96 protein-coding genes, 1 tRNA gene, 1 pseudogene and 1 riboswitch (1 of these 99 cut by a window edge) are annotated in these 107597 nt (G+C 33.3%); of the genes and pseudogenes, 48 read left to right on the top strand and 50 right to left on the bottom strand.

Translation table 11 applies throughout. The features are described 5' to 3' along the window. Window positions 1–86 precede the first annotated feature (86 nt). The 8 genes from thiS to rplM all read right to left on the bottom strand — a co-directional run bounded on the left by thiS (window position 87) and on the right by rplM (window position 5815). Entirely contained in the window at window positions 87–293 is a 207-nt protein-coding gene (thiS, locus tag LXH21_RS03715) for a sulfur carrier protein ThiS (protein ID WP_239862865.1), read from the bottom strand. Window positions 294–380: 87 nt separating this feature from the next. Continuing rightward, window positions 381–477, bottom strand: a riboswitch (TPP riboswitch). A gap of 191 nt (window positions 478–668) precedes the next feature. Then, window positions 669–1502 carry a hypothetical protein gene (locus LXH21_RS03710; RefSeq protein ID WP_239862864.1) on the bottom strand — a complete coding sequence of 278 codons (834 nt, stop codon included), beginning with the start codon at window positions 1500–1502 and terminating at the stop codon, window positions 669–671. A gap of 66 nt (window positions 1503–1568) precedes the next feature. Then, complete coding sequence (locus LXH21_RS03705) at window positions 1569–2144, bottom strand: DNA-3-methyladenine glycosylase I (RefSeq protein ID WP_239862863.1); 576 nt, start codon at window positions 2142–2144, stop codon at window positions 1569–1571. A 315-nt stretch (window positions 2145–2459) separates the two neighbouring features. Next, entirely contained in the window at window positions 2460–2621 is a 162-nt protein-coding gene (locus tag LXH21_RS03700; protein ID WP_239862862.1) for a hypothetical protein, read from the bottom strand. A 251-nt stretch (window positions 2622–2872) separates the two neighbouring features. After that, window positions 2873–3835 (bottom strand): translation elongation factor Ts, encoded by a 963-nt coding sequence (gene tsf, locus LXH21_RS03695; protein WP_239862861.1) that lies wholly within the window; start codon window positions 3833–3835, stop codon window positions 2873–2875. A gap of 147 nt (window positions 3836–3982) precedes the next feature. Next, a complete protein-coding gene (rpsB, locus tag LXH21_RS03690; RefSeq protein WP_239862860.1) occupies window positions 3983–4804 on the bottom strand; it encodes a 30S ribosomal protein S2 in 822 nt (273 codons plus the stop codon). 169 nt (window positions 4805–4973) lie between these two features. Further along, window positions 4974–5360, bottom strand: coding sequence for a 30S ribosomal protein S9 (rpsI, locus tag LXH21_RS03685; protein ID WP_239862859.1), 387 nt, complete (start codon window positions 5358–5360; stop codon window positions 4974–4976). Continuing rightward, window positions 5360–5815, bottom strand: a complete 456-nt coding sequence (gene rplM / locus LXH21_RS03680) for a 50S ribosomal protein L13 (RefSeq protein ID WP_239862858.1) — start codon at window positions 5813–5815, stop codon at window positions 5360–5362. Before rplM ends, rpsI begins: the two co-directional genes overlap by 1 nt. Before the next feature lie 496 nt (window positions 5816–6311). Between rplM and LXH21_RS03675 the strand changes: the two genes are divergently transcribed. After that, complete coding sequence (locus LXH21_RS03675; RefSeq protein ID WP_239862857.1) at window positions 6312–7361, top strand: LacI family DNA-binding transcriptional regulator; 1050 nt, start codon at window positions 6312–6314, stop codon at window positions 7359–7361. Window positions 7362–7396: 35 nt separating this feature from the next. Here the strand turns inward: LXH21_RS03675 and LXH21_RS03670 are convergent, their stop codons facing one another. The 12 genes from LXH21_RS03670 to LXH21_RS03610 all read right to left on the bottom strand — a co-directional run bounded on the left by LXH21_RS03670 (window position 7397) and on the right by LXH21_RS03610 (window position 18240). After that, the gene (locus LXH21_RS03670) at window positions 7397–8242 is read right to left on the bottom strand and encodes a DUF2490 domain-containing protein (protein ID WP_239862856.1); all 846 of its coding nucleotides are present in this window, start codon (window positions 8240–8242) and stop codon (window positions 7397–7399) included. A 189-nt stretch (window positions 8243–8431) separates the two neighbouring features. Next, window positions 8432–8809: a hypothetical protein gene (locus tag LXH21_RS03665; RefSeq protein ID WP_239862855.1), complete on the bottom strand. Its 378-nt coding sequence runs from the start codon at window positions 8807–8809 to the stop codon at window positions 8432–8434. A 68-nt stretch (window positions 8810–8877) separates the two neighbouring features. After that, window positions 8878–11724, bottom strand: coding sequence for a DNA polymerase I (gene polA, locus LXH21_RS03660; RefSeq protein ID WP_239862854.1), 2847 nt, complete (start codon window positions 11722–11724; stop codon window positions 8878–8880). Between the two features lie 267 nt (window positions 11725–11991). Beyond that, on the bottom strand, window positions 11992–12648 hold the full coding sequence (locus LXH21_RS03655) for a hypothetical protein (protein WP_239862853.1): 657 nt from the start codon (window positions 12646–12648) through the stop codon (window positions 11992–11994). A 91-nt stretch (window positions 12649–12739) separates the two neighbouring features. Next, window positions 12740–13033: a DUF3781 domain-containing protein gene (locus tag LXH21_RS03650; protein WP_239862852.1), complete on the bottom strand. Its 294-nt coding sequence runs from the start codon at window positions 13031–13033 to the stop codon at window positions 12740–12742. A 44-nt stretch (window positions 13034–13077) separates the two neighbouring features. Continuing rightward, window positions 13078–13878, bottom strand: coding sequence for a M48 family metallopeptidase (locus LXH21_RS03645; RefSeq protein WP_239862851.1), 801 nt, complete (start codon window positions 13876–13878; stop codon window positions 13078–13080). 2 nt (window positions 13879–13880) lie between these two features. Continuing rightward, window positions 13881–14312, bottom strand: coding sequence for a DUF4870 domain-containing protein (locus LXH21_RS03640; RefSeq protein WP_239862850.1), 432 nt, complete (start codon window positions 14310–14312; stop codon window positions 13881–13883). Beyond that, entirely contained in the window at window positions 14309–14647 is a 339-nt protein-coding gene (locus tag LXH21_RS17240; RefSeq protein WP_262916166.1) for a DUF2752 domain-containing protein, read from the bottom strand. Before LXH21_RS17240 ends, LXH21_RS03640 begins: the two co-directional genes overlap by 4 nt. A gap of 77 nt (window positions 14648–14724) precedes the next feature. Next, entirely contained in the window at window positions 14725–15063 is a 339-nt protein-coding gene (locus tag LXH21_RS03625; RefSeq protein WP_239862849.1) for a TM2 domain-containing protein, read from the bottom strand. Window positions 15064–15381: 318 nt separating this feature from the next. Continuing rightward, the gene (locus LXH21_RS03620) at window positions 15382–16002 is read right to left on the bottom strand and encodes a hypothetical protein (RefSeq protein WP_239862848.1); all 621 of its coding nucleotides are present in this window, start codon (window positions 16000–16002) and stop codon (window positions 15382–15384) included. Window positions 16003–16194: 192 nt separating this feature from the next. Then, window positions 16195–16803 (bottom strand): YhgN family NAAT transporter, encoded by a 609-nt coding sequence (locus LXH21_RS03615; RefSeq protein WP_239862847.1) that lies wholly within the window; start codon window positions 16801–16803, stop codon window positions 16195–16197. A 1038-nt stretch (window positions 16804–17841) separates the two neighbouring features. Then, window positions 17842–18240 carry a hypothetical protein gene (locus tag LXH21_RS03610; RefSeq protein WP_239862846.1) on the bottom strand — a complete coding sequence of 133 codons (399 nt, stop codon included), beginning with the start codon at window positions 18238–18240 and terminating at the stop codon, window positions 17842–17844. A gap of 491 nt (window positions 18241–18731) precedes the next feature. On the opposite strand from LXH21_RS03610, the gene LXH21_RS03605 reads away from it, so the two are divergent. Then, entirely contained in the window at window positions 18732–19964 is a 1233-nt protein-coding gene (locus LXH21_RS03605; RefSeq protein ID WP_239862845.1) for a metallophosphoesterase, read from the top strand. 73 nt (window positions 19965–20037) lie between these two features. Next, complete coding sequence (locus LXH21_RS03600; RefSeq protein ID WP_239862844.1) at window positions 20038–20334, top strand: thioredoxin family protein; 297 nt, start codon at window positions 20038–20040, stop codon at window positions 20332–20334. A gap of 7 nt (window positions 20335–20341) precedes the next feature. Here LXH21_RS03600 and LXH21_RS03595 read toward each other — a convergent pair whose 3' ends face one another. Then, a complete protein-coding gene (locus tag LXH21_RS03595) occupies window positions 20342–20992 on the bottom strand; it encodes a polysaccharide deacetylase family protein (protein ID WP_239862843.1) in 651 nt (216 codons plus the stop codon). 94 nt (window positions 20993–21086) lie between these two features. After that, window positions 21087–24374, bottom strand: a complete 3288-nt coding sequence (locus tag LXH21_RS03590; protein WP_239862842.1) for a DUF2723 domain-containing protein — start codon at window positions 24372–24374, stop codon at window positions 21087–21089. A gap of 239 nt (window positions 24375–24613) precedes the next feature. Between LXH21_RS03590 and LXH21_RS03585 the strand changes: the two genes are divergently transcribed. From LXH21_RS03585 to infB, 4 genes are all read left to right on the top strand, one after another. Further along, a tRNA-Gln gene (locus tag LXH21_RS03585) sits at window positions 24614–24684 on the top strand. 308 nt (window positions 24685–24992) lie between these two features. Continuing rightward, a complete protein-coding gene (rimP, locus tag LXH21_RS03580) occupies window positions 24993–25457 on the top strand; it encodes a ribosome assembly cofactor RimP (RefSeq protein WP_239863680.1) in 465 nt (154 codons plus the stop codon). A gap of 13 nt (window positions 25458–25470) precedes the next feature. Next, window positions 25471–26724 carry a transcription termination factor NusA gene (gene nusA / locus LXH21_RS03575; RefSeq protein ID WP_108739346.1) on the top strand — a complete coding sequence of 418 codons (1254 nt, stop codon included), beginning with the start codon at window positions 25471–25473 and terminating at the stop codon, window positions 26722–26724. A 52-nt stretch (window positions 26725–26776) separates the two neighbouring features. Beyond that, on the top strand, window positions 26777–29632 hold the full coding sequence (infB, locus tag LXH21_RS03570) for a translation initiation factor IF-2 (RefSeq protein WP_239862841.1): 2856 nt from the start codon (window positions 26777–26779) through the stop codon (window positions 29630–29632). 448 nt (window positions 29633–30080) lie between these two features. Here the strand turns inward: infB and LXH21_RS03565 are convergent, their stop codons facing one another. The 5 genes from LXH21_RS03565 to rplU all read right to left on the bottom strand — a co-directional run bounded on the left by LXH21_RS03565 (window position 30081) and on the right by rplU (window position 35141). Next, window positions 30081–31058, bottom strand: a complete 978-nt coding sequence (locus tag LXH21_RS03565; protein ID WP_239862840.1) for a M28 family metallopeptidase — start codon at window positions 31056–31058, stop codon at window positions 30081–30083. A gap of 104 nt (window positions 31059–31162) precedes the next feature. Beyond that, a complete protein-coding gene (locus LXH21_RS03560) occupies window positions 31163–33469 on the bottom strand; it encodes a glycoside hydrolase family 65 protein (RefSeq protein ID WP_239862838.1) in 2307 nt (768 codons plus the stop codon). A 38-nt stretch (window positions 33470–33507) separates the two neighbouring features. Then, a complete protein-coding gene (gene pgmB, locus LXH21_RS03555; protein WP_239862837.1) occupies window positions 33508–34173 on the bottom strand; it encodes a beta-phosphoglucomutase in 666 nt (221 codons plus the stop codon). Window positions 34174–34439: 266 nt separating this feature from the next. After that, on the bottom strand, window positions 34440–34706 hold the full coding sequence (gene rpmA, locus LXH21_RS03550) for a 50S ribosomal protein L27 (protein ID WP_007137428.1): 267 nt from the start codon (window positions 34704–34706) through the stop codon (window positions 34440–34442). 24 nt (window positions 34707–34730) lie between these two features. Then, window positions 34731–35141, bottom strand: coding sequence for a 50S ribosomal protein L21 (gene rplU / locus LXH21_RS03545; RefSeq protein WP_239862834.1), 411 nt, complete (start codon window positions 35139–35141; stop codon window positions 34731–34733). Between the two features lie 236 nt (window positions 35142–35377). Here rplU and LXH21_RS03540 point away from each other — a divergent pair, with 236 nt between their 5' ends. Together LXH21_RS03540 and LXH21_RS03535 are read left to right on the top strand one after the other, a co-directional pair. Further along, a complete protein-coding gene (locus LXH21_RS03540) occupies window positions 35378–36700 on the top strand; it encodes a M16 family metallopeptidase (RefSeq protein ID WP_239862832.1) in 1323 nt (440 codons plus the stop codon). Window positions 36701–36791: 91 nt separating this feature from the next. Then, window positions 36792–38207 carry a M16 family metallopeptidase gene (locus LXH21_RS03535; RefSeq protein ID WP_239862830.1) on the top strand — a complete coding sequence of 472 codons (1416 nt, stop codon included), beginning with the start codon at window positions 36792–36794 and terminating at the stop codon, window positions 38205–38207. Between the two features lie 96 nt (window positions 38208–38303). Here LXH21_RS03535 and LXH21_RS03530 read toward each other — a convergent pair whose 3' ends face one another. Continuing rightward, window positions 38304–39176, bottom strand: a complete 873-nt coding sequence (locus LXH21_RS03530) for a DMT family transporter (RefSeq protein ID WP_239862829.1) — start codon at window positions 39174–39176, stop codon at window positions 38304–38306. A gap of 95 nt (window positions 39177–39271) precedes the next feature. On the opposite strand from LXH21_RS03530, the gene LXH21_RS03525 reads away from it, so the two are divergent. Beyond that, on the top strand, window positions 39272–39652 hold the full coding sequence (locus LXH21_RS03525) for a heavy-metal-associated domain-containing protein (protein WP_239862826.1): 381 nt from the start codon (window positions 39272–39274) through the stop codon (window positions 39650–39652). Between the two features lie 86 nt (window positions 39653–39738). Here LXH21_RS03525 and gldD read toward each other — a convergent pair whose 3' ends face one another. The 4 genes from gldD to mutY form a co-directional block, all read right to left on the bottom strand. Further along, entirely contained in the window at window positions 39739–40302 is a 564-nt protein-coding gene (gene gldD, locus LXH21_RS03520; RefSeq protein WP_239862824.1) for a gliding motility lipoprotein GldD, read from the bottom strand. Between the two features lie 116 nt (window positions 40303–40418). Beyond that, window positions 40419–41714: a gliding motility-associated protein GldE gene (locus LXH21_RS03515; RefSeq protein WP_239862822.1), complete on the bottom strand. Its 1296-nt coding sequence runs from the start codon at window positions 41712–41714 to the stop codon at window positions 40419–40421. Window positions 41715–41737: 23 nt separating this feature from the next. Beyond that, window positions 41738–42181, bottom strand: a complete 444-nt coding sequence (locus LXH21_RS03510) for a single-stranded DNA-binding protein (protein WP_239862820.1) — start codon at window positions 42179–42181, stop codon at window positions 41738–41740. A gap of 37 nt (window positions 42182–42218) precedes the next feature. Next, complete coding sequence (gene mutY, locus LXH21_RS03505; protein ID WP_239862818.1) at window positions 42219–43253, bottom strand: A/G-specific adenine glycosylase; 1035 nt, start codon at window positions 43251–43253, stop codon at window positions 42219–42221. Between the two features lie 134 nt (window positions 43254–43387). Between mutY and LXH21_RS03500 the strand changes: the two genes are divergently transcribed. The 3 genes from LXH21_RS03500 to LXH21_RS03490 all read left to right on the top strand — a co-directional run bounded on the left by LXH21_RS03500 (window position 43388) and on the right by LXH21_RS03490 (window position 46290). Beyond that, window positions 43388–43678 (top strand): HU family DNA-binding protein, encoded by a 291-nt coding sequence (locus LXH21_RS03500; RefSeq protein WP_108739332.1) that lies wholly within the window; start codon window positions 43388–43390, stop codon window positions 43676–43678. Window positions 43679–44065: 387 nt separating this feature from the next. After that, entirely contained in the window at window positions 44066–45610 is a 1545-nt protein-coding gene (locus LXH21_RS03495) for an Rne/Rng family ribonuclease (protein WP_239862816.1), read from the top strand. A 308-nt stretch (window positions 45611–45918) separates the two neighbouring features. Further along, the gene (locus LXH21_RS03490) at window positions 45919–46290 is read left to right on the top strand and encodes a 6-phosphogluconate dehydrogenase (RefSeq protein WP_239862814.1); all 372 of its coding nucleotides are present in this window, start codon (window positions 45919–45921) and stop codon (window positions 46288–46290) included. A gap of 17 nt (window positions 46291–46307) precedes the next feature. Here the strand turns inward: LXH21_RS03490 and LXH21_RS03485 are convergent. Then, window positions 46308–47476: pseudogene (locus LXH21_RS03485) on the bottom strand (MFS transporter). A gap of 759 nt (window positions 47477–48235) precedes the next feature. Next, window positions 48236–48625 carry an SPOR domain-containing protein gene (locus tag LXH21_RS03480; RefSeq protein ID WP_239862812.1) on the bottom strand — a complete coding sequence of 130 codons (390 nt, stop codon included), beginning with the start codon at window positions 48623–48625 and terminating at the stop codon, window positions 48236–48238. A 218-nt stretch (window positions 48626–48843) separates the two neighbouring features. Here LXH21_RS03480 and LXH21_RS03475 point away from each other — a divergent pair, with 218 nt between their 5' ends. From LXH21_RS03475 to LXH21_RS03355, 25 genes are all read left to right on the top strand, one after another. Continuing rightward, on the top strand, window positions 48844–50163 hold the full coding sequence (locus tag LXH21_RS03475; protein ID WP_239862810.1) for a c-type cytochrome: 1320 nt from the start codon (window positions 48844–48846) through the stop codon (window positions 50161–50163). 84 nt (window positions 50164–50247) lie between these two features. Continuing rightward, window positions 50248–53304: a TAT-variant-translocated molybdopterin oxidoreductase gene (locus LXH21_RS03470; RefSeq protein ID WP_239862808.1), complete on the top strand. Its 3057-nt coding sequence runs from the start codon at window positions 50248–50250 to the stop codon at window positions 53302–53304. Between the two features lie 37 nt (window positions 53305–53341). Further along, window positions 53342–54745: an NrfD/PsrC family molybdoenzyme membrane anchor subunit gene (gene nrfD / locus LXH21_RS03465; protein ID WP_239862806.1), complete on the top strand. Its 1404-nt coding sequence runs from the start codon at window positions 53342–53344 to the stop codon at window positions 54743–54745. Continuing rightward, the gene (locus LXH21_RS03460) at window positions 54738–55262 is read left to right on the top strand and encodes a DUF3341 domain-containing protein (RefSeq protein ID WP_239862804.1); all 525 of its coding nucleotides are present in this window, start codon (window positions 54738–54740) and stop codon (window positions 55260–55262) included. Before nrfD ends, LXH21_RS03460 begins: the two co-directional genes overlap by 8 nt. Window positions 55263–55269: 7 nt before the next feature. Beyond that, window positions 55270–55815 carry a c-type cytochrome gene (locus tag LXH21_RS03455; protein ID WP_239862802.1) on the top strand — a complete coding sequence of 182 codons (546 nt, stop codon included), beginning with the start codon at window positions 55270–55272 and terminating at the stop codon, window positions 55813–55815. Between the two features lie 27 nt (window positions 55816–55842). Next, complete coding sequence (locus LXH21_RS03450) at window positions 55843–57192, top strand: cation-translocating P-type ATPase (RefSeq protein WP_239862801.1); 1350 nt, start codon at window positions 55843–55845, stop codon at window positions 57190–57192. Window positions 57193–57211: 19 nt separating this feature from the next. Then, window positions 57212–58357, top strand: a complete 1146-nt coding sequence (locus tag LXH21_RS03445; RefSeq protein ID WP_239862799.1) for a cytochrome c oxidase subunit II — start codon at window positions 57212–57214, stop codon at window positions 58355–58357. Between the two features lie 31 nt (window positions 58358–58388). Continuing rightward, window positions 58389–60185 (top strand): cytochrome c oxidase subunit I, encoded by a 1797-nt coding sequence (locus LXH21_RS03440; protein ID WP_239862798.1) that lies wholly within the window; start codon window positions 58389–58391, stop codon window positions 60183–60185. Between the two features lie 81 nt (window positions 60186–60266). After that, window positions 60267–61289 carry a Holliday junction branch migration DNA helicase RuvB gene (gene ruvB / locus LXH21_RS03435; protein ID WP_239862796.1) on the top strand — a complete coding sequence of 341 codons (1023 nt, stop codon included), beginning with the start codon at window positions 60267–60269 and terminating at the stop codon, window positions 61287–61289. A gap of 77 nt (window positions 61290–61366) precedes the next feature. Then, complete coding sequence (queG, locus tag LXH21_RS03430) at window positions 61367–62290, top strand: tRNA epoxyqueuosine(34) reductase QueG (RefSeq protein WP_239863656.1); 924 nt, start codon at window positions 61367–61369, stop codon at window positions 62288–62290. A 91-nt stretch (window positions 62291–62381) separates the two neighbouring features. Further along, window positions 62382–62816 carry a CBS domain-containing protein gene (locus LXH21_RS03425; protein ID WP_239862794.1) on the top strand — a complete coding sequence of 145 codons (435 nt, stop codon included), beginning with the start codon at window positions 62382–62384 and terminating at the stop codon, window positions 62814–62816. A 152-nt stretch (window positions 62817–62968) separates the two neighbouring features. Continuing rightward, a complete protein-coding gene (locus LXH21_RS03420; protein ID WP_239862792.1) occupies window positions 62969–65248 on the top strand; it encodes an NADP-dependent malic enzyme in 2280 nt (759 codons plus the stop codon). 69 nt (window positions 65249–65317) lie between these two features. Further along, window positions 65318–65899, top strand: a complete 582-nt coding sequence (ruvA, locus tag LXH21_RS03415; protein ID WP_239862790.1) for a Holliday junction branch migration protein RuvA — start codon at window positions 65318–65320, stop codon at window positions 65897–65899. A gap of 21 nt (window positions 65900–65920) precedes the next feature. Continuing rightward, window positions 65921–73084: a T9SS outer membrane translocon Sov/SprA gene (gene sov, locus LXH21_RS03410; RefSeq protein ID WP_239862788.1), complete on the top strand. Its 7164-nt coding sequence runs from the start codon at window positions 65921–65923 to the stop codon at window positions 73082–73084. Window positions 73085–73164: 80 nt separating this feature from the next. Continuing rightward, a complete protein-coding gene (gene gcvH / locus LXH21_RS03405; protein WP_239862786.1) occupies window positions 73165–73545 on the top strand; it encodes a glycine cleavage system protein GcvH in 381 nt (126 codons plus the stop codon). Window positions 73546–73555: 10 nt separating this feature from the next. Beyond that, window positions 73556–73927 carry a VanZ family protein gene (locus tag LXH21_RS03400; protein ID WP_239862784.1) on the top strand — a complete coding sequence of 124 codons (372 nt, stop codon included), beginning with the start codon at window positions 73556–73558 and terminating at the stop codon, window positions 73925–73927. A gap of 130 nt (window positions 73928–74057) precedes the next feature. Beyond that, window positions 74058–76151: a gliding motility protein RemB gene (locus tag LXH21_RS03395; RefSeq protein WP_239862782.1), complete on the top strand. Its 2094-nt coding sequence runs from the start codon at window positions 74058–74060 to the stop codon at window positions 76149–76151. A 116-nt stretch (window positions 76152–76267) separates the two neighbouring features. After that, entirely contained in the window at window positions 76268–77170 is a 903-nt protein-coding gene (gene cyoE / locus LXH21_RS03390; RefSeq protein WP_239862780.1) for a heme o synthase, read from the top strand. Window positions 77171–77172: 2 nt separating this feature from the next. Continuing rightward, on the top strand, window positions 77173–77760 hold the full coding sequence (locus LXH21_RS03385) for a cytochrome c oxidase subunit 3 (RefSeq protein WP_239862778.1): 588 nt from the start codon (window positions 77173–77175) through the stop codon (window positions 77758–77760). A gap of 41 nt (window positions 77761–77801) precedes the next feature. Further along, complete coding sequence (locus tag LXH21_RS03380; protein ID WP_239862776.1) at window positions 77802–78785, top strand: cytochrome c oxidase subunit 3; 984 nt, start codon at window positions 77802–77804, stop codon at window positions 78783–78785. Window positions 78786–78803: 18 nt separating this feature from the next. Beyond that, window positions 78804–79166: a cytochrome C oxidase subunit IV family protein gene (locus tag LXH21_RS03375; RefSeq protein WP_239862774.1), complete on the top strand. Its 363-nt coding sequence runs from the start codon at window positions 78804–78806 to the stop codon at window positions 79164–79166. An 85-nt stretch (window positions 79167–79251) separates the two neighbouring features. After that, window positions 79252–79899, top strand: coding sequence for a hypothetical protein (locus LXH21_RS03370; RefSeq protein ID WP_239862772.1), 648 nt, complete (start codon window positions 79252–79254; stop codon window positions 79897–79899). A gap of 4 nt (window positions 79900–79903) precedes the next feature. Then, on the top strand, window positions 79904–80590 hold the full coding sequence (locus tag LXH21_RS03365) for an SCO family protein (protein WP_239862770.1): 687 nt from the start codon (window positions 79904–79906) through the stop codon (window positions 80588–80590). A gap of 5 nt (window positions 80591–80595) precedes the next feature. Next, a complete protein-coding gene (locus LXH21_RS03360) occupies window positions 80596–81138 on the top strand; it encodes a DUF420 domain-containing protein (RefSeq protein ID WP_239862768.1) in 543 nt (180 codons plus the stop codon). 10 nt (window positions 81139–81148) lie between these two features. Beyond that, entirely contained in the window at window positions 81149–81367 is a 219-nt protein-coding gene (locus LXH21_RS03355; RefSeq protein WP_239862766.1) for a hypothetical protein, read from the top strand. Window positions 81368–81381: 14 nt separating this feature from the next. On the opposite strand, the gene LXH21_RS03350 is transcribed toward LXH21_RS03355, so the two are convergent. After that, window positions 81382–82779 carry a DUF4403 family protein gene (locus LXH21_RS03350; protein WP_239862764.1) on the bottom strand — a complete coding sequence of 466 codons (1398 nt, stop codon included), beginning with the start codon at window positions 82777–82779 and terminating at the stop codon, window positions 81382–81384. 597 nt (window positions 82780–83376) lie between these two features. Between LXH21_RS03350 and LXH21_RS03345 the strand changes: the two genes are divergently transcribed. Genes LXH21_RS03345 through tsaB form a run of 3 tightly spaced genes read left to right on the top strand, consistent with a single transcriptional unit; the run spans window position 83377 to window position 86751 of the window. Next, window positions 83377–84744 carry a TolC family protein gene (locus LXH21_RS03345; protein ID WP_239862763.1) on the top strand — a complete coding sequence of 456 codons (1368 nt, stop codon included), beginning with the start codon at window positions 83377–83379 and terminating at the stop codon, window positions 84742–84744. 8 nt (window positions 84745–84752) lie between these two features. Beyond that, a complete protein-coding gene (locus LXH21_RS03340; RefSeq protein ID WP_239862761.1) occupies window positions 84753–86039 on the top strand; it encodes an efflux RND transporter periplasmic adaptor subunit in 1287 nt (428 codons plus the stop codon). A gap of 43 nt (window positions 86040–86082) precedes the next feature. Next, complete coding sequence (gene tsaB / locus LXH21_RS03335) at window positions 86083–86751, top strand: tRNA (adenosine(37)-N6)-threonylcarbamoyltransferase complex dimerization subunit type 1 TsaB (protein WP_239862760.1); 669 nt, start codon at window positions 86083–86085, stop codon at window positions 86749–86751. On the opposite strand, the gene LXH21_RS03330 is transcribed toward tsaB, so the two are convergent. Both LXH21_RS03330 and LXH21_RS03325 read right to left on the bottom strand, forming a co-directional pair. Continuing rightward, window positions 86752–87579: a mechanosensitive ion channel family protein gene (locus tag LXH21_RS03330; RefSeq protein WP_239862758.1), complete on the bottom strand. Its 828-nt coding sequence runs from the start codon at window positions 87577–87579 to the stop codon at window positions 86752–86754. Window positions 87580–87650: 71 nt separating this feature from the next. After that, entirely contained in the window at window positions 87651–88544 is an 894-nt protein-coding gene (locus LXH21_RS03325; protein ID WP_239862756.1) for a NifU family protein, read from the bottom strand. Between the two features lie 155 nt (window positions 88545–88699). On the opposite strand from LXH21_RS03325, the gene LXH21_RS03320 reads away from it, so the two are divergent. Continuing rightward, window positions 88700–89698 carry a PorP/SprF family type IX secretion system membrane protein gene (locus LXH21_RS03320; protein WP_239862754.1) on the top strand — a complete coding sequence of 333 codons (999 nt, stop codon included), beginning with the start codon at window positions 88700–88702 and terminating at the stop codon, window positions 89696–89698. 12 nt (window positions 89699–89710) lie between these two features. Further along, window positions 89711–90229 (top strand): gamma carbonic anhydrase family protein, encoded by a 519-nt coding sequence (locus LXH21_RS03315; RefSeq protein ID WP_239862752.1) that lies wholly within the window; start codon window positions 89711–89713, stop codon window positions 90227–90229. Window positions 90230–90245: 16 nt separating this feature from the next. Here LXH21_RS03315 and LXH21_RS03310 read toward each other — a convergent pair whose 3' ends face one another. The 5 genes from LXH21_RS03310 to LXH21_RS03290 are packed head-to-tail and all read right to left on the bottom strand — an operon-like array spanning window position 90246 to window position 94265. Further along, the gene (locus tag LXH21_RS03310; protein WP_239862750.1) at window positions 90246–90953 is read right to left on the bottom strand and encodes a LytR/AlgR family response regulator transcription factor; all 708 of its coding nucleotides are present in this window, start codon (window positions 90951–90953) and stop codon (window positions 90246–90248) included. A 36-nt stretch (window positions 90954–90989) separates the two neighbouring features. Further along, entirely contained in the window at window positions 90990–92063 is a 1074-nt protein-coding gene (locus LXH21_RS03305) for a sensor histidine kinase (protein WP_239862748.1), read from the bottom strand. After that, entirely contained in the window at window positions 92064–92426 is a 363-nt protein-coding gene (locus LXH21_RS03300) for a DUF4907 domain-containing protein (RefSeq protein WP_239862746.1), read from the bottom strand. Continuing rightward, window positions 92410–93360, bottom strand: coding sequence for a Kelch repeat-containing protein (locus tag LXH21_RS03295; protein WP_239862744.1), 951 nt, complete (start codon window positions 93358–93360; stop codon window positions 92410–92412). Before LXH21_RS03295 ends, LXH21_RS03300 begins: the two co-directional genes overlap by 17 nt. Before the next feature lie 56 nt (window positions 93361–93416). Further along, window positions 93417–94265 carry a DUF6268 family outer membrane beta-barrel protein gene (locus tag LXH21_RS03290; RefSeq protein WP_239862742.1) on the bottom strand — a complete coding sequence of 283 codons (849 nt, stop codon included), beginning with the start codon at window positions 94263–94265 and terminating at the stop codon, window positions 93417–93419. A 256-nt stretch (window positions 94266–94521) separates the two neighbouring features. Here LXH21_RS03290 and LXH21_RS03285 point away from each other — a divergent pair, with 256 nt between their 5' ends. Both LXH21_RS03285 and LXH21_RS03280 read left to right on the top strand, forming a co-directional pair. Then, window positions 94522–95817, top strand: a complete 1296-nt coding sequence (locus LXH21_RS03285) for a DUF4270 family protein (protein WP_239862740.1) — start codon at window positions 94522–94524, stop codon at window positions 95815–95817. Beyond that, on the top strand, window positions 95818–97053 hold the full coding sequence (locus tag LXH21_RS03280; protein ID WP_239862738.1) for an aromatic hydrocarbon degradation protein: 1236 nt from the start codon (window positions 95818–95820) through the stop codon (window positions 97051–97053). On the opposite strand, the gene murI is transcribed toward LXH21_RS03280, so the two are convergent. The 8 genes from murI to LXH21_RS03240 form a co-directional block, all read right to left on the bottom strand. Then, the gene (gene murI / locus LXH21_RS03275; RefSeq protein ID WP_239862736.1) at window positions 97054–97830 is read right to left on the bottom strand and encodes a glutamate racemase; all 777 of its coding nucleotides are present in this window, start codon (window positions 97828–97830) and stop codon (window positions 97054–97056) included. A gap of 136 nt (window positions 97831–97966) precedes the next feature. Then, window positions 97967–98467 (bottom strand): OmpH family outer membrane protein, encoded by a 501-nt coding sequence (locus LXH21_RS03270; protein ID WP_239862734.1) that lies wholly within the window; start codon window positions 98465–98467, stop codon window positions 97967–97969. 25 nt (window positions 98468–98492) lie between these two features. Next, entirely contained in the window at window positions 98493–99683 is a 1191-nt protein-coding gene (locus LXH21_RS03265; protein WP_317208777.1) for an OmpH family outer membrane protein, read from the bottom strand. A gap of 29 nt (window positions 99684–99712) precedes the next feature. Then, the gene (locus tag LXH21_RS03260) at window positions 99713–102457 is read right to left on the bottom strand and encodes a BamA/OMP85 family outer membrane protein (RefSeq protein ID WP_239862732.1); all 2745 of its coding nucleotides are present in this window, start codon (window positions 102455–102457) and stop codon (window positions 99713–99715) included. Then, on the bottom strand, window positions 102390–103130 hold the full coding sequence (locus LXH21_RS03255; protein WP_239862730.1) for an isoprenyl transferase: 741 nt from the start codon (window positions 103128–103130) through the stop codon (window positions 102390–102392). Before LXH21_RS03255 ends, LXH21_RS03260 begins: the two co-directional genes overlap by 68 nt. Window positions 103131–103134: 4 nt before the next feature. Continuing rightward, the gene (gene porG, locus LXH21_RS03250; RefSeq protein WP_239862728.1) at window positions 103135–103821 is read right to left on the bottom strand and encodes a type IX secretion system protein PorG; all 687 of its coding nucleotides are present in this window, start codon (window positions 103819–103821) and stop codon (window positions 103135–103137) included. Window positions 103822–103998: 177 nt separating this feature from the next. Beyond that, window positions 103999–104883 (bottom strand): NAD kinase, encoded by an 885-nt coding sequence (locus LXH21_RS03245; RefSeq protein ID WP_239862726.1) that lies wholly within the window; start codon window positions 104881–104883, stop codon window positions 103999–104001. Between the two features lie 53 nt (window positions 104884–104936). After that, window positions 104937–105593: a CBS domain-containing protein gene (locus tag LXH21_RS03240; protein ID WP_239862724.1), complete on the bottom strand. Its 657-nt coding sequence runs from the start codon at window positions 105591–105593 to the stop codon at window positions 104937–104939. Between the two features lie 115 nt (window positions 105594–105708). Between LXH21_RS03240 and LXH21_RS03235 the strand changes: the two genes are divergently transcribed. From LXH21_RS03235 to LXH21_RS03225, 3 genes are all read left to right on the top strand, one after another. Continuing rightward, window positions 105709–106422, top strand: coding sequence for a pyridoxine 5'-phosphate synthase (locus LXH21_RS03235; RefSeq protein ID WP_239862722.1), 714 nt, complete (start codon window positions 105709–105711; stop codon window positions 106420–106422). A 155-nt stretch (window positions 106423–106577) separates the two neighbouring features. Continuing rightward, window positions 106578–107342, top strand: coding sequence for an alpha/beta fold hydrolase (locus LXH21_RS03230; RefSeq protein ID WP_239862720.1), 765 nt, complete (start codon window positions 106578–106580; stop codon window positions 107340–107342). A gap of 14 nt (window positions 107343–107356) precedes the next feature. Next, window positions 107357–107597 carry the 5' portion of a phage holin family protein gene (locus tag LXH21_RS03225; protein ID WP_239862719.1) on the top strand. Its footprint extends 104 nt past the window's final position, so only the first 241 of its 345 coding nucleotides appear in the window; it begins with the start codon at window positions 107357–107359; its stop codon lies beyond the right edge, outside the window.

Below are 107597 nucleotides of genomic sequence, written 5' to 3'. Positions count from 1 at the left end.
CCCAAAGCCCAAAGCCCAAAGCCCAAAGCCCAAAGCCCAAAGCCCAAAGCCCAAAGCCCAAAGCCCAAAGCCCAAAGCCATCAAAATTATCCCCCTTGTGTTGCAGAAATAATTAGAATGTCGTCAGTTTCTTGTACGGGCTGGCTATTCCAGTGAGATTTTGGAATAACGGTATTATTAATCGCAATGGCAATTCCGTTTTGCTTAAGCGGAATTTCAAGGTCAAGTAAAGCTTGAACGTTTATAACGTCTTGCTCGAATTGTTTAATTTGATTGTTGATTTTTAATTCCATTCCTGTTTAGTTTTAGATATTTGACAAAACACTAGAGTGCTTCTATACCTTAGGAATGGCTACGATTGCCCCGAAAAATGGGACTATGGAAGTCATCTTACTTTTCCCTACGCTAGTATGAACTAGATCAGGTTCAGAGGGTAAAATCTCAGCCTACATGTTGTAGACACCCCTAAAGTGAAATACAAATGTAGTGGTTTATTTGGTTCTAAATTGAAATTTTCAAGTTAAATATTGATTGTCTTTCGATTTTTTCTACTTTTTTTATCTGTTTTATATTTATAATTGCTTGTTTTATAACGTAATGGGTTACTATCAAAGAGCGTGTTGCGCTTTTATAGTAACCCATTAGGTTTGTAATTTTAAAACGATAAACTAATTGTAATAAACCTGAGTTTTTAATGTTACTGTTTTGTTTCCGTCTAGATAGGTACTAGTTTTTTGTGTTAAATACCCCATGCTATCGTACGATAAAGAATAGTCTGTCGTTGATAAAATAGTTGTGCTAGTGGTAGTAGGAGTAATTATTTTTTGAGAAATTATTCTCTTAATACTATTATTTCTAGAAGCTGTCGGACTTGTGAAATCAATTTTAGTTATACCTAGAATATTTGTTTCTGGACTTTTTTGTGTATCATATTCATTTTCGTAAATATACTCAGTAGTTGTTGGCACATTTTTTACACCGTCAAAGTAGCTGCCTATATTTGTGTCAATTTGTTTTGTTAAATTGTCGTTTGAAAAAGTGTAAACTGTGCTTTTTTCAGTTTTTGTTTCTGTTCCATTGGTAACGTCTACAGTGTAACTTTCTTCTAGAATTGAACCATCAGTTTTTGGCGTATATTCATATTTTGTTTTAGAAGCAACCGTAGAATTTGCATCATAAACTATTTTTATATTGCTTTTAAGGATTCCGTTGTTATAGCTATAGTCATTACTGATTTCGACCTTCGTCCCGCGGTAGACAGTAACATTAGTAATTAAATCCTCCGTGTAGGTGTAGACAGACTTGGAGCCAGCACTACTAACTGCTTCGTTTATTTTATTATTATTGTAGGATACATTGAATTCCGTAGTTGTTGATCCATTACTATCAATATACTTTTTGGGAAGAAAGGTAGAATCTTGACTTTGTGTAGCCTCTTCAGAAGAAGTACAAGAAATAATAGTCAATAAAAAAAGGCTAAGAAGTACAGTAATTTTTTTCATGTTAACTTATTTACAATTAATCAGACGAAAATACTGTATTTTCTGTCAGAAAAATAAATCAATACGTTAAATTATGTTTAAATCATTTCTTGTCCAGCATTCCTGAGTATGATCATTAACTATTCCAGTAGCTTGCAGGAATGCATAAATGACTGTAGAACCTACAAATTTGAACCCCCTTGTTTTTAAATCTTTACTAATTGTATCAGAAAGTGGAGTAGTAGCTGGAACGTCTCTATTTGTGACGGGTAGGATGTCTATTGGTTTACCATAAACAAAATTCCAAATATAAGTAGAGAAGCTACCATATTGTTCTTGGATGTTCATAAATGCTTGCGCGTTGGTTATTGCTGAATTAACTTTTAGTTTATTGCGTATGATGCCAGAATCTTCAAGTAAACTCAAGATTTTGGCATCACTGTAAGCCGCAATTTTTTTGTAATCAAAATGGTCAAAAGCTGTTCGAAAATTTTCTCGTTTATTGAGAATTGTAATCCAACTCAATCCAGCTTGAAACGTTTCGAGTAATAAAAATTCAAATAGGGTAGCGTCATCGTAGACAGGTTTGCCCCATTCTTTATCGTGGTATTCTTTGTATAAATTTGAAGATAAACACCAAGTACATCTTATTTTTTCTTCCATCATAGCGAATTTAGTAAATCAAATATACTAAAAACAATAGATGATCATTGTAAGATATATTAAGTTGTTTTTTGTCACACCGTTTATAAGCCTGCCATGGTGTGACTTCATACCGTTTCTTATGAAAAAAGTAGTTTAAAATAAACCATAGTAGTCAAATTAATTACTATGAGATTTTGATATTAGTAAATTTAATAAATGTTATCTTTTTAAGTAAGATTCACTTAGGTAAATTTTTTCTCTAGACTACTTTGTGCTTTGCATATAAGTCGCGTTGCAGCTTTTTCATAACAACAGACTAAGTTAATTAGCGTACTACTTTTTAACGCTAATTGCTACAGTATTAGTAGCTGCTTTGTTAGCTTGAACGTTTTGCGTAGTGCTAACTTTCTTAGTTTTTTTTGCCTCATTTTTAGTGTTGCTGGCTATTGTAAGTGCAACTAACACTATTCCGAATAATAATAAGAATCTTTTCATAATGTTATGTATTTGAATTATCTATTGGTAAAATTACTCAATGTTATTTCATTTGAAAATTTACTTGTTGAAGTGTTTTAAATTTCAGTTTAAGTGCATAATTTGTGTTTTTTGATTGCGATATTGAGTTGTTTTGTTTGTTTTATTTCTTTTTTAAATGAGTATAAATTTTAAAGTTAAGTACAAAAAAAAGTCCCATTCGCTTAGCGAATGGGACTTAATATTTTGATAATGAGGTCGACAAAAATAGACTATCCTAAAGAAACTCTTTTGAAACCAGTGATTTCAACATTGAATGACTTAACGTGATCGCTTACTTTCTTACTGTCATCTTTGATGAAGTTTTGATCTAACAAAGCTTTTTCTTGATCTAAAGTTGTATTGTCAGAAATGAAACGTAGTACTTTACCTGGAACAATTTTATCCCAAATTTGCTCTGGTTTACCTTCTGCTTTTAATTCAGCTTTAGCATCTTCTTCTGCTTGTTTTAATACTTCTTCTGTCAATTGAGAGAAAGAGATATATTTAGGAACATTTTTTAATGTTTTTCCTAAACGTTTTGCTTCTTCATTTTCTTTTTCGATGATAGCAATACGAGCTTCAAGTTCTGATGCAACAAATGCTGGATCAAAATCTTTGTAAGATAATGTGTCAGCTCCCATAGAAGCAACTTGCATAGAAACGTCTTTAGTCAAAATATCAGCGTTATCAACTGGTGCGGAGATTGCTGTTAAAGCAGCAATTTTGTTAACGTGAACATAAGATCCAACATATTCACCTTCTAATATTTCAAAACCACCGATTTCGATTTTTTCACCGATAACACCAGTTTGTTCGATTAATTTTTCAGCAACAGTCATTCCGTTGAATTCTGAAGCTAAAAATTCTTCTTTAGAAGAGAAGTTAATCGCTTTTTCAACTAATTCTTTAGCTAAAGCTACGAAAGTTTCATTCTTACCAACGAAATCTGTTTCGCAGTTTAAAGTAATGATTGCACCTTTAGTTTTGTCTGCATTGATAAAAGAAACAGCAGCTCCTTCACTAGACTCACGGTCAGATCGATTAGCAGCAACTTTTTGTCCTTTTTTTCTAAGGTTTTCAATAGCTTTATCGAAATCTCCTTCAGCTTCAACTAAAGCTTTCTTGCAGTCCATCATTCCAGCACCGGTAGTTTGTCTTAATTTGTTTACGTCTGCAGCAGTTATTGTTGCCATATCTTTGTATGTTTTGAGATTATTTTTTTATGTAAAAAAAGAAATTCCAATCCTAAAATCCCAAACTCCAATTTTATTAAATCATCAATTTATAGTTGACTTTTTATATGGAATTTGGAAATTTAGTTTTGGAATTAACTATTTGATTTATTCTTCAGTTGCAGGTGCAGCAGGTGCAGCCGGAGCAGCTTCTTCTGCTACTGGAGCAGCTTCAGTTGCAACAGCTTTTGCAGCAGGAGCAGCAGCTGGTTTCTCAGCAGCTTCACCTTCTTTTTCAGAACCTCTTTCAGAAAGTCCTTCGATAACTGCAGCAGTTACTAAAGATAAAATTTTATCAATTGATTTAGAAGCATCATCATTTGCAGGAATAACATAATCTACCTCACGTGGGTCAGAGTTTGTATCAACCATTGCAAAAACTGGAATGTTTAATTTTTGAGCTTCTTTTATTGCGATGTGCTCAGCTTTGATATCTACTACAAATAAAGCAGCAGGTAATCTAGACATATCTGCGATTGAACCTAAATTTTTCTCTAATTTAGCACGAAGACGATCTACTTGTAAACGCTCTTTCTTAGAAAGTGTCATGAAAGTACCATCTTTTTTCATTTTATCAATAGTAGCCATTTTTTTAACAGCTTTACGGATAGTTACGAAATTAGTTAGCATTCCACCAGGCCATCTTTCAGTGATGTAAGGCATGTTTGCAGCAGCAGCTTTTTCAGCTACGATGTCTTTAGCTTGTTTTTTGGTAGCAACAAATAATATTTTTCTACCTGATGCAGCAATTTTCTTCATAGCTTCACTAGCTTCTTCGATTTTTGCTGCAGTTTTATATAGATTGATAATGTGAATACCATTACGTTCCATATAAATGTAAGGAGCCATATTTGGATCCCATTTTCTAGTCATGTGTCCAAAATGAACACCTGCTTCTAGTAAGTCTTTTACTTCTACTTTGTTTGACATTTTTTTGTTTAGTTTACGTTCTGTTGATTAGCAATGTTCCTCGAGCTTTTGGCTTTTGGCTTCATTTAGATGCTAAACTAATTTCCCGCCTCAACGGGACAACAACAACATTGTTTTTAAATTCAATAAATAAACGAAGTCTTGAACATATTGAACAAGACAGGTAATATTAACGTTTAGAGAACTGGAATTTCTTACGAGCTTTCTTCTGACCGAATTTCTTACGTTCAACCATTCTTGGATCTCTTGTCAATAACCCTTCTGGTTTCAACACAAGTCTGTTTTCAGCATTGATTTCACACATAACACGTGCTAATGCCATTCTTACAGCTTCTGCTTGTCCAGTTGAACCACCTCCGTAAACATTTACTTTTACATCATAGTTAGTTGCATTTTCTGTCATAGACATTGGTTGCATAACTTTGTACTGTAAAGTAGCTGTTGGGAAGTAAGTTGCGAATTCTTTTTTGTTTACAGTGATTACTCCTGTTCCTTCTGAAACATAAACACGTGCAACAGCGGTTTTTCTTCTACCGATTTTGTGAATAACTCCCATTACTTAAGATCGTTTAGGTTAACAGTTCTTGGTTTTTGAGCTCCTTGTTTGTGCTCAGTTCCAACAACTACATTTAGATTTCTAAAAAGTTCAGCTCCTAATTTGTTCTTAGGTAACATTCCTTTTATTGCTTTTTCTACCAAGGTTGCAGGGTTTTTTGCTTGCAATACTTTAGCAGTTAAAGTTCTTTGTCCTCCTGGGTAACCTGTATGACGCATGTAAATTTTGTCATCCATTTTTTTACCTGTAAGGTTGATTTTTTCTGAGTTGATAACGATTACGTTATCTCCACAGTCAACGTGTGGTGAGTAACTTGGCTTGTACTTACCTCTCAAAATCATAGCGACTTTTGAAGCAAGACGACCTAAGTTATGACCATCTGCATCTACAACAATCCACTCTTTTACAGAGTTAGCTTTTGTTGTTGAAATTGTCTTGTAGCTTAATGCGTTCACAATAATAAATTTTAATTAAACATTCCATCCCCATAAAAGGGGTTGCAAAAGTACAATTAATTATTTTAAATACAAATAGCTTAAATGATTATTTTATTTGTGGTTTTGTCTGATTATCAATTGTCTATTTTATTTCCTTTACTATAGGTTTGGTTTTTTGTTTTCCAGACGTCATTTGTCTAAATTGTTAAATTTAATTAAGAACTATTTTTGTGTTTTTTATGGTGTTGTTTAATTCATTATCTTGCGCTTTAGAATCTATATTCAACACTTTTAGTTAGTTTATTTTAACTCGATTATTAGTAATTAGGTGAATATTTGAGGAGGTAAATCGTGCTCCTATATAAGAAAGGAGTAGCAATATGATTGAATTGGAAATCTGTTCTGCATAGTACTGAAATTGCATTAGAGATTGTAATTGTCAATAAAGGATATAATGTTCCAGTATTCATTATTCGATACTTCTCGGTTTTAAGAATTTAAATAAATAGTAATTATGAAAGTAAAAGCAACTCTTAAGCAAATTGCAAAAGAACTAAATGTATCTGTTTCGACTGTTTCTAAGGCCCTTAACAATAGTCCTGAAATAAGTGAATTGACTAAGGTTAAGATTAAAGAGTATGCAAAACTTAAAAATTATAAACCAAATGTTATTGGATTGAACCTAAAAAACAGGAAAACCAAAACAATTGGTGTTATTATACCTAATATACTTAACTCTTTTTATGCCAAGGTTTTTAGCGGTATTGAGAAGGTTGCAGATAAAAAGGGATATAATGTGATTACATGTATATCAAACGAATCTATCGTTAAAGAAGTAAATACTTTGGAAATGCTTAGTAACGGAACAATCGATGGCTTTATATTGTCGGTTTCTGAGGAAGCACAAAAGCTACAAGACTATTCGCATTTTGCTGATATTATAAATGAAGGAACTCCAATTGTGATGTTTGATCGTATTGCTGACGAAATTGATTGCGACAAAGTAATCGTAGATGACTTTGACTCTGGTCTAAATGTGACGCAACGATTAATAAAATTAGGTTGTAGAAATATTGCTTTAATTTCGTCTATAGAAAACCTAAGTGTTGGGAAGTTAAGAACGGAGGGATATTTAAAGGCGTTGGCCGATAACGGAATTCCGGTGAATGAGAACATTATCTTGAGAACAGATTGTGAAGAAGATATGAAATCTAAAATTGAAGCTATTTTTGCAAACAATACTATTGATGCTGTTTTCGCCTTGGATGAAAATGATTCGGTTGCTGCATTGCGAGTGGCTTTAAAACAAGGATATAATATTCCTGATGATTTGTCTATTGTTGGTTTTGCCGATGGTATTTTGGCATCTAGAAGATTATCGCCTAGCTTGACTACGGTAAGTCAGCACGGAGTTGAGATTGGTGAAGTAGCTGCTAAACTGCTTATCGATCGTTTGGAAGATGAGTCTGAAATTGAACCACCATATGAAACTGTAATCATTAAAACGAAATTAAAAGAAAGAGAGTCCTCTCGCACAAAAAAGAAAACCATTCGAAATAAATAAGAATGGTTTTTTTTAAATAAGCTGGATTAGATAATTTACTTTTTCGTAAAATCAACATTGTAAACGTATCCTACAGTTATAGTATGATTGTTTTCTCTGCTTATTCCGTCACCTTTTTCTATAAATTGATTTAAGTATCCTACTTGGATATTAGATTCTTTGCTAAAACGCCATCCGAAAGCGGCAGATAATCTATTTTGATCAAAAACATTTGCTGCTACACGCTCGCCTACGTTAACAAAAATTTCATCTGCAATTGCTAGAAACAAAGTGTTGTCTTCCATCTTGGCACTGGTAAGCGGAATTTGTGTTCTAAAACGGTAACGAACACGGTGTCTCAATTTCCAATATCCTTCTTGCGGATCATCATATCTTAAATATTCAGGAGACAAAGTAGTTCCAAAGTTTTTGAAAGATTGTGTCCATCTTTGCTCTAGTCTAAAACGGCTATCAAAAATAAAGCGACCACTATTTTTGTGATTAAGTTGTAATTGTTCCCAAATACGCTGCTCATTAAATTTGTAATTATTGTATTTTGAAGGGACATGTTCTGCAAAATCTCCATAAGCTGCAGTTTCTACATGTGCCCAACCCGCAGTAACCATAACATCTTTATTGATATGATAATCAACCCCAAATCGAAACATAGTCTGCATAGGGTTTTGAAGGACTTCATTTCGACGTAATAAAAACTCAGTATGAAGTCCAAATTTTTCAGTCAGTTTATGGTTTCCGTTATAGCTTAGCCAAACATTTGTTTGATCTACTTTTGTGCTATTTTGTGCCCAAGAAAAGGTAGTGGCAGCTAGCAATAGACTAAGATTAAGCGCGTTTTTGAAAGTTCTCAATTTGGTAATAGGTTTAAAGATTAATTTCTGCAAAAATAGGATTTAGATTCATCTTAATTGGTCAGTAATTATACTTAATTGTTATAAATTTTTAAATAAACCTATCTCAATAAGTGTAATTTAAACACAAACTCTAGATTTTCTCAAAAACTAGCCGTAAAAAAAGCCTCTTTGTTTGATAAAAAGGCTGTTGTTTTTTAAAATTAGATAAATAAAAATAAATTATTTTATTCTCAGTAGACTCCAGATAAATATGACGAATACTATTATTATTAATCGAATTGTTATGAGTTGTCTTGCTTTGAGAAAATATCCACTTTTGTTATAATTCCATACAAACAATAGCTCATATAAAAATGTTTTGGGTTTTGTAAAAGGATCTAGAACAGAATAACTTTCGGTAGCTTTTGATGCGTTTTCAACTATCTTTTCTTTAATTTCTATATTAGGAGTAACTAATCCACCACTTACTTTTCGATTATATAGTTCTTCATTAGCAAGTCTAATTGCTTTAGAATTCCAATTCTCGGGCGCATCTATAATTTCTCGTAACTGTTCCAGTGATCTAGATTTTATAGGTGGTGTAAAATCGTCTGTCATATAAAAGTCATTTAATAGAATCGTTTAGCATCAAAAGCATTACAACAAATGTGAATCGATAGATGAAATTAATGCGCTTCTAGCCAATTTTTCCCCATTCCTAGGTCAACTACTAAGGGAACTTCTAGCTTAAAAGCATTTTCCATTTCGTGTTTAATCATCGGTTGTATTTTTTCAAGTTCGTCATTATGTACATCAAACACAAGTTCATCATGAACCTGAAGTAACATTTTTGATTTCCAATTTTCGGCAATTAACTTGTTGTGAATATTAATCATTGCAATTTTGATGATATCAGCAGCAGAACCTTGAATTGGTGCATTTACCGCGTTACGTTCTGCGCCACCACGTACGATAGCATTTTGTGAGTTAATATCTTTTAAATAACGGCGTCGACCTAAAATTGTTTGTACAAATCCATTATCTCTAGCGAAATCAACTTGATCGCTTATGTATGACTTTAACTGAGGATAGGATTTGTAATAAGCATCAATTAATTCAGCACTTTCGGCGCGTGATAGATTAGTTTGGTTAGACAGTCCAAAAGCAGAGACACCGTATATGATTCCAAAGTTTACTGTTTTGGCGTGACTACGCTGTTCTTTTGTAACTTCTTCAAGGGGAACATTGAAAACCTTTGCAGCGGTAGATTTATGTATGTCCTCATTATTTTTAAAAGCTGCTATCATGTTCTCTTCGCCACTCAAAGCAGCGATCACACGCAATTCAATTTGAGAATAATCGGCAGAAACCAAAGTGTAATTTTTATCACGCGGGATAAACGCCTTTCGAATCAAACGTCCTCTCTCAGTTCGTACAGGGATGTTTTGTAAGTTTGGGTTGTTCGAACTTAAACGTCCAGTTGCAGCTACAGTTTGCATATAATCGGTATGTACACGACCTGTTTTGACATCTACTTGATTAGGCAAGGCATCAATATAAGTACTTTGCAATTTCACCATTTGGCGCCATTCCAAAATATCGCGCACAATTTCATGTTCGTTTACCAAATAGCTTAAAACCTCTTCACCAGTAGCATATTGACCAGTTTTGGTCTTCTTTTGTTTGGCACCACCAATTTTTAATTTGTCAAATAAAACATCTCCAAGTTGTTTTGGTGAGGCAAGGTTGAATGTTTCGCCAGCCGTTTCATATATTTTCTTTTCTAATGCATCACTTTCGATAGCCATTTGCGTAGACATCGTCTTCAAGAAAGCAACATCCAGATTAATACCTTCTGTTTCCATAGCGGCAAGAACGGGTACTAACGGAATCTCAATCTCATCAAATAATTTTTGAGTTTCTGCTTTTTGTAATTCTACCGCAAAAAACTCTTTTAATTGAAAAGTGATATCAGCATCTTCTGCTGCATATTCCTTAACCTCTTCGAGAGCAATGTCGCGCATTGACTTTTGATTTTTCCCTTTTTTACCAATTAATGATTCTATCGATTTTGGAGAATATTTCAAATACGTTTCTGCTAAAATATCCATATTGTGACGCATATCTGGATTAATCAAATAATGCGCAATCATGGTGTCAAATAATTTACCAGCAACTTTAATATTGTAATTGGCTAGAATTTTTAAATCATATTTAATGTTTTGGCCAATCTTTTCGATTGCCTCGTTTTCAAAAAACGGAACAAACCTTTCAGCCAAAATTTGTGCTTCTTCCTGGCTCTCAGGAAAAGGTACATAGTATCCCTTTCCTTTTTCATAGGCAAATGAGATACCCACTAGTTCAGCGTGTAGCGCATCTAGTCCTGTTGTTTCTGTATCAAAACAAACCGAAGTCTGTTTTTGTAAATTTTGCAATAATAATTTTATTCCCAAATCACCTTGTACCATTTGGTAAGAGTGTGAAGTAGTCTCAAGCGTACCGTAAAATGACTGCTGATTAGTATCGGTGTTTTCTCCGGTAGCTGTAGTCGAGAACAAGTCAAATTGATCCTCGGTTTTTGTTTGTGGTTTTTTATATAATTTAGAATCGTCTCCAGAAGTGGCCTCCGTTGGAGTTGAAGGATCTTGTTTTCTAAAGATGGTGTCAAACTGCTCCGCCATCCTTCTAAATTCTAATTCGTTGAAAAGCGCATCTGTTTTTGCAACATCGGGAGTAGAGAGTTCGTAATCTTCTTCATTAAAGGTTACAGGGCAATCCAAGATAATAGTTGCAAGTCGTTTTGATAAAAGGCCTAATTCCTTATTATCTTCAATTTTGGTTTTTATCGCACCCTTCAGTTCGTGGGTGTTCGCCAAAAGATTTTCCATCGAGCCATAAGCAGCAAGGAATTTCTTTGCTGTTTTTTCTCCCACGCCTGGCAATCCCGGGATATTATCAGCAGCATCACCCATCATTCCAAGGTAATCAATTACTTGTTCAGGTCTTTCTATCTCAAATTTTGCCAGAACTTCAGGTATTCCCCATATTTCAATACCATTCCCCATTCGGGCAGGCTTGTACATAAAAATATTTTCAGATACCAATTGGGCAAAATCCTTATCGGGAGTTACCATAAATACTTTATAATTCTCCTTTTCTGCTTGCTTGGCAATAGTACCAATCAAATCATCGGCCTCGCATCCTGCCACTTCGATGATTGGAATGTGCATTGCCTTTAATAAATCTTGTATGTACGGAATCGCAATTTTAATTGCTTCGGGAGTTTCATCTCTATTGGCCTTGTAGGCAGGAAAAAGCTCGTTACGCAAATCGCTCCCTCCTTTATCAAATGCAACAGCCAAGTGGTCTGGTTTTTCTCGCTTAATCACATCCATCAATGAATTCATAAATCCTAGAATGGCAGAAGTATCCATACCCTTTGAGTTAATTCTAGGGTTTTTGATAAAAGCGTAGTACCCTCTAAAGATTAAAGCGTAGGCATCGAGTAAAAAAAGACGTTTTTGAGCAGACATAATAAAAATAATTTGACCGTAAAAATAAACAAAGCTTTTTAAAAACAGTCATTTTATCATGTCATTATTCAAATTTTGCTGAATCATTTGGGCGTGCCACCACCCCAAAAAGAAGCCATGCATCGTACGTTGATAGGCTTCTTTTTGGGCTGCTGTCGTGCTATACGTTGCAAGTCCTCAACAAGTTCCGCTACCGCTACACTTATTTGTGGGCTTTTCACTACTATCACTCACGCTGGCTGGCTGCGAGAATAGCATTTTATATTACTATTTAGCAGTTTTTAAATTCAACTCTTTTTGTACCTCAATTAATTCCTTTTTAATAGCTTTGTACTTCTTGTCTTTCTCTTCAATCTCTAAGTCCTTTTCTGGAATCCAATAAGTAGGGAAGAGCATTGATTTATTTTTGTGGTCTTCTAGCATATAACGCCCTGTTAGTTTCCACATTGATTTTAAACTGCTAATATGTTTTTCAGAAAGTTGTGGGTATAATTGAGGATATTCTTTTAAAAGCTGTCCTCTAATCTCTCTATTTTTTTTAAAATACTCAGATTCTGTGATTTTCTTGTTCCTTAACTGACTGCCTAACTCGGGAAGTTCGGGTGCATTCTTTTTTTCAAAGGCGCTTACGTTAGCTGCAGCTTCTTTCCATTTATCATGAGCTTCTTTTAAAACAGGCGAATTCTTCCAGTAGGTGTTTGTCAGCGTTGCGTCAATTTTGGTCAATGGCAAATGAGTTGTTTCTTCACGCTCTATTTTATTCAAATAATTATTAACCAAGAAATAATTGGCATCTAGCTCTAAAGTCACTTTTTGTTTTTTTAAATCATCTACCAAATACGATCCGTAATCTGAATTTGATTTTTTTTGAGCACTAGTGCAAATGCAAATAAGTAGCAGAATAAAAGAGAGAGACTTTTTCATAAATGCAATAGGTTTTTTGGTTAGTTTTATAATTTGAAAATAATGCAATTCGAATGGTTAGGTGCAGTATTTATATAGACTACTTAATTTACTAGTGTAATATAGTTTTTTGAAATGTGATTTGCTTCTTGTCAATTTTGTCTGCAGTAATGACTCTGTAAGTATGGGAATTAACAGTGATTTTAATATTGTTTTCGATATTAGAAATATAAAAATTCTTTCCGATTTTCGTAAAATATGAGAGAGGCGTTTCTTCTAATATATGCAGTATCTTTCTCTCGATATCAAAAACAGATAAATTGGTTTTTAGTTTTTTATTAATTCTGCTATAAACCAATTCAGTGTAACAGATATTCGCGATAATCTCAGATTTGTCGATGCTCATCTTAATAAAGTAATTGCTAATGGGTTGTTACATAAAAAGCGAAGCTACTGTTTATCTAATTCATCGATTATCTTCTCCCAGGTTCGAGGGGCAATAATTGATTTGAATTTTTTCGCTTTACCTTTGCTGTATTTCAAAATATATTCTGATCGCTCTTTAGAATCGGGATGTGTACTTATCCATGTAAGGTATTCTGAGGCTTGACTTTCATTTTGTGCAAGCTTGTATAAAAAGTCTGCAAAAGGTGCAGGATTTACATTTGCTTTAATAAGGTAATCAACCGCTTGAATATCTGCTTCTTTTTCAAAATTTCGATCAAATGCTGAAGATGATAATTTTTTTGTCGTCTCTTTTAAAATTTCAGACCCGCGATTACCGGTAGTCATTGTAATCAAAGCCGACAAGCCAACCTCTTTTACCAGTTTCTTCATAACATGATTGAGTTGTATATGAGCCATTTCATGACCTATTACACCAGTAAGTTCTTCAGGGTTATCAGCACTTTGTATAAGGCCGCTGTATATTATTAAATGTCCATTGGGCACTGCAAAAGCATTGACGTCATCTTTTGTGAAAACATGCACCTTGATAAAATCGCGGTCGATATCATTGGCAACACATAGTGCAGATACAATGCTATCAATTGATTTGACTATAAATGGATTTTTATTTTCAACCTCATTTTTTTGAATGACCTCCCAAAAAAGATCGCCAAGTTTTTCTTCAGTCTTATCCTTTACCTTTTGAACTTTAAAAACGCTGATCCAATCAATTTGCATCAAAGCAAACCAAGTAGCGAAAAACAGTACGATTGTAGCAATTCCCTGTAATATTGATTTTTTCATGATTACGCTTTGCAAATTAAATTGGTTAGACTTCCATAAAACCACCATTCAACATGGATCCCTTTTCTGGTTTGTATCGCGGTGTGAATAGTCGCAATAAATTCAATTAGATTAAAAATTAGGGCTGTAAATAGGTAGGCAATGTAATTACTTGACATCATTTCATCTGTAAATAAAATTGATACTGTCCACCAGAATCCAAAGCTATTTACAAAAAGCATTGACAATTGTGATAATAAAGCTTGTGTACAATGCCAGCGTACAAAATAAGTTCCTTTCCTATTTCCTAAATAAAAAATTAAAGTGGCAATCAAGTTAACAATTGGTAGTGGTAAACCAGCAATAAATGCTATCAATGACATTAAATAGCTGTTTGATGCTTTTTCGGCTTCGTGTTCACCGGGTTCGTAGTGAAATTTTTTTGTAGTTGTCATAGTCCTTTTGCAATGTTCCAAATCCAGTTAAAAATAACAATAAGTAGCAATGGAATTCCATATTTAGGTTGCCTTATGTAATATTCTGTTTTTTTGTAGCAACTCAAAAGAGTTTCTTTTTTTGTGGCAACATCATAAGCAATCCAAACGGGGGAAATTAACAATATAGCAGCGATTAAAAAACCAAATGGGTTTATCATAAAAGCACTATTTAAATTGCCGTTAATCAAGTGTATAACGGATCTAGTAGTTCCACAGGAAGGACAAGGCATATTTGTTGTTTTCTTAATTAAACAACCAACTACCAAATTGCTATCTGTAGTATTGTCATTCATATTAAAAAACAACCAAATATACCCTGCTATACATGCTGTAAAAAGCAGGGCATATAGTTTATTCCTGTTTATAATCATTAACCTATAAGTAGTTGCATTTTTTGCATGTTCTTCTCTCTAGTTACTCCTTGAATTAAAAACCAATCGATTATTGCCCAAATTCCAAAACCACCACAAGTTAAAAGTTTACCAACTCCAAGCCCTGTATCTCCAACCATGAAACGGTCAATTCCAAATGAACCAGCTAAAATTGAAATAATCAACATAGTTGTTGGATCTTTTAATTGAACAGTTGAGACCATAACCCATTTCGAATCATCTAGAGCGATTAGTTGTTCTCTAATTACATTTAGATGATGACTTTCGAAAAATTTAGAATTTGACATGATGAACATGTCCACTTTTTGTAAATCCATTATACTTGTGTTTATTAATTTAAAAATATTGAGGTCTTATAAACTGTTACTTTTTCTAAAAGAAAACATAACGATATTTACGCATAATCGTTTTTAGTATTTCTCTTAAATCAAAAAAATAGTGCTATTCATCTAAACCCTACTATGATGAGCAGGTTTGCTAAGAAAATTTATAATTTAATTTTATGAGTAACATATCTATATTTTTCAAATATATAAAATTATCCTACAAAATATTAATTAAAATTTAAAAGGTTTTATTTAATATTAATTTACATTTTAGTATCATTTAACTCTTGGCTAGGGCATAATTTCAAATTATTTTACTCGGTTCTCGATCTCAATAGCTCTGGCATAAAAGATTTTAAAATCCTGTTTGTTATATTTTGCTTTCATAGCAGATAAGACATCTATAATACCTAAGCTGCACCATTCCCAGAGCATTGTGTCGAAATTATATTTTAACATTTGATCTTCTATCTCTTTTCGAATCGCCTCCACCTCAGTTTCTGTAAATCCATTTTCTTTTAATCTTTCGAGAGTTAATCTTTCATGTGTCGGCGATAATTCGGTATCTAGGTATGGTTCAAGAATCCAATCCCAATTCCAGCTTTGCTTTGCAGTATTGATTTTGTTTCTTTTCCTAAACGATTCTAATTCAGTTCTCGAACTGGATGAAATGAAAACAATATCATTTTTTAAATAAATTTTGCAAGTTCCAAAGTCAGTACTTATGGCTAAAATAGCGGTTGCGTAAATTTCTTTTTGAGGATATACACTTGAGGGCTCAAATGGATATTCCGTGATGAGAATGCTTTTGTCTCTAATCTCAGGTTGACCAATATCACAAAGTAAATTTTCGATTTTCGACGAAGTTGTAAAAACGCTATGCAAAGGTTTCTTGATGGTGTTTAAGAAGAAGTGTTTTAAGGTTTTCATCTTGGCAGTATTGAACGAATTTATTTGAATATCTAATGTTACTTTAGACATAGCATAGAACTATAGTTTTATATTTCAATAGTTTTAACTAATACTATTTGCCAAAGAATAAAATTTAATATAAAACCTTAAGATAAGAAATTGTGAACCATTACACTTTTGATTTGGAATATTTCAAATTTTACAAGCAATTTAGGGTTTGGTTAAAAATAGAATTTTGACTCCATTTATTAACATTTGTACGGCCATCATAACCAAGATCATTCCCATTAAACGTTCGATAGCTTTTAAGCCACGTTCTTTTAAAATTTTAAAAATAAAAGGAGCAGAAAGTAAAATTAAAGCACTAGATGACCATGCTAACAATAAAGCATAAAGCCAATTAATGGTATGTTGAGGCTCATTTTTTGTCATTAATATCAACATTGCTAAAACGGAAGGGCCAGCAATCATTGGTATCGCAATGGGTACAATGAATGGTTCTCCATCTGCCTGAATGCCCATTACTCCCTCTTCACGAGGAAAAATAAGCCGTAGCCCAATGATTAGCAAAACGATACCACCGGAAATAGTAACCGACTCTTGCTGAAGATGTAAAAATGTAAGCAAATTTTGTCCTGCAAAAAGAAAAACGATCAGAATCACAAGTGCGATTGAAAGTTCGCGGATGATTATAAAACGCTGTCGCTTTGGGGCGATTCCTTTTAATACTGACAGCAGCACAGGGATATTCCCAATGGGATCCATTAAAAAAAATAACAATACTGCTGCCGATAGTATAGAGCCTCCTAAATCATTCATAAGTATTCATTATTGTGCCTTTCTAGCTGAATTAGAGAGCAAGAATTGCGCACTGGTGTAAAAGCCAAAGGTATGTAAAATGCTTTTGGCCTCCGATTTTATATTGGCTAGCTTATTGTATAATTCCTATTATTATCTAATCTACTCCAACTTAAAAGTCACCTTAATTTGTTTTAAATCTTTGTTTTTTCGAACACAATGCTTAGCGGTTCAAAATGTTCTTTTTTTCGAACTAGGTATTCCACATTTTTAACGCCCCATTAGACGATCATTTATAGTGTTTAAAAATTATTGTCATCGGACATGTAAAGTACAATACCCACTTTTTGATTTAGTGGATTCGGCATTACAGTTGCTTAGTTCTCGCCTTTACAACTGCTCGAGTTTTTAAAAATATAAATTATTTATGTACGGGAAATCTACATCTAGAAGTTATTTACTGCGCTCGTTTATTTAATTTGTATTTTTTTAATTCTCATTCTGAATAAAAAAAATTGAGCAATAGTGAATGAAAGGTAGATTATTGAAATAATTACTAGGTTTAACAATAATGCTTGTTTGGATAAAAACAAAACAATAAAAATAGCATAAAAAAATGGTATTCCTGAAAATGATAAAAATGATAGATAAAAATTATTTCGAATCTTCTTTATTAGATTTAGAAAGAGTGCAAAAGAGGAAATAAGCATTGCAATTAAGTATATAAACGAATAGGCTAAATTTAATAAGATATCTAGAAACTGCATAATAGTTTCAAAAAAATCAACATTAGGCTGATTTGATTCAGCAATTGCAATCCGGTACATGATAAATAATATAAAACTTATCAGGAAATTAGTTAGCCAAAATTTAATTATTAGTTTTTTCATTTGGTAATTTTAATAATTTTGACTTTTTATTTGGAAATTAAATTCATTTTTTTTTTCGATGATATCTTTTTTAAAAGTTATTTTAAAAATTAAGTAGCATTTTGAGTAAGTAAACTGTAGATTTTATGTTTACAATTGGTAAAATAAACTTTAATTAATTCAATGCCTTTTATTTATAGATTAGTGTATATAATTCCTTTAACATTAGTATGATGGCAATAATAAATGCAGTCCTTGCAAAGAATTTAGTTTTTGGGAATTCTTCCAGAGTTTTTTCAACTAATAGAAGATCTGCTTTTGATTTAGCAAACGCAATTCGCTCTATTTCATCAATCAATTGATTATATTTGATCCACCCACCTTTTTTATAAATATCAATTCCTTTATCAGTTAGCCTATAACCTTTATTAAAATTTTGTATTACCTTATTTTCATGTATTAATAGTTTAATCATAGCATGGAATTTAATATGATCTTCGCTATTTAAATTATTAGAATTTATATTTGATAAGAAGTCATCTTCTTCTCTAAATGTTTTTAGAAATTCATCTATTTTTATATCTGTCATAATTGATTATTAATGTATTAATTGATGTTTAGAAGTTTCAGTATTAGAATTTCTCCCCTATTATTCTAAAGTAAATTTATTCTGGTGCGATAATTTTACTAAATTCTCGCATATTTTTTGACTTCAGTCATTCGCTTAATTATTTAGGTATATACCTAAAATATGATGAATAAACATAAATTAATATAATATGCAATCTGTAATCGCTTTACCAAATATATAATTTATTCCTACCAAAATATTGAAAACAGTACAAATCTTACTCAATAGCCCTGATCGGAACGGCATCCTCTTGTATGTTCTTAATCCCGAACTATCGGGATTAAGAACATACAAGAGATATAGTGTAGAGCAGGAGGATAGTTCTCAAAAAACACGATACTTCTGCTCATAAAAATCACTAATAAAAGCGGTTGAACTAGCGTTAAATTTTAATTAATTAGAAAGGGTTTCGCTTTTATAAGTCGTTATTTTGCATAAAAATTGTTGCAATGGGTTTTAAGTTATTATTTTTCTTCGCTCTCTTATTAATTGTGGAGGTCTATGCCTACCAGGCATTCAAAACACTTTTAAGAGGGAAGTGGATGTTGATTGGTTATGTAATTATAAGCATACTGCTTTTCATATATATTGCCTATTCTTTGATGAGCTTTGATCGCTCGGTGGGGCAGACGAAGCAAACCATGTTTACAATGGGTTTGATGTTATTGGTTTTTGTTCCCAAAATTATTTTGGCTTTGGTGTTATTTGGTGAGGATATGTACCGATTGATTTCGGGTATGTTTCGCGCAGCTGTAGGCGATTCTTCAGAGGAGTTTTTGACCGCTCGACGAACCTTTGTGAGTCAAATTGGTTTGGGTTTGGCAGCTATTCCTTTCTTCTCATTAATCTACGGAATGACGATTGGTAAATACAATTTTAAAGTAATCAGGCAAACAATTCATTTTCCAGATTTACCAGAAGAATTTGATGGTTTTAGAATTACTCAAATTTCCGATGTTCATTCGGGGAGCTTTGATGATCCCGAAAAAATTAGCTATGCTATCGATTTGATAAACGAGCAAAACTCAGATATGATTTTGTTTACTGGGGATATCGTCAATACTCATGCTAAAGAAATGCATCCTTGGTTAGAAACCTTTAAGCGTATTCACAAACCTGCATATGGTAAATATTCGGTACTCGGAAATCATGATTACGGAGAGTACGTTGACTGGAAAACACAAAAGGAGAAGGACGATAATTTTGAAGCAATAAAAAGTTTATATGGTGAAATAGATTTTGAACTTTTATTGAATGAAAATCGTTTCATTGAAAAAAACGGTCAAAGAATTGCTTTGATTGGTGTCGAAAACTGGGGACATAATTTTAAGAAAGTTGGCGATATCAATAAGGCTTCAAAAGGGGTTGCGCAAGAAGATTTTAAAATTGTGATGAGTCATGATCCTTCGCATTGGGATTATGAATTAAAACGTGATCCTAAAAACTACCATTTGACCTTGGCAGGACATACACATGGTATGCAATTTGGTATCGAGATTCCTGGTTATTTTAAGTGGAGCTTGGCACAATACATCTACCCGCAATGGGCAGGTTTGTATGAAACACTAGGGTGCTACGTGTATGTAAATCGCGGATTTGGTTTTCATGCTTACCCAGGAAGAGTAGGAATTATGCCTGAAATTACAGTGATTGAACTAAAAAAAGGGGAGAAAGTATCATAATTGGTTAAAAATGCTACATTTGTAAATTAATAGCTATTTTTTTAGTAGATTTATATATTAAAACGTTGATTTTATGTCAAAATTTGGAGAACTTATAAGCGCACAAGTGCCTGTGTTAATCGATTTTTACACAGAGTGGAATGAACCGTCTTTGTCGATGCACCCTGTTATTAAAGATGTGGCGGCTGCTTTAGGAGATAGAGCTAAGGTGATTAAAATTGATGTAGATAAAAATAAAGAACTTGCAGATGCATTGAGGATTAAAGGGCTACCTACTTTAATGATATACAAAGGCGGACAAATGATCTGGAGAAAATCTGGTGAGTTGGATGCCAATAGTATTATTGCAATTGTACAAGAGCAATTCTAGTACTTAATTATTGTAATGTAGCGTACTGAAACTGCTGCTGATCAATATAATCCAATACTTTTGGTAGTGTGTATTTCAAATTTGGAAATGCCTTAACACTATCATGAAATACAATAATACTTCCTGGTTGAATGTTAGAGATTACATTGTCAAGACATTTTTCTTTTGTAATAGTGACGTCAAAATCGGCGCTAAGTACATCCCACATGATTATTTTATACCCTTGTCCTTTTAAGGCATTGATCTGCTTTGTAGTTACTTTTCCATAAGGCGGACGAAACAGTGTAGATGGCAGATTGCTATCTTCTATCTGTTGCTTTTTAATAATTTGAGCACACTCTGCTACATTTTCTAGATAATTCTCTGTAGTAGTCGACCAGCCATTAAGGTGATTGTTGGTGTGATTGCCTATAGCGTGCTTGTTGTGTATTATCTTTCTAAATAAATCAGGTTGTGCTTCAATGTTTTTACCAATACAGAAAAAAGTAGCTTTTGCATTGTGCGCTTTTAATTGATCGAGTACCCAAGAAGTTATTTCGGGTGTGGGACCATCATCAAAGGTGAGGTAAATTTGTTTCCTATCATTCGGAATATCCCAAACGTATTTAGAAAAAATCTTTTTAATTATCGAATTTGTTTTTACCCAATAAAAGCTCATATTCATTAATTTTCTTTGTGACTTTAAGATACAAAAAAATGCAGCAATCTATAAAAGATTTGCTGCATTTTTTCATGCTCTTTACTATTTTTTATTACATTTTATCTCGGCCAAAGCGAGCGAACATTTCGTTGTACGTATTAAATGTTTTTCTGTTCTTCTCGTAAAAATCAAGATCACCATTTGATTGCATCACTATTATTAAGCTTCTATAACGTTCAATATCTGTAATAATATCTACTGCAATATCAGATTGCTCTGTCGGATTTAATTTGCTGTAGTAACTCAAGTTTTCTTGGTATTTCTTCATCAACTTATTAAGCAAGTCTTGCGCTTTGGCTACGTCATTTGTTTGGTAGTATCCTTTTGCAAAAGGTTCTACTAGTGAGTAGTATCCAAATTTATCTAGAGGCATTTTGGTCATTGCTAATTCGATTACTTTTTTAGCTTTGTCTATTTTTCCTTCTTCGATCAATTTGTCCATCAAACGGGCAAGATTGGTTCTGTAAGTGATACTTTCTCTTCTTGTTTCTGGGTCATGGTAAATTTTATCACTTTCGCTATTACCCCAATCCCAAGCCATAATGATTTTGTACATTTTTTCAGAGTCGATTTGCCCCATATCCAGTGGGCTTCCGTCTTTTGAGATCGGTGTTTTAATAGGTACCAATTTATAAACCATTCCGTCTAGTTGTAAGTACTCTTTCATCCAAAGATAATCTTCGGCGTCATAAGCACCACCGCTAAAGTAAACCGGTCTTTTCCAGTTGTTATTCAAAATGAAATCCAACATCATCAATCGGTTTTTGTACAACGCGCTTCCTTTGATGTCAATATCAATATAAGGAACAATAGAATCGTATTGACTTGGATTCACGACCTTGTTTTTGATTATTACATTTTTGTCAATATTAAGTCTTAATTTATTAGTAGGAAAGTAATGTATCGTTTGACCATTTTGCATTCCTACCGTTGATTTTGGATCTTTAATGAATTCCAATATCGTCTCTAAATCTTTGCGACTTTCGATTTTAGGAATATAAGCGACATAATCTAACTTATCTCCAACATATTGATCGTGTGTAAATGAGATCGGTAAACCATCCGATTCATATGTTTTCATCTTCATTTGATCAATGTACCAGTCGGTCATAAATAAGCTGGTGTTGACGATCTTAATATCTGTTCGAATTTTTTCAATTTCTTGCGCATACCATAATGGGAACGTATCATTGTCACCAATGGTAAATAATACTGCGTTGGGTTCACAGGAGTTCAAGTACGCTTTCGCCATTGATAATGCAGTGTATTTATCAGATCGGTCGTGATCGTCCCAGTTCTGAGCCGCCATGATTACCGGAGCGGCCAACAAACTAGCAGAAATGATAATAGGTCCTGCTACTTTTGGAGATAAATACGTTTGTAAGCTTTCGTATAGTGAGTAAACGCCAAGTCCTATCCAGATTGCAAATACATAAAAGGAACCAACAAGAGCGTAATCTCTTTCTCTCGGTTCAAATGGTCTTTCGTTAAGATAAATCTTCAAAGCAAGACCCATAAATAAAAAGAGCATTAGTAAAACATAGAAACTTTTTCTCTCCTTACTAGCATGAAACATGATTCCGATCAATCCTAGAATAAACGGAATGAAGTAATATGTATTTCTTCCCTTATTATTTAAAACATCCGAAGGTAAATTCGTTTGGGGTCCTAAATGAATTCCGTCTATGAAATCAATTCCACTCAACCAATTTCCGTCCATTGTATCGTATCTACCTTGGTTGTCACTTTGTCTTCCAACAAAATTCCACATTAGGTATCTCCAGTACATATAACCAAATTGATATTCGACCATAAAACTCAAGTTGTCTGCAGTAGTAGGTTTCTCGATAATTAAATATTCACCATAGCTTTTTAAGAATTTCACATAACCATCGTTGTCAATTTGCTTTTGAGCATACGCCAATCTAAATTCAGATACCGTTTTCTCAACTTCATTTTTTAGTTGCGCAATAGCTTTGTTGTAATCCTCCTCAGAAATTTGGTCAGCAATAATTCCGTATTTTGATAAATCTTGCTCATACGGATAATTAGGGTTGATTTTGAACTCAGGTGGGTGGGTGAAGTTAATATAGTTTGCGATGTGCTCAGAACTCCACATTCTTGGTAAAAACGTTTTGTGGTAGTCATCACTATTTTGCACGGCATTTGTATAGTTGTTTACAATGACATATTTCCCTGTCTTGTAATCTCTCTCGTAGTTAGGTGCTTTGTCTAAATAAGGTTTGTCTGGGTCTAATCCTGCGAAAGTTTCTGTGTATTGAGGTCCGTAAAACAATGGATTTACACCATATTGTTCTCTATTATAGTATGCTAAAACTTCTGCAGCATCAGATGGTTTGTTTTCATTTATGACCGTATTGGCATTCGCTCTAATAGGTAGCATCATCCAAGTCGAAAAACCGATGAAAATAAATAAAACGCAAAGTAAAAGTGTATTATAGTGTACGTAGCCTTTATCTTTAGTGTATTTTAAGCTAAAGTAAAAGAATGCAATTAATACAATCGCAACTAAGATAGTACCAGAATCAAATGGCATACCGAAGCTGTTTACCATAAATATTTCACTTTTACCAAAGAAAGCCATGGTAAGAGGTAGTAATAATTTAAATATAAATAATAACACAGAGACAACAACTACATTGGCAATAATGAAGTTTTTGACAGTTATCGTTTTGTAATTTTTAAAATAATACAATAAACCAATAGAAGGAATGGTAAGCAGCGCCATGAAGTGAACTCCAAATGAAAGTCCGATCACAAGTGAAATAACCAACAACCATCTATTGCCGCGTGGAGTATTCATTTCTTGTTCCCAACGCAATCCTAACCAGAAAAGCAAAGCGATAAATAAAGAAGCCATTGCATACACCTCGGCTTCAACTGCATTGTACCAAAAACTATCAGAAAAAGTGTAGGCTAGGGCACCAACAAATGAACTTCCTAGTATTGCGATATAATTTTCTTGTGAAATTTCGTTTTCATTATCTGTACCAATCATCTTTTTTAGAATCATAGTAGACGACCAGAACATAAATAATATAGTAAAGGCACTAGAAAAGACAGATGTCATATTTACCATAAGTGCGATATGCTGAATGTCTGTGGCAAACATGGCAAAGAATGCACCGATCATTTGGAATAGAGGCGCTCCAGGAGGATGTCCAACCTCCAACTTTGCAGAAGTTGCTATGTATTCTCCACAATCCCAAAAACTCATAGTTGGTTCAACGGTTAAACTATAGGTTACTAATGCTATCACAAAAGTGATCCAACCTATTATAGTGTTCCATTTGTTGAAATTGAATGCTGCCTTATTCATGTATCAAAATTTAGTTATATTTTTAATTTGCAAAGAAAATGTTTTTTTATGGAAACTAAAGGTGATTAACAAAAAATTCTAGGAAACTAGCGGTAAAAGGTAAATAGTTGATTTATAGATTATTCGATTAATATTGAAAGGTCGTTTGAAAAAAAAATGAAATTTTTCAATAAAAAGTGCTCAAAAAGTTTGTAGAAGCTAAATATTATTATAAATTTGCACCCGCAATAAGGAATTATTGGTCTATGGTGTAATGGTAACACAACTGTTTTTGGTGCAGTCGTTCAAGGTTCGAGTCCTTGTAGACCAACAAAAAAGCTTCTCAGTCGAGAAGCTTTTTTTATGAGTTAAATTTAACGTTAAATCCAGGCATTCGTTTAGCAATTGATTTTATATTAGTCGCTATATGAGCTCAAAATCAATCAAAAGACAAGTTTTTTTGAGTGATTGACAAAGATTTTTTGTAAGAAAAATATTTGTTTTTTTGTTTTAGAGAATAAGATGTGGTCTTGTGACCATGAATTTCTTCTAAATTATAAAAAAAACACTATATTTGCACCGTTATTTATTAAAATCTAGATAATGAGGGGACTAATAGTCCCCTCTTTTTATAAAAATATGGTGTTTAAAGAAAAAATAAATTCATTGCTACTAGAGGCACTTTCAGATAAGCCATCGCTTTTCTTGATTGATGTTGTAATCACAGATGCTTTTAAAGTTATCGTGACAATTGATGGTGATGATGGAGTAGTTTTACAAGATTGTATTGATGTAAGTAGAGCTGTTGAGGCTAATCTTGATCGTGAAGAACAAGATTTTTCATTGGAAGTAGCTTCTTTTGGAGTTGGCGGACCGCTGAAATTTGTTAGACAATACAAAAAAAATGTGGGTAGAACCTTGATTGTGAAAACAGAGACTGAAAATATTGAAGCAGAATTGGTGGAAGCTAATGATGATTTTGTAATTTTGGCATGGGAAGCAAGAGAACCGAAGAAATTGGGTAAAGGAAAGGAAACAGTTCAAAAAAGACTGGAACTATCGTACGGAGATATAAAAGAAGCAATTGTTACAGTAACATTTTAATTAAAGAATTCGCATGGAAAATTTAGCATTAATCGATTCATTTTCAGAGTTTAAAGATGATAAACTTATTGATCGTGTAACGCTTATGGCAATTTTAGAAGATGTATTTAGAAATGCATTGAAGAAAAAATACGGTTCAGATGACAATTTTGATATTATTATAAATCCTGATAAAGGAGATATGGAAATATGGAGAAGAAGAGTTATCGTTGCTGATGAAGACCTAGATTTTGAAAACGAAGAAATTACGCTTACTGAAGCAAGAAAAATTGAGGCCGATTTTGAAATCGGAGAAGAGGTTTCTGAAGAAGTAAAATTGATTGATTTAGGAAGAAGAGCTATTTTGGCTTTGCGTCAAAACTTGATTTCTAAAATTCATGAACATGATAATACAAATCTTTACAAGCAATTTAAAGATTTAATTGGCGATATTTACACCGCAGAAGTGCATCATGTACGTCCAAGAGTTGTAATTTTGGTGGATGATGAAGGAAACGAAATCGTTTTGCCAAAAGAAAAGCAAATTCCATCTGACTTTTTCCGTAAGGGAGATAATGTGCGTGGAATTATCGAAAGCGTTGAATTAAAAGGAAACAAACCTCAAATTATTATGTCTAGAACTTCTGAGAAGTTTTTAGAAAAATTATTTGAACAAGAAATTCCAGAAGTTTTTGACGGTTTAATTATGGTTAAGAACGTAGTAAGAATTCCAGGTGAAAAAGCAAAAGTAGCTGTAGAAACTTACGACGATAGAATTGATCCAGTTGGTGCTTGTGTAGGTATGAAAGGATCACGTATTCACGGAATCGTTCGTGAATTAGGAAATGAAAATATAGATGTTATTAATTTTACAAGTAACATTCAATTATATATTACAAGAGCATTAAGCCCTGCAAAAGTTTCTTCAATTAAAATCAATGAAGAAACAAAGAGAGCTGAAGTGTTTTTGAAGTTAGAAGAAGTATCTAAGGCTATTGGTCGTGGAGGGCATAACATCAGATTAGCAGGTCAATTGACTGGTTATGAATTAGATGTTATTCGTGAAGGTGATGTGGCTGGAGCTACTGCAGATGAGGATGATGTTGAGTTGACAGAATTCTCAGATGAGATAGAAGCGTGGGTAATCGAAGAATTTGCCAAAATTGGTTTGGATACAGCAAAAAGTATCTTAGCTCAAGAGGTAAATGATTTGGTTAGAAGAACAGACCTAGAAGAGGAAACGATTCTAGATGTAATGAAAATATTGAAAGAAGAATTTGAGAGTTAGCCTCCAAATACTTCTAGCAACACAACGAAAAAGGTAATATTAAAAAGGTTTTATGTCTGAAGAGAGAATTATTAGAATAAACAAAGTTTTAAGAGAATTGAATATTTCTTTAGAAAGAGCTGTGGATTATCTGAAAGATAAAGGGATTAGCATTGAGTCTAACCCTAACACAAAAATTTCTGATAATGAATACAAGGTCTTGTGCGGTCAATTTGCTGGTGACAAAGGAAAGAAAGAAGCTTCAAAAGAAGTAGGGGAAGAAAGAAGGAAAGAAAAAGAGGCTTTGCGTGTAGAAAGAGAAAATGAAATAGAAGACAAACGCAAACACGATGAAGAGGAACGCTTGAAACAACAAGAAGTAATCAAAGCGAGAGCTGTAGTTACGGGACCTGTTCAAGTAGGTAAAATTGATCTTAATCCTAAGAAGGCTGCTCCTGTGAAAGCAGTTGTGGAACCGGTCAAAGAAAAAGAGGTCGTGAAACCTGTTGAAGTAACCAAAGAGAAAGTGGTTGCAGAGAAGGTTGAGCCAAAAGAAGTTGTAGCAGAAAAACCTGTTTCAGACAAAAAAGAACCTAAACCTGTAGTTGTTGAGCCAGTTGAAACTAAAAAGGAAACTCCAAAAGTAGAAGTGAAAGCTCCTGCAACAGATGAAGCTCCTGTAGAAGAAGCGATCACTACTCAATATCAAAAATTGTCGGGTGCTAAATTAACAGGTCAAACTATTGACTTGTCTCAATTTAACAAGCCTAAAAAGAAAAAGGAAGAGCCAAAAATTACGCCTAATAAACCAGGTGCTGCAGGTGCAAACGCTGCAAATAAAAATAAACGTAAAAGAATCGCTCCAAAACCTGGAACACCAAGACCTCCTGGGGTTCCTGGTGCACCAAATCCTAACAAAATTACGCCTAACACTGGTGGTGGTGGATTTAATGCTAACAGAAGTTCTAGACCTGGATTTGTAAAAGGAAACAGACCAGCTATTGTTGCAAAGGTTGAGCCTACGGAAGAAGAAGTTAAAAATCAAATTCGTGAGACTCTAGAGAAACTACAAGGTAAAAAAGGTGGTAAATCGAAAGCGGCGAAATATAGAAGAGACAAGCGTGATACGCACCGTCAAAAATCTGATGATGAGCAAAGAGCATTAGATGAAGGTAGTAAAACTATTAAAGTAACAGAATTTGTTACTGTTGGTGAAATTGCTATTATGATGGATGTGCCGATTACTAAAGTAATTGGAACTTGTATGTCACTTGGAATCATGGTTACCATGAACCAACGTTTGGATGCAGAAACATTAACAATTGTTGCTGATGAATTTGGTTATGAAGTTGAATTCATAACTGTAGATATCGAAGAAGCAATCGAAGTTGTAGAAGATAAAGAAGAAGATTTAGTATTTAGAGCGCCTATCGTTACAGTAATGGGTCACGTCGATCACGGTAAGACCTCTTTACTAGATTATATTCGTAAAGAAAATGTAATTGCAGGTGAGTCTGGAGGTATTACACAGCACATTGGTGCATATGGAGTAACTTTAGATAGTGGTCAAAAAATCGCATTCTTAGATACACCAGGTCACGAGGCGTTTACAGCGATGCGTGCCCGTGGAGCTCAAGTTACCGATATTGCAATTATTGTAATTGCGGCAGATGATGACATCATGCCACAAACAAAAGAGGCTATCTCTCACGCTCAAGCTGCAGGTGTGCCAATCATCTTTGCAATCAACAAAATTGATAAGCCCAACTCTAATGTTGAGAAAATCAAGGAACGTTTGGCAAGCATGAACTTACTAGTAGAGGACTGGGGTGGAAAAATCCAATCTCATGATATCTCTGCAAAAGTAGGTACTGGAGTACAAGAATTATTAGAGAAAGTTTTATTAGAAGCTGAGATTTTAGATCTAAAATCTAATCCAAATAAAGCAGCTCAAGGAACGGTTGTAGAAGCGTTCTTAGATAAAGGTAAAGGGTATGTATCGACAATCTTAGTACAACATGGTACTTTGAAAATTGGAGATTATATGTTGGCTGGTAAACATCACGGTAAGATCAAAGCCATGCATGATGAAAGAGGAAATTCAGTATTAGTTGCTGGTCCTTCAACTCCTGTATCCGTTTTAGGTTTAGATGGGGCTGCAACTGCAGGTGATAAGTTCAATATTTTTGAAGACGAAAAAGAAGCAAAACAAATTGCTGCTAAACGTTCTCAATTAATGCGTGAACAATCTGTACGTACACAACGTCATATTACACTTGATGAAATCGGACGTCGTATCGCTCTTGGTCAATTTAAAGAATTGAACGTAATCCTTAAAGGAGATGTTGATGGATCTGTTGAAGCATTATCTGATTCGTTCTCTAAATTGTCTACTGAAGAAATTCAAATTAATATCATACATAAAGGTGTTGGAGCAATTACGGAAACTGACGTTATGTTGGCTTCTGCTTCTGATGCGATCATTATCGGATTTAATGTTCGTCCTGCTGGAAACGCAAGACAATTGGCTGATAAAGAAGAAATCGACATCCGTTACTACTCTATTATTTACGCAGCTATCGATGACTTGAAAGATGCAATGGAAGGAATGTTAGCTCCAGAGATGAAAGAAGAAGTACTTGGTACTGCAGAAATTAGAGAATTGTTTAAAATCTCTAAAGTAGGTACTATTGCAGGTTGTATGGTTATGGATGGTAAAATTCAACGTAATGCCAAAATCAGAATTATCCGTGAAGGTGTTGTGGTTCATGAAGGTGAGCTAATCGCATTGAAACGTTTCAAAGACGATGTGAAAGAAGTAGCCAAAGGTTATGACTGTGGTATCCAAGTAAAAGGTTACAACGATGTTGAAGAAAGAGATGTTATTGAATGTTACCATGAGGTAGCAATCAAGAAAAAACTGAAATAGAATATATTCAGTTTATAAATATAAAAATCCCGAGCAATCGGGATTTTTTTTGTTTGATATAGAAAGAGGGAAATTGTAGTAATGGTCCTTTTAGAGTTAATCTATCTTTTTAGAAGCTGTTTCCTGCTATTTGTTTTAAACGAAGTTTACTGAACTCTTAGTAAAAATAAAAGAATAATGAAGTAATATTTTGCGGGCCAAAGGCCAGCCCCCAAAATATTAGAGCTAAGATTAAATAGCTATCAAAAGGATAAGGTACGATGGATAAATTTGCCCGAATTGTAAGCTTTCTTTTTTCGATATATTTTGCTAAAAAGATCTTCATCTCATTATGGAATCCCTAAACTAAGAAGTACAATTTCTACAGTAGATAGATACGTCCTATTTTAGGTTTTGCATTGTATGTAAAATATGTTTACAGTTAAATAGTAAACTTTGCTTTATTATATTAATCCTGATTTATAAAGTATAGAGGCTGATCGTAATTTGCAATGCGTAGTAGTGCATTAAAAATATACTTTGAAACAATTGCTCCGCCTTCACTGTTGATAAGATCGATATCATCTTCAGGCGTGTGATATTGTGGGTGCCCCCCAGTGTGGAAACCAATACTAGAAATATTCTTTTTATAAAAAGAAACATGATCCGATCCTCCAACTTCACCCGCATGTACAATGAGGTTTAATCCAGTATTATTCCCGAGTTCTTTCATTAGGGCAACTCCATCAGGAAAAGTTCCAGCGCCGCCCATATATAAATGCTTGTTTGCATTTAATCTTCCTACCATATCCATGTTGATCATCAGCTTTACTTTTTCTTTCGAAACTGGTAAATGATTGACAAAATAGTTTGACCCTATTAAACCTTGTTCTTCTCCGCTAAAAGCTATGAAGATAATACTTCTTTTGGGTTTTGTTTTTAAATGAGAAATCTCTTCAAGAATTGAGAGTAGGGCAGCAACACCAGATGCATTATCGTCTGCGCCATTGTGTATGGCTATAGTGTCTTTTCTTTTGCTTCCCGAACCTTGTCCTCCCCAGCCCCAGTGATCGTAGTGTGCACCTATTACAATAAACTCTTTTTTCGATACAGAATCAGATCCCTCTATGTATCCTACAACATTTTGAGTAATAACCGTATCTGATATCATTTTGTTAATATCTGCTTTTACAAATAGCTTAAATGGCTGGTAATACGAATTGTCGTAGCTGCTTAAATCATTTTTCTTAAAATACTTTTTAATGTATTTAGCAGCTTTGTTATTCTGTTTTGTTCCAGGAAAACGACCTTCCATCTTATCAGAGGATAAATATTTGTCGTGTTTGTAGAACGTATTGGCGTTGATGCCTTCCTGAGCTAGTGATTTTGTATTTAGAAATAATGAAATAAGAGTTAATACGATAATATTATGTTTCTGAAATAACATGCTTTATTGAGTATTTTTTAAGGTACTAATTGTCGGTTGAAGAAATAGACTATAAATTAAAAATTCAAATTATTACTTTGTAATAACTTGAATTTTTTAAGATTTTAAACTGTTGTTGCGGAATTTGGAGAAATTAAAATATCTTTCTCGTACACATTAATGGTCATTTCGTCATTTCCATCTAATGTAAAAGTACTGCCATTAGCAGTGACTGCAACTTTTACTATTTGGTTACGGAAATTAATTTTAAATGAATATCCTTCCCACTCTTTTGGAATCTTTGGTGTAAAATGTAATTTGTTGTTTTTTACTCTCATACCTCCAAAACCTTCTACGATGCTCATCCATGTTCCTGCCATAGAGGTGATGTGGCAACCTTCTTCGACTTCTTTATTATAATCATCTAAGTCCAAACGAGATGTTCTTAGGTAAAATTTGTAAGCCATGTCCATCTTGTCTAATTTAGCTGCCTGAATCGAGTGTACGCAAGGTGAAAGTGAGCTTTCATGTACCGTGAATGATTCGTAAAACTCAAAATTGCGTTTTAATTCATCAATTGTGAAATGATCTTCAAAAAAGTAAAACCCCTGTAGTACGTCAGCCTGTTTGATATATGGCGAACGCAATACTCTGTCCCAAGACCATTTTTGATTAATTGGTCGTTGCGACTTGTCTAAATCTTTTACAGGAATTAAATCTTTATCTAAGAATCCGTCTTGTTGCAAGTAAATCCCTAGCTCTTCCGATTTTGGAAAATACATATTTTCTGCTACTTTTTTCCACTCTTTTAATTCAGCATCTGATAGTTTTACTTTTTCTATGATACGCTTATGGTCTTTCGGGTATTCTATAGCTACTTTTTGCAATTGTTCGTTGGTGTAATCAATACACCATTTGGCTATGTAATTTGTATAGAAATTATTGTTGATATTGTTCTCATATTCATTTGGTCCTGTTACTCCCAAAATCATATACTGATTCCTCTGAGTAGAAAAACTGGCTCTTTGGTGCCAAAAACGTGCAATTGCGATTAGTACTTCCAGACCTTTTTCAGGAATATAAGAATAGTCTCCTGTAAAGCGGTAGTAGTTGTAGATAGCGAAAGCAATGGCTCCATTACGGTGAATTTCTTCATGAGTAATTTCCCATTCATTATGGCATTCTTCTCCATTCATTGTCACCATCGGGTACAGTGCTGCTCCGTTATTGAAACCTAAATTTTGTTCGGCATTCTCAATCGCTTTGTTCAACTGATTATAGCGATAGGTTAATAAATTGCGGGCTACTTGTTGGTCTTTGGTAGCCATGTAAAACGGTATACAGTAAGCTTCGGTATCCCAATAGGTCGAACCGCCATATTTTTCACCTGTGAATCCTTTTGGGCCAATGTTCAGTCGGCTGTCTTTACCTAAGTAGGTTTGGTTCAGTTGAAAGATATTAAACCGTATTCCTTGTTGTGCTTTTATATCACCTTCAATAGTAATATCTGACATTTCCCAGATTTTTAACCAAGCCTCTTTTTGGTCTAACAATAATTGTTGGTACCCTATCTTTAACGCTTTTTGAATTGCATTTTCTGCGGCTTCTTGTGTATTCTCGTGATTGAGTGAAACGGTATAACCTCCCAGCTTTTGAATAGACGATTTTGAGTTTTTTACTACGTTGAGGGTGTAGCTAAATTGTGTTTTGTCTGCTGAGCTTTCTACATTATCAGGTTGTAGGTCTACAATTTTATCGTCTTCAAGTATGCTATTATGCATGAAGGTTGTGACCTTAAAATGAGTTTTGAATGTTTGTGCCGTTATAAATCCCTGGTTTTTATTGTTTTGAACATCTAGAGGCTCCCAGAATTTTTCTTCCCAATTGGTGTCTTCATTGGTGATTCCGGCGTCTATGTAGGGTCTATATGTTATTTTTGCGTCTTGATTTAAAGGTGTAATTTCATAACTGATAGCTCCTATCTCATCAAGATTTATAGATAGAAAACGTCGCGCATTGACTTTTACTTCAGTTCCATTTTGAAGAGTAGCTATAAAAGAACGGTTATGCCATCCTTCTTTCATATTTAATTCCCTGCGATAGTTTTCTACTTTAACGCATTTATTTAAATCAAGTGATTCTCCATTAATTTCGATATCGATTCCGATCCAGTTAGGAGCATTTAACACCTTAGCAAAATATTTCGGATAACCATTTTTCCACCATCCAACTTTAGTTTTATCGGGATAATAAATTCCAGCAATATAACTACCTTGAAAAGTTTCCCCTGAGTACTTTTCTTCAAAATTAGCACGTTGTCCCATAGCACCATTTCCAATACTAAATAGGCTTTCGGATGATTTTACTTTTTCTGGGTCGAAGCCTTCTTCTATAATAGACCAGTTGCTGGGTTGTATGTAATCTTGATTCATTTCTCGTTAATTTAGAATTGCTTTGGTAGTATTGATTGTTAAATTTTCTTGTGGATAAGAATATCTATAAAGTGAGTGTCTATATGTGTAAAGTCCTTAAAAACATATTTAGCTTCATGTAAAGTTTTTTCTTCGCCAATACCGACACTAATTATCTTTCCGATATTTGCAGCTTGGATTCCCGCAATAGAATCTTCAAATACAACTGAGTTCTCTGGAGTGCTGTTTAGCTTTTGTGCCGCTATTAAAAATACTTCAGGATCGGGCTTTGCATTAGTAACATCATTGCCATCTACAATTGCATCAAAATAGGAGAGTATCCCTGTTTTTTCGAGAATAGGCCTTGCGTTTTTACTGGCAGATCCAAGTGCTATTGGTTGGTTGATGGTTTTTAAATAGTGTAAAATTGGTAGTACCCCTGGTAAAATTTCGCTTTGGTCCATATCTACCAAACATAATAAATAATCCTCATTTTTTTGAATCAACCATTTTTCTTTGTCTTCTTGAGTCGCTTTTACTTCTCCAAGTTCCAGAATAATATCTAGTGACCTAATGCGACTTACACCTTTAAGAAGTTCATTGTGCTCGTGCGTAAAATTAATTCCAAGTTGATCTGCGATTTTCTTCCAAGCCAGAAAGTGATACTTTGCTGTATCTACAATTACTCCATCTAAGTCGAAAATAAAGGCTTTTTTTACTGTCATGATCTAGTTTAATTATCTGAATTTTTATTTAGCACTTATGGTAAATATAAAAATTTATTTATAAAGCTACCTTTATACAACGTAATAAAATTGATAATTAATACAATGGTTGCTATGCGTTTTAAAAAATGAGGGATTAGCTTTATTTGTACTTTATAATGCGCTTTTTTTAATAATATTATTTTATATAAAAGACATGGTTTCAGTTTGAGGCAAAAAAAAACCCAATTCTTACGAATTGGGTTTTTGTTAATTGAGAAAATCAATTAAGCTTCAACTTCAAATGGAAGGATTGAAACGTATGATTTGTTATCTCTTTTCTTTTGGAACTTTACAATTCCAGGTACTCTTGCGTGTAATGTATGATCTTTAGAGATATATACATTTTCACCTGGGTTGTGTTTTGAACCTCTTTGTCTTACGATGATGTTCCCTGCAATAGCAGCTTGTCCACCAAAAATCTTAACACCTAAACGTTTTGATTCTGATTCTCTACCATTCTTGGAACTACCGACACCTTTCTTGTGAGCCATGACGTATTAGTTTTAATATTGTTATTATTCTTGAGTATCTTCTTTTTTAGCTTTTGGAGCTTTTTTTACTTTAGGAGCTGGTGCTTCTTCAGTACTTGCTTCAACCGCTGCTTTCTTAGCACCTGAAGCAGTAATACCTTCAATTACAATTTGAGTAAGATATTGTCTGTGACCGTTTCTCTTTTTGTATCCTTTTCTTCTTTTCTTTTTGAAAATGATAACTTTATCTCCTTTTAAGTGTTGTAACACTTTAGCTTCTACTGAAGCACCTTCTATAGCTGGGGCGCCTAAAGTTACACTACCATTGTCATCTAATAAAAGAACTTTGTCAAAAGAAATTTTTGAACCTTCTTCACTAGCTAAACGGTTAACATAAACCTTTAAGTCTTTGCTTACTTTGAACTGTTGCCCTGCTATCTCTACGATTGCATACATACCGATTGATTTATAAATTTTTAAGGTTGCAAATATACAATTATTTTTTTACTGTGCAATTACTTAAAAGAAAAAACAACCTGTTTTCTTTGATCGCTTTAATTTATTGGGTTCATAGTACAATTGCACCTATGTTATTGAGTAAATTATTGTTAACAATCATTCGATAGTAACGAAAAAAAAGTAATTTTGGTATAATTATTTAGGTAATCCTATTACAATTTTTATTAATCCCTATGAAAAAATATATAATGATAGCAAGTACTGCTCTTATGTTAGGCGGAGTAGCTTCGGCTCAAAAAATAGCTTTCGAAGAATATGATCTAGATAATGGTATGCATGTTATATTGCATCAAGATAATTCTGCTCCTGTAGTAGTAACCTCTGTCATGTATCATGTGGGTTCAAAAGATGAAAATCCTAATAAAACAGGTTTTGCTCATTTCTTTGAACATTTATTGTTTGAAGGTACCAAGAATATCAAGAGAGGGGAGTGGATGAAGATAGTTGCAGCAAATGGAGGTGTTAACAATGCCAATACATCTGAAGATCGTACCTACTATTATGAAGTCTTTCCATCGAATAGTTTGGAGCTAGGACTTTGGATGGAATCCGAGAGGCTATTTCATCCTGTAATAAACCAGATTGGTGTAGATACCCAAAAGGGTGTGATCAAAGAGGAGAAAAGATCACGTTCTGATAACCAGCCTTATGGTGCGGTTATCGAAGTGGTAAAAGAAAACATGTTTAAAAATCATCCTTACCGCTGGCCAGTAATTGGTTCTATGGAACATTTAAATTCAGCTAAACTAGAGGATTTTAAAATGTTTAATCAAAAATTCTATGTTCCTAATAATGCCGTTTTGGTAGTAGCAGGTGATTTAGATATAAATACAACAAAAGAATGGATCGAAAAATATTTTGGATTTATTAAAAAAGGTGCTGTTGTTGAGCGACCTGTTTTTGATGAAGCTCCAATTACCGAAACCATAAAGGCAAATTACGAAGATCCCAATATACAAATACCAATGTTGGTGGCTTCTTACAGAACTCCGTCTATGAAAACCAGAGAGGCTAGAGTATTGGATTATATTTCTGGTTATTTGAGTGATGGTAAAAGTTCAAAGTTATACAAGAAGATGGTTGATGTTAGTAAAAAAGCGCTGCAGGTAGGGGCTTTTAATTATAGTCAAGAAGATTATGGAATGTATATTGTTTACAGTCTACCGATGGCTGGTTTTAATGCTGAAGATTTACTGAAAGAAATTGATGAAGAAATTGTAAAAATTCAAACTGATTTAATTTCGGAAAAAGATTTTCAGAAATTACAGAATCAATTTGAAAATCAGTATGTCAATAACAATTCGAATGTGGAAGGAGTTGCCGAAAATTTATCGAAATATTACATGCTATATGGAGATGTAAATTTAATAAATACTGAAATTGATATTTACCATTCGATAACTAGGGAAGAGATTAGAGATGTTGCGAAAAAATATTTAAATCCCAACCAAAGATTACTTTTGGATTATGTACCAACTATCGAATCTAAGAATTAATTAGTTATGAAATTGTCAATATAATGTCTTTGCTCTGTAAATTGCAGTAATGTATTGATACCGTATATGACCATTAATATATTTCACATATATGAACACACACAAAATAATATTCATCCTTTTATTGCTCACAGCTACTATGCAAGCACAAGATTATAAACAGCCGAAACAAGGCAAGCCACCCGTTGTAAATGTCAAAAAACCTCAAACTTTTACGTTGTCAAATGGGTTGAAGGTTATGGTAGTAGAGGATCATAAATTACCACGAGTAACGTTTAACTTGACAATAGATAATCCGCCTTTTGCAGAAAAAGATAAAAAAGGAGTAGATTTTTTGACTAGTAGCCTTATGGGTAATGGTAGTGTTAAAATTTCTAAAGATGATTTTAATGAAGAATTAGATTTTTTAGGGGCAAATGTTAGTTTTAGTTCCAATGGTGCGTATGCCAATTCGCTCTCAAAATATTCTAGACGCGTTTTAGAACTTATGTCTTTTGGTACATTATTTCCAAATTTCACAGAGGATGAGCTAAATAAGGAAAAAGCCAAAATGTTGGAGAGTTTGAAGTCTCAAGAAAAGAGTGCTCCTGCAATTGCATCAAGAGTAGTTGATGTCTTGACATTTGGTAAGAATCATCCAATGGGAGAATATGTAACTCAAGAAAGTATAGCTAATGTAAATATTGTAGACATTCAAAAATATTATGATGCTCATTTTGTACCTGAAAATGCGTATTTGGTCATTATTGGGGATGTAAAGTATAAAGATGTTAAAAAGAGTGTTGAAACTCTATTTGGTAAGTGGAAAAAGAAGAATACTCCCAAAGAGTCTTATCCAGATCCGGCAAATGCATCTTCGTTAGAGATTAACTTTGTTGATGTTCCCAATGCTTCGCAGTCAGAGATATCTTTGGTTAATACGGTACATTTAAAAATGAATGCCCCCGATTTCTTTCCTGCAGTAATTGCTACACATGTTTTAGGTGGTGGTTATAATAGTAATTTAAATATGAATTTGCGTGAAGCGCACGGCTGGACCTACGGTGCTAATTCCTCTATTGGAGTTGGGAAATATATTGATAAATTAAAATCGTCATCTTCTGTTCGTGTGAATGCTACAGATAGTGCAGTTGTTGAATTTGTAAAGGAAATCAAGAAAATGCGCGTAGAAAAAGTTACAGACGAGTTGTTAAACGACGTAAAAGCGGGATTTATTGGTCGTTTTGTAATGAATTTTGAAAAACCACAATCGATAGCGAGATATGCTTTAAATACTGAGATTGAAGAATTGCCCGCAGATTTTTATGAAAACTACATCAAAGCCATTACTGCAGTGACAGCTGATGATGTTTTAAAGGCTGCTAACAAATACTTTTTGATTGAGAATACTAGAATATTTATAGCGGCTAAGGGAGAGGAAGTAATACCTGGACTAGAGAAACTAAATATTCCAATTAATTATTTTGATAAATATGGTAATCCAGTTGAAAAGCCAAAGTATAAATAATTGTTTGAGCTACTAAAGCTTGCGCAGTACTATAAATAACCATTCTATAGCAAACTCATAATTAAAAATGATTTTGTTTTAGAATGGTTTTTGATTTTAATTTTGTTTTCTAGCAGATAGGTAAACTCCAACTAGGATTATAAATGCACCTAAAAATTGAATGTTGGTAAGGCTTTCGTTGTCTAATATACCCCAGAAAAAAGCAATCAATGGAATAAGATAGGTCACAGAAGAAGCGAATACAGGAGATGCTATTTGTATTAGTTTAAAGAATAATATATTTGCTATTCCGGTTCCTACTACTCCTAATATAAGAATATATAGAATCGATGTTTGTACTTTTTCTATATGAACAGTCTCAGTAAACCCAGAAAAATAAAGAATGGCTAATGCTGGAATAAACAAAACAGCAAAATTCCCTGTAGTTATGCTCAGCGGACTCATATCTGATAAATAATGTTTAATTAAATTCACATTTATAGCATAGCATACCGATGCAGTTATAATCAAAAAAGCATAATAATAGTTTTGCTCAGGATGATTTAAAGCTCCATTCAAAACAAGCAGCAAACTACCTGCAAGTCCAATGAAAACGCCCCAAAGTTGTCTCTTTTGGAAGCCTAAGTTAAAAGCTACTGCACCAATAATTAAAGTGTTTAATGGTGTGAGCGAGTTTAATATAGCAGTGATGCCGCTATCGAGCTCTGTCTGAGATATGGCAAATAGAAAAGCGGGTAAAAAGGTTCCGCAAATAGCAGTAAGTGCCAAATATTTCCATTTGTTCTTTGGGATTTCGATTAAGCTTTTAAATCCAATTATTAATAGAAAGAGTGAAGCGAATATAATTCGCAATGATCCTACTTGAATAGCAGACAAACCGACGAGTCCTTTTTTAATTAATATAAACGAGCTTCCCCAAATAAGTGCTAAAACGGTTAAGTAAGCCCATTTAATTTGTTTTGATTCCATTGCATTTTTTATTTAATCCAAAATTGTAATTATTTTATGAATTAACGGTAGTAATTTGAGTAATTTTGTAATTATTTTTTAAACAATTATAAGCTATGAAAATTATTAAATCAATTGCTTTACTAGCAATCGCAGGAGTTGTCTTTGCAAGTTGTAAAAAAGAAACGGAAGTAGCAGACAAAATAATCCCTCACAATGATAAGACAGAAACAGTGAAGGTGAAAAAAGAAATTGCAGCTGAAAATTTGCAGACAGCAACGTTTAAAATAGACGGTATGGTTTGCGAGATGGGATGTGCGAAAGTTATACAAGATGACTTAAATAATGCGGAGGGTGTTCAAGTTGCAGAAGTTGACTTTGATAAAAAAATAGCATCGATATCTTTTGATAAAACAATTCACAATCAAGAATCTTTGACGAAAATTGTACAAGCTGAGGGTGACGGAGCTACCTATAAAGTATCAAATTTCAAATAATTCAAAATATATCTAGTGATAGATGCAAAAAAAAGCCATTAAGAAGTAATTTTTTAATGGCTTTTTTCATGTATCTTGATTTTAGTTTATTTCCATTTTAATGTTTCCATTAATCGCTGCATGTCATTCTTGATGTAACTTGCCGCGGGCATAATGGAATCAAAATTTGGTTTGGCATAAAAGTATACAGATCCTGTAATGAAATGCTTAACACTATCAGTAACATAAAATTGTGAATTGGTTGCTGCGTTACCATTTACTTGGTAAAACATACCGTAAACTTTTTTGTCACTATTTAGATAGGGTTGTTCTAAGATGTCATCTGCTTTAATGACGTGTTCATACGTTAATTTCTGGGCATCGCGCAAAAGTGAATTTATATTTCCTGTTACGGGTTTGTAGGTTAGATAAATGGTTGCCTTCATTTTAGGGTAAGCAATACTAAAACCACAATTTTTATCAGCTGTTATAATAGATTGTTCATTAATGTCAAATGTAAAAGGACAACTGTTGTCAAAAGCAGCATATTGTGCTTCTGGATAGTCTAGCCTCAAATAACTGGACGGTTTTGGTAGTACATTGTCTTTACAGCTTACAAATAATATAAGTGTAAAAAAAGGAATTAGAAAAAGGATCTTTTTTTGTGACATGATTTTAATACCGGTTAATTTATTCCGTTGGTAATATGAAACGATGGCTGAGCTATTATTAGTATAGATTGGTCTTTGGAAAAGGCTATTATAAACTTGTTTAAAAAACAAAAGATTTAGTCAAGTGTGAATTTTATCTGTTTAATTCTTTTATTATCAACTGTTTCGACTTTAAATGTGCAGTTTTCAAATGTAATTTTTTGACCTTTTTTGGGGAAATTGCCAACAATTTCTAGTAAAAATCCAGCTAACGTTTCCGCTTCCCCTTTCTTTGCTTCAAATAAATCTTCATCTACTTCTACTATTCGATAAAAATCTTTTAGATTGATCTTACCTTCAAAAATATAATTTTTATCATCTAATTGAGAGAAATTAACATCTTCATCATCAAACTCATCACTTATGTCGCCCACTATTTCTTCAATTACATCTTCAAGTGAGACTAATCCTGAAGTTCCTCCATACTCATCGACAACTACTGCAAGGTGATTTTTCATATTCTGAAAATCTTTAAGTAGATTATCGAGCTTCTTATTCTCAGGAACAAAAAAGGGTTCTCTAATTAAGGAGGTCCAATCAAATTCTTTTTGATTAATATAAGGTAGTAGATCTTTAACAAATAAAATTCCTTCTATTTGATCTATATTATCGCGATAAACGGGAATTCTAGAATATCCTTTTTCGATAATTTTAGGACAGATTTCTTCGAATGTTTCAGATATTTCGAGTGCAAACACGTCAATACGCGGACTCATTACTTGCTTGGTGTCTGTGTTTCCAAAGGAGACAATACCTTCTAAGATTTTTTGCTCTTCAGAGGTGGTATCGTCAGAAGACGTTAATTCTAGTGCTTGTGAAAGTTGGTCTACTGTAAAACTTGTTTTTTGCTTACCGAGTTTATTATGCAAAAACACTGTTGCGCTGCGCATAGGTATACTGATGGGGGAAAGTGTTTTTTCAAGAATTAAAACAGGTAACGCTACAAATTTGGCAAACTTAATATTGTTTCTGCTTGCGTATACTTTTGGTAATACTTCTCCAAACAACAATAATAGAAAAGTTACAACAATTACTTCGAGAATAAACTTGATAACTGGTGAATGAATAGTTGAAAATAAGCTACCTCCTATATAGGAGAACAAGATAACAATACCAATATTGATAAAGTTGTTAGCAACCAGCAGTGTTGCAAGTAATTTTTTGGGACGGGTTAATAAATCGGCGAGAATCTTTCCTTTGGATTGATCTTCATTTAAAGATTCATCAATGTCTTTTTGTGAAAGCGAAAATAAAGCAACTTCGGCTCCAGAAACAACCGCTGAGCAAAACAGCAAAAGTAGAATTGCAAATGCACCAAATAATAGATCGGTGTCTACTGTGTATGCGAGATTTAAACTGGGATCTGGGTCCAAATTACAAAAGATTAGTTATACAATTAAAACGGCAAATCATTTATAGGTAAGTCGTTATTTTTTTGATCGTCAAAGTTAGTGTTTTTTGTGGATTCAGTTGGAGAATTTTGCTTGTTGTTTTCGGCATCTTTTTTAGTGTTCAAAAAAGTGAATTCTGTTACTTGAATCTCTGTCGTATGCTTAGTTGCGCCATCTTCTGTTTGCCATTGACGGGACTTTATTCTGCCTTCAATGTAAATTTTGTCACCCTTAGATAAATATTTTTCGCAAATTTCAGCTGCTTTATTGCGTACAACTAGGTTATGCCATTCTGTAGAAGTGATTTTTTCGTTGGTGGTTTTATTGATATACACCTCGTTGGTCGCCAATGAAAATCGACCTATACAATTTCCTCCTTCAAAATAGTGCATCTTAACTTCCTCTCCTAGAAATCCGATAAGCATTACTTTATTCAATGTTCCGTTCATAGTTGTATATGGTATTTAATTCAAAGATACTTTTTTTTTAAATTCCTTCTATAAAATTATGAATCACAATAGGGAAGGGGAAGGTTCTTAATTCTTTTTGATTAATTCCTTTATCTATTTGTCCTTTTATCTTAATGCCCCAAAATTTTATATGCAAATGTTGGTGTGATAATTTGTGAATAATACTTTTCTCATTATGTTCTATTATACCAAGTATAATGCTTTTCGCGAAAAGATCTTGTGTAATAGCTTCGGATACATATTTAAAACCTTCTTCTTTATCCGTTTCTATCAATGGGAACTCATATAAGTTATGCCAAATTCCTTTTTGCGTGCGTTTGTTGATAATCGTATTCTTATTTTCATCCTCTACCACTATATAATTAAAGTAGCGGTCCCGTACTTTAGTTTTTTTTGATTTTACAGGTAAATTGTCTACTTTTTTCTTTTGCAATGCGATACAGCTATCGTTAAATACACAAATAGTGCAATCTGGATTTTTTGGTGTACACTGTATGGCACCAAATTCCATTATAGCTTGATTAAATAGGGCAGGATTGTCGTTTGGTATTAATGCTGCTGCCAAGGCTGTGAATTCCTTTTTTGTAGCTGCTATTGAAATATCGCTTTCGATATCAAAATAGCGGGATAATACTCTGAATACATTTCCGTCAACTACAGGAACAACTTCATTATAAGAGAAAGATGCAATTGCTGCAGCAGTATATTCACCTACACCTTTAAGTTTTAGTAAGTCATTATAATTGTTTGGAAATTGGCTATTTAATTCAAAAGCTATATATTGTGCTGTTTTATGTAAATTTCTAGCCCGAGAATAGTATCCTAATCCTTGCCATAACTTTAAAACTTGTTCTTCATCGGCCTTAGCTAAGTCTAAAACCGTTGGAAAATTTGATGTAAATGACAGAAAATAAGGCGTTCCTTGTGCTACTCTGGTCTGTTGTAACATGATTTCAGAGAGCCAAATATGATATGGATTGGAAGTATTTCGCCACGGTAAATCGCGTTTATTTTTTAAGTACCAAGAAATGAGCGTATTATGAAATGTCATTGTAAAATATTTGTAAACAAAAGTAAAAGTTTATATGATTAAATTTTAATGAATTAGCTTGATATATTGTTTTTTAAATTCCTATATTTGCACACTCAAAAAAAATTATTACAAAATAATAAATAGGAAAGACAATGACGAAAGCAGATATCGTAGCAAAAATTTCAGAAAAACTAGGTCTTGAAAAAGGAGATGTTCAAGCAACAGTTGAAACTTTTATGGAAGAGGTTAAAAACTCTTTAGAAACTGGTGATAACGTTTATTTAAGAGGTTTTGGAAGTTTTATCGTAAAAACTAGAGCTGAAAAAACAGGAAGAAATATTTCTAAGAATACAACAATTAAGATTCCAGCACACAACATTCCTGCTTTCAAACCTGCAAAAGTTTTTGTAGAAGGAGTAAAAACGAATAACGAAGCAAAATAATATTATTAATCATAAAATCTAAAAGATTATGCCAAGTGGTAAAAAAAGAAAAAGACATAAGGTGGCTACTCACAAACGTAAAAAAAGAGCGAGAGCTAACCGTCACAAGAAGAAAAAGTAGTTTATAACTACTTTTTTGTTTTTAAACGTTCATTGAAATTGAAAATTAGTAATCAATCTTCAGTTTGTAATCTTCAGTTTACTGATAATTACAAGTTGAAGATTGCAAGCTGATTTTCTCCGGGTAAAAAACCTGTTCAAATTATTGTTTAATCCATCCTTACAATTAGCTATTAGCCCTTAGCTATTAGCTATTAGCAATATAAAATTTGCCAAAAGCCAAAAGCTAAAAGCCAAAAGTCAAAAAGTCTGGATAAAAATTTACAAATGAATAAAGAATTAATCATTAGATCTAGTTCTGATTTCGTAGATTTTGCCTTATTAAAAGATGGAAAACTAATTGAATTACATAAAGAAGAAGAAAAAAGTAACTTCCAGGTTGGTGATATTTTTATCGCCAAAATCAGGAAACCAGTTGCTGGACTTAATGCTGCTTTTGTAAATGTAGGCTTTGAAAAAGATGCCTTTTTACATTATCACGATTTGGGTCCTAATTTATCTTCTCAATTGAAATTCATAAAACTTGTAAGCGCAGGTAAAATAAAAGATTTCTCCCTAAAAAACTTTCAGTTTGAAAAAGAGATAGAGAAAGATGGTTCGATTACAACTGTAATCAACTCCAATCAATCTATTTTAGTACAAGTTGTCAAAGAACCTATATCTACCAAAGGACCAAGGATTAGCGCTGAGCTATCTCTGGCGGGTAGATTTATTGTTTTAGTTCCTTTTTCTGATCGTGTTTCTATTTCTCAAAAGATAGAAAATAAAAAAGAAAAGGACCGTTTGAAAAAGCTTGTTCAATCAATCAAACCAAAAGGATTTGGTGTTATTGTTCGTACAGTAGCCGAAGGCAAAAATACAGCCGAATTAGAAAAAGACTTGCAGAACCTGTTAGACAGATGGACTGCAATGTGTAAGAAATTACCAACTGCTCATCATCCATCCAAGGTATTAGGAGAGCTCAATAGAGCTTCTTCTATATTAAGAGATGTGTTCAATGATACTTTTAGTAGCATTCAGATAGATGACGAAGAGTTGTACAACCAAACAAAAGATTACTTGCAAGAAATTGCGCCTTCAAAACAATCTATTGTTAAATTTTATCAATCAAAAGACACACCGATTTTTGAGAAATACAACGTAGAGAGACAAATCAAAACATCCTTTGGGAAAACTGTTTCCATGAGTAAAGGAGCTTATCTTATTATAGAGCACACTGAAGCATTGCACGTTATAGACGTCAATAGTGGAAACCGTTCTAATAAAGCTACCAACCAAGAAGATACCGCAATGGAAGTAAACATGATAGCCGCCGGCGAAATCGCTAGACAATTACGTCTGCGTGACATGGGTGGAATTATCGTGATTGACTTTATCGACATGTCAAATCCTGAGAATCGCAAAATCTTATTCGATTTCCTTAGAGAGGAAATGAATGATGACAAAGCAAAGCATAAGATTTTACCTCCTAGTAAATTTGGATTAGTCCAGATTACAAGACAAAGGGTAAGACCAGAAGTAAATATTAAAACTAGAGAAGAAGATCCTAATGATGTTAATGGTGAAATTGAAGCACCAATATTAATTATTGATCGTATAAAGTCTGATCTAGACAGAGTATTAAAAATCCACAAAAATGTTGTGCTTAATGCACATCCATTTGTGGCTGCATACCTCAGTAAAGGTTTTCCATCATTACGTTCGAAATGGTTTTTTGAACATAAGAAATGGGTAAAAATCATACCACGTGACGCTTACACGTACCTAGAATATCATTTCTATGACACTAATGGAAATGCTATAAACGAATAAACAAAAACCGCCTTTTGCAAGAAAGGCGGTTTTTTTGTGTCTTGACGTCAATAATTTTTGTGAGATATAATTATATTAGTTTATATGATTATATTTTTTTGCTTGTGCGAATAATAAAATTAGGGTAAATTTTAATATTATTCCTCACTATTATTGCTTGTACAAGGTTTTAATTTAAGCTTAATTCTCTTTTGGTAAATTGTATTAATTGAGTACGAACTTTATATATTTGTTCAAGTCTAAATGTAAATGATAAAGTTATCTAGTAATTATACTTGATAATTGAAATAAAATATAAATTGGTAATTATGAATGGAGTAAAAAAAATAGTAATCCTAGTCTTGCTTGCTTTGATTATTTTCATAGGAAGTTATTTTACCTTTATATACTATGTACCTTATAGTGAGGGAGTCCGTTCTGGTGAATTAATTAAAATAAGTCATAAAGGATATGTAGTCAAGACGTGGGAAGGTGAGATAAGTCAAGGTATATCCGGTGCTCAGATTTTTGAGTTCTCCATCTTAGATAACGATCCTGTTGCCATTCAAAAGCTGAAAGATTTTCAAGGTCAGTTTGTTAAGATTGATTACATCGAAAGATATCGAACTTTTTTCTGGTGGGGTGATACTAGATATTTCGTCACCAATGTGCGTCAAGATAAATCTCCATTTGGTAAATAATTTTATAGCGTTTATTCTTAGATTACTGATGCCATTCTTTTTAAATTTCTTTTTTTCTGTATAAAGAGAAGAGTAAAAATTACACCTACTAGAGCCATTGCAACACCTACTAAATTTGGTGAAGCATAATTTAATCCTGCTAATAAGGGTAAGCCTCCTAAAAATGCACCAAGTGCATTTCCGACATTAAAAGCTGCTTGTATTGTAGCAGACGCTATCATTTCTGCACCGACCGCGGTTTTAATCATCAACATTTGTATAGGAGCTATTATAGCAAAAGCCAAACAACCTGTTGTGAAAACAAGAAGGAGGCTGATATAGGTACTCGTTGATAGAAAAAATACCAAACTTAAATCTAATGCCATTGTAAGGAGTAGATAAATTGTCGTCTTTTCAGGGGAGAATTTGTCTGCTAATTTCCCACCTACTACGTTTCCTATTACCATACCTAATCCCGCTAATATAAGAATAAATGGTACGTCAGATTCTGCAAACCCTGAAATTTCAGTTAATAGAGGGGCTATATAACTAATCCAGCAAAAAATCCTCCAGAGCCAATTGCTGTAATCAATATAACCAGCCACGATTCACCCTTCTTGAAAAATTGCAACTGACCTTTGATATTATCCTCTTTCTTGGCTTCGATTTCTGGCATCCATAATTTAATAGAAAGAAATGTAATCACTCCAATTACACCAACTATTATAAAGGTGTACCGCCAATTTAAATGATGTCCTATATAGGTACCTATAGGTACTCCAACTACATTTGCAATTGTAAGTCCGAGAAACATCACCGAAATTGCTTGGGCCTCCTTACCTTTATCTGCGAGTTTACTTGCTACTACGGCACCTACTCCAAAAAAAGCTCCATGTGGCAGACCAGAAAGAAATCGAGATAGAAATAAGATATTATAATTAGGAGCTATTATTGATAGTGAATTAAAAATAGCTAGTAAAGCAGCAAGAATTAATAATGTTTTTTTGGGTGGTAAATTTCTAGTTATGATCACCAATAGCGGTGCACCAATTACAACTCCAAGTGCATATGCAGAGATTAAATAGCCTGCGATTGGTATGCTAATATTTAAATCACTTGCAATATCTGGTAATAATCCCATCATTACAAACTCGGTAATTCCGATTGTTAATCCACCTAGCGTTAGTGGTAGAAGACTTCTTTTCATTATTTATTTTTAAATCATTATTTAGAAGCAAAATTAGTTTTTCTCGCTACATTATTACCTATACTTCTAAGCTATTTAATTGAAATTACTGGGCACGTTTAAATAAAGTAATCTACATCTCTGTTATTAGATGTGTTTGAAGAAATTCAATACTGTATTCGATCTTATAATGACTTATTATTTAACAACCCATGTATCTCCAAGTAGTAGTACATTAATATGTTTGTAAAAATGTATATGCTTATATTATGAGAGAACTATTCGTAATTTCTCTTGCTGGCCAATGCTATTTTAATAATAAAGGTATAATCATTTTAATTTTATAAATACACCAAAGATGAATGCAGAATTGGAGTGTGAAATGTAGTAGCTATTTCAAAAATGTTGCTTAATTGAAATCATCTTATTTTTTACTTTTAATTAGAAAGTGTTTGAGCAAATTATTTTAAGAATATAATAACGTTATGTGTTAATTCTAATGTTCAAATCTTTTTATTCCTAACATCTGATTGCAGCTAATAATTGTTAAATTTCAATTAAGGAGTTCTTAGTAAAAATTGAAGGTTATATCTATTACTACTTTAAATTATAGGTTTTAATTTGTTACCACCTTTTCCAACTAATTTTGTCTACTACTTTTGGAAGTAATTGGTAAAATGAAAAAAGACACAAACGTCATTCCTAAGTAATGGGCTTGTGTCTATTATTTCTAAATTGTAGGGTAGAATTTAAATTTTGATGACGGTAAAATTATCAATTTTAGGTCTGTGGCTTTATAATTAACATATTAGGATACTTCTTTTTGATTTCCATACTACAACGTACTGCTTCTAGTCTTGTTCTAAAATTTCCAATCCATACCTTATAGTTAGGTGTAAAGAAAACCATTGTTCCGTCAAGCTCTTTGTATTCTTGTTTGCAATCGTAAAGTGCTTTTTTTGCGCCCTCACTATTTCCTGTGTAAACTTGTATCTTATAACGTTCGTTTACATCCTTCAAACTATTGATCTTTCTTTTTTCAGTTAGTAGTTGTTCAAATTTGCTGTCTTGTTTAAGAGTAGTATTTGATTGTTGTGCAGTTGTGATTGTAGTTGTTAAACAGAGTAAAAAGCTGGCTGTTAGGCTGTTTTTAAATGTTAAAATTCTCATAATAGGATGATTTTTAAGCAAAAGTAAGACTTAATGCCTTAATGTGAAAGTGAAATATTATTTAGAATAAATATAAATTGGAAATAAGGCTATTTTAGGTTTTTGTGAATAGTTCATAAGTCGTATTTTTGTCGAGATTTATAATAAAGGGGTAGCTTTTTGATACAGTTTATGTATTAAAAACTATGCCAATTTTTAGTAGATAATCATTATATAATATGAAAAAGGTGGGTAACCATAATTCGATCTCAAGGAAATTATTTTTAAGCTTTGCTTTATCGCTAGCTTTTTCCTTAACTTCCTTTGCTCAAGACGCTGCTCCTGCAGATGCAACTGAAGCTCCTGCGGCCTCGCAAGGTGCCGATCCTGTAAAAGGAAAAGAACTTTTTAACTCAAACTGTGCGGCATGTCATAAACTGGATGCTAAATCAACTGGACCAGCTCTTAGGGGTGTTGCTGAAAAGCATGACAAGGCTTGGTTGTATAAGTGGATTCACAACAGTTCTGAGATGATAAAATCAGGAGATGCAGCTGCCGTAAAGGTGTATGAAGAAAACAACAAAGCGGTGATGACTTCTTTTCCTCAATTATCAGAGGGAGATATCGATAATATTATTGCTTACACTTCTGAAGTAAAAGCAGAAGCTCCTGCTGCAGTTGGTGCTGTTCCTGGCGGACCAGTTGCTGATCAAGGTGGAATTTCAAATAATGTAGTTTTGGGAGTGCTTGCGCTTGTGATGGCTATGTTAGTTGTAATGTTGCTTTTAGTTAATAAAGTACTGACTAAGGTAGCAAGTGCAAATGGAATCGTTGTAGCGGAAAAAGAAAAATCAACTCCTATATGGAAAGCATTTGTAAAAAATCAATTTTTGGTTTTAGTTACAGCTATCTTCCTATTATTGGCTAGTGGTTATTTTGTATATGGCTTCTTAATGCAAGTAGGTGTAGATCAAGATTACGCTCCAATTCAGCCAATTCATTATTCTCATAAAATTCACGCTGGTGATAATGAGATAAACTGTAAATATTGTCACTCATCAGCTAGAGTAAGTAAAAATGCAGGTATTCCTTCTTTGAATGTTTGTATGAACTGTCATAAGAATATTTCTGAAGTTGCAGAAACTACTGCGACTCCTGAGTACAGTAAAGCTTTCTACGATGAGCAGATACAAAAATTATATACAGCAGTGGGTTGGGATAAAACTACTCAGTCGTATACTGGTAAATCACAACCAGTAAAATGGGTTCGTATTCATAACTTACCTGATTTTGTTTACTTTAATCACTCACAACACGTAACTGTTGCTGGTATTGAATGTCAAACTTGTCACGGTCCTGTTGAGACTTATGAAATTCAAAAGCAATTTGCTCCTCTAACAATGGGTTGGTGTATTAACTGTCACAGAAAAACCGATGTTAAAATGGAAGGTAATGAGTATTACACTAAAATTCATGAGGAACTTTCTAAGAAGTACGGAGTCGATAAATTGACTGCTGCTCAAATGGGAGGTTTAGAATGTGGTAAATGTCACTACTAGATTTGTGAACTGGTAAATAAAATGACCAACTATCAAATTGCCGATTAAATAAAATAATAATTAAGATTCTAATATTTATATAAAATGTCATCAAACAAAAAATACTGGAAAAGTGTTGAAGAACTAGACGTAAATAGTTCTATTGTTGAGGCGCTTAAAAATAACGAATTTGTTGAGGCTATTCCTACTGATGAATTTCTAGGGAATAATGAAGCATTGTCTTCGTCTTCAACATCACGTCGTGACTTTTTAAAGTACGTTGGATTTAGTACTGCAGCAGCTACGCTTGTTGCTTGCGAAGGTCCTGTACACAAGTCGATACCTTATGTATTACAACCAGAACAAATCATTCCTGGTGTAGCTGATTATTATGCTACAACAATGTTTGATGGTTTTGATTTTGCAAATCTTCTTGTTAAAACACGTGAAGGGCGTCCTATTAAAATAGAAAACAATACTATTGTTGGAGCTAAATTTTCTGCAAATGCTAGAGTTCATGCGTCTGTGTTATCCTTATATGATAACATGCGTTTGAAGGAGCCAAAAGTTGACGGTAAATCTGCAACTTGGTCTACTGTAACTGCAAAAATTAATTCAAGTCTTGTTGATGCAAAAGCAAAAGGTGGTCAGGTAGTAGTTTTAACGAATACTTTGGCAAGTCCTTCAACAGAGAAATTAATTGCTGAATTTATTTCAAATAATCCAAATGCTAAGCATGTGGTTTATGATGCTGTATCTTCATCTGAAGCTTTAGATGCTTATGAAGCAGTTTACGGTAACAGAGCATTAGTTGATTACGATTTTTCAAAAGCTTCTTTAATTGTTTCTGTTGGTGCTGACTTTCTAGGAGATTGGCAAGGTGGTGGATACGATACAGGATACGCTCAAGGAAGAATTCCTAAAAACGGAAAAATGTCACGTCACTTCCAATTGGAATCAAACATGACATTATCTGGAGCTGCTGCTGATAAACGATTGGCAATGACTACTGCGGTTCAAAAGCAAGCTTTAGTTCATATTTATAATGTAATTGTAGGTGGTACTGCAGCTGTAACTTTAGATGCTAAAGTTAAAGATGAAGTAACTAAAGCTGCTAAGCAATTGAAAATGGCTGGATCTCAAGGTGTTTTGGTTTCAGGTATACAAGATAAAAATGCACAACTTTTAGTTTTGGCTATTAACAGTGCATTAGCTAGCCAAGCTTTTACAACTGTAGGAGCTAGACAAATAAGAAAAGGATCAAACGAAAAAGTTGCTCAATTAATAAATGATATGAAAGCAGGTAGCGTTCATACTTTAATAATGAGTGGAGTTAATCCAATATATACTTTAGCTGATTCAGCATCTTTTGCTGATGGGCTTAAAAAAGTTAAAACTTCTGTTGCTTTCTCATTGAAAGAAGATGAGACAGCATTAGTAAGTACTATCGCTGCTGCGGTTCCTCATTATTTAGAATCTTGGGGGGATTTAAGTTTGACAAATGGTACTTACAGTATAACGCAACCAACTATCCGTCCATTATTTGATACAAAACAATTTCAAGAAGTTTTGATGTCATTAAATGGTCAAGCTGGTTCTTATTATGATTATGTAAAAGCTACAGCTTCAAGTATTACTGCTGGAGCTAATTGGAATAAAGTACTGCACGATGGTATTTTTGTAGGTGGTGTTCAATCTACTTCGGTAGGTTCAGCTGATTATAGTGCTGCTGCTGCAACATTGTCAAGATCAAAAGCGGGTCAAGGTTATGAATTAGTTTTGTATACTAAAACTGGTTTAGGTGATGGTCAACAAGCTGCTAACCCATGGTTGCAAGAGTTTCCAGATCCAATTACAAGAGTTTCTTGGGATAATTATGTAACTGTATCCAATGCAGATGCAAAAACATTAGAATTATCTAATGAGATTGTTGCTAATGGAGGTCTTAATGGAAGTTATGCTACAATTACAACTGCTGACGGAGTTAAATTAGAAAACGTACCAGTAATTGTTCAGCCAGGACAAGCTGTTGGTACAATTGGTTTGGCTTTGGGTTACGGTCGTAAAGCGGCTTTGAAAGAAGAAATGCAAGTAGGTGTTAATGCTTACACATTATATAAAGGTTTTAATGATGTACAGTCTGTTAGTTTTGAAAAAGCTAGCGGAGAACATGAGTTTGCTTGTGTTCAAGGTCAAAAAACTTTAATGGGTAGAGGAGATATTATCAAAGAAACAACTTTGGAAATTTTCAATACTGCTGATGCTAAGGAATGGAACCCAGTTCCTATGGTTTCTTTAGATCACAAGGAAGTAGAGTCTACTACTGTTGATTTATGGGATTCATTTGATCGTTCTATTGGGCATCATTTTAATTTGTCAATTGATTTAAATGCTTGTACTGGTTGTGGTGCTTGTGTGATAGCATGTCATGCTGAAAATAATGTACCAGTCGTAGGTAAATCAGAAATTAGAAGAAGTAGAGATATGCACTGGTTGCGTATTGACAGATATTATTCATCTGAATCAACTTTTGAAGAAGACAACGAAAGAAAAGAGAATATTGCTGGTCTGTCTAGTTCATTATCAACTTTTAATGAAATGGAAAAAGCAGGAGATAATCCTCAAGTTGCTTTTCAACCGGTAATGTGTCAACACTGTAATCATGCTCCTTGTGAGACTGTTTGTCCTGTTGCTGCAACTTCGCATAGCCGTCAAGGTCAAAATCATATGGCTTATAATAGATGTGTTGGTACTCGTTACTGTGCTAATAACTGTCCTTATAAAGTTCGTCGTTTTAACTGGTTCTTATATAATGGAAACAGTGAGTTTGACTATCATATGAATGATGATTTAGGACGTATGGTTTTAAATCCAGATGTGAACGTTCGTTCTCGTGGTGTTATGGAGAAATGTTCGATGTGTATCCAAATGACACAATCGACTATCTTAAAAGCAAAAAGAGAAGGTAGAACTATTGTTGATGGTGAATTCCAAACTGCATGTTCAAGTGCTTGTACTTCTGGTGCAATGGTATTTGGGGATGTTAATGATAAAGAAAGTCAAGTAGCCAAATTGGTTGAAGACGAAAGAATGTATCATTTATTGGAGCATGTTGGAACAAAACCTAATGTGATTTATCACGTTAAAGTTAGAAATACCTAGTAAAAAACAATTATTAATTAGAAACATATAAAGGATTATGTCGTCTCACTACGAATCAAGCATTAGGAAACCTTTAGTTATAGGTGATAGAAGCTATCACGATGTAACGGTTGATGTAGCAGCTCCTGTTGAGGGAAAAGCTAATAAACATTGGTGGATTGTATTTACAATCGCATTAACAGCTTTCCTTTGGGGATTAGGTTGTATTATTTACACCGTATCTACAGGTATCGGAACATGGGGTTTGAATAAAACCGTTGGATGGGCTTGGGATATTACTAACTTCGTTTGGTGGGTTGGTATTGGTCACGCGGGAACTCTGATTTCAGCTGTACTTTTATTATTCCGTCAAAGATGGAGAATGGCAATTAACCGTTCTGCAGAAGCAATGACCATTTTCTCGGTTATTCAAGCAGGTTTGTTCCCAATCATACACATGGGTCGTCCATGGTTAGCATATTGGGTACTTCCTATACCGAATCAATTCGGTTCTCTATGGGTAAACTTTAACTCTCCGTTACTTTGGGATGTATTTGCAATTTCTACGTATTTATCAGTATCGTTAGTTTTCTGGTGGACTGGTTTACTACCTGATTTTGCAATGTTAAGAGATAGAGCTATTACACCTTTTAATAAGAGAGTATATTCAATCTTAAGTTTTGGTTGGAGTGGTAGAGCAAAAGATTGGCAACGTTTTGAAGAAGTATCTTTAGTTCTTGCTGGTTTAGCAACTCCTCTTGTACTTTCTGTGCATACAATTGTATCGATGGACTTTGCTACTTCTGTTATACCAGGATGGCATACTACAATTTTCCCTCCTTACTTTGTGGCTGGAGCGGTATTCTCTGGATTTGCGATGGTTAATACTTTGCTTATCATTATGAGAAAAGTTTCAAATCTTGAGGCTTATATCACTTTGCAACATATCGAATTGATGAATATTGTAATCATGATTACAGGTTCTATTGTTGGTGTTGCTTATATAACTGAGTTATTCGTAGCTTGGTATTCAGGAGTAGAATACGAACAATACGCTTTCTTGAACAGAGCTACTGGACCATACTGGTGGGCTTATTGGTCAATGATGACATGTAATGTTTTCTCTCCACAATTCATGTGGTCAAAAAAGTTAAGAACAAGTATTATGTTCTCATTTATTATTTCAATTGTTGTAAACATAGGAATGTGGTTTGAGCGTTTTGTAATTATTGTTACTTCATTACATAGAGATTATTTACCATCTTCTTGGACAATGTTTTCTCCAACGTTTGTTGATATTGGAATTTTCATTGGAACAATAGGTTTCTTCTTTGTTTTGTTTTTATTATATTCTAGAACATTCCCTGTGATTGCTCAAGCGGAGGTAAAAACAATTTTGAAAGGAACTGGAGATAATTATATTAGAGAAAGAGAAGCAAATAAAGATTCACACCATGAGTAATAAAGTAATATACGCCATTTATAATGACGATGATATATTGATGAATGCGGTTAAGAAAACGCGTGCAGCTCATCATCATATTGAAGAAGTTTTTTGTCCATTTCCTGTTCACGGTTTGGATAAAGCAATGGGACTTGCACCTACTAGACTAGCTATATGTTCATTCATATACGGTTGTATTGGTATTTCATTTGCCACTTGGATGATGAATTTTGTAATGATTCAAGATTGGCCACAAGATATTGGTGGAAAGCCAAGTTTTAGCTATATTGAAAATATGCCAGCATTCGTGCCTATTATGTTTGAGATGACTGTATTTTTTGCAGCTCACCTTATGGTGATTACTTTTTACATGAGAAGTAGATTGTGGCCATTTAAGGAAGCTGAAAATCCAGATGTAAGAACTACAGATGATCACTTTTTAATGGAAGTGGCTGTTAATGGTAATGAGGAAGAGTTAATTTCTTTCTTTCAAGGAACAGGAGCAGTAGAAGTTAAAGTAATTGAAAAGCATTAATAAAGATATGAAAAGGGTATATAAAATAGCACTTTTATTAGGCATCACTGTATTAGTGGCATCATGTCATAATAATAAAGCACCGAATTATCAATACTTTCCTAATATGTACGAATCAGCAGGATATGAAACTTATTCAGAATCTGCTGCATTTAAAAATGGTAAAGAAGGTCAACTTCCTCCAGATGGTACTGTTAAGAGAGGATTCGAACCTTATGAATATGAAAATACGACTGAGGGTTATGAATTAGCAAAAGCAAATCTGAAATCTCCTTTGGATTCCCTTGATCATAATTCAGAAAAAGGAAAAGAGCTTTTTGATATTTATTGTATTAGTTGTCATGGTGCAACTGGAAACGGTAAAGGAAAATTGGTTGAAAGAGAAAAGTTTCTTGGAGTACCTAGTTATAAAGATAGGGTAATCACTGAAGGAAGCGTTTTTCACGTAGTAACTTATGGTTTAAATTCTATGGGTTCTCATGCAAATCAATTAAGTGCTCACGAACGTTGGTTAGTTGCTGACTATGTTCTAAAACTTAAAAGCCAATTATAATTGTTGAACAAACTGATCGTAATAGATATGTATACATTTTCAAGTAAATTAAAAACTTTTTCTTTTATCCTTATGGCCGTTGGTATATTGGGTATTGGTTATGGTTTTTTGAATGCACCTAAAGATATTCAGGAAGTTGAAACACTTCTTGCTGCAGAAAGTCATGATGGCCATGGTGCTGTACATCATGAGGAAACTAAAGTAGAAGGTGAAGCACATGGTGATGCTCATCATGACAAAGCTGAAGTAGCTCAGCATGATGCTGAACATACTGAGCATTTGACTCATGTTTTGCACCAGCTACAAAATAAGCCATGGGCGGCATTATATGTTGCTTGTATCTTCTTTATGTTGATTTCTATGGGGGTTTTAGCATTTTATGCTATTCAGCAAGTAGCGCAAGCTGGTTGGTCACCTGTATTGTTTAGAGTAATGCAAGGAATTACGGCTTATCTTCCGATGGGTTCTGTAATATTCTTTGTTATATTAATTTTGTGTGGATTGCATTTTAACCATTTGTTTATATGGTTAGATCCTGAAGTTGTAGCGCATGACGAATTGATTGCTAACAAATCTAGTTACTTAAATTTTCCATTCTGGATTATTCGTGCAGCTATATTTTTAATTGGTTGGAATTTATACAGATATTATTCTGCTAAAAATTGTGTAGCGCAAGATGAAGCAACGGATAATTTGTACTATAAAAAGAATTTTAAAATGTCTGCTGGTTTCTTAGTATTCTTCATCGTTTCTGAGTCTATTATGTCTTGGGACTGGATTATGTCTGTAGATCCTCACTGGTTTAGTACATTGTTTGGATGGTACGTTTTTGCTAGTTTCTTTGTAAGTGGAATTACTACAATTGCTTTAGTTACTGTTTATTTAAAATCGAGAGGATATTTAGAGTATGTTAATACAAGTCATATTCATGATTTGGCTAAATTTATGTTTGGTATCAGTATTTTCTGGACATATTTATGGTTCTCACAGTTCATGTTGATCTGGTATGCTAACATTCCTGAAGAAATAACATATTTTATTACAAGAATTCAACTTTACAACTTACCATTCTTTGGTGCTGTCGTTATGAATTTTGTATTCCCGTTATTGATTTTATTAAATACTGATTTTAAAAGACTTAGCTGGGTAATAGTTATGGCTGGTACGGTAATTTTAGGAGGTCATTATTTAGATTTCTTTAATATGATTATGCCTGGAACAGTAGGTGATCGTTGGTTTATCGGTGTTTCTGAAATTTCATCAGTTCTTTTCTTCCTTGGATTGTTTATCTTTGCTGTCTTTACTGCTTTGACTAAAACTCCTTTGTTGCCAAAAAGAAATCCATTTATAGAAGAAAGTAAACATTTTCATTATTAATATTTAAAGAGATAAACAGATGACAAGTTTGTTGGTAATTATAGTTTTAGTTTTATTAGCAGTTGCATTGTGGCAATTGACCAAAATATTTGATCTTACTCAAGTAGGTTCAAGTGTGGACAATTCTCAGGTGGCTAATGATAATGATAATAATGTTCAGGGTTATTTGATGTTTGGCTTTTTAGCTTTCATTTATATTTTGACTATTTATGGTTTATTTGCATGGGGTGGTTTAGTGCTTCATACGCCTGCTTCAGAGCATGGTGCATTGGTTGATAGCTTGATGAATATTTCATGGGTATTGTTGTTTATAGTTCAAGCAATTACTCAGGTTCTTATTCATTACTTCTCTTTCAAATACAGAGGTAAAAGCGGTCAGAAAGCATTATATTTTGCAGATAATAATAAATTGGAAGCTGTTTGGAGTATTATTCCTGCAGTAGTTTTGGCTGGTCTAATCCTTTATGGATTGTATGCTTGGACTAATATTATGTTTATAGATGATGAAGAAGATACTGTAGTTATTGAGCTTTATGCACAACAATTTAAGTGGTCTGCTCGCTATGCTGGTGAAGATAATGTTCTTGGTAAAGCTAATGTTAGATATATTGAAGGTATCAATACTTTGGGTGTTGATATGTCTGATCCTAATGCTCAAGATGATATCGTCGTATCTGAATTACATATTCCTAAAGGAAGAAAAGTTCATTTTAAAATGAGATCACAAGATGTGTTGCACTCTGCATACATGCCTCACTTTAGAGCGCAAATGAACTGTGTACCTGGTATGGTTACAGAATTTGCTTTCGAGCCAATTTATACTACTGCTGAATACAGAGAGTTGCCTTATATGATTGAAAAAGTATCTCATATTAATGAATTAAGAGCTCAAAAGTCTACTAAACTTGTTGCTAGTGGTGGTACTGCTTTAGATCCTTATACATTTGATTATTTGTTACTTTGTAATAAAATTTGTGGTGCATCTCACTACAATATGCAAATGAAGATTATAGTTGATACTCCGGAAGATTATAAAAAGTGGATTAAAGAACAAGCTATTTTAGCTGTTCAAGTTAAAGAAGCTAATGCACCGGCTCCAGCTATAGGTAATGAAGCACCTGCACAAGATTCAGTAATTGTTGCGCCAGTAGTAGCAGTTAAATAATATTTATTAAGAAAATTTAAAGTAAACATATATGTCAGCAGAAGGTCACGATCACGGACACGATCACGAACACGAACATCATCATAAAGAGACATTCATTACTAAATATATTTTTAGTATTGATCACAAAATGATTGCTAAGCAATATCTTATTACAGGTATTATTATGGGAATCATAGGTATTGTAATGTCTATGCTTTTCAGAATGCAATTGGCTTGGCCAGAAGAATCCTTTAAGATATTTAATGTTTTATTAGGTGATAAATGGGCTCCAGATGGAGTTATGAAGAATGATGTTTACTTAGCTTTAGTCACGATACACGGAACCATAATGGTATTCTTTGTATTAACGGCCGGCTTAAGTGGAACATTTAGTAATTTATTGATACCTCTTCAAATTGGTGCAAGAGATATGGCATCAGGATTCATGAATATGATTTCTTATTGGATGTTTTTCTTGTCAGCTGTAATTATGTTGAGTTCATTATTTGTTGAGGCAGGTCCTGCATCTTCAGGTTGGACAATTTATCCTCCATTGAGTGCATTGCCTCAAGCTATTCCTGGTTCAGGAATGGGTATGACTTTATGGTTGATTTCAATGGCTATATTTATCGCTTCTTCATTGATGGGTTCATTAAATTACATTGTTACTGTAATTAATTTAAGAACAAAAGGGATGTCTATGACTAGATTACCTTTGACGATATGGACATTTTTTGTAACTGCAATTATTGGAGTTGTATCATTTCCAGTCTTATTATCGGCGGCTTTATTGTTGATTTTTGACAGAAGTTTTGGTACGTCTTTCTTCTTGTCTGATATTTATATTGCTGGTGAAGTTTTACATTACCAAGGAGGTTCTCCTGTATTGTTTGAGCATTTGTTCTGGTTTTTAGGTCACCCTGAGGTTTACATCGTAATTCTTCCTGCAATGGGTCTAGTATCTGAAATTTTAGCTACTAATTCACGTAAACCAATTTTTGGTTATAGAGCAATGATTATGTCTGTTCTTGCAATTGCATTTTTATCTACAATTGTATGGGGTCACCATATGTTTATATCAGGGATGAATCCTTTCTTAGGATCTGTATTTACATTTACTACATTATTAATTGCAATTCCTTCTGCTGTAAAAGCATTTAACTGGATTACAACTTTATGGAAAGGTAACTTGCAATTAAATCCGGCTATGTTATTCTCTATTGGTATGATCTCAACATTTATTACTGGTGGTTTAACTGGAATTATTTTAGGAGATAGTACATTAGATATTAATGTTCACGATACTTATTTTGTTATTGCTCACTTTCACTTAGTAATGGGTATTTCTGCTCTTTATGGAATGTTTGGAGGAATTTATCATTGGTTCCCAAAGATGTTTGGTAGAATGATGGACAAAAATCTTGGGTATGTCCACTTTTGGATCACAGCGATTTGTGCCTATGGAGTTTTCTTCCCAATGCATTTTATTGGATTAGCTGGTTTACCTAGACGTTATTATACAAATACAAATTTCCCATTATTTGATGACTTACAAAATGTAAATGTGTTGATTACTGTTTTTGCATTAGTTGGTGGTGTTTTTCAATTGGTATTCTTATACAATTTCTTTGCTAGTATTTTCTACGGTAAGAAAGCAGTTCAAAATCCATGGAAATCCAATACATTAGAATGGACTACACCAGTTGAACATATTCATGGTAACTGGCCAGGTGCTATTCCAGAAGTTCACAGATGGCCTTATGACTACTCTAATCCTAATCATGACGTAGATTTTGTTCCTCAAAATGTACCAATGAAACCGGGTGAGGAAGTATTACATCACTAGGAATTAAAATATTTTAAAAATGCCTTTCTTTTACAGAAAGGCATTTTTTATTTACTTGAAACTTTATCATATATTTGTTAGATGAATGAAAATTTAGACCCCACGACGGATGGTTTCGGTTCAGATGAATTTGATCTTGAAAAGAAATTAAGACCCTTATCCTTTGATGACTTTGCAGGTCAGGATCAAGTTTTAGAAAATTTGAAAGTATTTGTTGCTGCAGCTAATCAAAGAAACGAGGCTTTAGACCATACATTATTTCACGGACCTCCCGGTTTAGGAAAAACTACTCTAGCCAATATACTAGCTAATGAATTAGAAGTTGGTATTAAAATTACTTCTGGTCCTGTCTTGGATAAACCAGGCGATTTGGCAGGGCTCTTAACCAACTTAGATGAGCGTGATGTTCTTTTTATAGATGAGATTCATCGTTTAAGTCCTATTGTCGAAGAGTATTTATATTCGGCAATGGAGGATTTTAAAATAGACATCATGATAGAATCAGGTCCTAACGCTAGGACTGTTCAAATTAATTTAAATCCGTTTACATTAATCGGTGCGACTACTCGTTCTGGTCTACTTACGGCTCCTATGCGAGCGAGATTTGGAATTTCTTCTCGTTTACAATATTATACAAAGGAACTTTTAACTACTATAGTTGAGCGTTCTGCGTCTATCCTTAAAATGCCTATATCATATGAAGCTGCTATAGAAATAGCAGGGCGTAGTCGTGGAACTCCTCGAATTGCAAATGCCTTATTACGCCGTGTGCGTGACTTTGCGCAGATAAAAGGTAATGGTACAATTGATATTGAAATTGCTAGATATAGTTTAAAAGCTCTTAATGTTGATGCGCACGGCTTGGATGAAATGGACAATAAAATACTTACAACTATAATAGATAAATTTAAAGGTGGTCCTGTTGGTCTTTCAACGCTTGCAACTGCTGTTTCAGAAAGTAGTGAGACAGTTGAAGAAGTTTACGAACCTTTTCTTATTCAGGAAGGTTTCATAATGCGTACACCTCGAGGTAGAGAAGTGACTGATAAGGCTTATAAACATTTAGGCAGAATCAACTCTAATATTCAAGGAGGTCTATTTTAATGAATTTAAAGATATTTAGTTGTTTCTTATTTATATTATCGATTCGCTATACGTTATAACAATCAATTTAGAACTAAATCATTATTTCGAAATCAAAAAACACCCAATTTATAAAATCCGAAGCCACACGCCTCGGGTTTTTGGCTTGTGGTATATCCAAATCTGGTTTTTTAGAGGAAGAAGCTCCTCGATTAGAAAACTGGCTAAATAAAAATTATAATGGTCAAATGTCTTATATGGAAAACCATTTTGACAAACGATTAGATACTACAAAACTGGTAGAGGATAGTAAAAGTGTCATTTCATTATTATTAAATTATTATCCAGAGAATAATCAAGTTTCGGATGCTTATAAGGTTTCCAAGTATGCTTATGGTACAGATTATCATTACGTAATCAAAGACAAGCTTAATGAGTTATTGTTTTCGATTCAATCTCAAATTGGAAATATTAATGGTAGAGCTTTTGTAGACTCGGCTCCAGTTCTAGATAGAGCATGGGCGGCCAAATCAGGTCTTGGGTGGGTTGGTAAAAGCGGTAATTTAATAACACAAAAAGTCGGGTCATTTTATTTTATAGCAGAATTAATTATTGATTTAGAGTTAGATTACGATTATGCAACCTCTGACCATTGCGGTTCTTGTACGGCCTGTCTAGATGCATGTCCTACTCAAGCAATAGTAGCACCCTATGTGGTTGATGGTAGTAAGTGTATTTCTTATTTTACAATAGAATTGAAGGATAGTATTCCAATTGAAATGAAAGGTAAATTTGATGATTGGGCATTTGGATGTGATATATGTCAGGATGTTTGCCCGTGGAATCGATTTTCTAAGGCCCATAATGAACCGTTATTTGATCCAAACCCTAAATTACTTTCGATGAAAAAAAAGGAATGGGAGGAAATTACTGAGGAAACTTTTAACGTAATATTCAAAAATTCACCTATAAAACGGGCGAAATTTAATGGTCTCAAACGGAATATCACTTTTTTGAAATAATTTAATGTACTGGTTATTAATATATTATTTTTTTATAGATTGTTTTTGCTTAATTATTTTCACTATTTTAGAGTTCTAAAATATTTTGAATATGACTGTAAATCAAATACTAAGTGTTAAAGGGGGTGATGTTTTTTCAATAGTTTCTACAATTTCTGTATATGATGCCTTGAAAGTCATGGGTGAAAAAAATGTTGGGGCCTTGCTCGTAATAGATAATAAAGAAATTGTAGGTATATTATCCGAAAGGGACTATGCTCGTAAAATTGTTCTTAAAAATAAAACTTCAAAAGATACATTGGTGCACGAAATAATGGGCACTGGAATCATAACTGTAAAGTTATCTGATAATATAGACTATTGTATGGGGTTGATGAGTGGAAAAAGAATCAGACACTTACCTGTTGTAGATGGAGATGCTGTACTTGGTGTTATTTCTATAGGGGATGTGGTAAAAGCAATAATTGAGAGTCAAAAAGAAACTATAAACCATTTAGATTCTTATATAAATGGAACTCAAATTTAAATTAAAGTGCTAGTATTTTCGCTGTTTAAGTAATACTTTGTAGTCTTTGTTTTGTTATTTATTTTGAAATTTTTTTTAAGAAAAGATTAAGACAAAAGCTTCCTTTTTGAGTCAAGACTTCTATCTTTGTAAATTGTGTCAAAAATAAATTTATGAATAAGGAAAGTAAAAGAAGAGAAGCGTTACTATATCATGCGAAACCGACTCCGGGGAAAATACAAGTAGTGCCAACAAAAAAATACGCAACGCAAAGAGATTTGTCTTTAGCTTATTCACCGGGTGTAGCAGAACCATGTTTGGAAATCGCTAAAGATGTTAATAATGTTTACAAATATACAGCCAAAGGTAATTTGGTTGCTGTAATTTCAAATGGAACTGCCGTTTTAGGATTAGGTGATATCGGACCTGAAGCTTCAAAACCTGTTATGGAGGGTAAGGGTTTATTATTTAAGATCTTTGCAGATATTGATGTTTTTGATATCGAAGTTGATACTAAGAATATCGAGGAATTTATTCAGACTGTCAAAAATATTGCTCCTACTTTTGGAGGAATTAATCTTGAAGATATAAAAGCTCCAGAATCATTCGAGATTGAACGTAGATTGGTTGAGGAATTAAATATTCCTGTGATGCATGATGATCAGCACGGAACTGCGATCATTTCTTCTGCAGCACTTATAAATGCACTTGAACTTGCCGATAAAAAACTAGAAACTGCAAAAATTGTGGTTTCAGGTGCTGGTTCAGCAGCTTTAGCTTGTGCTAATTTGTATGTTTTATTGGGAGTTAATCCAGATAATATAATAATGTTTGATAAAGACGGTGTTCTTTCTAATGAAAGAAATGACTTGTCTGCTTTACAATTAAAATATTCTAAAGGTAAAGCTGGAATAAAATTAGGTGAAGCTTTACAAGGCGCCGATGTTTTTCTAGGTTTGTCGGCAGGAAATATTCTTACACCTGAAATGTTATTAGGGATGGCAAAAGATCCGATCGTTTTTGCCATGGCAAATCCTGATCCTGAAATTGATTATAACCTTGCTATTGGTACACGAAGTGACTTAATAATGGCAACGGGAAGATCTGATTATCCTAATCAAGTTAATAACGTCTTAGGTTTTCCATATATTTTTAGAGGAGCATTAGATGTTCGTGCTACAAAAATTAATGAAGCTATGAAAATGGCAGCTGTTAAAGCTTTGGCAATGCTAGCGAAGGAATCAGTTCCAGAGCAAGTGAATGTTGCTTATGGAGCAACCAAACTAATTTTTGGGAAAGAATATATCATTCCAAAACCATTTGATCCTAGATTAATTGCTATAGTTGCGCCTGCAGTAGCTAGAGCAGCAATGGAGTCTGGTGTTGCATTGAACCCAATTACTGATTGGGAAAAATATGAAGAAGATTTATTAGAACGTTTAGGTAACGATAATAAAATGCTTCGTATGATTAGTAATAAAGCAAAGATGGATCCGAAGCGAATTGTATTTGCAGAGGCAGAACATTTAGATGTTTTAAAAGCAGCTCAAATTGTATTGGAGGAAGGTGTTGCAATTCCTATCCTGCTAGGTAACAGAGAGGTTATATCTGAATTAAAATCTGAGTTGGGATTTGATGCAGATGTTGAAATAATAGATCCGAAAGATAATGAAGAGGCATCAAGAAGAAGTCGCTTTGCGGAGAATTATTTTGAGACTCGCAAGAGACGCGGAATTGCATTTTATGATGCTCAGCGATTAATGCGTGAAAGAAATTATTTTGCTGCTATGATGGTAAATACGGGTGAAGCAGATGGATTGGTAACTGGACATACAAGAAGCTATGCTACAGTGCTAAAACCTATGTTGCAAATGGTAAATAAAGCGTCTGGAGCATCAATTGTAGCTACTACAAATATGATGATGACTGCTAGAGGGCCAATGTTTTTATCTGATACCGCTGTAAATATTGATCCAACAGCAGAGGAGTTAGCCAATATTGCTTTAATGACAGCTAAAACCGCTAGAATGTTTGGTGTTGAGCCAGTAATTGCAATGGTTTCTTATTCTAATTTTGGATCATCAGGAAATGTTAAAGCAAGTAAAGTGCGAGATGCTGTTGCTTACTTACACCAACATCATCCCGATTTAATTGTAGATGGAGAAATTCAGTCCGATTTTGCTTTAAATCCAGATATGCTAAGAGAGAAATTTCCGTTTTCTAAATTAGTAGGTAAAAAAGTAAATACATTAATATTCCCTAATTTGGATTCCGCTAATATTACTTATAAGTTGATGAAAGAATTGAATAAGGTGGAATCTATCGGCCCTATTATGATGGGTATGAAAAAACCAGTACACATTTTTCAGTTAGGAGCTAGTGTAGAAGAGATGGTTAATATGGCAACAATTGCTGTTTTGGATGCACAGGAAAAAGGTAAAAAGAAAAATTAATTTCAATAAATTATACAGACACCTATAACTTTTACTTTTAAGTTATAGGTGTTTTATTTAGTCAAAATTATGATAGCACATTTACAAGGAAAATTAGTCGAAAAAACACCAACAGATGTAGTAATTGATTGTGGAGGTGTAGGTTATCATATTAATATTTCATTACATACTTATTCATTATTACCAAATACTGATTTTGTAAAATTATTTACACATTTACAAGTAAAGGAGGATTCACATACTTTATTTGGCTTTGTAGAAAAGTCAGAAAGAGAAATTTTTAAATTGTTGATTTCTGTTTCAGGAATTGGAGCAAACATAGCGAGACAAATGTTATCTTCTATGGATCCAAAGCAAATTATTAATGCAATTGCTTCTGGAGATGTAGCTACTATTCAGTCAATTAAGGGTATTGGTGTAAAAACTGCCCAGAGAGTTATATTAGACTTGAAGGAGAAAATGCTTAAGTTATATGACATTGATGAAGTTTCAATATCACAGAGCAATACAAATAGAGATGAAGCGTTATCTGCACTAGAAGTTTTAGGTTTCTTGCGCAAAGCCTCTGAAAAAATAATAGAAAAAATTGTAAAGGAAGATCCAGATGCTTCTGTTGAAACAATTATAAAAAAGGCCTTGAAAAACTTATAAAAGAATTAAAACACGAATTGTATGCCAAAAATTTATACTTTTTTGCTAGTTTTATTTTGTGGTTTTGTATCGCTAGCTCAAGAGAATGTAGTAGCTCATGATACAGTAAAAAAAGGGTATTCTCTAGGTAGGGTACAAATGAAACAGCCTCAAAGTATATTATCTGCCTACACTTATGACCCAGTTACAGATAGGTACATATATACAAATTCAGTTGATAATTTTTCTATCACTTATCCCATAATTCTAACTCCCCAAGAATATGAAAGCTTAGTTCTTAAAGAATCTATGCGCGATTATTTTAAAAAGAAATCCGATGCTATTGATGGTAAGAAAGAAGGTAGTGAAGAAGCCAAAAGAGATCTTTTACCCAAATATTACGTTAATTCAGGATTTTTTGAAAGTATTTTTGGTGGAAACACCATTGATGTAAAGCCAACTGGTTCAGTGGAAATGGATTTAGGTGCCCGCTATTCTAAGCAGGATAATCCGTCATTTTCACCAAGAAATCGCTCTAATCTCGCTTTCGATTTCAATCAAAGAATTAGTATGAGTTTAATGGGAACTGTAGGAACCCGACTTAATGTAAATGCTAATTATGATACGCAATCTACTTTTGCATTTCAAAATTTACTCAAATTAGATTATACGCCCACAGAGGATGATATCATTCAAAAAATTGAAATAGGTAATGTAAGCATGCCATTAAACAGCTCTTTAATTCGAGGAGCTCAAAGTTTATTTGGTGTTAAAGCTCAATTACAATTTGGGAAAACTACCGTTACAGGAGTATTTTCAGAGCAAAAATCACAGACAAAAAGTGTTATAGTTCAAGGTGGTGGTACAATTCAAGATTTTGATATTTATGCTTTAGATTATGATAATGATAGGCATTTTTTCTTATCGCAATATTTCAGAAATAAATATGATGCTGCTTTAGTTAATTATCCATTTATTGATAGTAGAGCTCAAATAACTCGTTTGGAAGTTTGGGTGACTAATAAGCAAAATCGTGTGACTACAAATTCTAATAACCTTAGAAATATTATTGCACTTCAGGATTTAGGTGAAGGTCAATTTACGAATGTCCCAGACAATGAACTTGTTGTAAAAGAATCTTCAATTGGGATGTTTAATAATGTGGTAAATTCACCAGCTGACAACACAAATAATAAATACGATCCAGCACAAATTGGGGTTAGTTCTAGTTTATTAAATGGTAATATTAGAGAAATTGCAACCGCAAATTCTGGATTTAATGGATTTAATGCAAGAGAGGGGCAAGATTATTCGAAACTAGAAAATGCTAGAAAGTTATTGTCAAACGAATATACCTATCATGCGCAGTTGGGTTATATATCCTTACAGCAACGATTATCAAATGATGAAGTTTTGGCTGTAGCCTATGAATATACTATTGGAGACAAAGTATATCAAGTTGGAGAATTTGGGAATGATGGTGTTGAATCTACTGTTGTAACCGGGAGTACTTCTTCAACTCAAGCTGTTATAACACAAAGTTTGGTGCTTAAAATGTTAAAGAGTAACCTGACCAACGTACAAAATCCTATTTGGAATTTGATGATGAAAAATATTTATCAAATACCTGGTGCGTACCAAATACAGCAAGAAGATTTTAGGTTTAATATTTTATATACAGATCCTTCTCCGATAAATTACATAACAGAAGCTAAAAATTCAGCTGGCGTAGTTGTTCCTTTTCCTTCCAACCCAACTGCCGATAATAAAATTGCAGAAACGCCATTACTGAAAGTTTTCAATTTAGATAAATTAAATTATAATAACGATCCACAAACTGGGGGAGATGGTTTCTTTGATTTTATCGAAGGATTGACTCTAGATTCGCAAAATGGTCGAATTGTATTCACCTCTAAAGAACCTTTTGGAGAATTATTGTTTAATAAATTAAACACAGATCCAGCGGTTACTTACAATGGAGATTCGGATTTATACAATCAAAATCAGAAAAAATATGTTTTCAGAAGCATGTATCGCAGTACTCAGTCTGGAGCTCTAGAAGATAGTGATAAAAATAAATTTTTATTAAGAGGTAAATATAAATCAACAGGAAGCGATGGAATACCGATCGGAGCTTTTAATGTACCGCAGGGTTCTGTAGTTGTTACTGCCGGTGGTCGTACATTGGTAGAAGGTATTGACTATAGTGTAAATTATCAGTTGGGTCGTGTACAAATTTTAGATGCTTCTTTGCAAGCATCAAGCACACCGATTAATGTCTCTCTAGAAAACAATTCCATTTTTGGTCAACAAACAACCCGCTTTATGGGAGTTAACGTGGAGCATAAAATTTCGGATAAGTTTGTAGTTGGAGCTACATTATTAAAAATGACCGAAAGGCCTTTTACTACCAAATCCAATTACGGACAAGAGTCTATTAACAATACAATCTTTGGTTTTAATACAAACTTCTCAACTGAGGTACCGTTTTTTACCCGATTAGTAAATAAATTACCAAATATCGACACTGATGTTCCTTCTAATTTATCAGTTAGAGGAGAGATTGCTTTTTTGAGACCAAATACATCAAATATTGATAGTTTTGATGGTGAGTCTACAATTTATGTTGATGATTTTGAAGGTTCGCAGTCGACAATTGATATGCGATCTGCCTATGCGTGGAGTTTGGCATCAACACCAGATCGAAATGCTTCGAGTGCATATAATTTTGGTGCCGATAATAATGATTTGAGTTATGGTTTTAAAAGATCAAAACTAGCTTGGTATACCATCGACCCAATTTTTTATACATCTAAACCTTCGGGAATTTCGAACAGTGATTTGTCTTTAAATAAAACGAGACGTGTTTACAGTGAAGAACTTTATCCACTAACAGATATTGCATTAGGGCAGACTCAGGTTGTAAGTACTCTTGATTTAACTTATTTGCCATCAGAAAGAGGGCCTTATAATAACAATGCAAATTTTGCTTTGAATCCAAAAGAGAATTTTGGTGGAATTATGAGAGCTATTAATTCAACAAATTTTGAACAAGGAAATGTTGAGTACATACAATTTTGGGTGCAAGATCCTTATGTAGGTAATGGAGAAATTACTGCTGCAAATACAGGAAAAATATATTTTAACCTAGGTGAAATTTCAGAAGATATTTTAAAGGATGGAAGAAAACAATTTGAAAATGGTCTAGGACCAGATCAAGTATTGACTAATCCAAGACCTATTTGGGGAGATGTACCAGCTTCACAATCTCTAATATATGCATTTGACACTGATGCCAACAACCGTGTGAATCAAGATCTTGGTTTAGATGGTTTAGCGAATGGAACTGAAGCGGAAGTATATACTAATTTTAGTGCTGTAGCTGATCCAGCGGCAGATGATTATACTTATTATTTGAATACGACTGGTGGAATTGTTGATCGTTATAAGAATTACAATGGCCTTCAAGGAAACTCAGCTGTAAGTATAAACGATGCCAATCGTGCGGCAACCACGGCGCCAGATGTAGAAGATATCAATAGAGATAACACGATGAATACGATCAACGCTTATTATGAATACAGCATTGATATGAGGAAGAACATGCAAGTTGGTGAAAATTACATTACTGATGTTCGTGAAACTCAGGTTGATTTACCAAATGGTGAAACTACTTCCGCTAGATGGATTCAATTTAAAATTCCAGTAGCACAGCCCGAGAATACTATTGGTGATATTACAGATTTTCGTTCCATTCGATTCATGAGAATGTTTATGACAGGTTTTGATCAGGAAGTCACTTTGCGCTTTGGTTCTTTAGATTTAGTTCGTGGTGAATGGAGAAGATATACTAATACACTTGATTTTACGGATACAAATGTTGATGATGATGGCACAGATTTAGATGTTTTGGCTGTTAATATTCAAGAGAATAATACACGTTGTCCTATTAATTATATCGAGCCTCCTGGAGTTGTAAGAGAACAACTTTATAATAACAACACTGTTATAAATCAAAATGAGCAATCTTTATCATTAAAGGTTTCTGGGAGTGGTTTAGAGCCAAGTGATTCCAGAGCGGTTTATAAAAATGTAAGTATTGATATGCGTCAATACAAGAAATTGAAAATGTTTTTACATGCAGAGTCTTTGCCAAATGAGGCCCTATTGGGTGATGATCAACTAGTAGGTTTTATTCGTTTTGGAAATGATTTTACTGAGAATTTTTATCAGATCGAAATTCCATTAAAAGTTACGCAGCCATCTGGGTGTACAGCACTAAGCGAAGAGATTGTGTGGCCGGAAAGTAATCAAATTGATTTGGCTCTTAATTTATTGACAGCTTTAAAATTAAAATATAAAACTATTGACGTTACTACTTTACCGTTGGATGGTATTTACTTTTTAGGTGAAGAGGAGCTTGATGGAACTGCAGGTTCGAAATCAAACAAATTAACTTTAGGAGTGAAAGGGAATCCAAATTTTGGATTAGTTAGGACTTTGATGGTAGGGGTGAAGAGTAAAGCTAGTACAACTGAAGGTAGAATAAAAGGAGAGGTTTGGTTTAACGAATTGCGTCTGGCTGGAATGGATAATTCTGGAGGTATGGCAGCGCTGTTAAATGTGGATACTAATTTTGCCGATTTTGCGACGATTTCAGCTACTGGAAAGAAAAGTACTGTTGGTTTTGGAGCCATTGAGCAAGGAGCTAATGAGCGTAGCCGTGAAGATATTTTGCAATATAATATAGTAGCCAATTTAAACTTAGGTAAATTATTGCCAAACAAATGGGGGATTAATTTACCGTTTAATTATTCGATAGGAGAGGAAACAATTACTCCGCTTTATGACCCTTTTAACTCTGATATTAAAATAAAAGAGTTATTGGATAATACAGCTAGTCAAGCAGAGAAAGATAATATTATCAATAGAGCTGTTGATTATACAAAACGTACAAGTATTAATTTTATCGGAGTGCGTAAGCAAAGAGGTGCTGAGCAAAAACCTCATGTTTATGATCCAGAAAACTTTACTTTTTCACAATCAATTAATAAGGTAGAACGTCATGATTATGAAATAGAAGACTATTTGGATCAACAAGCTATAACAGCTGTTGATTACTCTTATACTTTTCAATCAAAACCAATTGAGCCATTCAAGAAAACAAAATTCATGAAGAAAAGTGCTTATTGGAAGATGTTGAGTGATTTTAATTTTAATTATTTACCGTCTAGCATTACTTTTAATACCAATATTAATAGACAATACAACCGCCAACAATTTCGACAAGTAGAAGTCGAAGGAATTGGTCTCGATCCGTTGTACAGAAGAAATTTCGCTTTTAATTATCAATACGGAGTTAACTTCAATTTGACAAAATCTTTGAAACTAAATTATACTGCTTCATCAGCGAATATTGTCAAAAATTACTTGAATGAGAATGATGATCCTATTGACGATTTTAGTATCTGGGATGGTTACTGGGATATTGGAGATCCATATAATCATACACAGCAATTGGTTCTGAATTACGAAATTCCAATTAATAAAATTCCAGTATTCAGTTTTGTAAAAGCAAATTATACCTATACAGGAAACTATAGTTGGCAACGTTCATCGACAGTTTTATCTGATATCGAAATTGACAACGTTTCTTATAATTTAGGAAATACAGTTCAAAATGCTAGAGCTCATACATTGAATGGTTCCTTTAATATGGAGATGCTATACAAATATTTAGGTTTGACAAAAAAGCCAGTTGGGAAACAATTATTAAAACCTAGAACAATACCAAAACCAGGAGAAAAAGTAGTTAACTTAGTTTCTAATACTGCGGCAGCAAAAGAGAATCCATTCATGGATGGTTTGATCGGAGTTTTGACAAGTGTGAAAAATATTCAACTTAATTATACAGATAATAGTGGTACTGTTTTGCCAGGATACACACCGGGTCTGGGATTCTTTGGTTCTTCTAGACCGACTCTAGGATTTGTCTTGGGTAGTCAAGACGATGTACGTTATGAAACTGCAAAAAGAGGATGGTTGACAAATTATCAAGACTTTAATCAAAATTACACTCAGGTTACAAATAGAACTTTTAAAGGAACTGCTAATATAGATTTATTCCCTGATTTGAAAATTGATTTAAACGCAGACAGATCCTATTCAAATAATTATTCTGAGCAATATGACGTTTCAGCAGATGGAACCTATAATTCTCGTTCCCCTTACACATACGGAATGTTTTCTATCTCTACTGTTATGATCAAGTCTGCTTTTTCTACCAGTAACGAAAATATCTCTGAAGTTTTTAATGAGTTTAGAGAAAATAGGTTGGTTGTTGCAAATCGTCTAGCGACAGGTCGAGGTATAGATATAAATAATGCTGCAAATATTGATGCGGACGGCTTCCCGGTAGGCTTTGGGAAAAGTAATCAAGCTGTATTGTTGCCAGCATTTTTGGCCGCCTATACTGGAGGAGACGCCTCGAGTACATCGCTTGGTGCATTTAGAAATTTCCCAATTCCAAACTGGTCAGTGAAGTACAATGGATTAATGCGTTACGAAGTTTTTAAGAAAAATTTCAAACGCTTTTCTTTACAGCATAACTACAGAGCATCTTATACGATGAATCAATATCGTTCCAATTTTAAATACGATGAAAATCCTAATGGAACCGATGATAGCGGAAACTTTTTTAATAAAACTTTGATTTCAAATATCAATTTAGTAGAGCAGTTTAGTCCGCTAATTCGAGTTGATTTCGAACTTAAAAATGCTTTTAAGTTCCTTACCGAGATCAAGAAAGATCGAGCATTGTCAATGAGTTTTGATAACAACCTGTTGACTGAAGTAAAAGGTATTGAATATATTGTGGGATTAGGATACCGTTTTAAAGATGTTATTTTTTCTTCTCGTTTAGCTGATAGTCCAACAGGAATTATAAAGGGGGATATTAATATGAAAGCTGATTTGTCTTATCGAAATAATCAAACTATTGTGCGTTATTTAGATTACGATAATAATCAGTTGGCAGGAGGTCAAAATATATGGTCATTAAAATTTACAGCGGATTATTCATTCAGTAAAAATTTAACTGCTATTTTCTATTACGATCATTCATTTTCAAAAGCAGTTATTTCGACATCATTTCCATTAACAAATATTCGTTCAGGTATTACGATGCGCTATAATTTCGGGAATTAATTCTGTAACGCATCAAATTTTGAATAGAAGATTGTTACATTTGTAAAATAAATTTAAGTCTAATTATCAATAAAAATAAAATGAGTATACCGTCAAATTTAAAATATACTAAAGATCACGAATGGGTAAGTTTAGAAGGTGATATCGCTACAGTTGGAATTACTCACTTTGCACAAAAAGAATTGGGTGATATCGTTTATGTAGAGGTAGAGACTTTGGATCAAGTTCTTGAGAAAGACGAAGTATTTGGTACAGTTGAAGCAGTTAAAACAGTTTCAGATTTATTTCTTCCAATCGCTGGTGAAATCATTGAATTTAATGAAGCATTAGAGAGTACTCCTGAATCTGTAAATTCTGATCCTTATGGTGCAGGTTGGATGATTAAAATTAAAGTTTCTGATGTTAGCGCATTTGATACTCTTATGTCTGATGAAGACTATAAAGCATTAATCGGTGCATAAAAAGCTTTTTTTGCCATTAGCTTTAGCTTGGACTAGTTTCGTATTTATCATGTGTTTGATAAAACTTGATGGTGCTCCAAAAGTTAACATCATCTCTTTTGATAAGTATGTGCATTCTTTTTTTCATTTTGTGTTTACCACACTATGGTTTTTGGTGTTTAGATTCCAATTAAAAGAGACTAGCAAAAGTAAACCTTATTTACAGGCATTTTTCTTTTCTGTTCTAGTTGGAATAGTGATTGAATTAATTCAAAAATACTGTACCGAAAATAGAGCAGGTGATGTCAAAGATGTAGCGGCAAATGTTGTCGGTGCAAGTTTAGCAATTTGTTTTTGTTATCTTCTGCAACGATCTGGTTTTCTTGATAAAATTACAAAATAATAGAAGTCCCACCTTGGTGGGATTTTTTTTAGATATTGGTTCGGCATTGACCGAATAACATTAGGAATTTTTAAGTTTAACTTTTAGTATTTGAAAGGAGAGCTAAACCATTATTTTATTATCTACGATTATGAAAAAATTCGTCTTTGTACTGTCATTTATGACAACTATTTGTTTTTCTCAAAATGGGAATAGTGGTGCTAAGGAACGTTTTCCTGTTTTTGAAAATTGCAATAGTAAAGACAATACAGATTTAGAAGCTTGCTTCTACGCCGAAGTACAAGATTTCGTTTTTCAAAATTATGTTGTTCCAGAGGTTTTGGTTCAGAATAATTTTAAAGGGATTGTTCGTGTTCTTTTCGAAGTAGATGTAGCTGGAGACTTCAAAGTTGTTTTTGTCAATGCTATTGATGAGGAGTTAATAAAAGAAACAAAGAGGGTTTTTGGTAAATTCAAGAAAATTCAACCCGCAACCTACAATGGTAAACCTACTTTTGCACAGTATAATTTTTCTTTTTCTATTCCGTTACAAAAGAATGAGGTTAGTGTTGTCTCTGTTGATTCTCCAATTGCAAACGACTCAAAAATGCAATTAACAGAGCTGGATAACATTAAATATAAAAAATTTGATAGTCCAGAATTTCGCAGTCATTTAAATATTCCATTCTCACACAGTTATTACTCTCATTTTGATGCCGCGATGAATCAAGTTGGTAGCAATAATCATACAGCATCAAAGCCTTACACCTACACTGAAGTTGGAAAATATTACAGCATCGAAGAAGAAAATCAAAAGTTAAGTAAAAAAGCAGATAATTGGTTTGCTAGAAAGCTATGGAATGAGAATATGGTTGCTATTCAGGGAGAGGATTACTGGCTGACTTTAAATCCGATTGTTGATGTTCAAATTGGGAAAGCTAGTAATAATAGCTCTTCTTATACTTATGTTAATACAAGAGCAATTAATTTAAGAGGGGGTCTTGGTAAGGATTTAAACTTTACTACAACCATATACGAAAGTCAGGGAAGGTTTGCTGATTATTACAACAGGTATGCGGAATCAATAAAGCCCGCGGGAGGAGATCCTGCAATCATTCCAGGTATCGGAATTTCAAAGAGTTTTAAGACAGATTCTTATGATATGCCTTCTGCTGAGGCTAATTTAACCTTTGCTCCAAGTAAATTTATAGACTTGCAATTGGGTTATGGGCGTAATTTTATTGGAGACGGTTACCGATCTCTTTTAGAATCAGACGGGGCTAGTCCTTATCCTTATTTTAAAATTAATACAAATTTTTGGAAAATAAAATACACCAATACTTTTATCTGGCTAAAGGACGTACGTCCCGATGTTACGATTGAACGAACTTATGCTAGCAAATTTATGGCAAACCATTACCTAAGTTGGAATGTGTCTAATCGATTAAACTTGGGATTCTTTGAGTCTGTTATCTGGACCAATTCAAATGACAGAGGATTTGACGCGAGTTTTGCAAATCCTATAATATTTTATAGATCCGTTGAATTTGCTTCGTCTGCACGTACAGGAAATGCATTATTAGGAATGACATTTAAGTACAAATGGAATGATAAAATTAATCTTTATGGTCAATTTTTATTAGACGAATTTTCGCTTGGAGATATAAAGGAAAGAGATAATAGTTGGAAAAATAAATATGGCTACCAGTTAGGTGCGAAATATTATAATGCTTTTAATGTTGATAATTTATTATTGCAGTTAGAGTATAATCATGTACGACCATATGTGTATTCACATAGTGATCCAATTACGAATTACGGTCACAATAATCAAAGTATTGGTCATCAGTGGGGGTCTAACTTTAAAGAGTTAATTGCAATTGCAAGATACCGTAAAGATCGCTTCTATGCCGATGCAAAATTAACTATAGCTGTTCGTGGTTATGATTTGCTAGAAACTGGTGATAATTCTAATTATGGTTCGAATATTTATAGAGACTATGATATTGATCGATTTGCAGATAGCGATGTCAAAGTGGGTCAGGGTAATAAAACGAATATATTCATAGCAGATATCCAAGCAGGGTATATCGTGAATCCAACTACAAATTTAAAAGTTTTCTTGAGTTGTATTTATAGAGATTTTAATCCTGGTCAAAATACCGCAACGGTCTTTAATGAAAGTACGAATTGGTTTAGTATCGGTTTGCGTACCGATGTGTTTAATTGGTATTTTGATTATTAGTAGTCTAGTTATTCTTTTTTTAACTCTTTAATGTGAAAAAATCTAAAATCTAGATTCTGTATTCTCCAATCTAATTTGTACATTTGCGCAAGTTTAAAAAATCAAATAAAGTTCTCTTGAATTCAATACCTAATACATTTTCTGTTAAATCCCTTTTTTCTGATTTTAAAGAGATTACTAAGGCTGGACTAGCTATTAGTGTTTTGTTTTCATCGATTGCGGGTTATCTTTTGGGGTTCAATCAAGAACAACCTTTTCAGTGGTCTGTTTTGGCTATGTTAATGGTTGGTGGTTATTGCATGGTTGGAGCTTCAAATGCTTTTAATCAAGTAATTGAAAAAGATATTGATCTATTAATGGATCGTACAAAAAACCGCCCAGTACCTTCAGGCAGGATGTCATCAACGACAGCGTTAATTGTTGCTTCGTTGCTAACTATTACGGGTCTAATATTGCTATATCTAATCAATCCTAAAACAGCAATGTTTGGGGCGATTTCGATTTTTTTATACACTAGCGTATATACCCCATTAAAAACGGTAACCTCCTTATCAGTATTTGTAGGTGCGTTTCCAGGAGCAATTCCATTTATGTTGGGTTGGGTAGCTGCGACTGGCGATTTTGGTATTGAGGCAGGAACATTATTTCTAATACAATTTTTTTGGCAGTTTCCGCATTTTTGGGCTATAGGATGGTTTTTGTTCGAAGATTACGAAAAAGCAAGTATTTTTATGTTGCCAACGGGTAAAAAAGATAAAGGGACAGCATTGCAAGTCATATTGTACACGGTATGGTTAATTATTGCTTCCTTATTACCATCTTTAGGATTTACAGGACAATTACATATTGGTGTTTTTGCAACAGTTTTAGTTTTTATTTTAGGATTATGGATGTTGTTTTATGCAGTTAGATTGTATAAATTGAGGACGGCAAAGGCAGCGAGAACATTGATGTTGGTGAGTGTGTCCTATATATCCTTATTACAACTTGTGTATATAATAGATAAATTTTTGAGATAATTATGGATTTAATAATGACTACAGAGGAGCATAAATCGAGGACGAATAGATCATATAAAATGATCTTGATGTTTGCTATGATTAGTATGGTGATGATGTTTGCAGGGCTTACAAGTGCATTCATCGTAAGCAAATCTCGAGTAGATTGGTTGAAAGATTTTCAGTTCCCATCTGCTTTTTTTGCAAGTACATTGGTGATAATTGGTTGCAGTGCTACTATATTTATGGCCAAAAAGGCAATTAAAAAAGACAATCGTTCTGCTACAACAGTATACTTATTAGCAACCTTAGTTTTAGGGTTGGTGTTTGTAGCCTTGCAATTCACAGGTTTCTATCAAATGATAGAAATGGGGTATTATCCTACTGGGGCTTCGAGTGTTATCACAACTACATTTTTATATGTTATAGCAGTTGTGCATTTATTGCACCTTGCGGGTGGTGTGATTTCACTATTAATTGTAATTTATAATCATTTTAAACAAAAGTACAACTCTACTCAAACTCTTGGTATAGAACTAGCTGCGATGTATTGGCATTTTCTAGATATATTATGGGTGTGTTTATTTGTATTTTTATATTTCTTTAAATAAGAAAAAAACGTAAATTTGGGAACTTTTAACGAATAACTTTTATGGGAGCGACAGTTACAACTGCAGACAATCAAGGAAAAATTTGGGGAGGTGGCGAAAACGAGCCAATGGGAGCCAGTTATGGTAAATTAATGATGTGGTTTTTTATCGTATCAGATGCCTTAACGTTCTCAGCATTTTTGGGTGCCTATGGATTTTCTAGATTTAAATTTATTGAGACTTGGCCTTTGGCTGATGAAGTGTTTACACACTTTCCATTTATGCATGGGGTTGCTGCTCCAATGTATTATGTGGCATTAATGACTTTTATTTTGATTTTTTCATCTGTAACGATGGTTTTGGCCGTTGATGCAGGTCATCAAATGAATAAGAATAAAGTTATTGTGTATATGTTTTTAACCATCATTGGTGGTTTGATATTTGTTGGGTCACAAGCCTGGGAATGGAAAAACTTTATCAAAGGTGAGTACGGTGCAATTGAAACTACCGGTGGTAGTTTGTTACAGTTTGTAGATAAAGACGGAAAACGCGTTGCGTTGGCTGATTTTGCTGCAACATTGCCAGCTGAAAGAGAAAGACATGCTGCTAATAAAGGAGCTTGGTTTGTAAGCGAAGGAGAATTGCCTACTTATTCTGTAGCAGAAGTTCAAGCTGGTTTTAAAGCACATCCTGATGTTTTAATTAGAACTGAAGTTTTAAATCAAGAAACAAAACAAAAGACAATTTTAAGCAGAGCAGAATCTGAAGCACATTTAGCAAATGCTAAATATGTAGTTGAGGGAGCTAATCTTATTAGAAATGAATATGGAAATAGATTATTTGCTGATTTCTTTTTCTTTATAACAGGTTTTCACGGTTTTCACGTTTTCTCTGGGGTGATAATTAATATTATTATTTTCTTTAACGTTCTTGTTGGAACATACGAAAAACGTAGAAGCTATGAGATGGTAGAAAAAGTTGGACTTTATTGGCACTTTGTCGATTTAGTTTGGGTATTTGTATTTACAGTTTTCTATCTAGTTTAATCTTTTAAAAATATTATTATGTCACACGTACATGAATCAAATACAGGTAAAATCTGGAAAGTTTTTGGAATTTTATCTGCTGTAACTATCTTTGAGGTTGTCCTAGGGATATACAAACCAGCTTTTTTACATCATAATTCTTTATTTGGGGTCTTATGGGGTTTAAGTTTATTGAATATTATTTTCTATGCTTTAACAGTTTATAAAGCTTACTACATTGTGTATTCGTTTATGCATATGGATGGTGAAACTGCTTGGTTGAGAAGATCAGTAGTAATACCTTTTATTTTCTTATTAATTTATTTACTTTTTATTCTTTTAACAGAAGGTCATTATATTTATGGGGTTTTTAAAGATTCAACTATCAAGTGGAATTTTTAACACTTTATTAATTCAAACTAAAGGTATTCGTTTTTCGGATACCTTTTTTTTTGCTTACTTTTGTAGCATTAAATTTATACTGTTAATGAAGAAAAATAGCGTCCTTTTTATACTTTTTGTGCTGCCTATTGTGGCATATCTTTTTTTTGCTTCAGGTGTAAATGGTTTTAGTACTTTACCCGTGATTACAAAAAAAATCCCTGACTTTGGAAACTGGAAAACTTTGAATAAAGAGAAAGTCAGTTTGAATAATAAAATCACTATTTTGGGTTTTGGTGGTGCTGATATTTTGAAAAATAGGGGTAATCTTTTTAACTTAAATGAAAAGATTTATCAGAGGTACCATACTTTTGAAGACTTGCAGTTTGTGATGGTATGCACCGATGGTACTCAAGAAGACGTAGTCAAAATTATGGATGCACTAGATGAGTTTACAGATGTTTCAAATTGGCATTTTGTTTTTGCATCTAAAGAAGAAATAAAAGAGTACTATAGCCAATTAGGTTTAAAAGGAAAGCTTGGTATTGATGCTGGTACATCTAATGTCTATATTGTTGATAAGAAAATGAGTTTGCGTGGACGTAAGAGTCAGGAGGAGTATAAAGAGGGGTACAATACTTTTCATCCAGCTGAGTTGAGTAATGAGATGTTAGACGACTTTAAAATTATACTTTATGAGTACAGAGCTGCTTTAAAGAAAAATCATAACGCAACCAAGCAACTTTTAAAATAAAAATATGTTTAAAAATAAATCTTATATCGCGATTTCTTTTGTCGTGCTAGTCTTTGGTATCTATGCAGTTCCCAAAATAATAGATCGGCTACAGTCAGGTGATGTTGTTGTTGCCGATCGTTTAGATAAGGTGGATGGTACATCAAATTCAGATGCTAAATTAGTGGAAATTGGGCCAGCTCCTTTATTTGATTTAACGAATCAAGATAATGTAAAAGTTAGTAATGATTTTTATAAAGGTAAAGTATACGTTTTAGAGTTTTTCTTTACTACTTGTCCTTCTATCTGTCCCAAGATGAATCAAAGTATGTTGGTCTTGGAGAATAAATTCTTTGGAAATCCTAATTTTGGAATTGTTTCTATTACCATAGATCCTAATCATGATACCGCTGAAGTTTTAAAAGATCATGCAGCTTTATTGGGAGTGCGTTCCTCAAATTGGAATTTTTTGACAGGTGATCGAGAGGCTATCTTTAATTTGGCAAACAAAGGTTTTAACTTATATGCAGCAGAGAATGGTAATGTAGCGGGAGGTTTTGAGCATTCTGGTTTATTTGCTCTAATAGATAAAAGTGGTAAAATACGTTCTAGAAAAGATAATTTTGGAAATCCAATTTTATATTATGATAGTTTGGATAAACAAGGTGTTAGGGATTTGCAACAAGATATTAGTAAGTTATTACGAGAATAAATATAATGAAAAATCAAAATTTAGAACAGAAATATAATAAGTGGATTGTGATTTTGTCTGTCACTATCCCTATTGTTGTTGCCTTGTTATTTGGTGTGAACTTAAGAAAATTAGGTTACGATGTTGAGCCTCTTTCTTTTTTACCACCTATATATGCGTCTATCAATGGGGTGACCGCTATATTGCTTTTGAGTGCTGTTATGGCTGTCAAAAATGGTAATCTTAAATTGCATGAAAATTTAATGAAGTGTGCGATAGGATGTTCAATAGCTTTCTTAGTTATGTATGTTGCGTATCATATGACTTCTGATTCTACTAAATTTGGTGGGGAAGGAGTGATAAAGTATGTATATTACTTTATCTTGATAACGCACATTGTTTTATCCGTGATCATCATCCCTCTGGTTTTGATAACTTACGTGAGAGCATTAGCGCAAGTTTTTGATAAACATAAAAAGATAGCGAAGATTACATTTCCGATTTGGTTGTATGTTGCTGTGACTGGTGTAGTAGTTTATTTAATGATATCTCCATATTATGCAAATTAAATACATAGGAATGAGATTAAAGCTGGTATTATGTCTTTTGTGTGTTTTGATGGTTTCATTTGCATCAAATGCGCAATGCGCCATGTGCAGAGCTTCTTTGGGTGGCGATGCAAACAAAGTACAGGCAGAAGCTGTAAACGATGGAATTGTCTACTTAATGATGATACCTTATTTGCTTGTCGCAGGGGTGGGTTATGCTATCTATAGAATGAAAAAAAATAATAAGTAAATTCAAGGTCGTACTTATTTCAATCCATCTATCGTAATATTAATAACTCCTTTTATTTTTACTAATGCGAGGATAGCGTTATTAGTTAATTCGATTTTGTCAAATGTTATATCTTCTGTTTTTCCGTTGATATACACTCCTGGTAATGGTGAGTAATTGTTTAAATAAGTTGTCAATACATTTTTTCCTTCTTCTAAATTCTCACTGATGGAATAGCGACAATTTTGCTGAATCTTCTTTAGAATTAAACCTTGACCGAGCCAATTGGCAGTTTTCATTATGCGATTTTTTGTGTCTAGTACATAATCTAAGTCTTCAAAATAGATTTCTTTTTTTACTTGATCATATTTTGGGAATCCTGCCAAATAAATACTTCCGTTAATACTTCCGGTTATTGCTAGTGCTATGACCATTTTGCCTTCTTTGTGCCATAGTTTAACGTCTTGCACTTTAACTCTCTTATTCCCAGATCCAAACTCTTCTCCTGCGAAGTTTTTAGTCATTATTTTCGAAGCATCATGATAGCTTGATACTGCAACTATATTTGCAGAAACTTGATTTGGTATCTTGGTTACAGGTTTTAATACGATTTTTGATGCATTAAACTTTGACGGAGGTTGCTGTCCTATAATTGTTTCCATGTTGCATTTTAATCCCATATTCATTAACATAGAGTCGTTATTTAGTTTCGCCTCTGTAGCGTACATCTCTATTGGGTTAATGCGCAACCAACTTTCGTAATCGTCATTGATTTTCACGGGAGTACTTATTGTTTCTAATGCTGCTATAACATTTGGTTTAAAATCCATAGACTTTTCTATAGCATCATCTATACTTTTTTCGATTTTAGACTTAAATAATTTTAGAGCGGGATTAATCAAATAGGTAATAGGCATGTTCTTGCCTAAGACAGTCATAGTTGGTGTTTCGTTCCACTCCAAAGTCTTAAGTTCTGTACTAGTTACCAGCTGCCAATTGTTAAGTCGTACACTGCTACTTAAGGTAAGTAGTCCGTTTAAATTGAATTTGCGTACGTCATACATCTCTATCCCCATAGTTTTTGTACCGATTCTATATTTTATCTCTGCTCGCAATGGTAGTATTGTAGTTACCTTATCATTATTGCTTTTAATTTTAATTGGAGCCAATTTCCAAATTTTCATTTCGATATCATCGTCTTCAATAGTGCTGTCATCATATATCAATCCATTTAAATGGGAATTTGTTTGGTTTTCTATGTCTTTCAACTTAATCGCAATAGGCAAATTGATAAATGAAGGTGTTGTGTCATATACGATAGGTGTAGCGTCATCTGGCTCAGGTTTTAAAGTTTCTAGTTTCTGCAAACTAGTACATGATGAAAATAATAATATAATGAAAAGAGGGAAGAATGAGTTTCTATACAATTGCATATTTGACCTTATTTATGTGGATTCAAAATTACTTATTATAGTGTAACCAATTTGCATTTGAGCGAAATAATTAAAAAATAACAATTTTTTTACACTATAAGAATGGAAAACTGTTATGTTTGTATAGATTATAAAACTGTTAAAATATTGTAACTTATAACGCAAGTATTGTTAAAAAAATAGTCATTATTTTTTAATATAAGTTTAAAAATGCCGAATTGGTGTTTTTGTTGAATATTTGATAGCATTAGGCCGTTTTGACTGAGAATTTGAAATCGATGCTCTTTTTACTGTTTAAGTTATTTTAAATTGAGTGATAAACAGTTGGGATTCTTATTTAGTTGTATAAATAGTATAGCGTTAAACATTTTAAATAGATAGTATTGATATTTTAAAACCATTTTGAATTAGTAAGCATATAGTATCGGATTCTTTAAGAAGGTATTGATTGGTTTTGACTCCCGCTTTTTTTAAGCGGGAGTTTTTTAATTTTACATGCTTTTTTACTCCTAAACTTCTTTATAAAATTAGATTAGTCAATTGTGATTTAAATTCATAAATTTGTTTAGTAATAGAATCATTTCTACATTATAAAGTATGAAAAAAGTCGTCTGGATAATTTTGTTCTCTTTTTCAATGTTTCATTTAGAAGGAAGTGCACAAGCAAAAAAATGGTCTCTTGAGGATTGTGTAAATTATGCATTGTCGCATAACATTTCAATTCAACAATCTGATCTTGATATTAAGCTTGCTGCTATCGATAAGAAAGAAGCCTTTGGTAACTTTTTACCTTTGGTTAATGCAACTTCTTCGCATTCTTGGAATATAGGTTTAAATCAAGATATTACCACTGGTATATTACGTAATCAAACAACGCAATTTACATCTGCAGGTGCTACTGTTTCTGTAGATATATATAAGGGACTGCAAAATCAAAATATTCTTAGACGAAATAATTTGGCAATTGTTGCATCTCAGTATCAGTTGACCAAAATGAAAGAAGATATTTCTCTTAATGTAGCAAATGCATATTTACAAGTTTTGTTTAATATGGAGAATTTAAAGGTGCAACAAGTCCAGCTTGAAATTGATACCAAACAAAATTCACGTACAGAAGAGTTGATTAAAGCGGGAACAATACCTCGTGGAGATTTGTTTGATAGTAAGGCGACACTCGCATTGGATAATCAAAAAATAGTGAATGCTGAAAATGTATTACTAATTTCTAGATTAAGTCTCGCACAGTTACTGCAAATTGAAGATTTCGTTAATTTTGAAATAGAAGAGACAAGTACCATTAAGGCAGATTATTCTATCTTATCTGAAACTCCAGGGTCTATTCTTGCTGTTGCAAAAGACATTCGAACAGATTTGAAAATTGCCGAAATGAATTTAGCTATAGCTGAAAAAAATATTGTTATTGCAAAAGGTGCATATCAGCCTACTTTAAGAGGTTTTTACAATTACAGTACTAGGATCTCCTATACAGATGTACCATTATTTGATACAGACGGAATGATTATTGGCACACAAAGTGCACCAGGGTTTTTTCAACAGTTTAATGATAACAAAGGACAATCATTTGGATTACAACTGAGTGTTCCAGTATTGAACGGTTTTTCTGTTCGAAACAATGTCGAAAGATCTAAAGTAAACTATGACAAGTCGAAAATTGCATTTGAGCAACAAAAATTAGATTTAGAACGATTAATTTATACTGCCTTTACAGATGCAAAAGGAGCATTAAAATCGCATGAGTCTGCTGTTGAAGCTTTAGAGGCTAGACAGGAATCTTTTAGATACTCAAAAGAGAAATTTGATGTAGGTTTGATGAACTCTTTTGAATTAAGTCAGTCTCAAACATTACTCTCTAACGCGCAGTCTGAAGTGTTAAGAACCAAATACGATTATATATTTAAAATTAAGATTTTGGAATTCTATTTTGGAATTCCAATAGTAAACTAGCCAATAAAATGTCAAAAAGAAATCTTTATTATTTACTAGCAGTTGTCATTGTAGTTATCGGTGTTGTTCTTTTACTCGTTAAAAAAGGAGTGATAGGAAACAATGACGAAGGTAAACAAGTAGAAATTGCTACCGTGATGAGTAGAACAATTGTAGAAACCGTTTCGGCAACAGGGAAAATTCAACCCGAAATTGAAGTTAAAATAGCGTCAATGGTATCAGGTGAAATTATTGACCTACCAATAAAAGAAGGACAAGCTGTAAAAAAAGGAGATTTACTTGTAAAGATAAATCCAGATCTTTATACATCTAGTTTAAATAGAACTAAGGCTGGATTATCGGGGTCAAAATCTGGGTTATCACAAGCTGAGGCGCAATTTAAAGAATCGACTTTGAGTTATGAACGAAATAAAACGTTATATGGTAAAGGTATAATCTCAAAATCAGATTGGGACAAAGCTGTTGCTGCATTTGAAGTTGCAAAAGCTACTAAACAATCTGCCTATTTCAATGTTCAAAGTGCATTGGCTTCTGTCAACGAAGCGCAAGATAATTTAGGGCGAACTTTGATATATGCTCCGGCAGCAGGTACTGTTTCAGTTTTGAATGTAGAACTTGGTGAACGCGTATTGGGTACACAACAAATGGCTGGTACAGAAATTTTGAGAGTAGCCAATTTAAACAACATGGAAGTTGAAGTTGATGTAAATGAAAATGATATCGTGAAAATTAAAGTTGATGATATTGCAAATATTGAAGTTGATGCTTATTTGAAAAAGCGATTCAAAGGTGTTGTTACGAGTATCTCTAATTCAGCTAGTAGCAATTTAACAGCTGACCAGGTTACTAATTTTAAAGTTAAGGTTCGAATATTAAAGGAATCATACGAAGATTTATTAGTTGGAAAACCAGCAACATATTCCCCATTTCGACCGGGTATGACTGCAACGGTTGATATTGTTACTAAAACTAAGTCGAATGTTTTAAATGTTCCTATAAGTTCTATTGTAGTGAAGTCTGATACTCTATCTACAAAAGATGTTAAAGAGCAAGAAGTAGCTGATGATGAGAAAATAGTGAAAAAAGATAAAAAGCTAGAATGTGTATTTGTGAAAGTTGGGCAGAAAGCGGTTATTCGCATTGTAAAAACAGGAATACAAGACGATACTAATATTGAAATTTTAAGCGGTTTAAAAAAGGGAGATATAGTAATAACGGGACCTTATAATACAGTATCCAAAGAATTAAATTCTGGAGATAAAGTAGCCTTGAAGTCGGATAAAGTCTCTAAGTAATTTATACTATTGACAAATTTTCTTTTTTAATTTAAAATCACAAATGACTTACATTCTAAATATTGAAACGGCAACCAAAAATTGTTCGATCGCAATCGCAAAAGATGGTGAAACAGTTGTTTGTATGGAAGCCGCAGAGCAAGGCTTTTCTCATGCAGAAAAATTACATGTTTTTTTAGAAAATGCGTTGCAAGAAGCTAAAATAACTTTTCAGGATTTAGATGCAGTTGCTGTTAGTCAAGGGCCAGGATCTTATACTGGTTTACGTATTGGCGTTTCGGCAGCCAAAGGATTGTGCTACGCATTAGGGATCCCGCTTGTGGCAGTTGACACGTTGCAATCTTTAGCATCTCAAGCTACCATTAAAGAAGGATATATTATTCCGATGTTGGATGCGAGAAGGATGGAAGTTTATAGTGCCATCTTTTCCGCAGATTTAAAACACATTCGAGCTACTCAAGCTGAAATTATAACGGAAAATTCATTTGAAGATATTGACTTACCGGTCTATTTTGTAGGTGATTGTGCTGAAAAATGCAAGACTGTTTTGGTAAATGATAAATTTACCTTTCTAGAAGAATTTATATACCCATCAGCAAAAGAAATGAGCGCATTGAGCTATGAACTATATAAAAATAAAGCCACAGTAGATGTGGCTTATTTCGAACCTTTCTACTTGAAAGATTTTATGATTACTACTTCTAAGAAATAATTAAACTTTACTAATTGATTTTTCTTGAACGAATGGTTGGATAGAAATTCCAGCTTGATCAAAAGCACTTTTACAGCTTTCTAGGGTCTCTGTAAATACAGCACCAAAATCTTCTTTTTTTGCCCAAGGTCTTACTGCAAGCTCGATAGCACTGTCTGTTAGATTTTTTACAAATACATCTGGCTTAGGATCTTGCAAGACTTTTGGATTATTATTTAAGATATCTAGAATAATATCTTTTGCTTGTTTGATGTCAGAATCATAGGAAATAGAAAATGTAAGATCGGCTCTTCGGGTTCCTTGAATAGAATAATTAGTTATAATCCCATTAGACAATATTCCATTTGGAATAAATACAATTTGATTATTGGGTGTGATTAACTTGGTAGTAAAGATTTGAATATCACTTACTGTCGCGACCATACCTTGTGCTTCAATAAAATCTCCGTGTTTAAACGGTTTGAATATAATAATCAACATTCCGCCTGCAAAATTAGATAATGATCCTTGTAGCGCCAGACCAACAGCTAATCCCATAGCTCCAAGTATAGCTACAAAAGAGGAGGTCTCGATACCAAGTTTTCCTATAAAGGTTACAAAAAGTAATATGCGCATTGCCCAAAGTAAAATATCACCAAGAAACTTTGTTAGAGTAGGTTCTAGATTTCTACTTACCATTATTTTGCGAACCAATCTATTGATGATTCTTATGGCATACAAGCCAAGAAACAAGATAATAAAAGCAGATATTAACTTAGGTGAATATTCGATTATTTCCTTAAGTAAATTGGTGCTATAGTCTGTAAGGTAAGTAGGGTCTAAATTCATTTTGTAGTTATTAAAAAACCTTCTCTGTCAAAGAAGGTTTAAGATTTTTATTCAGTGGAGTTTGTACTGTTTTATACAGCTTCTACATTGATTTTTTCATCATTCAACATGCTTTTTAACATGTTTTCGATTCCGCTTTTCAAAGTAAAGGTAGATGAAGGGCATCCGTTACACGCACCCTGCAATATAACTTTTACTGTTCTTGTGTTTTCATCAAATGAATCAAATGCGATATTACCACCATCGGCAGCAACGGCAGGCTTAACGTACTCTTCTAGGATATTAATAATTTTTTGTGAAGTCTCGTCTAGAGAATCAAAATTGGCCTCTTTTGCAGCCTCATCTTTAGCTTCTTTTGGAATAAAGTTTTCGTCCAAAACGATGCCACCATTTTCGATGTAATGTTTGATGAATGTTCTTAATTCCAAAGTGATTTCGTCCCAACTATTCAATTCATATTTTGTTACCGAGATGTAGTTTTCATCAATAAAAACTTCTTTCACAAAAGCAAATTTGAATAATTCTTTCGCTAGAGGTGATGCAGCAGTTTCATCGATATTTTTAAACTCTACAGCATTTTTAGTCAACATTTTGCTAACTACAAATTTAAGTGCTGCTGGATTTGGAGTAGTTTCTCCATAAACAGTTACCGGTTGCTTTTTAGTTTGATTTTCTTCGATAGTAATGATGGTTCCACCATTGCTTACAAACAGTTCAATTTGTTCAGCGACATCGTCTTGAACATCTTGCCACTCAACGATGCTAAACTTTTCTATGGCAACAAAATTCCCCGATATATACACTGTTTTTACAAACGGAAGATAGAATAGTTGTTGAGCAAGAGGAGACGCTTTAGCTTCGTCAATATTTTTAAATTCAAAACTTTCATTTTTTGTAATGAAGTCTTCAAATTCAAATTTTAATATCGTTGGATTTTGTGTTTCTTTTATGAGAACTTTTGTCATGATTATTTTAAATTTCTACAAATTTAGTAAAGTTATTTTCTATGATTAACTATATTTGGTATATTAATAGATAAATTAACTTTATTTTAGTTTTTGTAGACTTTTAGTTTATTATTTATTTAATTTCAAATAATCATTCTTTTAAAATTGAGTCTATGTTAGTTAACGTTAAATGGATGTTAGTATGCTTGTTTATAACGTCTTATACGTATTCTCAAGAAGGTATTTCGGTCTACTCGGATTATTTATCTGATAATTATTATTTGATTCATCCCTCGATGGCAGGAGCTTCAAATTGTGCTAAAGTAAGATTAACTTCTCGTAAACAATGGTTCGATCAGAGTGATGCTCCTTCTTTACAAACTTTAAGTTTTAATGGACGAATTGGCGAGAAAGCGGGTGCAGGTATAATTGTTTTTAATGATGAAAATGGATATCATTCGCAAAAAGGAGTTAAACTGACTTATGCTTATCATTTGATGTTCTCACGAGATGCGATAGACTTGAATCAGTTGTCTTTTGGTATAAGTGCTGGTTTAGTGCAGAGTCAACTTGACGAAACAAAATTTCTTCAATCGGGTAATTTTGATCCTTTGATAAACGGTACTATCGTTCAAAAAGATTCTTACCCAACTTTTGATATTGGTGCTTCTTATAATTACCTCGATTTTTATGCACATGCAACAGTAAAAAACTTACTTGAAACTAGAAGAGAAATTTATTCTGAATTCGAAAGTGATAATTTGAGAAAATACCTTTTAAGCGTAGGTTATGTTTTTGGGAATAAAAACACTGTTTTATGGGAACCATCAATATTGTACCAAAATGTTGAAGCTACAAAAGAAACTACCTTAGATATCAATATGAAAGCCTATAAAAATATGGATTTTGGTAAATTGTGGGCAGGGTTATCCTATCGCAGATCTATAGATGGTGCTGAATATTCAAATGGTAGTGGTGTGAGTGAGCAACATTTGCAGTATATCACTCCGATTGTAGGAGTCAATTATAAAAATTTTATGTTTGCTTATACCTATTCTCATTTGTCTGGTGCAGTTAAATTTGACAATGGTGGATATCATCAAATTACCTTAGGACTTGACTTATTTTGTAAGCGTGAGAAGTATGAATGTAACTGTCCTGCAATTAATTAAAACTATTTTACTATGTTGATTAAGACAATAAATGGCAAAACGCCTCAAATTCCCGATGATTGTTATGTTGCTGAAAATGCTACAATCGTTGGAGATGTCGTATTTGGAAAATCTTGTAGTGTTTGGTTTAATGCTGTAATACGAGGAGATGTAAATTTTATTAAAATAGGGGATAAGGTTAATATTCAAGACGGAGCAATTGTACATTGTACTTACCAAAAATATCCAACGATTATAGGAAATAATGTTTCTATCGGGCATAATGCGATGGTGCACGGGTGTACAATACAGGATAATGTTCTTATTGGTATGGGAGCGATAGTGATGGATAATTGCGTTGTAGAAAGTAATTCGATAATTGCCGCCGGTGCAGTTATAACTCAAAACACTGTAGTTACTTCAGGCACAATATGGGCTGGTATTCCTGCCAAGAAGGTAAAGGATCTAAGTCAATCTGACTTTGCTGGAGAAATTGAGCGTATTGCCAATAATTATGTTTTATACTCAAGCTGGTATAAGGATGAAGAATAAAGTCTTTAGAAAAACTTTATAAATTTATCTTTTCAAAAAATGCTGTTTTGTAACTTTCGCTAATCGGAATTCTTTTATCATCGATTATCACCTTGTTTTTCTGAATTGATTTAACATGCTTAATATTTATTATATAAGAGCGGTGAATTCTTGCGAAACCTTTTGATGCCAAATTCTGCTCTAATTTTATCAAGCTAATGAGAGTAAGTATGTATTTACTATCTGTAGTATAAATTTTTACATAATCTTTCAAACCTTCGATATATAAAATATCACAGTAGTTCAATTTAATATTTTCATAATCAGCCTTTACAAACATGAAATCCTGTTCCATTTCTGGAGCGGAAATAATTGGGGTGGTAGAGGCGGTAGGACTGTGAAATTGCTGTGCCCTTGCAACAGATTTTAAAAAACGGTTAAAAGGGATCGGTTTAACCAAATAATCGACTGCGCCTAAATTAAATCCTTCTACAGCATAATTTTCATAAGCAGTAGTAAAAATAATAAGCGGTTTTTTGTCTATAGCATTTAGAAAATCGATTCCAGAAAAATGAGGCATTTCAATATCTAGAAAAATTAAATCTACATGTGTTGTATTAATAACAGATATAGCATCTATAGCATTGTTAAAAGTATGTATAAGTTCTAGCGTATCTACCCGGCTTACAAATTCTTTTATTAGGTCAACTGCTAATGGCTCGTCATCAATTATTACACATTTCATATTCGATTTTTTTTAGGTATGTGACAAAGGTAGTGGTTAGGTATTCTTTTTCTTTAGTTGGTCTAAAGTTAATTTTAACTGAACTCTAAAGTTGTCATCCTTTTCTAGTGTTGTTAATTGATGTGTCTTGGGATAAAGCAAATTTAGTCTACTCTCAATATTACTCATTCCAATTCCGGAATTTTCTGGATCTTTGTGAAAATCTTGTACTTTGTTTTCGATACAAAAATCGAGAATATTGTCTTCGATATTGATTACTATCTTTACGTAAGCTACACCTTTGTAATCGGTTCCATACTTAAATGCATTCTCAACAAAGCCAATAAGTAAAAGCGGTTCTATATGAATGTCTTTTGTGTTTCCGTGGACATTAATATAGATATTTTCTATGTTATTGAGTCGCAGTTTTTGCAATTCAATATAATTCTTAATGTAATTTATTTCTTTTTCTAGAAATACGGTTTGATTATCAGTTTCATAAAGCATATAACGCATCATTTCTGATAAGGTTACAATTGCATCGGGTACTTTATCTGATTTTTGATATGCTAAAGAATATATGCTATTTAAAGCATTAAATAGAAAATGAGGATTCGTCTGCTTCCTTAGGTAATTCAATTCGCTAGCAGTTCTCTTGGCTTCTTCAATCAATTTGTTTTGTTGATTGGTGTAATATTCCGATAACGTTTTTATCACCGTACTTCCGGCAGTAATAAATAAGTAGAACAAAATCGGTAAAAATTTCATTAACAAAGGAGGCCTTCTTTTTGGGATTAACTCAACAATACGACCATTGATATTGCGCATGTCTTCAACGCGCATTTCATGTGGTAATAAAGTTATTCGAATCACTACAAATACCGTGATGATGGCAGAAAGGATCATCAGATATTCCCAAAGTTTTTTTTGTAAAAGAAGCTGTGGAACTAAATAGTAAAAATTAAAGTAGAACAGCGCGATTCCCGATGCCCATTGAAAACAGAAGTCAGAATTTATAGCTGACTTGTTTTCGAATAATGGAATAAGAGCCACCAAAATAAACAAACACCAAATAATACTATGAATGAGTATTTGGTTTGAAATTGTGTTTTTTATTTGTTCTAGCTTCATTTATATTTTTATCGACAATAAATTTAAGTCATTTTTTGTTACTGTGGGAGATTTGTCGTTTTTCAATTTTTCTAAAACTAGTTGTCCGACTTTCATTGCGTCTTCTTCCGATTGAAAACTGGGATTACTTTCCACAGTTGGTATTATTGTCTGTTTTATAATAATCTTATCATTTTGACGTATAGTATAGCCCCAGCCCGTTGCTGTCTCCATAGTCATTACAGTCAATTTTTTATTTTCTTTACAAGCAAGTACACTTGCAAAAAGAACTAAAAGCACAAGAGCTTTTGAAAATTTTAAATAAAAATGCTTCTGGTTTTTGTTCCAGAAGCATTTTTTAGTTGAATTAATTATCATCATCATCTTGTTCTTCTAGAGGTTTGAATTCCCAAGAGTCATCAAAGTAAGAGGTTCCTGATTTACCAAGTAAAACAAAGCCTCTTTGGTTGATTGCAAAACCGATTGCGTCAGTTCTTGCAGATCCTTCTAATGCCGTTTTTTCATTCCAAATGTCTGTCGTTGGATTGTATTCCCATATTGTTTTTGAGTATTCACCACAAGCGATATATCCCAATCCGTTCATAGAAAATGCAACAGCATTTGATCTAGTGATTAAGTACGTATCATGATCATCTTCATCATCATCTAAATCTCTTTTCTTAGTCCACGCTTCTGTACTTGGGTCAAATACCCAGAAATCTGTTTGATAAGCACCACTGTTAACACCAGTTCCTAAGTATGCTTTATCGTCAATCACAAAAACAGTAGCATTTCTTCTTTTGTTTCCACCAAATCCACTTACTAGCGTCCAGCTGTCATTAGCAGAGTTGTATTGGTAGAAATCTTTTAAATAATTCCCATCATATCCTGTTCCAAAATAAGCTTTTCCACCTACTTGAAAACCTACTGCTGAGTAACGAGCAGATCCACCAAAGTCAGTTTTTTGAGTCCAACTGTTTGCAATCGGATCGTATTGATAAAAATCTTTTAATTTATTTGTACCATCGTATCCTAGTCCAACATATCCTTTACTATCCATTTCAAAAGCAGATGCCGCACTTCTCGCAATTCCTGTGAAATTTGCTTTTTGCTCCCAGTAGTCTCCTGTAGAGTTGTATGCCCAAAGGTCATTTAAGTATTCATCACCAGTATAACCAGTAGTCACATAAGCAAAATCACCAATAACAAAACTTGTAGCATTTGAACGTGCAGGTCCATCAAAAGATGACATTTTTGTCCAGTTACCTAGTAAATCATCATCATCATCAGAACTACAGCTTATAAAAGTAAGGCTCATAAGAAGCGCTGTTAAAAGAAAACTTTTTCTAAAAATATTCATAATCATTATTTGTATTAGAGTTTGTATTTTATGCCTAATGATAATTTATATCCTTGGCTATTATTAAATTCGCTTAATGTATTCTTGTTTTTATCTAATGCTTCAAATTTTGTATTGACATCATATCCTGCTTGTAATTTTAAATACCAATTTGAATCTACATTTCGTTCAAATTCAATTGCCGAGCTCAAGGTTGAAAATTCAATTCTTGAATCGGAGTTTAAATCGTTGATATAAGTCGCTTTGTCAAATGAATAACTGCTTCCCGTTATAAATGATGTAAACCTAAATAGGTTTCTTGTATTGTTTGAATAATTTAATTTTGTTGCGGGAAAACCAAGGTCATATGATAAACTTGAATTTACTTGATGATGAAATGATACCGTAGGTGTAATTTCCGTCGATCCAAAATAAGTATTTCGTTGCAATCCTATTGTCAAATTATTTTTAACATTGAATGTATGATTTACTGCAATTCCTCCTAAAATAATAACATCTGAAATGTTTAAATTAGATTGGAAACCCGCCACAGGATTAGCATTTAAAATGAATTTGGTTTTTGCATTTATAGCGTGTTCAACTTCAAAATTATACGCAATTCTATTCAAGCTATTCATTTCGCTAAAATGGTTCACTTCTGCTTGTTTGTATACAAATGTATCATATTCGTATGCAAGGTTGTTTGTGATGGCAGTTTTTTTATTAATATTACTATTAATGGCGATTTTTATGCTGCTTTCATTATTGTTAAAGTCAGATGTTGACTGTGTATTTACATTTGCATCTACAATATAGCTGTTTTGAGAAGATATATAAGATGTTGCAAGCATAAATAGTAAGTTTATAAATGTCTTTTTTGCCATGAATTTTGATATTGGTCCAAAAATAGTCTTATAATTATTTTTAAAAAAAGAAGATATATAGAATCCTTCTTTCTATAGATAAGTGCCCTCTTTTTTACGTTAAATGAAATTTCTGAGTCTGATGTTAAACTGTAGATTAAAAAAGCTTGTTTATAGTCATAATCTGGAAATTAGTATAACTTATTAGGTGTCGTAGCTGCGTCTAACTTATATTTGTTCAAAAACATATATGCACAAGCAGTTTTTAATATTGATTTTGAGTATTTTTATATATTCTTGTGATTCAGATATTGATACGGGTAATTTTGTTGTCGGTTCAGATTATCTGGAGATTAATAACAATGTAATTTTGGTAGATACGCTAGCAGTCGATGTTTCCACTGTTCAGTTAGATTCATTGGTAACGTCGAGTCAACTTCGTATAACTGTTGGTAGCTATACAGATCCAATCTTTGGTAAAGTAGAGGCGAGTAGCTATTTTCAACTTACAGGTGATAGCTATACAATTGCTAGTTCTTCAGATACAGAAGCCTCAGCTTATGTATTTGATTCTATTCGAATGGTAATGAAGTTGGATAAATACTATTATGGGGATACAACCCAAGTTCACTCGTTTAGTATTCATCGTCTCCAACAAAATGTGAAGACATCTCTAGAGGATGACACTTTTCACAATGATTCAAGTTTGCTTTATGACAGTCAAAGTTTAGGAACGGTTTCCTATAAACCAAAACCGTATAGTCAAGATTCTGTAAATGTTGTCTTGAGCAATGATTTTGGAAATGCACTTTTTCAGAAATTCAAAGGCAAAGAGATTACAAATTCGGACGAATTTATAGAATATTTTAAAGGGTTTGTGATAAAGCCAATAACCGGAAGTTCTTCTTCAGTAATGGGTTTCAGTATGTCGAGTGAAATGCGTTTGTACTATTCTAAAGCATCTACCGAAAGTGAAAGTTCACTAACGCTTACCTTTGGAATAAATGATACTTCAAAACAATTCAATAATTATACCCTGGATAAAAGCGGAACCATTTTAAAAGATCTGCCCACTAATTCAGAATTAAAATTGGCAAGTACCAGCACGGGTAACAAAGGTTATGTACAGTCGGGTACAGGTGTAGCATGTCGAATTGATGTGCCAAATATAAAACAGTTGAAGAGGTTGTATACAAATGGGGTTATTCTTAGTGCACAACTCAATATTAAACCAGCCAATGGAACTTATTCTGATACATATCCACTGCCAGATTCTTTGCAAGTCTTTGTTTGTGATAATTTAAATAGAATTAAATATGCGCTAACATCTTCATCAGGGTCGACTTTATATGCTATTTTAAATACGCAAAAGGATGAATTTAATGAAACAATAGGATATGATTTGTCACTTGGTACATTTTTACAAAGTGAACTGATTAAAGAAAATAATGATAAATTATCACTATTATTGGTTGCTCCAACTATAAATAAAGGAGTAAACCGTTTAGTTTTGGCAGATCAAAAAACTACTGTAAATAAATTGAAGTTGAAACTCTATTATATATCTTATTAGATGAAAATTAAAATAATGTTGATTGCCTTTATAGCGCTAATTACTAATAAAAATTTTGGACAAAGTGTTTCAAGTTCACCTTACTCTTTATTTGGAGTAGGTACAGAGTTCGAATCTGATTTTGGTTCAATTCCAGGACTTGGTTCATCTGGGATTGCTTTACCTACCAATAAATTTATAAATAATTTAAACCCTGCGTCTTTGGGTTTTATGTACCAAAACCATTTTCTGTTTGACGTGGGAGGGAAAGCTATTGTTACCACTTACCAAGATGTATCTACCAAAGAGAAGCGAAATAATGTGCAGTTTTCACATATAGCCTTTGCGTTTCCTATAAGTAAAAAATCAGGAGTGAGTTTAGCTTTAAAACCTTATTCTAGTAGTTCTTACAGTATATCTAATTTATCTCTTGGTATAAAAGACAGTGATGAATTTTACACTTACAGTGCAGCAGGAACTGGAGGACTTAATGACTTAGATGTCTCATATGGTTATAGATTAAGTAAAAGGATGTCTGTCGGAGCGACAGGTTCAGTTTTATTTGGTAATGCATCCGTGGATGAAAATTATTTAGTTGATGTGGCTTTGTTGAATATTTCTAAAACAACAAATTATAATGGTGTTCGTTTGACATTAGGAACACAATATGCAATTGATTCTACATTTACCATAGCAGCGACAATAAAATCTCCGTCCAAAATTAATGCATCAAAAGTTGCAAGTATTACATCAGTAACTGCTTCTGGAAGCTCGATTATTACTTCTGAAGAAGCTGTAGATGTTAACGATTATTATATGCCAACTGAGATTGCTATTGGATTAAGTAAAAGTTTTAAAGAAAATTTTAATGCGACTCTTGATTATCAAAAAAGTTTCTGGTCGGATACAAATCAGTCAGATTCTTATGGTGTATTTACAAATCAAGATAAATTTGCTGCTGGCTTATCTTTCGAAAAATCAAAAAAAGGAAGGTCTTATTTTGATCGTTTCAAATACTCGATGGGATTCAATTACGACACAGGTTACTTAGAGATTGATAGCAAGAAAATACAAAACACATCCGTATCTATAGGAGTATCTGTACCATTGGATAATATGTTCTCAATGTTGAATGTATCCTACTCATATGGTCAAAAAGGAAGTATTACAAATGGTTTGATCAAAGAGAATTATCATAAACTATCATTGAATTTAAGTTTAGATGGTTTCTGGTTTGTTAAAAGGAAATTCGAATAGTTAAAACTCCTTTTCGATAACATTGTACTTTTTACCTAAAATATCTTTCAATACAGTTGGATTTGTATTGGTATAGAAAAGAGATTCATTTTCTTTTGTATTTGTAAAGCCTACTTGCTCACGCAGTAGGTTTTTTGTTTGTCTGGCTACTGCCTCACCCGAATCAATAATATGAATATGGTCTGGCAGAATTTTTTTTATTTGTGGAATAAGATAAGGATAGTGACTGCATCCTAATACCAAGTAGTCAATGTCTGCATCAATCATTGGTTGAAGATAGGAGAGTAGTAGTAGACTCATGTCTTCAGAATTAATCTCACCAGCTTCAATGAGCTGAACCAATCCGTGGCCTACTTGTTCAATGATCTTTGTAGTTTGGAACATTCCTGCGGTTTTATTAAATAGATCGCTTGTAAGAGTGCCTTGTGTGGCTAATATTCCTATCACTTTAGTTTTTGAACTAAGGGCTGCTGGTTTAATGGCAGGTTCTATACCAATAAACGGAATTGTATACTTTTCTCTTAATTCTTTGATAGCATTAGTTGTAGCAGTATTGCAAGCTATAACAATCAACTTACAATCCATTTGTAATAAATAATCTGTATTTTTAATACATAGATCTATAATCTGAGCTTTCGATTTTTGTCCGTAGGGTGCATTTTTACTATCTGCTAAGTAAATTGTTTTTTCATCTGGAAGTAAATCGTGTATCGCGCTCCATATAGAAGTGCCTCCAATTCCTGAGTCAAATATGCCGATAGCGTTATTATTATCCATTTCTAATTTATTACAACTAACAGTTACAAAAACCAAAGTTAAGCGCTCTAATTTAATTTTCCTAAGTGAGAAAGCAAAAAAAAACGTTCTATTCCACAATGTGGAATAGAACGTTTTACTAATCTTAAAGGTGTTTTTAGAAACCTAAATCTTTTTTTACATCTGCAGTAATGTTTGGACCATCTGCAAGTAATAAAGTAGAACCATCAAGTACATATTGGTATCCTTTAGCTTTTCCAACTTTTTGGATTGAAGCTCTTACTTTATCCATTAATGGTTTAACGATATCAGATTCTTTTTGTTGCAATTCTTTTTGAGCATTATCTCTAAAATCAACAATTCTTTTTTGCATGTCCTGAACTTCTTTAGAACGGTCACCATTAATAGCATCCGTTACAGTAGCAGATTCTGCTTCGTATTTTTTTAATTTTCCTTGGTATTCTTCAACCATTTTTTTGTAGTCAGTATCATAAGTACTGCTTAATTTTTCAAGTTGTTTTTGTGCGTCAAGCATTGCTGGCATTTTAGCCATAATTTCACTTACATCAACATGCGCTGATTTCGCCTGAGCATTCATTGTTTGGTTTGCTCCTAAAATAAATATTGCAGCAATTAATAAAGTTTTGATCTGTTTCATCGGTTTTTAAATATTAAGTAATTATTTATTGTTTTAATTGTATTTCTCTTGCTTGCTTAATTGAATCTCTTACTTGTAAAGCTTTCTCTTTTTTTAATTCTAATTCTTTCTTTCGATCTTCAATGATTTTTTTTCTTTCCTCAAGTGCTTTGGCTCGTGCCTCTTCAGGAGTAATCTTTTCTGTGTCTTCAGTCGCTGTTGCAGATTTGTCTTCTACTTTTTTTACCTCCTCTGTCTTAGGAGAGGCAGAAATCGTGCCAGTTTTTTTTGCTTCTCTTTCTGCTAGAATCTGCGCACGCTTTTCTTCGAGTTCTCTTTTTCTATCTTCAACCAATTTCTTTCTGTCTTCAATAACTTTAGCATTTGCATCCAGCTGTTTTTGACGATCTTCTTCAGCTTTCAATTTTGCTGCTTCTTTATCATCCTCAGTAGTACTAGTTGACGACTTTGCAGTAGTCCCATTTGCTTTAGCTTCTCTGTCCAAAATCAGTTGCGCTCTTTTATCTTCGGCCTCTTGTTTCTTTTGTTCTGCTGCCAGCTTTCTATCAGCAAGAATTTTTTCTCTTTCCGCTTTCCTAGCTTCTAATGCGTTTTGTCTGTCTACCAAATTTGGATTCACATCAACTGCATCTTCTTTTTTCTCTCTGGCCAACTCTGCTTCAAGTTGTTTTTTTGATAATTGCTCTCTTTTATTAGAACGGTTTAAAATTCGCAATACCAAATCACTTATATCATATCGTTTGGCAGCAAATATCATTGTGAAGTCAGAAGTTTTGTCAAATATAAAATCGTATTTCTGTTGTTCAGCAATATCTTGAATAGCTGTAAAAACCTGATCTTGAATCGGCTTTATCAAATCTGTTTTTTGACTTGTTAAATTTCCATTTGGGCCAAAACGTTGTTGTTGTAAATCTAAAAGTTCTTTTTCAAGAAATTTTATTTCAGTTTCTCTTTCTTCAATTAGTCCTTTAGTTAATAAAGGTTTTTCCGCACTTAGTGCTTCTGTAACTGTTTTGAGGTCGTTTTTTTTGACTTCAATTTCCTGCTTCCACTTCTGCGCTTTTATTTCTAATTGTGCATTTGCTTCGATATAATTGGGTACATTTTGTAAAATGTATTCCATGTCTATATATCCAATTTTTGTTCCTCTAGTTTGAGAATGTAAAACATTCGCACTAACCAAGATCAAAGCTAAAACTAAATAATATTTTTTCATATCAAGTGAAATTAGAAAAATAATTCCTTTTAAAATTGTTGCCCAATTATGAAAGCTGTATTCCATCCAGCTTTTGTTGTTTCTCCTGTAGCAGCATCAAATCCATGACCAAAATCAATACCTAACAGTCCAAACGCAGGCATAAATACACGTAATCCAACACCTGCAGATCTTTTAAGATCAAATGGGTTATATGTTTTAAAGTTTGAAAATGCATTACCAGCGTCTATAAATCCTAATGCGTAAATAGATGCAGATGATTTTAAGGTGATTGGGTATCTCAATTCCATTGAGAATTTATTATACACTGTTCCACCAGTTTGTTGTCCAAAATTACTACTTGACGTATCTGTAATAATTGGCGTTAGTGTGTTGTTTTTATAACCTCTTAAACCAATTGTTTCTCTACCATCCATTGAGTAGTTGGCCATTCCATCTCCACCAACATAAAAACGTTCAAAAGGTATAACTCCTCTATCTTGATTGTATGCTCCTAAGAAACCAAATTCAGTTAAAGTTCTTAATACTAATTTACCGTAAATCTTAGTATACCAATCTGCTTTGAATTTTACTTTATAATATTCTAACCAATTGTATTTCTCTTGATCCACTTTTGCAGCATCTGCTCCAGCCTCTTGATAAGTCGAAACTTTATTTCCGTTTGAATCTAGATAAGATCCAGCAGCTACAGTAACGTTACCATTACCATCGGTTACATCAGAAGTGCTTTTTAATTTGTATGCTTCTAGGTCACCTAATCCTGAATAATCTATACCATTGATCAATGAATAAGGGAATGTGAATTTTGCAGATACACTAACCTCAGATCCATAAGTAGGGAAGATTGGATTTACCCCTTTATTATTTCTTGTCAAACCAATTGTATAAGCAAGGTTTCTTGAAGTACCGTTACCAAAAGTAAATAATCCAATGTTGTAATCATTTAAATTATAATGTTGGTAACTTACACTTTGAGAAAGTACAAAGAAATCATCTGGCACAGTCAATCTTTTTGCAAGACCTACAGAAAGCGTTAAGATATTAAAACTCTTAGATTTGTCAACACCAGAAGATGATGAATAGTCTGTAGAGAATTGTGTACTGTATGATAAGGATGAGCTAAATTGTACTGGTTTTTTTTGTCCAAACCATGGTTCAGAGAAAGATAAACTATACGTTTGAAAGTAAGTACTAGCTTGTAAACGTAAAGACACTTTTTGACCATCTCCCATCGGTAATGGTTTGTAAGCTTCTTTATTACCAATATTTCTAGCTGAGAAGTTATTAAAGGATAGCCCTAACGTTCCAATGAAACCACCACCACCATAACCTCCTTGAAGTTCGATTTGACTTGATCCTTTTTCTACCAAGTTGTATTCAATATCTACTGTACCTGCAGCTGCATCAACATTTTTAAATTTTGGATCAATAGCCTCTGGGTCAAAGAATCCTAATTGTCCTATCTCACGAATAGTTCTAACCAATAACTCTTTGCTGTATTTTTCACCTGGTTTAGTACGAAGTTCTCTGTAAATAACACGGTCATTCGTTTTGTCGTTCCCTACTACCGTAATTTTATTAAAATATGCCAATGGACCTTCGGTTACTCTAATTTCGAAGTCAATACTATCATTAACTGTTTTTACTTCTACAGCATTAATGGTAGAGAATAAATAACCGTTATTCTGATATAAGTTAGTGATGTCTTCACCATCTGGTTTTGACTTATCAGCAATTCTTTTTTCAAGTAAAACTCCGTTGTAAGTTTCTCCTTTTTTTACACCTATTATTCTACTTAAAAATTGATCTGGGTAAACAGTATTTCCTAAGAATTTAATGTTCCCAAAATAATATTTATTTCCTTCTTCAATCTTTATTTTAATAGCCAGAGCATTCTTTTCCTTGTCAAAAGCAACAGAGTCAGAAACTATCCTAGCATCACGGTATCCTTTTTCTTTATAGGAAGCGATTACTTTTTCTAAATCTTCTTTGTATTTTGATTTTATGAATTTTGAAGCTTTCAATACACGAAAAACATTTTTTTGCTTCGTGTCTTTCATAGACTTTCTTAAAGTTTTGTCTGAAATCTGAACATTACCGTCAAATTCAATTTTGTGAATTTTGACCTTTTCACCTTTATCTACGTTTACAAGCATTCTTACTTGATTAACAGAAGACGTGTCAACAGACGTATTTATTCCAACTTTAGTATTGAAATAACCATCTTTTTTGTATTTGTTTTCAATATAATTTTTGGTTGTTGTTATCAAATTTTCGTTAACAACTTTACCTTGAGTTAATTCATTGTCTTTTATTAAGGCATCTACTTTACCTTTTTTGACACCTACAAATTTTACCTCACTAAGTTTAGGTAACTCTTTAATGTCTAGGTCAAGATAGATACTATCACCTTCAATGCGATTAATATAAAATGAAATTTCATCAAAAAGGCCTAGTTTACCTAGTTTTTTAATGGCACTACTGATTTCTTCTCCTGGTACTGATATAGTTTGTCCCTTTGCTAGTCCAGAAAAAGTGACTACAGTTTGATCATTAAAGCTGATTTTATTGGTAAGAGTAACGTCTGCGATTATGTACTTTTCGCCCTTGTCAAAATCAACTCTTGTTTGCGCTTCCACTTGTGAAGAAATTACCAAAAACAAAAAAGTTAAGACTGATTTTATATTGTTATTTAACACTAAATTTTTATTTAATTTGTTCACTTGTTTTTCCAAATCTACGTTCTCTTTTTTGATAACTAATGATAGCCTCATATAAATCTTGTTCTTTAAAGTCAGGCCATAGAATATCAGTGAAATACAATTCTGCATAAGCTATTTGCCATAGCAGAAAATTACTGATACGATGTTCTCCACTGGTTCTAATTAATAAATCCACATCTGGTAAATTTTGCGTGTAAAGATGCTCATTAATAATCGAATCGTCAATACTGTCAATTGAAATTATATTATTTTTAACTTTATCACTTATGGTTTTTACAACATTAACAAGCTCCTCTCTAGACCCATAACTTAGGGCCAATGTGAGCGTCATTTTTGTATTGTTTTTGGTTTTTTCAACAACCCTATTTATTACTTTCTTTGCAGTATCGGGTAGTTTGTCAAAGTTACCTATAGTGGTTAATCTTATTTTTTTCTCTTCTAATGAATCCAATTCTTTTGTTAGAGATTTTACTAAGATTTTCATTAGAGTGTCGACTTCTAATTTTGGTCTGTTCCAATTTTCAGAAGAAAAGGTGTATAATGTTAGATTTTCGATACCCAACTCAAAACAAGTTTGAATGATATCTTTTACAGATTCACTTCCTCTTTCGTGACCAAATGCGCGAAAGAAACCTTGTTTTTTTGCCCAACGACCGTTACCATCCATAATGATGGCAATGTGTTTTGGTAATCTATCTTTGTCTATGTTATCTAGTAAATTCATTTTTTTAATCTGCGCAATAGCAAGGTTTTTCACCAAAGGTGTATGTTAATGTTACTCCAGAAAATACGTACCAATCATTATTATTTATATTCCCAAAACTTTGATTGATTAGATTAGGATCATTAGGCAAACTTCCGTCCAGATCATCTGCAAACGTATATCTAGCACCAGTTTCTACTGCTAGTACAAACACACGACTCAATCTTGTTTTTATTCCAATTGTCATTGGTATTGCAAATGAACCTCGTTTTTCAGATTGCCTTTGCTCTCCCAATGTATTAAAGAATAAACTAGTATACCTAACATAACTTATACCGCTATGTATATAAGGTGTAGTTTTATTACCAAGTTCATGAAGGTTGAAGTCAAAAAAATTAAATTCAAGGCCTAAAGATACTTCTTTTATATTATTTTCAAAATTATAGCCTCTTAGGTTGCGACTAGCTTCCTTAGAATCTAAGTCATTTGATGTTAATTTTGACTGCGTATACTGAATTCGGTAGGCGTGCCTTGGACTTTTATTCCATTTATACAATATTCCTATCGCTGCTTCATTTGGATTGATGTAGGTTGTTGGACCAATATCTCCAATGTAATTGCTGCCTCCCAAAAACAGACCTACTTCATGAATCTGCGAATATAGGGTTGTACTTAACAATAAGTAAATAAATAAGCTGATTTTTTGTGTCATTTTATTTGAAATAGCCTGCAAATATAATAATTATCACTACCAAACAATATGGATTGTGATAAATGTATATGTCTATTTGATTATTAGGCGTTTTAGTTAGTATTTTATCTCTATTTGATAAAATGAAAACGGAAAATAACAAATATTCGTATAGTGCCTAATAAAAATTAACAGCTGTTAGTTACGTTTGTCTTCACCCCAAAGGAGTTTGGAACGTAGCGTTTTTAAGAAAGTTTCGTTTGGAATTTCGATCATATTGATCTGAAAAGGTGTTTTTTTAATACTCAAAATTGACTCGTTTCCTACAGATGTAATTCTGGAATCTAGCGATACTAAATAATTCTCTTCTCGTCCTGATACTTTTAATCTAATTTCTGTATTGTCAGGTATAACTAGCGGTCTTGCATTTAAATTATGTGGAGAAATTGGAGTGATAACCAAGCTTGTTGTGTCAGGAGTTAAAATAGGACCACCACAACTAAGCGAATATCCTGTAGATCCTGTTGGGGTAGAGATAATCAATCCATCTGCCCAATATGAGTTTAAATATTCACCATTCAAATAAGTATCGATTGTAATCATCGAAGTGGTGTCCTTTCTACTTACCGAAACTTCATTCATAGCAAAATTAATATCTTGTAAACTTTTATTGGTCGGAGTACAAGTTAAACTTAGCAAGGTTCTTTTTGATAACGTATGTTTTCTGTTAATTACCAATTGTAAGAAATCGGAAATATTTTCCTTCTGTACTGTGGCCAAGAAACCGAGTCTTCCTGCGTTTATACCCAAAATAGGTACTCCAGAATCACGAACAAAAGTTGCGGCTCTCAATATAGTTCCATCTCCACCAATGCTAACAAGCATGTAATAACTGGAGTTAATATCATCATGTGATGCAAAAGTTTTGTATTTGCTAGTAATTATTTTATGTTCTAGTAGCGTTTCTTGATAACGCTCTTCCATAACTAGTTCGACTTTATTCTTTGAGAAAAAATTCAGAATCTCCAAAATAATTGGCTCTGTGCTATCTTGATAATATTGACCGTAAATGGCTATTTTCATTGTCTATTTTGAATCGATTGTGAGTGGTTTAAGGTGCTAGTTTTTTCTAAGCTTTAAATGTTTAAATATTTATCCAAATAATCGGATCGTTCTTTTAGATTATTAATATAATTGTCTTCGACATGTTCTGATGTAATCTCATAATTGTACCTTCTAAAAGACTGTACAATTTCATTGATTGCTCCTAGGCTAATTTTTAATGTAATTTCGACACTATCAACTTCAGATTCTGAGATAAAAAGTCCTAACAATTTTCCATTATTGCTTTCTACGATTTGAGTGATTTGACTCATTGAATAGTCAAGTACGCCTTTCTTAACTTTTATAATTCGTCCTGGTTCTTTTAAAAATGGAGTTTGGTGAAAGAAATTTAAAATTTCCTCTATTTCATAATATCCAATATAATTATTTTCGGTATCTAAGACCGGAATCAAATTACTGTGATTTTTTGCAAATACCTCTAAAACTTCTAGCCAAATTGCAGAAGATCTAGTGTAGAATGTTTCGAGTGTATATTTATAATCAATGATTTTTTTGTCATCATCAAAGGTCTCCAAATCATCAGAGGCAATGCTTCCTATATAAACGCCTTCTTCCACAACAGGAAAATGGGAGAAATGTAATTCCGCAAAAAAGTCCTTAACATTGTCAATAGTTTCTTGACTGTCAAGTGGTTTATAGTCGTTTGTTATGAAGTCTGTAATATTCATAGTAAATAAATCCTCAATTTTTATGCAAAATAATCAAAAAAAGGCAAAATACCCTACCTTTTACTTTGTATTTTTGCGTCAGTTAATCAGTTATTTATAATCAAAAAGTATTCCAATGACAAAGTTAAGTGTAAACATCAACAAAATAGCAACTTTACGCAATGCACGTGGAGGTAATGTGCCTGACTTATTAAAAGTAGCCACCGATATTCAAAAATTTGGAGCACAAGGAATTACTATTCACCCGCGCCCAGATGAACGTCACATCCGCTATCAAGATGCGCGCGATTTAAAAGCCATTGTTCATACCGAATTCAATATAGAAGGAAACCCACAACATAATTTTATCGATTTGGTTCTTGAATGCAAACCAGAGCAAGTCACATTAGTGCCAGATGCAATTGGTGCCATCACTTCATCTGCTGGTTGGGATACAGTAAAAAATCAGGCTTATTTGACGGAAATGATTCAAGAATTTAAGCGAAATAATATTCGAACGTCCATCTTTGTCGATCCTATTCTTGCAATGATCGAAGGGGCAAAAAATACAGGAGCAGATCGAATCGAATTATACACTGAGGAATTTGCACACCAATACAGTTTAGGAAACCATGATGCAATCAATCCTTATGTAACAGCATCGGTTTTGGCAAACGACTTAGGCTTAGGGATTAATGCAGGACACGATTTAAGCTTAGATAATATTCAGTTTTTCAAGCAGAACATTCCAGGATTACTCGAAGTTTCTATAGGACATGCATTAATCGCAGAGTCACTATATTTAGGTTTAGAGAATGTGGTGAACATGTACTTGCAAAAATTAAAATAAAATAATCTGGGCGTGCCCTTTATAATCCCGATCGATCTCGGGATTATAAAGGTCGGGCTATACGCTACAATCTTTTTTCATATTTCGCTATCGCTTCATATTAAAAAAGGATTTTCGCTGCTATCCCTCACGCAAAACCATAAAAACACAAGAAAATGCTATATTCAAAAATAGAAGGAGAAGGAAAACCACTTTTAATCCTACACGGATTTTTAGGTATGTCAGATAACTGGAAAACTATTGGAGTACAATTGTCAACAGAAGGGTATCAAGTGCACTTACTCGATTTGCGTAACCACGGTCGCAGTTTTCAATCAGAGGAATTTAGTTATGCTTTAATGGCACAAGACGTGTTTGATTATTGTAAAGGACATAATTTAGAAAAGGTCTCTGTTATTGGGCATTCAATGGGCGGTAAAACGGCCATGTTGTTTGCAACTACCTATCCTGAGATGATCGATAAATTGATTATTGCTGATATTGGTCCAAAATTTTATCCGCAGCATCATCAAACGATTTTAGCGGGATTAAATGCGGTAGATTTTGCAAAAAAACCAAGCCGCGCTGATGTCGAAGCTACACTAGAAGAATACATCACCGACTTCGGAACGCGTCAGTTTTTAATGAAAAGTTTGTTTTGGCAAGAGCCAGGTCAATTAACTTTCCGTTTTAATCTTTCTGTTTTCAATAAAAAGTTAGACGAAATAGGGGTGGCCCTCCCAGATTCTGCAGTGTACAACAAACCCACCCTTTTTATTCGTGGTGGAAATTCGGATTACATCAAGGATGGCGATTTCGATGCGATAAAGAAACATTTCCCATTAGCGGCATTCGAAACAATTCCTAATGCTGGACATTGGTTACACGCCGAAAATCCAAAATTGTTTCATCAATTGGCAAAAGATTTCTTAGATAAATAATTTAAACGAACATTATGAAAGTTTTATTTAGAATATTAATTACTGCAGTATTGGTTGTGATTTTATCACATTTAATGCCTGGAGTACATGTAGAAAGTTTTGTAAAAGCTATTTACGTTGCTATTGTTTTAGGGTTACTAAACCTTTTCATCAAGCCAATCTTAGTTATACTAACATTGCCTATCACCTTCATTACATTAGGGTTGTTTTTACTAATTATCAATGCAATACTTATTTTAATATGCGATAATATTG

Source organism: Flavobacterium algicola, from assembly GCF_022399565.1.
Lineage (GTDB): Bacteria > Bacteroidota > Bacteroidia > Flavobacteriales > Flavobacteriaceae > Flavobacterium > Flavobacterium algicola.
The sequence above is the reverse complement of the archived record's forward strand: the minus strand, read 5'-3'. Positions and strand labels throughout refer to the sequence as shown.

Bases quoted from the DNA above. Each gene is read 5' to 3' on its own strand.
- rpsI (WP_239862859.1), bottom strand. From the start codon at position 5,360: ATGGGAGTTATTCACAAAATCGGTAGAAGAAAAACCGCTGTTGCACGT.
- LXH21_RS03600 (WP_239862844.1), top strand. From the start codon at position 20,038: ATGTCAAAATTTGGAGAACTTATAAGCGCACAAGTGCCTGTGTTAATC.
- LXH21_RS03625 (WP_239862849.1), bottom strand. From the start codon at position 15,063: ATGGATTTACAAAAAGTGGACATGTTCATCATGTCAAATTCTAAATTT.
- polA (WP_239862854.1), bottom strand. From the start codon at position 11,724: ATGTCTGCTCAAAAACGTCTTTTTTTACTCGATGCCTACGCTTTAATC.
- LXH21_RS03440 (WP_239862798.1), top strand. From the start codon at position 58,389: ATGTCAGCAGAAGGTCACGATCACGGACACGATCACGAACACGAACAT.
- LXH21_RS03325 (WP_239862756.1), bottom strand. From the start codon at position 88,544: ATGACAAAAGTTCTCATAAAAGAAACACAAAATCCAACGATATTAAAA.
- LXH21_RS03300 (WP_239862746.1), bottom strand. From the start codon at position 92,426: ATGATGATGATAATTAATTCAACTAAAAAATGCTTCTGGAACAAAAAC.
- rimP (WP_239863680.1), top strand. From the start codon at position 24,993: ATGGTGTTTAAAGAAAAAATAAATTCATTGCTACTAGAGGCACTTTCA.
- LXH21_RS03525 (WP_239862826.1), top strand. From the start codon at position 39,272: ATGAAAATTATTAAATCAATTGCTTTACTAGCAATCGCAGGAGTTGTC.
- LXH21_RS03650 (WP_239862852.1), bottom strand. From the start codon at position 13,033: ATGAGCATCGACAAATCTGAGATTATCGCGAATATCTGTTACACTGAA.
- LXH21_RS03495 (WP_239862816.1), top strand. From the start codon at position 44,066: ATGAATAAAGAATTAATCATTAGATCTAGTTCTGATTTCGTAGATTTT.
- sov (WP_239862788.1), top strand. From the start codon at position 65,921: ATGCCAAAAATTTATACTTTTTTGCTAGTTTTATTTTGTGGTTTTGTA.
- LXH21_RS03305 (WP_239862748.1), bottom strand. From the start codon at position 92,063: ATGAAGCTAGAACAAATAAAAAACACAATTTCAAACCAAATACTCATT.
- LXH21_RS03320 (WP_239862754.1), top strand. From the start codon at position 88,700: ATGTTAGTTAACGTTAAATGGATGTTAGTATGCTTGTTTATAACGTCT.
- LXH21_RS03565 (WP_239862840.1), bottom strand. From the start codon at position 31,058: ATGTTATTTCAGAAACATAATATTATCGTATTAACTCTTATTTCATTA.
- LXH21_RS03370 (WP_239862772.1), top strand. From the start codon at position 79,252: ATGAAGAAAAATAGCGTCCTTTTTATACTTTTTGTGCTGCCTATTGTG.
- LXH21_RS03245 (WP_239862726.1), bottom strand. From the start codon at position 104,883: ATGAAAATAGCCATTTACGGTCAATATTATCAAGATAGCACAGAGCCA.
- nrfD (WP_239862806.1), top strand. From the start codon at position 53,342: ATGTCGTCTCACTACGAATCAAGCATTAGGAAACCTTTAGTTATAGGT.
- thiS (WP_239862865.1), bottom strand. From the start codon at position 293: ATGGAATTAAAAATCAACAATCAAATTAAACAATTCGAGCAAGACGTT.
- LXH21_RS03450 (WP_239862801.1), top strand. From the start codon at position 55,843: ATGTATACATTTTCAAGTAAATTAAAAACTTTTTCTTTTATCCTTATG.
- gcvH (WP_239862786.1), top strand. From the start codon at position 73,165: ATGAGTATACCGTCAAATTTAAAATATACTAAAGATCACGAATGGGTA.
- LXH21_RS03500 (WP_108739332.1), top strand. From the start codon at position 43,388: ATGACGAAAGCAGATATCGTAGCAAAAATTTCAGAAAAACTAGGTCTT.
- LXH21_RS03540 (WP_239862832.1), top strand. From the start codon at position 35,378: ATGAAAAAATATATAATGATAGCAAGTACTGCTCTTATGTTAGGCGGA.
- LXH21_RS03510 (WP_239862820.1), bottom strand. From the start codon at position 42,181: ATGAACGGAACATTGAATAAAGTAATGCTTATCGGATTTCTAGGAGAG.
- LXH21_RS03490 (WP_239862814.1), top strand. From the start codon at position 45,919: ATGAATGGAGTAAAAAAAATAGTAATCCTAGTCTTGCTTGCTTTGATT.
- LXH21_RS03240 (WP_239862724.1), bottom strand. From the start codon at position 105,593: ATGAATATTACAGACTTCATAACAAACGACTATAAACCACTTGACAGT.
- LXH21_RS03235 (WP_239862722.1), top strand. From the start codon at position 105,709: ATGACAAAGTTAAGTGTAAACATCAACAAAATAGCAACTTTACGCAAT.
- LXH21_RS03710 (WP_239862864.1), bottom strand. From the start codon at position 1,502: ATGAAAAAAATTACTGTACTTCTTAGCCTTTTTTTATTGACTATTATT.
- LXH21_RS03345 (WP_239862763.1), top strand. From the start codon at position 83,377: ATGAAAAAAGTCGTCTGGATAATTTTGTTCTCTTTTTCAATGTTTCAT.
- LXH21_RS03315 (WP_239862752.1), top strand. From the start codon at position 89,711: ATGTTGATTAAGACAATAAATGGCAAAACGCCTCAAATTCCCGATGAT.
- LXH21_RS03700 (WP_239862862.1), bottom strand. From the start codon at position 2,621: ATGAAAAGATTCTTATTATTATTCGGAATAGTGTTAGTTGCACTTACA.
- LXH21_RS03380 (WP_239862776.1), top strand. From the start codon at position 77,802: ATGGGAGCGACAGTTACAACTGCAGACAATCAAGGAAAAATTTGGGGA.
- LXH21_RS03535 (WP_239862830.1), top strand. From the start codon at position 36,792: ATGAACACACACAAAATAATATTCATCCTTTTATTGCTCACAGCTACT.
- ruvA (WP_239862790.1), top strand. From the start codon at position 65,318: ATGATAGCACATTTACAAGGAAAATTAGTCGAAAAAACACCAACAGAT.
- LXH21_RS03640 (WP_239862850.1), bottom strand. From the start codon at position 14,312: ATGACAACTACAAAAAAATTTCACTACGAACCCGGTGAACACGAAGCC.
- LXH21_RS17240 (WP_262916166.1), bottom strand. From the start codon at position 14,647: ATGAATGACAATACTACAGATAGCAATTTGGTAGTTGGTTGTTTAATT.
- LXH21_RS03340 (WP_239862761.1), top strand. From the start codon at position 84,753: ATGTCAAAAAGAAATCTTTATTATTTACTAGCAGTTGTCATTGTAGTT.
- LXH21_RS03420 (WP_239862792.1), top strand. From the start codon at position 62,969: ATGAATAAGGAAAGTAAAAGAAGAGAAGCGTTACTATATCATGCGAAA.
- LXH21_RS03605 (WP_239862845.1), top strand. From the start codon at position 18,732: ATGGGTTTTAAGTTATTATTTTTCTTCGCTCTCTTATTAATTGTGGAG.
- infB (WP_239862841.1), top strand. From the start codon at position 26,777: ATGTCTGAAGAGAGAATTATTAGAATAAACAAAGTTTTAAGAGAATTG.
- LXH21_RS03260 (WP_239862732.1), bottom strand. From the start codon at position 102,457: ATGAGGCTATCATTAGTTATCAAAAAAGAGAACGTAGATTTGGAAAAA.
- rpsB (WP_239862860.1), bottom strand. From the start codon at position 4,804: ATGTCAAACAAAGTAGAAGTAAAAGACTTACTAGAAGCAGGTGTTCAT.
- LXH21_RS03360 (WP_239862768.1), top strand. From the start codon at position 80,596: ATGAAAAATCAAAATTTAGAACAGAAATATAATAAGTGGATTGTGATT.
- LXH21_RS03455 (WP_239862802.1), top strand. From the start codon at position 55,270: ATGAAAAGGGTATATAAAATAGCACTTTTATTAGGCATCACTGTATTA.
- LXH21_RS03280 (WP_239862738.1), top strand. From the start codon at position 95,818: ATGAAAATTAAAATAATGTTGATTGCCTTTATAGCGCTAATTACTAAT.
- porG (WP_239862728.1), bottom strand. From the start codon at position 103,821: ATGACACAAAAAATCAGCTTATTTATTTACTTATTGTTAAGTACAACC.
- LXH21_RS03615 (WP_239862847.1), bottom strand. From the start codon at position 16,803: ATGAATGATTTAGGAGGCTCTATACTATCGGCAGCAGTATTGTTATTT.
- LXH21_RS03620 (WP_239862848.1), bottom strand. From the start codon at position 16,002: ATGAAAACCTTAAAACACTTCTTCTTAAACACCATCAAGAAACCTTTG.
- nusA (WP_108739346.1), top strand. From the start codon at position 25,471: ATGGAAAATTTAGCATTAATCGATTCATTTTCAGAGTTTAAAGATGAT.
- LXH21_RS03470 (WP_239862808.1), top strand. From the start codon at position 50,248: ATGTCATCAAACAAAAAATACTGGAAAAGTGTTGAAGAACTAGACGTA.
- LXH21_RS03645 (WP_239862851.1), bottom strand. From the start codon at position 13,878: ATGAAAAAATCAATATTACAGGGAATTGCTACAATCGTACTGTTTTTC.
- gldD (WP_239862824.1), bottom strand. From the start codon at position 40,302: ATGTCACAAAAAAAGATCCTTTTTCTAATTCCTTTTTTTACACTTATA.
- LXH21_RS03595 (WP_239862843.1), bottom strand. From the start codon at position 20,992: ATGAGCTTTTATTGGGTAAAAACAAATTCGATAATTAAAAAGATTTTT.
- LXH21_RS03355 (WP_239862766.1), top strand. From the start codon at position 81,149: ATGAGATTAAAGCTGGTATTATGTCTTTTGTGTGTTTTGATGGTTTCA.
- pgmB (WP_239862837.1), bottom strand. From the start codon at position 34,173: ATGACAGTAAAAAAAGCCTTTATTTTCGACTTAGATGGAGTAATTGTA.
- LXH21_RS03265 (WP_317208777.1), bottom strand. From the start codon at position 99,683: ATGAAAAAATATTATTTAGTTTTAGCTTTGATCTTGGTTAGTGCGAAT.
- LXH21_RS03425 (WP_239862794.1), top strand. From the start codon at position 62,382: ATGACTGTAAATCAAATACTAAGTGTTAAAGGGGGTGATGTTTTTTCA.
- LXH21_RS03365 (WP_239862770.1), top strand. From the start codon at position 79,904: ATGTTTAAAAATAAATCTTATATCGCGATTTCTTTTGTCGTGCTAGTC.
- LXH21_RS03295 (WP_239862744.1), bottom strand. From the start codon at position 93,360: ATGAGCCTTACTTTTATAAGCTGTAGTTCTGATGATGATGATGATTTA.
- mutY (WP_239862818.1), bottom strand. From the start codon at position 43,253: ATGACATTTCATAATACGCTCATTTCTTGGTACTTAAAAAATAAACGC.
- LXH21_RS03675 (WP_239862857.1), top strand. From the start codon at position 6,312: ATGAAAGTAAAAGCAACTCTTAAGCAAATTGCAAAAGAACTAAATGTA.
- LXH21_RS03460 (WP_239862804.1), top strand. From the start codon at position 54,738: ATGAGTAATAAAGTAATATACGCCATTTATAATGACGATGATATATTG.
- LXH21_RS03590 (WP_239862842.1), bottom strand. From the start codon at position 24,374: ATGAATAAGGCAGCATTCAATTTCAACAAATGGAACACTATAATAGGT.
- LXH21_RS03395 (WP_239862782.1), top strand. From the start codon at position 74,058: ATGAAAAAATTCGTCTTTGTACTGTCATTTATGACAACTATTTGTTTT.
- LXH21_RS03270 (WP_239862734.1), bottom strand. From the start codon at position 98,467: ATGAAACAGATCAAAACTTTATTAATTGCTGCAATATTTATTTTAGGA.
- tsf (WP_239862861.1), bottom strand. From the start codon at position 3,835: ATGGCAACAATAACTGCTGCAGACGTAAACAAATTAAGACAAACTACC.
- LXH21_RS03705 (WP_239862863.1), bottom strand. From the start codon at position 2,144: ATGGAAGAAAAAATAAGATGTACTTGGTGTTTATCTTCAAATTTATAC.
- LXH21_RS03610 (WP_239862846.1), bottom strand. From the start codon at position 18,240: ATGACAGATATAAAAATAGATGAATTTCTAAAAACATTTAGAGAAGAA.
- tsaB (WP_239862760.1), top strand. From the start codon at position 86,083: ATGACTTACATTCTAAATATTGAAACGGCAACCAAAAATTGTTCGATC.
- LXH21_RS03255 (WP_239862730.1), bottom strand. From the start codon at position 103,130: ATGAATTTACTAGATAACATAGACAAAGATAGATTACCAAAACACATT.
- LXH21_RS03445 (WP_239862799.1), top strand. From the start codon at position 57,212: ATGACAAGTTTGTTGGTAATTATAGTTTTAGTTTTATTAGCAGTTGCA.
- LXH21_RS03655 (WP_239862853.1), bottom strand. From the start codon at position 12,648: ATGAAAAAGTCTCTCTCTTTTATTCTGCTACTTATTTGCATTTGCACT.
- LXH21_RS03330 (WP_239862758.1), bottom strand. From the start codon at position 87,579: ATGAATTTAGACCCTACTTACCTTACAGACTATAGCACCAATTTACTT.
- LXH21_RS03375 (WP_239862774.1), top strand. From the start codon at position 78,804: ATGTCACACGTACATGAATCAAATACAGGTAAAATCTGGAAAGTTTTT.
- ruvB (WP_239862796.1), top strand. From the start codon at position 60,267: ATGAATGAAAATTTAGACCCCACGACGGATGGTTTCGGTTCAGATGAA.
- LXH21_RS03480 (WP_239862812.1), bottom strand. From the start codon at position 48,625: ATGAGAATTTTAACATTTAAAAACAGCCTAACAGCCAGCTTTTTACTC.
- LXH21_RS03230 (WP_239862720.1), top strand. From the start codon at position 106,578: ATGCTATATTCAAAAATAGAAGGAGAAGGAAAACCACTTTTAATCCTA.
- murI (WP_239862736.1), bottom strand. From the start codon at position 97,830: ATGGATAATAATAACGCTATCGGCATATTTGACTCAGGAATTGGAGGC.
- rplU (WP_239862834.1), bottom strand. From the start codon at position 35,141: ATGTATGCAATCGTAGAGATAGCAGGGCAACAGTTCAAAGTAAGCAAA.
- LXH21_RS03475 (WP_239862810.1), top strand. From the start codon at position 48,844: ATGAAAAAGGTGGGTAACCATAATTCGATCTCAAGGAAATTATTTTTA.
- LXH21_RS03385 (WP_239862778.1), top strand. From the start codon at position 77,173: ATGGATTTAATAATGACTACAGAGGAGCATAAATCGAGGACGAATAGA.
- LXH21_RS03530 (WP_239862829.1), bottom strand. From the start codon at position 39,176: ATGGAATCAAAACAAATTAAATGGGCTTACTTAACCGTTTTAGCACTT.
- LXH21_RS03560 (WP_239862838.1), bottom strand. From the start codon at position 33,469: ATGAATCAAGATTACATACAACCCAGCAACTGGTCTATTATAGAAGAA.
- LXH21_RS03310 (WP_239862750.1), bottom strand. From the start codon at position 90,953: ATGAAATGTGTAATAATTGATGACGAGCCATTAGCAGTTGACCTAATA.
- LXH21_RS03350 (WP_239862764.1), bottom strand. From the start codon at position 82,779: ATGCAATTGTATAGAAACTCATTCTTCCCTCTTTTCATTATATTATTA.
- LXH21_RS03665 (WP_239862855.1), bottom strand. From the start codon at position 8,809: ATGACAGACGATTTTACACCACCTATAAAATCTAGATCACTGGAACAG.
- rpmA (WP_007137428.1), bottom strand. From the start codon at position 34,706: ATGGCTCACAAGAAAGGTGTCGGTAGTTCCAAGAATGGTAGAGAATCA.
- LXH21_RS03290 (WP_239862742.1), bottom strand. From the start codon at position 94,265: ATGGCAAAAAAGACATTTATAAACTTACTATTTATGCTTGCAACATCT.